The organism is Caulobacter sp. DWR2-3-1b2 (genome assembly GCF_049896345.1).
Lineage (GTDB): Bacteria > Pseudomonadota > Alphaproteobacteria > Caulobacterales > Caulobacteraceae > Caulobacter.
This window is the reverse complement of record NZ_JAFCUC010000003.1, coordinates 56,412-169,050: the sequence shown is the minus strand read 5'-3', so window position 1 is coordinate 169,050 and position 112,639 is coordinate 56,412. Positions and strand designations below refer to the sequence as shown.

Below are 112,639 nucleotides of genomic sequence, written 5' to 3'. Positions count from 1 at the left end.
CGAAATTGTGCTGCAGTACAATCACGCCGAACGCTTCGTGATCGGTGGTGCGGCCCCGGTCTCGACCGCCGTCAAGCTGCCCGACCAGACCGAGCCGGCCTCGGCCGCCGGTCATCCGTTCCTGGAACGCCGCGAGCTGGGCGCCATCAATGTCGGCGGTGGCGTCGGCAAGGTGACCGTGGACGGCCTCGCCTACGACATCGAGCCGCGCGACGGCATCTATGTGACCATGGGCTCCAAGGACGTGACGTTCGAGAGCGCCGACGCCGCCAACCCCGCCCGCTTTTACATCACCAGCCTGCCGGCTCACACCGCCTTCGAGACCAAGAAGCTCGAGTTCGCCAACGCCGTCCCGCTGGAGCGCGGCGCGCTGGAGACCTCCAACGAACGCACCATCTACCAGTACATCGTGCCGACCACCTGCAAGTCGGCCCAACTGCTGCTGGGCATGACCGTGCTGAAGCCGGGCAGCGTCTGGAACACCATGCCGCCTCACCTGCACGACCGCCGTTCGGAAGCCTATTTCTACTTCGGCCTGGGCGACAACGACCGGGTCTTCCACTACATGGGCGAGCCGGACGAGATGCGTCACATCGTGATCGCCAACCAGGAAGCCGTGATGAGCCCGCCGTGGTCGATCCACATGGGTTCGGGCACCTCGAACTACACCTTCATCTGGGCGATGGGCGGCGAGAACCTCGACTATACCGACATGAACGTGCTGGACATCTGCCAGCTGAAGTAGGGGCGGGGACCGCTGCACTTCCCTGCGGCTGTCATCCCGGCCGCAGCCAAGCGAAAACCCGGGACCGCCGCAAGCGCCTGCGTTTGTGGCGGTCCCGGATCGGCCCTTCAGGCCGTCTGGGATGACAAGATTTAGATCAGGAAGACAGCATGATGGCCCATCCGTTCAGCCTCGAAGGTAAGGTCGCCCTCGTCACCGGCGCCAACACCGGTCTCGGCCAGGCGGTGGCCGTGGCCATGGCGCAAGCCGGCGCGGACGTCGCCGTCGCCGGCCGCAGCACCCCGACCGAGACGCAAGCCCTGGTGGAAGCCACGGGCCGCAAGTTCCTGTCGATTCAGGCCGATTTCGGCTCGATCGAGCCCGTGCAGCGCGTGATCGACGAGACCGTCAGCGCCTTCGGCAAGGTCGATATCCTGGTCAACAACGCCGGCATCATCCGTCGCGCCGACAGCATCGACTTCTCCGAAGCCGACTGGGACGCGGTGATGGACACCAATCTGAAGGTCGTCTTCTTCCTGACCCAGGCCTTCGCCAAGCAGGTTCTGAAGCAGGGCGGAGAAGGCTCGATCGGCAAGATCATCAACATCGCCAGCCTGCTGTCGTTCCAGGGCGGCATCCGCGTCCCATCCTACACCGCCAGCAAGAGCGGCCTGGCGGGCTTGACCAAGATCCTGGCCAACGAATGGGCGGCCAAGGGCATCAATGTCAACGCCATCGCGCCAGGCTATTTCGACACCAACAATACCGAGGCCCTGCGCAACGACGCCGACCGCAACGCCTCGATCCTGGCTCGCATTCCGGCCGGCCGTTGGGGTCAACCAGGCGACTTGGGCGGGGCGGCGGTGTTCCTCGCCTCCTCGGCCTCGGACTATGTTCAGGGGATTACCTTGCCCGTGGATGGCGGTTGGTTGGCGCGCTAGAGGCTGATTTCTGCGCAAGCCTGCGATTGGTACCGTAACCATTGCGCTTGCCGCCTTTTCCCGGTGATCAAAGCGCGGTAAGGGCGCCGTTACGTCAGACTGGGCCCGGCGTCCGGCTGTCGTCTCGTTCATTTCTACCCTGATGAGCCGTCGCCGTTTCGCGGCGGCCTCGGAGCTCCGCGCATGCGCAATCCCCTGTCGGTCTTCTTGTCGTCCGAGGGGGATCGCCCCACCAGCCGCAACGTCCGGCAGAACGCCCACCTGCTGAGCGACCTGCTGAACGAGGCCATCGCCTATCTCGATGGCGACGAGGCCGCCAAGCTGGTGGCCACCGCCCGCAAGGCCGCCTCGCAGGATAGGCCGGACGGCGAGGCCGCGCGGCTGGACCATCTGTTCGCCGACCTGTCCAGCGACCAGGCGATCTTCCTGGCCCGCGCCCTGGCCAGCCACTCGATGCTAGCCAATATCGGCGAGGACGTCGCCGGTCGCCGTCGCCACGCCGAGGCCGACGCCCAGCCGGGCGATGATCGCCCCCGCACCCTGGTCGACGCCGTCAAGGCGCTGGTCGCCCAGGGCAAGACCCCAGCCGAGCTGACCAAGGTGCTGGCCGCAATGAATGTGGTGCCGGTGCTGACCGCCCACCCCACCGAGGTGCGCCGCCGCAGCATGGTCGACCGCGAGACCGAGATCTCGCGCTTGATGGCTCTGCGCCGCCACCACCTGCCGGCCGATCTCGAGGCCGACATCCGCGAGCGCCTTTTCCGCGAGATCGCCCTGATGTGGCGCACCCGGCTTTATCGTCCCGAACGGATCACCGTGAAGGACGAGATCCGCAACGCCCTGTCGATCGTCCGCACCTCAATCCTGCCGGCGATCGTCGACCTCTATGGCGACTGGTCGGCCCAGATCGGCGAGCATGGCCAGATGGCCCCGCTGCTGAAGATGGGCTCGTGGCTGGGCGGCGACCGCGACGGTCACCCCGGCGTCAATGGCGACACGCTCAAGCTGGCCCTGGCCTCCCAGGCTCGGGTCATCCTCGACTGGTACGCCGCCGAGGTGCGCAAGCTGTGGTCCAACCTGGCGGTCTCCACCGCCTATGCGCCGGTCTCGGACGAGGTGAGGACCTTGGCGGCCCAGACGCAGGACCCGTCCGTTCATCGCATGGACGAGCCCTATCGCCTGGCCCTGGAGCTGATCTTCGATCGTCTCTCGGCGGTGTCGCAGAAGCTGACCAACCAGTGGGTGGCCTTCGCCAACGGTCGCACGGAGGTCGAGCCCTATGCTCATCCCGAGGCCTTCGTGGCAGACCTGAAGATCATCATCGACAGCCTCGAACGCAACGGCGGCGAGCGCTTGGTCGGCACAGCCCTGCGGACCCTGGTCGAGGTGGCCCAGGCCTGCGGCTTTCACCTGATGAGCCTGGATCTACGCCAGAACGCCGACGTCCACGAGCGCACCCTGCACGAACTGTTCCAGCGGGCCGGCACCGGCGTGAGGTACCTGGACCTCGACGAGGAAGCCCGCTCCAAGCTGCTGATCAACGAGTTGTCGCATCAGCGGCCGCTGGTCTCGCCGTTCACCGCCTATGGCGAGGAAACGACCAAGGAACTGGCGACCATGGAGGCGGCCGCCCAGATGGTGCGCGACTACGGCCACGGCTGCCTCGGCGCCTATGTGATCTCCAAGTCGGCGACCCTGTCGGACATCCTCGAGCCACTGGTTCTGCTCAAGCAGGTCGGCCTGGTCTGGGGCGGGGCGGCGCCGCGCGCCTCTGTGAAGATCAGCCCGCTGTTCGAGACCATCGAGGATCTGGAGAACGGTCCCCGCGTGCTGCGCCAATGGCTGGAACTGCCGCTTAGCCGCACCATCCTGGGCGACCGGCCGGTGCAGGAAATCATGCTCGGCTATTCGGACAGCAACAAGGACGGCGGCTATGTGGCCTCGCGGCGCGGCGTGGCGCGCGGCGCTTCCGCCCTGGCCTTCGAGGCCGAGCGCATGGGCGTTGGGCTGCAGCTGTTCCATGGCCGCGGCGGCTCGGTCGGGCGGGGCGGGGGACCGGCCGCCGAAGCGGTGATGGCCCAGCCGGCAGGCACCGTCCAAGGCCGAATCCGCATGACCGAGCAGGGCGAGATGATCGCCCGACGGTTCGGCGACCAGCCCACCGCCCGCCGCAACCTCGACGGACTTGCCGCTGCGGCCCTGATGGCCAGCGAGCGCCCGGTTCAACGCCCCGACCCCAAGGTCGACGCGGCGATGACCGCTCTGGCCGAGGCCTCCTTCCATGGCTTCCGGGCCCTGGTGTACGACGACCCGGCCTTCGAAGACTTCTTCTGGTCCGCCACGCCGATCGGCGAGATCGTCGGCCTCAACATTGGCAGCCGGCCCGCCTCGCGTACCGCCAGCCGCAAGATCGAAGACCTTCGGGCCATCCCCTGGGTGTTTTCCTGGTCGCAGGCCCGTTTCATGCTGCCCGGCTGGTACGGCTTCGCCGCTGGTGTCGAACGGGCTGGGCTCTCTACGGGGCAACTGCAGGACCTGGCCGGCGGCTTCGACTTCTTCGGGGCCTTGCTCTCCAACATGGAGCTGGCCCTGGCCCAGAGCCACATGGGCATCGCCGCGCGATACATGGCCCTGTCGCCCGACACGACCGACGCTCAGCGGATTTTTGACACCATCCAGGCCGAGCACGACAGCGCCTCGAAGATCGCCCTGGCGATCCGGGGCGGAAGCGCCCTGCTCGACAACCAGCCGGAGCTGGCCGAGTCTGTCGCCCTGGCCGGCCTGTCGGTCGATCCGCTGAACCACCTGCAGCTTGAGCTGCTGACCCGGCGCCGGGCCGGCGATCAGGACGAGAACGTGCGTCTGGCCATCCAGCTGACCGTGGCCGGCATCGCGGCGGGCCTGCGCAACACGGGATGAGGGCAGTGGTGCTGACGGGGACGTGCCCTTGGGCGTGTCCCCAGACAGGGCAGGGCTTCATTGGGGACACGCCTAAGGGCATTTACCCGACCCTACTGCTGCTGATTTTCATCCCTTCCGTCAAAACATAAAACACCGTTTTCAACGGGCTTGCACAAGGCGGCGCTTCGGGGTAAATTCCCAATTGACACCGGTGGCAAAGTGGCCTGTCCACTTCCGCTTCTGGTATCATGACGTTTTGGATTGGTCTGCCCAATTCCAGACGTTCGCGGCTCTTTCTGAGTTCGCTCCTGCGCAAACTCGGGCGTCGAGCTTCGGCCTGACGCCCTTTATTTACGACACGCCCTGCGCCGCGATCCGAGGCAATCGGGGCGGCGGCGGGGCAGGGTGGAAACAAAGGACGATCGACCAGAGCCATGGAATTGACGTTGCGGGAGCCTCCGATGTGGCGTCCGGCCGCGACCCGGTCTAAACGGTCGCCCAGCGCCGAACGCGGCGAAATCTTCCACGCCAAGGCCACACAGCTGGGCCGGACGCAAGATCGATCCTTTTAGGAGCATTACTGATGGTGAAAGACCGCATGGCCGTACTGACGGCGCTGATGGGCCAGGGCGTGATCCCGGTGTTCTATCACCCCGATGTCGAGGTCTGTAAGAAGGTGATCCAGGCCTGCGCCGATGGCGGCGCACCTTGCATCGAGTTCACCAACCGCGGTGACTTCGCCAGCCACGTCTTCTACGAAGTGACCCGTTACTTCGCCTCGGCCGATCCCAGCGTCATCATGGGCGTCGGCTCGATCGTCGATGCGCCGACCGCCGGCATCTACATCGCCAACGGCGCCAAGTTCGTGGTCGGCCCGATCCTCAACGCCGATGTCGCCAAGGTCTGCAACCGCCGCAAGATCCCCTATTCGCCCGGCTGCGGTTCGGCCTCGGAAATCTCCTACGCCGAGGAACTGGGTTGCGAGATCGTCAAGGTGTTCCCCGGCTCGTCGGTCGGCGGCCCGGACTTCATCAAGGCGGTGTTGGGCCCGATGCCCTGGACCCGCATCATGCCGACTGGCGGCGTCGATCCTGACGAGGCCTCGGTGACCAAGTGGTTCGGCGCGGGCATCGTCGCCGCCGGCATGGGCTCCAAGCTGATCACCCAAGAGTTGCTCGATGCGGGCGATTACGCCGGTATCACCAAGAAGGTCCGCGACACGGTGGACCTTATCAAAAAGGTTCGTGGGAAGGCCTAAATGACCGACAATATCCTCGATATCCGCCCCGCCTCTGAAACCAAGTGGGACTGCGCCAGCTTCGGCGAGGTGATGCTGCGCTTCGATCCCGGTTTCGGCCGGGTTCGCAACGCCCGTCAGTTCAACGTCTGGGAAGGCGGCGGCGAATATAACGTCGCCCGTGCTTTCAAGAAGTGCTGGGGCAAGCGCTCGACGGCCGTTACCGCCTTGCCGGTGAACGACCTGGGGTGGCTGGTCGAGGACCTGATGATGCAGGGCGGGGTCGACACCTCCCACATCATCTGGCGCGACTTCGACGGTCTGGGCCGCAACACCCGCGTGGGCCTGAACTTCACCGAAAAGGGCTTCGGCGTTCGGCCGGCCCTGGGCTGCAGCGACCGCGGCCACACCGCCGCCTCGCAGATCCGTCCCGGCGAAGTGAACTGGGAAAAGCTGTTCGGCGAAGAGGGCGTTCGGTGGTTCCACACCGGCGGCATCTTCGCGGCCCTGGCCAGCAACACCGCCGAAGCCGTGATCGAAGCGGTCGAAGTGGCCCGCAAGTATGGCACCGTCATCTCCTATGACCTGAACTACCGCGCCTCGTTGTGGAAGTCGCAGGGCGGCAAGGAGGGGGCCCAGAAGGTCAACCGCCACATCGCCCAATATGTGGACGTGATGATCGGCAACGAAGAAGACTTCACCGCCTGCCTGGGCTTTGAGGTCGAAGGCCTGGACGAGCACATCTCGTCGATCGACCCGGCCAACTTCAAGAAGATGATCGAGACCGCCGTCAAGCAGTTCCCCAACTTCAAGGTCGCCGCCACCACCCTGCGCAACGCCAAGACCGCCTCGGTCAACGACTGGTCGGCGATCCTCTATGCCGGCGGCGAGTTCTATGCGTCGATGATGCGCGAGAACCTCGAGATCTATGACCGCGTTGGCGGCGGCGACGGCTTCGCCTCGGGTCTCGCGTTCGGCTTCATGGAAGGCAAGGGCCCCCAGGCCGCCGTCGAGTACGGTGCGGCTCACGGCGCCCTGGCCATGACCACGCCTGGCGACACCTCGATGGTGCGCCAAGCGGAGGTCGAGGCCGTGATGAAGGGCAAGGGCGCGCGGGTTATCCGCTAGAGCATTTCCCGACCTGACTGCGTCAGACCGTGAGCTCTAATCTTTTGTTTTGACGCATTGTTCTTCACGCGAACCGGAACAACTTCGCTCGAAAAATGCTCTAGTCTTCGTCCACCGCATTTTAGCAGAGCCCCCGGCTGCGAGGCCGGGGGCCTTTTGCTGTGTGTCGCGTCGCGGCGCCAGGGCGCTTATTCTTCGCAACCCCCGCGACCGCAATGGATCAATCAGTCTACGTCGGTTGTCATCCAACGCGTTAGGGTGTGGAGAAACTTGGCCGCACTGTTTGAACCGGATGTCGGAGGTTCAAAGGCTTGGCATTCTCCTCTGTGGTGGTGTTTGCCACGGGCGATTTCGCTAGTGTCAACTTGGGATTCGCGGCGCGGAAACAGTCGAAAAATGACGCAGAACAACAGCCCTAAAGTCGTGATCCTGGCTGGCGGTAAGGGCACGCGGATCGCCGAGGAAACTCAGGTGCGCCCCAAGCCCATGGTCGAAATCGGCGGTCGCCCGATCATCTGGCACATCATGAAATCCTACAGCGCCCATGGCCTGAACAATTTCATCATTTGCTGCGGTTACCTCGGCGACAAGGTCCGAGAGTATTTCCTGAACTACGCCTATCAGAACGCCGACCTGACGATTCTGCCGAGCGGCCAGGTCGAGGTCCACCAGAGTCATTCCGAGCCCTGGACCATCACCCTGGTCGATACAGGCGACGACACCATGACCGGCGGCCGGATCAAGCGGGTGGGGCGCTATATCCAAAATGATCCGTATTTCTGTCTGACCTACGGCGACGGCCTGTCAGACGTTGACATTGGCGCGCTGGTTCGCTTCCACGAAGCCCACGGCGCCCAGGCGACCATCACCGCGGTGACCCCCCTCGCGCGCTTCGGCGCCTTGAAGATCAAGGGCGACACCGTCGAGCGGTTCATCGAGAAACCCTCGTCCGAAAGCGGACGGATCAACGGCGGTTTCTTCGTGTTGTCACCAAAGGTGCTGGACCTGATCGACGGCGACAACACGGTGCTTGAACAAGCGCCGCTGGAGCGTTTGGCCAAGGCCGGCGAGCTGCGGGCATACCGGCACGACGGCTTCTGGCAGCCGATGGATACGCTGCGCGAGAAACTGTATCTCGAAGACCTGTGGGCGAAGGGCGCGCCTTGGAAGAACTGGTAGGCGTACGGCCTAGGTGGCGCCGCCCGGCCAGTAGCGCAGCTTCTCGGCGACCGAAGCCTCGCCGGGTGTGATCCGCTTCTCGCCATCGCCCAGCCATTCGCGCAAATCGCGCAGGCGCGAAACCAGGACCTTCAATTCGCCCGGCTCCAGCGAGGCGGACTGGTCCGAGCCGTACATCGCGCGGTCCAGGGTGATGTGGCGCTCGATGGCCACGGCTCCCAGCATGGCGGCCACCAGGCTGGGCTCCACCAAGCTTTCATGCCCGCTGTAGCCGACTGGTGCGCCGTAGCGGCGACGCAGGGTGTCGATGGTCATTAGGTTGAGGTCCGCCGGCGGAGTCGGATAGGTCGACACCGTGTGCATCAGCACGAACGGACAGGCGGCCGCGCGCAGGATCTCTACCGCCGTGTCGATCTGCTCGAAAGTACACATGCCGGTGGAGGCGAAGACCAGCTTGCCCTCGGCGGCCACGGCCTCGACCAGGGGCCGATGCGTGAGCATCGCCGAGGCGATTTTGTTGTAAGGTAGGTCGTACTTGGCCAGGAAGGTCTGGCTGGGTACGTCCCAGGCCGAGGCGAACCACGCCAAGCCCAACTCGCGGCAGTAGGCGTCAATGGCGTCGTACTCGGCCTCGCCGAACTCGAGGCCTTCCTTCTGGGCGCGCTGGGTCTCGCCCCAGGGGCTCTGCCGCGCCTGAGCCAGCACTTCGGCCGTGTAGACGATGTCAATCGTCCGCTTCTGGAACTTCACCGCGTCGCAGCCGGCCTCGCTGGCGGCGCGGATCAGTTGCCTGGAGATATCGAGGTCGCCATTGTGATTGATGCCGATCTCAGCGATCACGAACGGTCTGTCAGCTAGCGGCCAAGGGATAGCGGCCAGGCGTTCGGTGGCCATGTTTTCCACGGAAAGAGCCTTGGTGGTCAGCGCGTCGAGGGTCTGCATGGTCGGGGTCCTGTTGCGCGGCCGCCGCGCGGGCGCTTGGCTACGGCGCGGGCTAGTATATCTAGGCGCGGTCAATTGAGTTCGCGCCGCGACGTGCGTAGCCCCTGTCTAGAATGGAGTCGGCGGCAATGCCTAGGTGCAAGTTCGCCGCATGGTTAGCGCACTCCAATCGTCGCGTTGCGGTGGTGGGCGCATCCGGATGGGTTGGGATGGCGCTTGTGGACCAAATCCTGGCCACCGACAGCGATATCGCTCCCAACCGCCTGCGACTATTCGGCTCACGCCCCCGCGTCCTGAATCTGCGCGGTCGCGACCTGACGACCGAGTCTCTGGCGGGGGCGCGCCTTGGCGAAGGTGACTGGCTGGTGCTGCATGCGGGCATCGTCGGCGCCGACCGCCTGGCCGGTGACGGTCCGGCGCCCCTGCTGCGCGCCAACGACATCTTGCTGGGCCAAGTGCTGGCCCTGGCGGAGACCGGCGCGACGCGACGGCTGGTCGCCTTCTCGTCCGGTGCGGCGCACCGCCCAGGCGAAGGCTCGCCGGCCCGCGCGGCGTACGCGACAATGAAGCGCGATCAAGAAACGACCGTCGCCGAGTGGGGACAGAAAACCGGCACGGCAGTACTGCTTCCGCGGGTGTTCAACCTCGGTGGCCCCTTCATCAACCACGCCGAAGCCTATGCCTTGGGCGACTTCGTTCTTGGCTTGTCGCGGCGGGGCCGGGTCACGATCGCCGCCGCCGACGCGGTGTTCAGGAGCTTCGTCCACGTCTCGGAAATGGCGCGCGTCGTCCTCGACATGGCAGTGGACGAGACGCAGTCGGCGCAGCCCTTCGATGTCGGCGGCGCGGAGGTCGTCGAACTCGGAGCGCTGGCCCTGGCGGTGGGCGAGGCTCTGGGTCTAACCGATCCGGTGATCGACCGCCCAGAGCCGAGGGGTTTGGTCGGCGATTGGTATATCGGCGACGGACGCCGCTATCAAAGCGCTCTGTTCCAACGCGGTGAGCACCCAATACCGCTGGCCAAGATTGTCGCCGACACCATCGCTTATCTCGATGCGATTGAACCATTGGCCGACGCGCCGGACGACGCATAGCGATCGATCTGTTCTAGGGTTGTGGCGCGCAGATCGCGCCCGGCCAGGGCGTCGCGCCACCAGAGCGTCGTCAGCGAAATGGCCTGTTCCACGTCAAGGCGCGGGCTCCAGCCCAACTCAACTTTCGCCAAGTCCGAGTTCAGGGTGAGCAGGCCCGCCTCGTGCGGCGCGTTCGGATCGACACGTTCAACGATGCACGCGCTGTCGTCCCAGGCTTCCGCCGCTAGCCGGGCGACCGCCCTGACCGACCGCGCGCCGTCGGGGTCGGGGCCGAAGTTCCAGGCGCGCAGATCTCGGCCCGGCGATCTGGCCAGAGCCTCGACCGCCAGCAGGTAACCGTGCAGCGGTTCCAGCACGTGTTGCCAGGGACGTACGGCGCTTGGATTGCGCAGGATCGCGGGTTCGCCGCGTGCGAAGGCCGACAGGATGTCCGGTAGCAGCCGATCGCGCGACCAGTCGCCGCCGCCGATCACGTTGCCGGCCCGGGCAACGCCGACCGCCATGCCAACTGGCCCCATATAGGCGGCGAAATAGGCCCTGACCGCCAACTCGGCGCAGGCCTTGCTGGCGCTATAGGGGTCGCGCCCGCCCAGACGGTCGCCTTCGCGGCAGGGTTGGCCGTCTTCGAGGTTCTCGTAGACCTTGTCGGTCGTCACGATCAGCGTCGTCACCGGCCGGGGGAGGCGGCGGACGACGTCGAGCAGGTTGACCGTGCCCATCAGATTGGTGGCGAAGGTCTCGCGTGGCTCGGCGTAGGCGCGGCGAACCAGAGGTTGGGCGGCCATGTGGATCACCACCGATGGTGTGAAGTCGAGCACGGCCGCGTCGAGGCCGTCCGGGTCGCGCACGTCCGTGATCACGCTGTCCAGGCCTTCGCCGACCCGCGCCGCGTCAAACAGATTCGGCTCGGTGTCGGGCGGTAACGCCACGCCGCGCACGGTCGCGCCCAGCCGCTCCAGCCACAGGGCCATCCAGCCTCCCTTGAAGCCCGTATGGCCGGTCAGCAGCACTCGCCGACCCCGCCAGAAATTCTCGTCGATGCCGATTGTCATGGCGCGCCCAATACTGACCGAAATGCTTGGCCACTCTAGCGCGGCAGTTTGGCGCGCCGACGACACGCCGAATCGGAGATAATCATGGTCTCCGCCTAGGCGGAGCAACAAGGTTGTCTATGGCCGCACCGGGAGCGCGTCATCTCGTTTCAAGAACCCTCGCAGGAGACCGCGGCGCTCCGTGGCAAGATTCTCGCCTTGGTCGAGGAATACCACGCGCTGGCTCACGCGCCGAAAGCCTTCGAGCCGGGCGCGTCGCCCGTGCCCGTTTCGGGCCGCGTCTACGCCGCCGCCGACATGCGAAGCCTGGTGGACTCGGCGCTTGATTTCTGGCTGACCACCGGCCGGTTCAACGACGCCTTCGAGGTCCGCCTGGCGCAGCGGCTCGGCGTAGAGTTCGCCATGACCGTCAATTCCGGTTCGTCGGCCAACCTCGTGGCGCTGTCGGCTCTGACGTCTCCCAAGCTGAAAGCTCGCCAGCTCAAGCCGGGCGACGAAGTGATCACCGCCGCGACGGGTTTTCCGACCACGGTCAATCCGCTGCTGGGCGCGGGCCTGGTCCCGGTGTTCGTCGATATGTTGCCAACCACCTATAACTTCGATCCGGACAAGGTGGCCGCCGCCATCGGGCGAAAGACCAAGGCCATCATGGCCGCGCACACCTTGGGTAACCCCTTCGATCTGGCGGCGATCCGGAAGCTCTGTGACGACCACGGCCTGTGGCTGATCGAGGACTGCTGCGACGCTCTGGGCTCGACATATGACGGCCGGCAGGTGGGCACGTTCGGGGACATCGCCACCCTCAGCTTCTATCCCGCCCATCACATCACGACAGGCGAGGGCGGCGCGGTGTTCACCAATGACGCCTTCCTGCGGCGGCTGGCCGAGTCGTTCCGTGACTGGGGGCGTGACTGCTTCTGCGCCCCTGGCATGGACAACACCTGCGGCAAGCGGTTCGGCTGGAAGATGGGCGACCTGCCGCGCGGCTACGATCACAAATACATCTACGGTCACCTGGGATATAATCTCAAGATGACCGACATGCAGGCCTCGGTGGGCCTGGCGCAGATGGATCACCTGGATGGCTTCATCGCGGCACGCAAACGCAACTTCGCGGCTCTGAAGGCTGGCCTGACCGACCTGCAGACCTATTTGGTTCTGCCCGAGGCGACCCCAGGAAGCGACCCCGCCTGGTTCGGCTTCCCGATCACCGTCAAGCCGGACGCCCCCTTCACACGCAACGAACTGACCCGACATCTGGAAGACGCCCGGATCGGCACCCGCCTGCTGTTCGGGGGCAATCTGGTGCGCCAGCCCTACATGGCCGGCCGAGACTTCCGGGTTATTGGCGAACTGATCCACGCCGATGCGATCATGGAGCGCACCTTCTGGATCGGAGTCTATCCCGGCCTTGGAGCCGACCACATCGACTACATGCTGGACAATATCCACAGCTTCTGCCGTGAGCGCGCCGCCGCTCGCTCTCCAACCACGCGAGCCTAAGCGGGACAGCCCATGTCAAAACTCGAATGCGCCCTCGCCGACAGCGTTATCAGACCGTTTGCGCAGGAGCCGGTGCTCAGCATCGTTATTCCGACCTATGAGCGCCCGGCTGAGCTGCAGCTTACGGTGCAGAGCATCGCTGACCAACTGAAGGAGGGACTTGAGGAAAAGGTCGAAATCCTGATCAGCGACAACGCTTCGGGTCCCGACACCAACGGCATGATCCAGGCTCTGGCCGACCGCTATCCGCGCCTGAGCTACATGGTCAACGCCCGTGACGAAGGCGGCTTCTTCAACCTGTTCGCTGCCCCCTGGCGGGCGCGCGGGCGCTACACCTGGACCTTCGGCTCGGACGACGTCCTGTTGGAGGGCGGCGTGGCCAGCGTGGTCTCGATCCTCGAACGCGAGGCGCCCAGCTTCCTGACGCTAAACAAACGCGCGGCCAACGCCGACCTGACCGAGGTGCTTTATCCGTTGTTGAACACCGTGCCGGACAAGCGCTTCGATAGCTTCATCGACCTGTTCTGCGCTTTCGGGCTAAACCAGTTGGCCTTCATCAGCGCCCAGATCGAGAGCACGCAGGCCGCTCGGGCGCTGGATCCCGAGCCCTATCTGCGCTCGGACACCCGCCACCCGCACGTGGCCGCCTTCTTGGAAAAGCACGCCCACGCCCCGGCTTATTACAGCAGGGCCAACCACTTGGTGCACCGGGTCGGCAACTCCCAGACCATCGACTACAACGGCGGAAACTTCTTCGACTACGCTGGCGATCTGCCGCGCCTGCTGGCGGACGTCGCCGCCAAGGTCGGCGCTCCGTTCGACCTGTTCGAGCGGTCGAATGGTCACCGGCAGGTGCAGTCCTACGGCCCGCCGGAAGTCACCCTAGTCGACACGATCTTCGAGAATCTGCTGCGGGCTCTCTATTCGGGCTACCACCTGACAATGGGCCACCGTCGCAGCCTGGAAGCCACCTTGGCTCATTGCCGTCCGGACCGCCTTCAACAGTTCGCCGAGCTTTGCACCTACAGCAACACGCTCGCGCAACTGGCCAATCGCAAGACCGAGGCGACCCAAGCCCTGGCTGAGGCCCGTCAAAAGGCCCTGAGCGCCTCGGAAATGTTCTCGCGCTCGACAAAGCCCTGAACCGATGGTCCTGACCCCGACCTGTCCGATCTGCGGTCTCAAGGCCAGTGCGCCCATCGCCCAGATGCGCTTTGGCGAGAAGCCGCACTTGCCCAGCGAGGTCGCTTTGCACGGCTGCGCCGACTGCGATTTCGCCTTTACCTGGCCACGGGATCCGCCCGGCTACCGCGACTACTACGCGGCGGTCGCCAACGACGCTGCCCAGAGGCATGGCCAGTACCGCAATCTTCCCCAGGCCGAGATCCTCGCGGATCTGATCGGCTCGCGGCAGGTTCAATCTGTACTGGACTTCGGCTGCGGCGGCGGCGGCCTGCTCCACGTCCTGGCCGGGCGCTTCCCGCAGGTCGATTTCCTGGGCTTCGACGTCAACGCCAACTTCCCCTCGGATCTGCCAAACCTGCGGTTCAGCGACCAATTTCCGCCAGGTGACCACGACTTGCTGATCCTGAGCCACGTCGTCGAGCACATGGCCGATATCGGCCAGATCCAGGGACTGTTCGGCCTCGTGGGTGAAGGGGGCCTCGTGCACATCGAGACGCCCGATCCGAAGCTTTATGCGACCTTCCCGCAACCGCATTTCGGCTATTACGTCGATCGGCTGCACATCAATCACTTCTCGCAGCGCGCAATCCTGAGGATCGCGCCGCAAGGCTTTGACGTCGTGGCCGGCGGGACCTACGCCATGCCCTACGCGCTGGGAGCGTTCTATCCGGCGCAATATGTCGTCCTGCGAAACCGCCAGGGCGAGCGGGCTGTGCCTGCCGCGATCGAGGGCTACCTACGGGACGAAGCGCCGCGTTGGACGGCGGTTCAGGCCGAGTTGCGCGATCGGAAATTCTTCGTCTACGGCTTTGGCGACAACTTCCATCGCAGCCTGACGCCGGGCGGTCCGCTACACTGCCTGAAAGACAATATCATCGCGGTCATCGACCGTAACGCCGCCGTTTTGGCGACCGACGGTCTGGCCCGCTTCGCCTTCGTGGAACCCACCGAGGTCATGCGGATCGACGGCGCGTTAATCGTCTGCACGGTGTCGCAGTTCTCGAAGCTGGACACCTTTTTCCGCGAGGCCTATCCGCGCAGTGAGATTCGTTACATTTAGGCTTTTCGGCAAATTACGCAGAATAGCTGCCCGGTTCGACCGTATATTTCGGTCTCAAGAATCTCGAAATGAACGATCACAAGTCCTTGGCGGTTGGTCAGGATCCGTATCGACATCTCGGTGAAGAAGTTGATATGCTCGTGCCAATACTTCTTGCCAACAGCCAGGTTCTCGACGCCGTCGTTCTGGATCATGTAGGATTCGCGCGGTACTTCCAGGTAGAGCAGCGTTTCGGACGACATCACCGCGACAATGTCGTCCAGCAAAATGGCCGGCGCCGGGACGTGCTCCAACACGTTGCTGCAAACCACCAAGTCGTAACGCGCCTCGGCCATGCCCTTGCGGTCGACCGCGGCGACCCCGTCGGCGAGGGTCAGGCCAGAGATGTCGTGCACGGATAGGCTGGCGGCGTTGTCGCGGAAGGGAGTGTTGAGGCCTTTGTCGCCGCCCCAGTCCAGCACATGCGGCGGCCCCCCCAGATGAAGGCCAATCATCGCCTCGATCTGGGGCAAGTAAGTCGCGCGCTCGGCAAGAGCGTCATTGAAGGTCGTATAGCCCGGCTCGAAGCGTTCGCGCAGGGCCGTGTAGTCAGCGTCGCGATAACCGCTGTAGAGCCGCGCCATCTCTGCGTCGCTGAATCGGATGTCCAGGAACAGCGCCCCGCACGCGCGGCACTGCAGCGAGTTGCATAGCGAATAGGCCATCCCCAGGCGCAGGGTCTTCATGCCCCAGGCCTCGGTGATCTCCACCGGTTCCCAATCGAACACTCGCTTGGCGACGAAGGGCATCAGGATCGCGGGTGACTTGCGAAGCTGGTCGCCGTTACAGCAGATGCAGCGGCTGGCGATGCGCTCGCTTAAAGGGAGCGCGCCTACCACTGGATCTCCGACAGCGGGGTAGACGACAGCTTGCCATCCGGCGTGATCATCGTCTTGACCGCCGGACCGCGCGACTCCGTGGCGTCGATCATCAGATCGACGAACACCGGCGGGGCGTTCGCGTCCAGGGTCGGCAGCAAGGCGTCCAGGTCGGCCAGGCTGTCGATGCGCAGATAACGCAGGCCGAAGGCGGGCGCGACCTGGCCGTAGTCCGGAATGAATACGCCGGAGGCCTTGCTCGCCCCGCCCTCGGCGCCAAAATGGCGCACCTGAGAAGCTTGGATCGAGCCGTAGCCGTCGTTGTTGAGCACCAGCAACACGAAGCCCTTGGGGGCATAGTGGGCCAGGGTCGCAAGCTCTTGTAGGTTCAGCATCAAGCCGCCGTCGGCCTCGACGCAGATCACCTGCTTGTCAGAGCCGAAGCTGGCCCCAATGGCCTGGGGCAGGCCCAGACCCATGGCGCCCAGCGAGGCTCCGAAGAAGATGCGGCTCCCCTGGCGCGGCGCGAAAAAGCGGAAGAAGGCCTCGATCGCCCAGCCTGAACTGGTAGGGGCGAACACCTTGCCCGATGACCAAGCCGACAAACGTTGGGCGATACCGTAGATGTTCAGGCTGTCGACCGTCAGGCGGCGGCGCTCGTCGGCCTGATATTCCGTCCGGCGCGTTTGGCACCAGGTCAGCCAGCCCGCCGCCATGGCCTTGGGCTGATCCCGCGTCGCCGCGACGGCGGCGGGCAGGGCGGTCAGGTCGGCGCGCACGGCGCGCGTATTGGGCATGCCATCGAACTTGGCCAGTTCGCTGGGGTCGATGTCGATCATGATTCGCTCGGCCTGGGCCCCGAAGTCATGCCGTTGAAAGGCCGTGGTGCCCAGGTCCAGCCTCGCGCCCAGGAATAGCACTCGGTCAGCTTGGTAGAGGATTTGGTTGGCCGACAGCGGCGCCAGCCCCCCTGGCGCGCCGAAGTTCAGCGGATGCTCAGCCGGCAGTTGGTCGATCGACACCCAGGACAGCACCGCCGGCAGACCGTGCGTCTCGATGAAACCGCGCGCCGCGGCCTCCACCTGGGCCAGCCGGCAGCCATTACCGATATAGACAAGCGGACGCTCGCCACCGAGCAACCAGCCCAGGGCCTGCGTCAGGGATGAGACGTCCGCGGGCCCGACCCCCGACGCTGATCGGGCCCGGATTGCGTGCGTAGCCGCCTCGATGTCCTCCGGTGCGTAGTCGACCGCCACGTTCTGGACGTCCAGCGGGATTTCCACAAACACGGGCCCCGGGCGGCCGGCGAAGGCCTCGGAGAAGGTCTCGCTCAGTTCCTCGCGAAAACCCGCCGCTGTGAGCCGGGTGAAGCGTTTGACGCAGGGGGTAATCAACGCGCGCGACCGCACCTCCTGGTTGCCGTGGGTGCGTGTGCCGAAGGCGTCGATGTCGGCGGTCTTGACCTGTCCCGCCAGAACGATGACCGGCGCGCTGTCGCCATAGGCCGAGCACAGGCTCGTGATCGTGTTGGTGACCCCTGGCCCGGCCGTGACCACCGCCAGACCCGCACTGCGGTAATTCGTGGCCTTGGCGTAGCCTTCAGCGGCGGCGACACAGGCCTGTTCGTGCTGATTGTAGACCGCCGTCACGCCTGGATGGGTCGAGACGGCCCGGTTGAGGTACATCGCCATGCCGCCCGTCAGGGTGAACGCCGCGCGCCCGCCGAGCGCAGCAGCCAGGTCCACCGCATAGGAGGCTATATTGCGCTCTGCCTCTGGGCGGATCGGGGGACGAGAAGGACTCATGATGAACCAAGCCGAAAACGCATGCATAGGCGGTGGACCTTGGCGCGATCAAGGTCGATCATTCAACCCTTCGTCCGGCAAACTATCGCGTGTGCGGAGTTCCAAAGACCTCGAGAGCGGCGGCTGGCTCGAGGGCCACGCCGGAGCGACTGAACTCCCTTAGGAAAATATTTTCAGCCAACCCGCCGCGCCCATTGACGAGCCACGGCGCAGGTCCACTCTGCGGAGAAATCAACTCCAACACGCGGCCCTCCTCACACCATGATTTCCCTGGCCGCCGCGCGGATCGCGCGCTGTCGAGCGACGCCGCTTGAACCCTCCCGGACGCCTCGGCCCGAGGCGCTTTCGTGAGCGAACCGACGATCTTCTTCTCCGAGGTCAACGAACGGCAGGGCGTGTTTCATCGGCGCGCCTTCCTGATGGCCGGCCTGGCCGGCGGCGGGTTGCTGGCCCTGGGCGGACGTCTGGCCCAGCTGCAGCTGGTGGAGGCCCGGCGCTACCAGAAGCTGTCGGCCGGCAACCAGTTCAACTACCGACTGGTGTCGCCGCCGCGCGGCACGATCCACGACCGCAACGGCATTTCGCTGGCCTCCAACCGGCCCAATTTCCGACTGCTGGTCACCAAGGACACCGGCTTCGACGCCGAAACCGCCCTGGACGAGCTGGCCCTGCTGGTCCCCATCGACGCGGACCGCCGGGCTCGCATCCTCAAGGACCTTGAGCGATCGCCCAAGAAGACGCCGGTGGCGGTGATGGAAGACATGACCTGGGAGGAGTTCTCCCGGGTCAACATCCGCGCGCCCGAGCTGCCCGGCGTGACCGCCGACATGGGGGAGGTGCGAGTCTATCCGTTCGGCGGCGCCTTCGCCCATGTGATCGGCTATGTGGCCAAGGTCTCGGACCGAGACCTCGACAAGGCCAAGACCGATACGAGCCAGGACCAGGAGCTGCTGCACCATCCCGGCTTCCGGATCGGCAAGCTGGGGGTGGAGAAGGCTTTTGACACCGCTCTGCGCGGCCATGCCGGGGCCACCAAGGCCGAGGTCGACGCCCAAGGCCGCACCGTGCGCCTCGATCCCGAGGGCGACATCGCACCGGGGGCCGGCGCCGATATCCGCCTGACCCTGGACGCCGACATCCAGAACCGGGCGCTTGAGGTGATGGGCGAGGAGAGCGGCGCCATCGTGCTGATGGACTGCCAGAGCGGCGACCTGCTGGCCATGGTCTCGACCCCCAGCTTCGACGCCAACCGCTTCGTGAAGGGGCTGTCGGGGCCGGAGTACCGGGCGCTGGCCGAGTATGAGCGCAAACCCCTGCTCGACAAGGTGATGACCGGCACCTATCCGCCTGGCTCGACGTTCAAGCCCACTGTGGCCATGGCGGCCCTGACGGCGGGTGTGGATCCGTCCGAGCGGGTGACTTGCACCGGCGGTTGGTCGTTCGGCGGCCGGGTCTGGCACTGCCACAAGAAGGGCGGTCACGGCTCGCAGAACATGCACGACGCCATCAAGAACAGCTGCGACGTTTATTTCTACCAGATGGCCCTGCGCATTGGGCCGGAACCGATCAGCGCGACGGCCAAGGCCTTCGGCTACGGCAGTACCTTCGACATCGGCATCCCCGGCCAGCGCAAGGGACTGGTGGGGACGCGCGAGTGGAAGAGGAAGACCTTCAAGCTCGACCCGACCTGGCATCCCGGCGACAGCGTGCCTTACGGGATTGGCCAAGGCTATATCAACGTCAACGCCCTGCAGTTGGCGGTGATGACGGCGCGGCTGGCCAACGGGAAAAAGGCGTTGAACCCGCGCCTGGTGAAGTCGGTGGGCGGGGTTGAGCAGCCGCACGGCGACGCGGTGGCCGACCTGCCGTTCAGCCAGGAACACCTCGACATCGTGCGCGCGGGCATGGCTGCGGTGGCCAATGACCCAACCGGCGGGGCCTTCAAGCAGAGTCAGCTCGGTTTGGGTGACGTCAAGATGGCCGGCAAGACCGGCACCGCCCAGGTGCGCCAATATGCGGCGGGGGCCTCGCGCAGCAACCAAGGCGTCGCCTGGAAGCTCAAGGACCACAATCTATTCATCGCCTTCGCGCCGTATGACAATCCCCGCTACGCCATGTCGGTGATCATCGAGCACGGCGGTCAGTTCGGATCGAGCGCCGCCGCGCCGCGGGCTCGGGAGGTAATGCGCGTGGCGCTGCTGAAGGACCCGGAGATCCGAGCGCGGATCGAACGCCCGATGCCGCTGCCCGACGCGCCGACGACCGACGAGGGGGAAGGGGACGCGGGGCCGGCGGTGGTGGTGACGGAGGAGGGCTAAATCCAACCTTTCAACCGCTCATCCCGGCATTTGCCGGGATGAGCGGTATTTTTATAGACCTAGATGTCTTTCCAGCCCCTCGACCACCAGCCCGTGATCCTCGACCTGCGGCAGACCCGAGATGGTGATCGCGCCGATGCAGCCCAGGCCCGCCAGGAGCAGCGGAAACCCGCCGCCGTGGGCGGCGTGGTCTCGGAGCGGCAAGCCGTATCGGCTCTCCAGCGTCTCGCCGGAGGCCTTCAGCTTCAGGCCGACGGCCAGGGTGCTGGTCCCCAGGGTCAGGACGGTATTGCGTTTGCGGCGGATCCAGTCGGCGTTGTCGGGACCCGCGCTCAGCAGGGCGGCGTGGAACAGCGGGCGGTCGCGCAGACTGATGTCGATGGCCACCGGGGCGGACCGGGCCAGGGCGAGGTCGCGCAGGGCGGTTCCCAGCGTCCAGGCGGTCTCAAGGGTGAAGCGCTCGAACACCAGAGTCTTTTCCTGGGCGGCGACGGCGGCCAGCAGATCGGTGTCGGTCACAGCGACAGTTCCCGGCCCTCGGCCGCGCTGCGCTGGGCCAGGTCGATCAGTTCCATGACCGCTAAACCCTCCTCAGGCGGCGCGGGGTTGGGTCCCACGCCTAGCAGGGCGTCGCGGATCGCGGTGTAATACGCCGGATAGTTCCCCGGTTCGCCCGAAACGGAGCGGCTGACCGTCCTCTCGCCATCGGGAACAACCAGGGTCCCGGGACGCGGATCGGCGCCCCAGCCTGCGGAGCCCGGGGCGACCCCAGCCTTCAAGGCGTCTTCCTGCGCGTCCAGGCCCTGCTTGATGAAGCTGCCTTTCGTGCCATGCACGGCCATTCGCAGGTCCGAGGCGATGGTCATCTGGCTGGCGTGCAGCAGAACCCGCAGGCGCGGGTAGCGTAGTAGCAGGTGGAAATAATCGCCGGCTTGGCCGCCGTCCTTCTGCGCGGCGATGTCGGCGAACACCGCCCGGGGCGAGCCGAACAGCTGCAGGGCCTGGTCAATCAGATGCGGGCCGAGGTCGAGCAGCACGCCAGCGCCGGGCGCCTCGCGCCAGCGGTCACGGACGATCGGACGGAAACGGTCGAAATGGCTCTCGTATTGGACGACTTCGCCGAGTGACCCGTCGGCGATCAGGGCCTTCAACGTGAGGAAGTCGCTGTCCCAGCGGCGGTTGTGGAAGATGCTCAACAGCTTGCCGGCGCGACGGGCGTGGTCGGCGACGGCGCGGGCGTCCTCAAGCGTCACGGCGAACGGCTTGTCGATGATCACGGCCTTGCCGGCGTCCAGCGCCGCATGGGCCTGCCGGGCGTGCAGCGGGTCGGGGGTGGCGATCACCACCAGGTCGATGGTGGGGTCGCGCAAGGCGGCGTCCAGGTCGGGCGCGACCTTCACGGCCGGATGGTCGGCCAAGACCTTGACCGGGTCGCTGGAAACCACGGTGTGCAGGGCAAGGCCCGGCGTGACGGTGATCAGTGGCGCGTGGAAGGTCTTGCCGACGAAGCCGTAGCCGACCAGGGCGACCTTGAAGGGGAGGCGTGAGGACATGGCGTCTTATACCCAATCCTCTGCGGGATAGGGCGCAAGAAAAAGCCCCCGACCTTACGGTCAGGGGCTCGTTCTTCGGATGCTGATGAAGGCCTAGACCTTCACCGGCTCCATCTTCGGGGTCAGCAGATGGATGACCAGCAGGGCCACCAGATAGGCGCTGCCGGCGACGATGAAGATTGGGGTGTAGGTGCCGATCTGGTCCAGTACGCGGCCGATGTACTTGGAGAACACCATGCCCCCCACCGCGCCCAGCATACCGCCGATGCCGACGACCGAGCCCACGGCGCCGCGCGGAAAGACGTCCGACGGCAGGGTGTAGAGATTGGCCGAGAAGCCCTGGTGAGCAGCGGTGGCGACACCGATGATCAGCACGGCGACCCAAAGACTGTCCACATTGGCGGCGAAAACCACGGGCGTGGCCAGCAGGGCGCAGACCAGCATGGTCGTCTTGCGCGCCTTGTTGATACTCCATCCGGCTTTCATTAGGCGGGACGAAAGCCAGCCGCCGCCGACGCTGCCAACGTCGCTGAGCAGATAGATGGCGATCAGCGGTGGGCCGAAGGTCTTGAGATCCAGGCCGTAGCGCTTGCCCAAAAAGTCGGGCAGCCAGAACAGAAACATCCACCAGATCGGGTCGATCAGGAACTTGCCCAGGGCGAAGGCCCAGGTTTCGCGCTTGGTGAGCAGCTTGGCCCAGCCGATCTTCTCGACGGGGTCGGCTGGGTCCTGCTCGATGTGGGCCAGTTCGGCGGCCGACAGGCGCTTCTGCTCACGCGGCCGGCGATAGACGATCAGCCACAGCGGCAGCCAGACCAGGCCGGCGATCCCGGTGACGATGAAAGCCATCTGCCAGCCAAAGGCCAGAACGATGCCCGGCACCACCAGCGGGGTGACGATGGCGCCGATATTGGTGCCGGCGTTGAAGATGCCGGTGGCCAGGGCGCGCTCGTTCTTGGGGAACCACTCGGCCACGGCCTTGATGCCGCCGGGAAAGCCGCCGGCCTCACCTATGCCCAGGCCCATGCGGGCAATAGCGAAGCCCCCGAACCCACGCGCCAGGGCGTGGCCGATATGGGCGACCTGCCAGATGAAGAACGCAATACCGAAGCCCCAGCGCGCCCCGATCCTGTCCATGATCTTGCCCCAGGCCAGGTAGGCCACAGCATAGGCAAGTTGGAAGTAGAAGACGAGGTCAGCGTAGTGGGTCTCGTCCCAACCAAATTCCTTGCTCAGGTCAGCCTTTAGCAAGCCAATGGTTTGGCGATCGACATAGTTGATCACCATCGCCAGGAATAGCAGGCCGACAATCACCCATCTGTACCGCCCGATCCTCGCGGATGGAGCGGGCATCGTTGGAGCGTCCATGGACTTCCTTACCCTTGGTCTTGTTGTTTTTCCGACGCCCCCGTCGGTTTTTTAGGCCGGGATGGCGACGCAGGCGACAGTCCCGAATGGAACGAAGTCTACGCGCGCCTGGTCGCCTGCCGCAACGTCATGAATGCCGGTGCTGGCGCCTGTGGTCACCAGCATGCCCTTCTTGAGGGGTCTGCCGCGCGAGGCGACGTGTCCCAGCAGGAAGGCCAGAGCGGCTAGCGGCGAGCCGGGGATCGAGAACGCGCCGCCCTTGCCGACCGACACGCCATTGATGAAGGTCTCGGACGGCATGTCTTCCCAGGCGATCTCGCGCCAGTTTTCTATGACCGTGCTGAGGATCTGGCCGTCATTATTGCCGAAATCCGAGGCGACGATGGGCGGGCCGAGTTGATTGATGGTAGCCAGCGGGCTGCCGGCGATCTCGACGCCGACCAGCAGGTCACCGACGTATTCCGCGGCTTCATCGGCGGTCCACTCGGTCTTGTCGACTGGGGCGTCCTTGCCTAGCCGGACGATGAATTCGGCCTCTACGGCGGTGAAGCCACCGGCGATAGCGCGGAACGGGGTGGGAGCCGACGTGGCGTCCCAGACGTTCTTCTTGAAGATGCAGCCGGCCAGGCGTTCGGCGCCCAGGCGTTCGCGGTGCTGCGGCGGCACCAGGCCTACCTTCCAGCCGACTAGTTCATCGGGCCAGGAATCGATCGCGATGTCCTGCACGGCATAGCCGTCGGCCATGGTCCGGGGAAGCACGCCGCCCGGATAGCCGGGGACCGACACGCCCTTCAGGCGCGCCTCCACGAATTGTTGAGCGATGGACGCCGGCGCGAACACTTCGCTCTCGGCCTCGGAAACGGTCACGCCGCGAATCCTCCCTCGCACTACTCTACTGTCCCGTTTAACAGGCTTAGAAACTGCATAATGGAAACCGGTGTCATTGACAATCGGGCAAGCGACACCGGTGGCAGTGGATTGTCAGGCTCCTTTTGCCGGGGTTGCCTGCCTCCATGGTTGATCTCGTCACCCTCCGCCGCCTGGCGCTCGCGCTGCCCGAAGTCGTGGCGAGCCGCGAGCGCCAGCGCCGGGCGTTCGAGGTCCACGGCAAGGGCATCGCTTGGTCCTATTTCGCTCGCGCCGCTCCCAAGGCCCGGCGCGAGCTGGTCGTCGGCGTGATCGCGGTGCGCTGTCCGCTCCCCGAGAAGGAGATGCTGATCGAGGTCGCGCCCGAACGGTTCTTCGACGATGACCACTATCGCGGCTTTCCCGCCGTGCTGGTGCAGCTCGACAGGGTGGACGAGGATGAATTGGCGGATTTGCTGGCCCGCGCCTGGCGCATTCAGGCGCCCAAGGCGCTAGTCAAGCGGATCGACGCCGCGCGCTCCGGAACCGGCGGACCGGGCGGCGATTTCTCCTCGCAGACAAGGAGCGTCGCCATGGCCGAGGGCCAACTCGCAGAGTATCGCCGCAAACGTGACTTCCAGAAGACTGCCGAGCCCAGCGGCGAGCAGGCGGTGGCCGCCGCGCCCCATGCCCGGTTCGTGATCCAGAAGCACGAGGCCACGCGTCTACACTATGATTTCCGGCTGGAGATCGACGGGGTGCTGAAATCCTGGGCCGTGACTCGTGGCCCGTCTCTGGACCCCGCCGACAGGCGGCTGGCGGTCGAGGTTGAGGACCATCCGCTCGGCTATGGGGACTTCGAAGGCACCATTCCGCAGGGCCAGTATGGCGGAGGAACGGTGCAGCTGTGGGACCGAGGCTACTGGACGCCCGAGGCGGGTTTCGAAGACATCGGCAAGGCGCTGAAGAAGGGCGAACTGAAGTTCGTGCTCGAGGGCGAGCGGCTGCACGGCTCCTGGGTGCTCGTGCGGATGAACCGGGACCGCAACGCCAAGGACGGCAAGAGCAAGCGGCCCAACTGGCTGCTGATCAAGCATAAGGACGACGCCGCCCAGCCGGGGAAGGGCGGGGCCCTACTGGAGGACGACGCCTCGATCGCCTCGGGCCGGACCATGGCCGACATCGCCGCCGGTAAGGGCAAGGGGCCCAAGCCGTTCATCCTGAAGTCCAAGGGCACGAAGGACGCGGTGTGGACCTCGCGGACCAAGGCCGGGCGGGAGACCCTGCAGGCCGATGCGGAAGAGACGCCGACGTTCGCCAAACCCGTTGAACCCAAATCCGAGCCCAAGGCCAAATCCAAGGTCAGCAAACCAAAGGCCAAGCTCCAGATCCTGCCCGACTTCATCGAGCCGCAGCTCTGCAAGGCCCTGGACCGCCCGCCGGCCGGCCCCGGCTGGGCGCATGAGATCAAGTTCGACGGCTACCGCGTCCAACTGCGCGTCGAGGGCGGCCGGGCCACCCTGCGCACGCGCAAGGGCCTGGACTGGACCGCCAAGTTTACCTCCATCGCCAAGGCCGCCGCGGATCTGCCCGATAGCATCCTCGATGGCGAGGTGGTGGCCTTGGACGCCGCTGGCCAGCCTGACTTCGCTGGCCTGCAGGCGGCGCTGTCGGACGGGAATACCATTGACCTGATCTTCTTCGCCTTCGACCTGCTGACCGACAAAGGCGGGGACCTTCGCGACCTGCCGCTACGCGAGCGCAAGGCGCGACTGAAAGCGATGATGGAGCCGGACGAGCCACGCCTGCGCTTCGTCGATCACTTTGAGACGGCCGGCGACGCGGTGCTGCTGTCGGCCTGCAAGCTCGACTTGGAGGGCATCATTTCCAAGCGGCTGGACGCACCCTATCGCTCCGGCCGCAGCGACAGCTGGATGAAGGCCAAGTGCCGCGCGGGCCATGAGGTGGTGATCGGCGGCTACACCACCACCGGCAGCGCCTTCCGGTCGCTGATCGCCGGCGTCTATCGCGAGGGCAAGCTGGCCCATGTGGGCCGGATCGGCACTGGCTTTCGCCGCGACAAGGTCGGCAAGCTGCTGCCGCGCCTGAAGGCGCTGGAGACTGACAAGTCGCCGTTCGAAGGCAAGGGCGCGCCGCGCAAGGCCGACAACGTCCATTGGGTGAAGCCCGAACTGGTGGCCGAGATCGAATATGCCGGCTTCACTGGCGATGGTTCGATCCGCCAGGCCTCGTTCAAGGGTCTGCGCGAGGACAAGCCGGCCGCCGAAGTCGAGGCCGAGGTCCCGGCCTCCGCCGAGACCGCCGAGCTGGCGACGCCGGTCCCCAAGGCCGTGCCCCAGGCCACAAGCAAGACCGCTCCGACCACGATCTCGACCGCCAAGACCGACAGCATCGTGATGGGCGTGACCATCTCCAAGCCCGACAAGGCCCTCTGGCCCGATGTCGATGGAACGCCGGGGACCAAGATCGACCTTGCCCGCTATATGGAAGCGGTCGGGCCCTGGATGTTGCCGCACCTCAAGGGCCGGCCGGCCTCGATCATCCGCGTGCCCGACGGCATCGGCGGCGAGGCCTTCTTCCAGCGCCATGCCATGCGCGGGATGTCCTCGCTGATCGAGCTGACCACCGTGAAGGGCGACAAGCAGCCCTACATCCAGTTCGACCGGCTCGAGGCCCTGATCGCCGCCGCCCAGATCGCCGCCGTCGAGATCCATCCCTGGAATTGCCAGCCGGGCGACCCCGAAGTGGCCGGCCGGCTGGTCTTCGACCTCGACCCCGCGCCGGGCGTCACCTTCCAGGATGTCATCGACGGAGCCCGCGAGGTCCGCGACCGGCTGGAGGAGGTGGGGCTGGTCAGCTTCTGCAAGACCACCGGCGGCAAGGGCCTGCATATCGTCACGCCCCTATCCGACAAGGTGCCGTGGGACTTGGCCAAGACTTTCGCCCGCGAGGTCTGCGCTCGCATGGCCGCCGATGCGCCGGACAAGTACCTGATCACCATGAGCAAGAAGGCGCGGGAGGGGCGGATCTTCCTCGACTACCTGCGTAACGACCGCACCAGCACCGCCGTCGCACCGCTTTCGGCGAGAGCCAGGCCGGGCGGGACAGTGTCGATGCCTCTCAACTGGACTCAGGTGAAGGCGGGCCTCGATCCCACGAAGTACACGATCCGCAGCGTTCCCGGCTTGCTCGCCAAGAGCACGGCTTGGGAGGACTATTTTGACGCCGCCAAACCGCTGAAGGCGGCGATCAAGCGGCTGGAGTAGGGGGTGGGGCGCGGGCGCTCTGGGTCATGGAAGTGACAGCTGCGCAAAACGGCGGCGATGACGACCATGAGGCCGTAGTCTTTGCGATTTCGAGAGCTGTCGCACCTTCGGTCTCGCACAGCGACGTGAGCGCATCGTGACCGAGCTTCGCCGCAGCGCAACGGATCGAAACGGCTGTCCAGTGCGTTTCTCAAGCCTGTAGTCTTCGGAGAGGGCCTTATCGCCATGACCGCGTTTGGGTCAGCCGTTCGGCATGCGTCGGATGATTTGCCACCACCCCCTGTCGCCTTGCCGCCCCACGCGGCCCTTTTTCTCGACCTTGATGGCACGCTAGCCCCGATCATGCCCCGGCCTGAACAGGTTGGCCCTGACGCGCGCCGCGCGGCGCTGCTCGACGACCTGACCCGCGCCTTGGACGGCCGCGTGGCGGTGGTCAGCGGCCGCGCGCTGAAGGACCTTGATCGCATTCTGGAAGGCCGCGTTCCGGCCATCGCCGCCGTCCACGGCCTTGTCCGCCGGGGCGCCCACGGCGTGGAGTGCGCTAAACCGCACGCCCACCTCGACTATGCGCGCGGCGTGCTGCGCGATCTGGCCCGCAGCGACAAGGGCCTGTTGTTCGAAGACAAGGGTCTCAGCGTAGGCCTGCACTATCGCAATGCGCCCTCCGCCGCCGAGGCCGTGATCGAGGCCGCCGAACGCTTGGCCCAGTCCTCCGAACTGGTCCTGCAACTGGGTGACATGGTCGCCGAGCTGCGAACCCCCGGCCAGGACAAGGGCAAGTCGGTGTCGGCTTTCCTGCGCGAGGCGCCGTTCGACGGGGCCTGCCCGGTCTTCGTGGGCGACGATCTGACCGACGAGGACGGCTTCGCCGCCGCCGCCCGCCTAGGCGGCTATGGCGTGCTAGTCGGGCCGGAGCGTCCGACCCAGGCAGTCTATCGTCTGGAAGACTGCGGAGCCGTGCTCGACTGGCTGAGCGTCGCCCTTGGAGCCGGGGGCGCCGGGGGCGGGAGGAGCGTCGCATGAGCCGCCTGATCGTCGTCTCCAACCGCGTCAATCCGCCCACCGGCAAGGGCGACGAAAGCGTCGGCGGCCTAGCCATGGCCCTAGGCGCGGCCTTGCGCGAATATTCCGGCATCTGGTTTGGCTGGAGCGGCAAGACCACCGAGACGTTCACCGGCCAGCTGAACATGCAGAAGGCTGACGGGGTGACGGTGGCCACCGTGGATCTCGAGGAGAACGACTACCAGGAATATTACAACGGCTATGCCAACAAGACCCTGTGGCCGCTGTTCCACTATCGCGTCGATCTGACCGCTTATGACCGCTCGTTCGGCGAGGGCTATGACCGGGTCAACAAGCGCTTCGCCGAGACCTTGCTGCCGCTGATCGAGCCCGACGACATCATCTGGGTGCACGACTACCACCTGATCCCGATGGCGCGGGAGCTGCGCCGGCTTGGCGTGACCAACCGGATCGGCTTTTTCCTGCACATCCCGTGGCCCGCTCACCAGCTGGTGGTGACCCTTCCGCGCCATAGGCCGCTGGTCGAGGCGATGTTCCATTACGACCTGATCGGCTTCCAGACCGAGGAGAGCGTCCAGGCCTTCGAGGGCTATGTGTTCAACGAGGTGGGCGGCGAGCGCACCGATGATGGGCGGCTGACGGCCTTCGGCCAGACCACCCAGGCTGGCGCCTTCCCGATTGGCATCGACGCGGCCGACTTCGACCGCATCAAGGACAGCTTCCGCGCCAACCGGGTCTATGACCGGCTCATGGCCCACAGCGTGTTTCGCAAGATGATCGTTGGCGTTGATCGCCTAGATTATTCCAAGGGACTGGAAGAACGGTTGATCGGCTTCGAGCGGTTCCTGCACGACAATGACGAGGCCCGTCGCGAGGTCATGCTGCTGCAGATCGCCCCGATCTCGCGCGACGAGGTCGGGGCCTACCAGGACCTGCGCGGGCGGCTAGACGGGCTGATCGGGCGGATCAACGGCGCCTATGCCGACATGGACTTCAATCCGATCCGCTACCTCAATCGCAGCTATCGCCGCGACGAGCTGGCCGGGGTCTATCGCGCTGCCAAGGCTGCCCTGGTTACCCCCCTGCGTGACGGCATGAATCTGGTGGCCAAGGAATATGTCGCCTCGCAAAACGCTGACGATCCGGGCGTGCTGATCCTCTCGCGCTTCGCCGGCGCGGCACGGCAGCTGAAGGAGGCGTTGATCATAAACCCCAACAGCCCCGAAGAGATATCCGACGCCTTGAGCCGAGCTCTGAGCATGGATCTGGCCGATCGCAAGCGCCGCTGGGAAGCATTGATCGACAATGTCACCCGCCACGACGTCACCGCCTGGCGAGACGACTTCGTCTCGGCGCTGCGCGAGCCGCCCCACATGACGACAAGGGAGGCCGCCTTGCCCAAGGCCGCCAACGAAACACCAGCCCTGGCTGTCCGGGCCGGAGGGAGAGCATGACATGGCCGCGAGACCCACTTGGCAAGGCCATCTGCGCCTCTCATTGGTCACCTGCCCGGTAGCGATGTACACGGCGACCAGCCCCGGCGGCGAGGTGCGCTTCAATCTGCTGCATCCCAAGACCCACAACCGGATCAAGATGATCGCCACCGACCCCGAGTTGGGCCCGGTTGATCGCGCCGACCTTGTCAAGGGCTACGAATACGAGAAGGACCACTATGTGATCCTGACGCCCGAGGAGATCGAGAGCGTCCGCCTGGAAAGCACGCGCGTCATCGACATCGAGCGCTTCGTCGACGCCGGCGACATCGACCGGCTCTATTGGGACAATCCCTATTTCCTGGTGCCAGACGGCAAGCTGGCGCTGGACGCCTACACGGTGATCCGTGACGCCATGGCCGGCGCGGGCAAGATCGCCCTGGGCCGGGTGGTGATGCACACTCGCGAGCGCCTGATGGCCATCGAGCCGCGCGATAACGGTCTCATCGCCTACACCCTGCGCAGCCATGACGAGGTGCGCGACTCCCGCGAACTGTTCGACGACATCCCTGACCGCAAGGCCGATCCCCAGATGGTGGCCATCGCCGAGAAGATCATCGAACAGCAGGAAGGTCCCTTCGACCCCAGCCAATTCAAGGACCGCTACGAGGACGCCCTGCGCGCCCTGATCGCGCAGAAGGAAAAGGGCGGCAAGTCCAAGGTCACGGTCGAGGAGCCAGACAACACCAATGTCGTCGATCTGATGGAGGCCCTGCGCAAGAGCCTGGGCCAGAAGCCCGGCATGGCGGCGGTCAAGCTGGCGGCCAAGAAGGAGCCCGCCGCCAAGGCGCCCACCAAAAAGGCTCCGGCGCGCAAGAACGCCTCTTGAGGCGCGCGGCATTTGCCCTGCATCGCGATGGGGCGTTTGATCCTCGTCCGGGAGGACGTGTGATTCACAGGCTTCGCATTTTTCTGCCCGTGGCATTGGCCGTGGCGCTTTCCGGGTGCGCCACGGCGGCCCGACAGGAGCTGGCGCGTGAGAGGGCCGCCGTGCTGGAGTGCCAAGGCCAGCGCACCGCGCGGCCGACGGTGATCCTTGAAGCCGGAGCGTTCGGCGGCGTGGCCGACTGGACCTTGGTCGAGCGCGACCTCGCAAAGCGCGGCCGGGTTTGCGCCTATGACCGCGTTGGCCTTGGCCTCGCGCCGCTGGAGGTCGAAGCCATCGACCGCTCGCCGGTGGCGATCGCCCGGCGTCTGGAGGCCTTGGTCTCCCAGGAGGAAGGCGACAGGCCGGTAATCCTGGCGGGCCACTCCAACGGCGGACTCTATGTCGAGGCCTTCGCCCGGCTGTGGCCCCAACGAACGGCTGGCCTGCTGCTGGTCGATGCGGTCGGAACCGACGTACAGAACCATCCACTGGCCTTGGCTGACCTTGAAAAGGAGCGACAGCTCACCGGCCTGGCGCCGTTCGCCCGCGCGACGGGCCTGTCGCGCCTGGGCCCTTGGCTGAGCGAGATCCATCCGCCGGCCGAGGCCGCAGCGCGCCGTGAGCTGACCTGGACCCGCCGCTCCAGCACTCACGCGGCTTCCGAAGAGGTGCAGGCTATCGTCGCGGGTCTCAAGGCAGTGGACATCTTGCCGCCGCTGCGTCTGACCATCCCGGTGGCGGTGATCGTCGCGAGCCGTCGTCCGACCGCGCCGCTGGATCGCGACTGGAGAGCCGCCCAGGTGGCGATCGCCGATCGCGCCTGCCGTTCGGTGGTGGTCGACGCTTGGTCGAGCCATACCTCGATCCTCGACGCTCAGCGCGATTATGTCGTTGCCCTGGTCGATTGGCTTAACGGCGGCCAACCCCGGGCGGGCAAGCACGGCTGCGGCTAGAGAATTTTTCGAGCGAAGTGGTTCCGGTTCGCGTGAAGAAAAATGCGTCAAAACAAAAGATTAGAGCTCACGGCCTGGCGCAGTCAGGTCGGGAAATGCTCTAGCGCCCCAATCCGCTCAGCCACCTCCGCAGGGGCGCGTCGTAGAACTGCGAGGCGATCCAGGCGATCAGCGGGGTGAAGACCAGCGCCGCGCCGCAGAACCACAGGGGGAACCACGCCGGTTCGCCTTGCGCATAGATCCGCATCATCATCGCCCAAGCCGCCCAGTGCAGGGCGTAGAGCGGATAGGAGAGATCACCCGCGCCACGACACAAAGCGCCGAGCCGGCCGTTAGGGTCGTGGGCGCCCATGCACACCAGCACCGGGAACAGCAGCGCCACGCAGGCTAGGTCGTAGAACTCGTTGCGCGGCGTGAGCGGCGCGAACAGGGCGGCGGCGAGCAGAACCACCGGGATCACAAGACCCGACCCTGGGGCCCTATGGCGATAGCGCCAGGCCAGCCAGCCCAGGGTGAAGCTGAAGGTCGACCGCGCCAGTCCGATCCAGAAGGTCGCGCGATCCCAGCCGGTCTCGATCCCATGCATGCCCAGGGCGCCCCACAGCATGACCGCGAAACAGACGATCAGGATGGTCGCCAGCCCGGCGCTCGGCATGCGCCGGACCGGGAACCACAGGGCGCTGATCAGCACCTCGAAAAATAGCGACCAGGCCGGCGGATTGAACGGGAACAGGCTGGGAAAGGTCCCGTAGGGCGTGGGGTCCAGCCGCGGGATCAGCAACAGGCCGCGTGTCAGGTTCAGCCAGACCGGCGGGCTGTGCCGGGCAGTAAGGATCGCGCCCATGAAGGTCGCCAGCACCAGCATTGGCCAGATCCGCACGACGCGGATCCAGAGATAAGAAAGCCAGCCGATGTCGCGCCGTTGGAACGCGTGGGCCAGCACGAAGCCGCTGAGGCAGAAGAAAAAATCCACCGCCAGATAGCCGTGGGCCACCACGCCCTTGCGTCCCGACCAGTCGGTGACGTGGTAGAGGAGCACCCCCGCCGCCGCCACGGCGCGCAGGCCGTCAAGGGCGGCGAATCTCTGCGTCTTTTGCTCAATCACCCGCTGCGTCCATAGCATGGAGGTTTGAGTGATGAGCGGGCCTAGAGCAAGCCGCGACCGTCCGCTCCTGCGGCTTGCCCTAATCGAGAAGCTGGACCCGAACGCCCAATTCCGCCGCCGCCAGCGCCAGGCGATTGTCCAGGGTTACGCAAAAAGTCTTCCCGGCGGCACGTGGCGGCGTGAAGCGCGCTGCTGACCTCTTCGATCGTGGGTGGGTACGATGACGCCGGCGTCCAAATAGACGCTCAAGCCTCGGGGTTCTCGTAAAGCTCGTTGAGCAGATCAGCGGAGCTGATCCCGGCTGGCTTTCGCGCCTGACGGCGGGCACGCAGCCAGGCATAGGTCGCCTGCGGGGTCCCAGGAGCACGCGCCGCGATCGCCCGCAGCACGGCGACAGGCTTACCGCGCCGTGGGATGATGACCTCTTCGCCTTCAGCGCGCGGTCGATCAGTCGAGGCAGGCAGTATCGACGCCCATTGCGAACGGGCGCGGGCTGCGGGGGCCGAGATCCTGATGGAGCCGGCCGATCAGTTCTATGGCGACCGCACCTATCGTTGCCCCGACCCGGAGGCCCATTATCTGGGCCGTGGGCGCGCCGGTCAGGACCGTCACCCAGCAGGAGGCCGAGGCGGACTCGGGACTGAAAGTCATCCAAGGCTGGGTGTGACCGCGACCATGACGCCCGGCGATTTCCGCCGTTTGGCCCTCACCTTACCCGGGGCGATCGAGAGCGCGCACATCCAGGGCCCGCGTCGAGCAGGCGAACTGGCCCAGGCCACCAGCCTGACCGCGCCGGCCATCAGCCGCCATCTGCGCGCCCTTCGCCAGGCGGGGCTGGTGGAGTAAACCCGCGTGACCGTCGAGCATCGCGGCTGGGACACTGTGCCGATCGAGCACGTGGCGCGCGCCGCTTCCCCGACGGCGTGTTCCTGCGCCGGCACGGCGAGTGGTGGCAGGCGCTGCTGACAGGTCTGGCCATTCGCGCTGCTATGGGTTCAAAGGAAGACGCCGGGGGAGGGCGACGCATGACCAAGACCATCAGCAAGACCCACCGTCAGGCGGCGCTGGGCTTCATTTTCGTCACCGCCAGCCTCGACGTGCTGTCGCTGGGGGTGATGATCCCGGTGCTGCCCGAGCTGATGAAGCGCTTCAACGGCGGCGACACCGCCTCGACCGCGCTATGGATCGTGCTGTTCGCCACGACCTGGGGCGTGATGCAGTTCTTCTGCGCGCCGATCCTGGGCTTGATGTCCGACCGTTTCGGCCGCCGGCCGGTGATCCTGACCTCGATCTTCGGCCTGGGGATCGACTTCCTGTTCATGGCCTTTGCCCCGACCATCTGGTGGCTGTTCGTCGGCCGGGTGTTCAACGGCATGACCGCCGCCAGCTTCTCGACCGCGGGCGCCTATGTCGCCGACGTCACCAAGCCCGAGGATCGGGCCAAGGGCTTTGGCCTGATGGGGGCGGCGTTCGGGGTGGGCTTCACCTTCGGCCCGGCCCTGGGCGGCTGGCTATGGCATTTCGACCATCGCCTTCCGTTCCTGGTCTGCGCGGCCCTGGCCCTGTGCAACTGGCTGTACGGCTTCTTCGTGCTGCCCGAATCCCTGCCGGTAGAGAAGCGGGTCAAGCGCTTCGACTGGAAGAAGGCCAACCCAATCGGCTCGCTGAACCTCTTGAGGAGCAAGCCCAACCTGCTGGGCCTGGCCGGTGTCGGCTTCCTGTTCCAGCTGTCGCACAACGTGCTGCCCAGCGTCTTTGTGCTCTATATGGGCTATCGCTATCATTGGCCGGTCAATGTCATCGGCCTGACCCTGATGGGCAGCGGCATCGCCGGCATCTTGATGCAGACCGTCGTGGTTGGCCCCGTCGTCAAGGCGGTCGGAGAGCGCGGGGCGCTGCTGATGGGCCTGTTCTTGGGCGCGGTGGGCTTCATGATCTACGGCCTGGCGCCGACGGGTTGGCTCTATCTCTGCGGCCTGCCGATCTTCGCCTTCAGCGGCTTGATCCAACCGGGGCTTCAGGGCCTGATGACCCGCCGTGTCGAGCCGTGGGAGCAGGGCCAACTGCAGGGGGCGAACTCCGCCATGATGGGCATCACGGCCATCGTCGGGCCGTCGCTCTATCTGTTCCCCTTCGCCTGGGCGGTTCGCCATGACGCCACCTTGCACATGCCCGGCCTGCCGGTGCTGATCGCCGCGACCCTGATGCTGGGGGCGGTTGTTCTGGCCTATCGCTATGCGCGACCGTTGGCGGCCATCAATGCGCCCGAAAGCTCAGCTGATTTGGCAGGCTGAGTTTCACGGAGTCGCCAAACCCCCATGCGATCCTATCGCGTCCTGCTTCCCGCCCTGGCCGTGCTGGCCGCCTGCTCGCCGCAGGGGGCGTCGAAGGCCCAGTCGATCCCCGACTTGGCCCAGCCCACCCGTCGGGTTCCCACCGACCCGATGTCGATGAAGGCTTCGTTCTCGCCTGTGGTGAAGAAGACCGCCCCGGCCATCGTCAATGTCGCCAGCCGGCGCGTCGTGCGTCAACAGGCCGATCCGTTCTGGGACTTCTTCATGGGCGGCGGCGGCGGTGCGCCGCGCGAACAGGTGCAGGGCTCGCTCGGCTCGGGCGCCATCGTCCGCGCCGACGGGGTGATCATCACCAATCACCACAATATCGAGGGTATGAGCGACGTCACCGTCCAACTCGCCGACCGCCGAGAGTTTTCAGCCACGGTGCTGCTGGACGACCCGCGCGCCGACCTCGCCGTTCTGAAGATCGACACCAAGGGCGAGCGCCTGCCGGTGATCGCTATCGACGACCAGGAACAGCTGGAGGTCGGCGACCTGGTCCTGGCCCTGGGCAATCCGTTCGGCGTCGGCCAGACCGTGACCAACGGCATCGTCTCGGCCCTGGCTCGCACCGATGTGGGCGCGGCCGAGTTCGGGAGCTACATCCAGACCGACGCCGCGATCAATCCCGGCAATTCCGGGGGGCCGTTGGTCGATATGGACGGCGACCTGATCGGCGTGAACACCTTCATCATCTCGCGCTCGGGCTCGTCCAGCGGCGTCGGCTTCGCCATTCCGGCCGCCGTGGTGCGCCAGGTGGTGAGCACAGCCCTGGGCGGCGGCCACAGCGTGGTCCGGCCCTGGCTAGGCGTGAAGGGCCAGCCCGTGACCGGCGAGATCGCCAAGAGCCTGGGCCTGGCCACGCCGCGCGGCGTTGTGCTGTCCGACGTCTATCCCGGCGGCTCGGCCCAGCGGGCGGGTCTGCGCGAGGGTGACGTGATCCTCTCCATCGACGGCCAAGCCGTGAACGACGAGGGCGGCGGCGCCTTCGCCATCGGCACCCACAAGGTCGGCGACCGGGTCTCGGTGATAATCAACCGCGGCGGCAAGGAACAGACCCTGACCCTTCGCGCCGAGGCCGCGCCGGAAACTCCGGCCCGCGACGAGCGCGTGCTGAAGGGCCGCAGCCCGTTCGACGGCGCCACCGTCGTCAACCTGTCGCCCGCCGTGGCCCAGGAACTGAGCGTCGATCCCTTCGCTGGACGCGGGGTTCTGGTCACCAAGATCGGCCAGGGCTTTGCCCTGAACGCCGGCCTGCGTCCCGGCGACTTCATCCGTGAGGTCAACGGCAAGGCCATCAACACCACCGCCGAGCTTGACGCCGTCAACAAGGCAGGGGCCTCGGTGTGGGCGGTGACGATCGAACGCGGTGGCCAGCGGATCACGGCGCGGCTGAGGGCGTAGAGCGCGATCTGGGGACACCCACTTAGGGCAAGATCTTTCGCCAAGATCGTACAGGCCGTGTTGTGAGTGTGTGTCCCCGTTCCGTTCACCCTGCTAGAAGAGAGAATGTCCGATCTTTTCCAAGCCGCCGGCCTGACGCCTCACGCGCCTAGCCCGCTGGCAGACCGCTTGCGTCCCCAGACTCTCGACGAGGTGGTGGGGCAGGAACACCTGCTGGGTCCCGATGGCCCGATCGGCCGGATGGCCGCGGCCCACCGCCTGGCCTCGATGATCCTGTGGGGCCCGCCCGGCACGGGCAAGACCACAATCGCCCGCCTGCTGGCCAAGGCTGGCGGCTACGAGTTCCAGCAGATCTCGGCGGTATTTTCCGGCGTCGCCGACCTGAAGAAGGCTTTCGAGCAGGCTCGCGTGCGTCGCCATGCCGGCCAGAGCACCCTGCTGTTCGTCGATGAAATCCACCGCTTCAACCGCGCCCAGCAGGACGGTTTCCTGCCGTTCGTGGAAGAAGGGATCGTTACCTTGGTGGGCGCCACCACCGAGAACCCGTCGTTCGAGCTGAACGGCGCTCTGCTGTCGCGCTGCCAGGTCTTTGTGCTCAAGCGGCTGGACGAGGAGGCGCTGGAGGCGCTGCTGGTCAAAGCCGAGCATGCTGAGGGCCGCAAGCTGCCCCTGAACGACGACGCCCGCGCCACGCTTGTGGCCATGGCCGACGGCGACGGGCGTTACCTGCTGACCCTGACCGAGACCCTGCTAGCGGTCGGCGCGGACACGCCGCTGAACCCCACTCAACTGGGCCAGTTCCTGCAGAAGCGCCGGCCGGCCTATGACAAGAACCGCGAGGACCACTACAATCTGGTCTCCGCGCTCCATAAGTCGGTGCGCGGCAGCGATCCGGACGCGGCGCTCTACTGGCTGGCGCGGATGCTGGAGGGCGGCGAGGACCCGCTGTTCATCGCCCGCCGCCTGGTGCGCATGGCGTCGGAGGACATCGGCGCGGCCGATCCTCTGAGCCTGCTGCTGACCACGGCGGCCAAGGACGCCTATGACTTCCTCGGCAGTCCCGAGGGCGAATTGGCCCTGGCCCAGGCCGTGGTCCACATGGCCAGCGCGCCCAAGTCCAACGCCGTCTACATGGCCTACAAGGCCGCCCGCCGCGCGGCCAAGGAGACCGGCAGCCTGCCGCCGCCCGCCCACATCCTCAACGCCCCGACCAAGCTGATGAAGACCCTGGGCTATGGCGACGGCTACGCCTATGACCACGACGTCGAGGGCGGGGTGTCGGGTCAGAACTACTTTCCGGACGGCATGGCGCGGCCGACCCTCTACGAGCCCAAGCCTGTCGGCGCCGAGGCCAAGGTCAAGGAGCGGCTGGACGCCTGGAACCGCCTGCGGAGAGACGGCAAGTGAAGCTCACGCCTGCGGTCCAGGTGATCGCTCTGCTGTCTGTGGTTCTGCTGCTGGCGGGCGGCGTCTTGCTGTGGCTGGCGCTCGTCACGCCGTGGCACAGCAATTCCAACGCCTATTTCGCCGAGCTTCAAGCCCTGCGCGGCACGTTCTATTTCGGCGACCCCGCGCCCGAGGCCTTCAAGCGGGCGACGATCCAGTTCGACAGGCTGCAGGCCAAGTACGCGACGCACAAATGGCTCTATGCCGACTTGGCCTATGCCTGCGTCACGGTCGGGGCCTTGACCGCCATCGTCGCGGCCCTGGCGGCGCGGTTCGGCGGCCGGCTGCTAGTCACCCAGCGCAACGTCTTCATCGTCATCGGCGTGGCCTTGCTGGCCCTGGTCGCGACCCTGGCGGGCCTGGCGGCCGATCCGCTGCACCGGATGTATCGCGAGCAACTGCCGGAATGGTCCGACGCCATCGCCATTCCGCTGGCGGGCGCGGTGGTGGCGATGATCCCGATCGCCTTGATGACGCTGGTCCTGATCATGACGCCGATTTTCGTGCGGCGCAGGGCACGGGGGCCCTTGCTGGTGCTCAGCCGGCCGCCGCACTGGCAGGCCACGGTGGCTAACCTCGTCTACGCCCTGCCGCTCGCCTTCGCGATATTCCTGTTGAGCAGCTTCGGCTCGCGCGGCGGCTGGGCGCTGGTCCCGGCGGGTCTGATACTGCTGTGGCTGTTCCTGAACGCGCGCGCGCTGTGGATCGCCCCGAAGGAGGAGGCGGCATGAACCGTCCGTCGCGTCGCCCGCCCTTGGCCCCCAAGCCCAAGGCCTCCGACACCCCCGTCGTTCTGACGCCCGCCGAGATCGAGTACACAAAGTCCTTGGTCATCCACGAGGACGACAGCGTCTTCGTGCTCAACAAGCCGGCCGGTCTCTCCAGCCAAGGCGGACGCATCCAGGCCCATACGCTGGACGACCTGCTGTGGGCCCTGGCGCGGCGCGACCGGGCTCGGCCTCGGCTGGTCCACCGGCTGGACCGCGACACCTCGGGCGTGATCCTCACCGCCCGCACCAAGCCGGCCGCGAGCTTTCTGGGCAAGGCCCTGATGGGTAAGCGGTTCCGCAAGACCTACCTGGCCATCGTCACGCCCGCCGCGCCCGAGCCGCGCGGCGGGCAGATCGACGCGCCCCTGCGCCGCGAGTCGATCGGTCGCGAGGCCTATATGCGCGTCTGCGATGAAGGCCATCCCGACGCCGAGACCGCCCGCAGTCGCTACAAGACCCTGGCGGCCACAACAGGCGCGGCCTTGGTCGAGCTGTCTCCCGACACCGGCCGAATGCACCAACTGCGGGTCCATATGGCCTCGATCGGTCGGCCGATCGCGGGCGACAGCCGCTATGGCGGGGCGCTGATGCTGGGCGGTGCGCCCGTGCCGCGGCTGATGCTGCACGCGGTCAGCCTGGTCTTCCCACATCCCGAGGGGGGTGAGCGGCGGATTTCAGCGCCGATCCCTGACGACATGCGCGCGGTTCTGGATAGGCTGGGCCTCGCGGTTCCGGAACGCGCCGGCCTGGAACAGGGACGGCCGGACGCTCGTTAAGCCTGCCAGGAGACATTCGCCATGAAACGCCTGATCGCGCTCGCCTTTTCCGCCGCAGTCCTTACAGGGTGCGCCTCGTCGCCCACGCTGTACGGGCCGCAGACCGCGCCGCAGGCGGCGGGCTATTCCGAATACCGGCTCGAGGCCGGCCGCTACCGCGTTACCTTCAAGGGCAATCCCGGCGCGCCGGTCAACCAGGTCTCGGATTACGCCCTGCTGCGCGCTGCCGAACTGGCCCTGCGCGACGGCTATGACTGGTTCCGGGTCGCCGACCGCATGACGCAGCAAACCGGCTCGGGCGGCAATTCGGCGATCTCGATCGGCGGCGGCTCGGGTAGCTACGGGCGCAGGAGCGGCGTTGGCGTCGGCCTGGGTACGAGCTTCAACCTCGGCCCTGGGCCGGCGGTCAGCAGCTCGATGGAAGTGGTGTTTGGCAAGGGCCAGCGCCCGCGCGACGCCGACACCTATGACGCCCGCGACATCGTGCGGACCGTCGGGCAGGGGCGGGCGGCTGCTTAACGCCTATCCCGTGATCTTCCTGGCGGCGCTGCTCGCGGAAATCGGATGGGAAGCCCGCAGCGAGGCGTGGGTCAGGCCAGCCGTCTCGGCGGCGGCGAAATAGCCCTCGGCCGGTAGGCCCTGCAGGGCGAGCATCGGCGCCAGGCCCTTGGCGTCGCGACCGAAGGCCATGATCTCGGCGGCGATCTTTTCGGCGGGGCCGACCAGGTCGCTGGCGTCCAAGGTTAAGCCATACAGGCGCGCGTCACGCAGCGACCTCAGCGCTTCCTTCTCGGGCGGCACACGAGCGACGACGCCGCGCGTCAGGGCCTTGAGCAGGCCCACAACCTCCAGCAGACGCCCGGCGGGCGTGCCGCGGGTGACGTCCACCAACTCCATCATCACGCCGCCACGCAGCAGGGCGAGCGAGAGCCCACTGGTGCCGGTCAGCATGTCGCGGCCGCGCTGGGTTCCCAGGGTGCGGAACGAGGCCGGTATGATCAGGTCGGGACGGTCATGACCCTGGGTGGCGCGGGCGAAGACGGCGGCGTATTTCAGGGCCGCCTCGTCGATGAAGGCGGCGTCGCGGTCGGGCAGGCGCGAGACGGCGCGAGCGCTGATCTGCTTGCCCGAGCCCAGGTGCGTGACCACCGGCTCTATGCGAACGGCGGTCGCCACGTTGCGGCGCACGCTGATCATGTGCTCGAGGGTGAAATCGACACGCAAGGCCGCTCCGCTGCCGGTGGTGAAGGCCACCGGCGTGCGACGGGTCTCCTCCAGCGGGTCGACTTCGAAACGCACCGGAGAGAGGGCGCTGTCACGACGGGCCCGTGCGGCCAGCACGACGGCCGCGTCGACCGGACGGCAAACAACGCCGCCGGCTTCTACCCCGATCACCGCGCGCACGCCCAGGTCCGACACCTCGGCCGCGCCCAGCAGGTGGGTCAACACGTCCTCAAGGATTCGCACGCTGGTTGCCTGAGCGGCCAAGCCTTGGTCGTTCTGCATGGCGATCAGGAAATCGTCCTCGCCGATCCGCGCGCGCAGGTCGGCGCGGTCAAGATGTTCGGCCAGCTTGCGCTCGACATAGGTCCAGACGTCGACGCGCTTCTTGTCCCACCAGTCGCCGGCCCAGCGGCGGATCGCCTTGACGCTGATGATGTTGACCGAACCGCGTGCGATCAGGTCCGAACCCGCCAGTCTTTGGAGCACGGGGGCGCTAAGCGCGAGATGCTCGTTTCGGTCGTCCATTGGGCTCGAATCGAAGGGCATGTTCGCCTTGGGGCGGGAGGAGCCCCCAAGATACCTTCCACACGCTTAACGGGCAGTGCAAGAACACGGTTTCCAAAACAGGTTAACGGCGGACGGCGGGGGATAAAAGGACGTTGGCCGATCACCTGTGCGGCGTACTCGCGCAGAGCGGGGCGCCACCCGACTTGGCGTTCGGGCGCGCTCGGCGCATAAGGAGCCCGATGACCAAACTTTTCCTCGTAGCCGTCGGAGGCGCCTTGGGCTCCGTCGCCCGCTATCTGGTCGGTGTTCAGGCCCTGCGCCTGTTCGGGTCGAACTGGCCCTACGGCACCTTCATCGTCAATCTGACGGGCGGACTGCTGACGGGCCTTCTGGCCGCCTTTCTCGCCCTTCGGGGCGGCGCGCAACAAGAACACTGGCGAGTCTTGCTCGGTGTCGGGGTGATGGGCGGCTTCACCACCTTTTCGGCCTTTTCGCTGGAGACCGCGCTGATGATCGAGAAGCGCGCCTACGCCCAGGCCTTTACCTATACGACCGCCAGCGTGCTTCTGTCCGTGGCGGCCATTTTCGCGGGGCTCTTGATCTCCCGCAGGATCTTTTCGGTATGAAAGAAGTTCGCACGCTTTATGTGGACGCTGGCGAAGACGGCGTCCGCGTGGACCGCTGGTTCAAGCGCCGCTGGCCGCACCTGAACCACATCGCGCTCAACAAGCTGTTCCGCTCGGGCCAGGTTCGGGTCGATGGCTCGCGGGTCAAGGGCGACACCAAGCTGACGGCCGGCGCTCAGGTGCGCGTGCCGCCACTGCCCGACGCGCCCGATCCGGACGAGAAGCAGGCCCTGTCCAAGCGCGACATCGCCTTTGCCAAGTCGTTGGTGCTGTATGAGGACGAGGAAGTCCTGGCGCTGAACAAGCCCGCCGGCCTGGCCGTGCAGGGCGGGACCAAGACCACCCACCACATCGACAAGCTGCTCAGCGCCTGGGGCGAGGGCGTCAACCGTCCGCGCCTGGTGCACCGACTGGACCGTGACACCTCCGGCGTGCTGCTGCTGGGCAAGACCCCGGCCGCCGCCGCCAAGCTGTCGGGATCGTTCGCGCGCCGCCGCGCCCAGAAGACCTATTGGGCCATCGTCGCCGGCAATCCGCACCCGGTCGAGGGCGTCATCGAGCTGCATCTGGCCAAGCGTGGGGTTGGCGACCGCGAACTGGTGGTGCCCGCCGAGCCGAAGGATCCAGACGCCCAGCCGGCCGAGACTGAATTCGTCTCGATCAGCCGCGCCGGCCCGCGCGTCACGTGGATGGCCCTGCGCCCGCACACCGGCCGAACGCACCAACTGCGCGCCCACATGAAGGCCATCGGCCACCCCATCCTGGGCGACCCCAAGTACAGCGACGACAAGGCCCTGCAGCTTTCGGAAGGCCTGAAGCTGCAACTTCACGCGCGTTCGATCCTGCTGCCGCACCCCACGGTCGGCACCCTGGCCATCCAGGCGCCGCTGAGTCCCGAGATGAAGGCCGGGTTCGCCAAGTTCGGGTTCTCGGAGGACGAGGCCGAATACGACCCGTTCGCGCGGCGTCAGGTAAAGCGGCGGTAACTCAGACCAGCCCCGTCACCATCTTCGCTGTGGCGCTGTCGGGAAACACCGTCGTCTCCAGCGCCCCCCGATCGACGCCCATGCGTTCGCCCAGCACGCCCTTGAACAGGCCGCGCAGGTCGAGGCTGGGCGCCACGTCGCGGTTCTCGAACAGCGCCGTCTGTTCCAAGGTGGGCCAGTTGCCGATGATGCCGCCGGGCTTCAGCCGGCCGCCCCGCGCCAGGGCGGTGGAGCCGGTGCCGTGGTCGGTGCCGCCGGTGCCGTTGATCCGAGCGGTGCGGCCAAACTCGGTGGCCACGACGACAACGGTGTTGGTCCATTCCGCGCCGAGGCCAATGTTCAGGCCATCCAGTACCGCGTCCAGATAGGAGGGGCGGGTGTTAAGTTGTCCGATCTGGCCGGCGTGGGTGTCCCAGCCGTCCGGCGAGAGAGCGGCGATGCGCGGCCCCCCCTCCTGCTTCATGGAGCCGGCCAAGGTGGAGCCGAGCTTGCGGGCGGCGTCGCGGCCCTGCTGCTGGTTGGCAATGGCCGGCGGTGGCGGGGCCATGACGGCCGGCGACATCATGTTCGGGGCGCGGGCGTCGGTCGAGATCGGGGTCGGCGCGGGATTGAGCCGGGTCCGCCGCCTGGGCCATGGCCTCGGTCTCCAGGCCACGCGCGAAGGCTGGACCCACCAAGGGGTCGGCCTTGTACAGGTCCTGCAGCAAGCTCGGCAGGCGGGCGGTCTCATCGACGCCCGCGCCCAGCGACCAGCAGGCGGCCTGGACCTTTCTGCGCAGGATCAGCGGGGCGGTGGCGCCAACAAGAGCGCCGCCCGGCTGCCAAGACCCATCGACAGGGCCTGATCCAGATAGAGCAGCATGGCTGGATGGGTGGAGGAGGCCACCAGCACGTCCTCGAAACGACCAAACACGTGCGGGCGGATGGCCTCCTGCTCGAATGGCCCTACCACGGGGGCGGTGATCTGCTTGGTGGCCGAGACCTTGAAGTGGTTGGCCCAAAACAGCGTTCAGCGCTCGCGGAACGCCGCGTCGGTGGCCGCGCCCAGTTGGGCGCGGGCGAGGAAGTCGCCCTCGGTCTGGTCGCGCAGCATTTTTCGGGCGTCCTTGACCGGATCGGACTTGGGTTCACCGTCCGCCTTGGCCTCGCGCTTGTTCATCTGGTAGTCGCGATACTCATCCAGGCGCTGGGCGGAGCTTTCGGGATTGGCCTGCGGCTGGTCCGCGCCCTCCGCGCGGATCTGGTCGATCAGGAAGCCGCGCGGGTCCGATTGCGCCGCCGCGATCTCGCCGGGGCGAGCGCCCAGGCCAAAGCGGGTGGCGGCGATCGCGGCCATCATCTCTTTTGGGGCAGGCTCAAGCCGTGTCTCTCCCTCGCGTCGCCCGCTCTTGCCTTGGGCGCGTTGTTTGCCCATTCAACGCGCTGGACCCGACGTTTTGATGTCCGAACTGAAAAGAAGACCGCCTTGGCCGACAAGCCCGACCTGCTGCAACGCCCCCGCCGGTTCTACAAGGCGGCGACCGCCGCGCCGCACGAAGGCGGATATGCCGTGCTGCTGGATGGTCGCACGCCCAAGTCGCCGGCCAAGTCTCCCCTAGTCTTGCCGACCCTGGCCCTGGCGCAGTTGGTGGCCGACGAGTGGGAAGCCCAGGTCGAGATCATCGACACCACCGTCATGCCCGCCACCCGCCTGGCCTTTACCGCCATCGACCGCATCCGCGAGACCCGGGCCGAGGTGGCCGCCGAGGTGGCGGCCTATGCCGGCTCGGACCTGCTCTGCTATTGGGCGGAGCACCCCACGCCGCTGGTCGAGCGTCAGAAGCGCGACTGGGGCGGCATGCTGGACTGGGCGCGGGCCGAGCTGGGCTTGAACCTGCAGCCCGTCAGCGGCGTCATCCATACCGCGCAATCCCCGGCTGCCTTGGCTTCGGTGGAAGCGCTGGCCCTGACCATGGACGACTTCACCCTGGCTGGCGTCGCCTATGGCGCTGGCCTGCTGGGTTCGACCGTGCTGTCCCTGGCGCTGCGCGCCGGGGCGGTGACCGGCCAGCGGGCGCTGGACCTGTCGCACCTGGAAGAGGCCTTCCAGGCCGAGATTTGGGGCCGCGACGCCGAGGCCATCGCGCGCGCCCAAGCCCTTGCGGTCGAGGCCAAGGTTCTGGAGCGCTGGTTCGCCGCGCTGCGTCGGTGAGGACCATCCTGCTTTACGGCCTGGCGGCCGTTTGCGAGATCGGCGGCTGCTATGCCTTTTGGCGGTTGCTGAAGCAGGGTCAGTCGATGCTGGGCGGTGCTGGGAGTCGTGGCCCTAGTCGTGTTCGCCGGGCTGCTGACCCGGGTGGATAGCCTGGCGGCGGGGCGTACCTTCGCGGCCTATGGGGGGCTCTACATCGCCGCGTCACTGATCTGGATGCGGGTGGTCGAAGGTCTGCGGCCGGATCGTTGGGACCTGACGGGAGCCACGGTCTGCCTGGTCGGCGCCGGGATCATTCTGTGGGCGCCGCGCGCCGCCTAGACCGGCGGCCGCCTTTGCTGCACTGCCGCAACGGATGCCTTGCCACGGAAGGCTCGCGCCATTAGGCGTCGGTCCATAAGGTGGGAAATCTACCAGTCTGAAGAGCAGGGGAGCGTGCGCGTGCAGTCCATTCTCGAGGAACTCGATCGTCGTCGCGACCAGGCCCGGGCCGGCGGCGGCGAGAAGCGCGTTGCGGCCCAGCACGCCAAGGGTAAGCTGACCGCGCGCGAGCGGATCGACCTGCTGCTGGACGAAGGCTCCTTCGAGGAGTTCGACATGTTCGTCGAGCACCGCGGCACCGAGTTCGGCATGGCGGACCAGAAGGTGCCCGGCGATGGGGTGGTCACCGGCTGGGGCACGATCAACGGCAAGGTCGTCTACGTTTTTTCCAAGGATTTCACGGTGTTCGGCGGCTCGCTGTCGGGCGCCCACGCGGCCAAGATCGTCAAGGTCCAGCGCCAGGCCATGAAGGTCAGCGCGCCGATCATCGGTCTGTTCGACGCCGGCGGGGCCCGCATTCAGGAAGGCGTCGACAGCCTGGCCGGCTATGCCGACATCTTCCTCGAGAACGTCATGGCCAGCGGTGTCATCCCGCAGATCAGCGTGATCATGGGCCCCTGCGCCGGCGGCGACGTCTATTCGCCGGCCATGACCGACTTCATCTTCATGGTGAAGGATACCAGCTACATGTTCGTCACCGGCCCCGATGTGGTCAAGACCGTCACCAACGAGGTTGTCACAGCCGAGGAGCTGGGGGGAGCTCGCGTGCACGCCTCCAAGTCGGGCGTGGCCGAGGGGGCGTTCGAGAACGACCTGGAAGCCCTGACCCAGGTGCGCCGCCTGATCGACTTCCTGCCCTCGTCCAACCGCGAAGCCGCGCCGGAGCGCGACAGCTTCGACGAGGCCTATCGCGAGGAGGCCAGCCTCGACAGCCTGATCCCAAGCGACGCGGGCAAGCCCTACGACATGAAGGAACTGATCCTGAAGATCGTCGACGAGGCCGACTTCTTCGAAATCAGCTCCGAATGGGCCAAGAACATCGTCTGCGGCTTCGCCCGCATGGACGGGACCAGCGTCGGCATCGTCGCCAACCAACCCCAGGTGCTGGCCGGGGTGCTAGACATCGACAGCAGCCGCAAGGCCGCCCGCTTCGTGCGCTTCTGCGACGCCTTCAACATCCCGATCATCACCTTGGTCGACGTGCCGGGCTTCATGCCGGGCACCAAGCAGGAGTACGGCGGCCTGATTAAGCACGGCGCCAAGCTGCTGTTCGCCTATGCCGAGGCCACGGTTCCCAAGATCACCCTGATCACCCGCAAGGCCTATGGCGGGGCCTATGACGTGATGAGCTCCAAGCACCTGCGCGGCGACTTCAACTATGCTTGGCCCACCGCCGAGATCGCGGTGATGGGCGCCAAGGGAGCGGTGGAGATCATCTTCCGCGCCGAGGCGGGCGACCCGGTCGCGCTGGCAGCCCGCGAGGCCGAATACAAAGCCGCCTTCGCCAACCCGTTCGTCGCCGCCTCACGCGGCTATATCGACGACGTCATCATGCCTCATGGCACCCGCAAGCGGATCGTCCGGGCGCTCAAGAGCCTTAAGGGGAAACAACTCACCAACCCCTGGAAGAAGCACGACAACATCCCGCTATAACCTTTTCAAGCGCCGCTTCCGCATCCATGGTCGCCGCGCTGCTGCTGAGCGCCTGCGCTGGCAGGCCGGAAGGTCGCGGCAGGATGGTCCTGTCGCCACAGGAACGAAGGCCTGCTTGCCGAGCCGGGCTGGGAGTTGAGTCGTGACCTCGTCCGGGGGAGAGCTTCTTTGAGTTGACGCCCGCCGAGGGCGCCGTCAAATGAACGGGCCCGCGTCGGGGCAGGTCAATACGGTCGCGACTCGCGAGATGGACGACCAAGCCGCCTTCTTGCAAAGATTCGAGGCCCTTCGCACTGGGGTCGATCGACGCCTGGCCGAACTGGCGCCGGCCGTGGGCGTCGCGCCCAACCGGCTGGTCGAGGCCGTGCGCTATGCCCTGCTGGCGCCCGGCAAGCGCTTTCGCCCCATGGTGACCCTGCTCGCCGCAGCCGAATTCGGGGCGCCTGACGGCGCGGCCCTGGACGCGGCCTGCGCCTTCGAGATGATCCATACGGCGTCCCTGATCCTCGACGACCTGCCGGCCATGGACGACGCTGGCCTGCGGCGCGGCCTGCCGACCATCCATCGCACCTATGACGAGGCCACGGCGATCCTGGCGGGTGTGGGTCTGCTGAATCAGGCCTATGCCGTGATCGCCGCCGACCACGCCTTGCCCGGCCCGCTCCGCGCCGACCTGACGGCGCGCGCCGCCGAGGCCGTCGGTTTTTCGGGCCTGATCGCCGGCCAGGCCCGCGACCTCTTCGATCGTGAGAAGCTACGCGATCCGGCGGTTCTGGAGCGGCTCAATCACGAGAAGACCGGCGTGCTGATCATCGCTGCGGCCCAGGGGGGGGCGGCCATCGCTGGCGCCTCGTCGGCGGCGGTCGAGGGAGTGGGCCAGTGGGCGCGCCATGTCGGTCTGGCCTTCCAGATCCGCGACGACATCATAGACGCCCAGGCGTCCCCCGAGGCGGCCGGCAAGGATGTCGGCAAGGACGCGGCCATGACCACCGTGGTCTCGGCCCTAGGCGTCATTGGCGCGCGACTGGCCATGGAGGACCATCTGGCCAAAGCCTCCGCCGCCCTGGCCTCGGCCGGCTGCGGTCATCTGCTGAACGCCTATGTCGGTGGGCTGTTCGCTGGGCGCAAGGTCGCGGCGTGACCCCCGAGCCTCCTTCTAAGGCGCCGATCCTGACGGTCGGCGCCGCTGTGCACGCCTATGGCGGCAAGCCGGTGCTGCGCGGCGTCGACCTGACGCTGCGTCCGGGCGAGATCTACGCCCTGCTGGGCCCCAATGGTGCGGGCAAGACCACGTTGATCCGCGCCATCTGCGGCCGGATCCGCCCCGACGGTGGCGAGGTGTTGCTGAATGGCCACGATCCGGCGCGGGTCCCCTCAGCGCGCGCGGGCCTGGGACTGGTCCCACAGGAAATCGCCCTCTATCAGAATTTGACGGTGGCCGAGAACATCGAAACCTTCGCTGCCTTGGCCGGTACGCCGCGCGCCGCCATGGCCGCCGCCGTGCGCCGGGCTCTGGAGCTGACCCGCACCGTCGACCGAGCCCATGTGCCGGTCAAGCATCTGTCAGGCGGCTATCAGCGCCGGGCCAACATCGCCGCCGCCATCGTCCATGAGCCGTCCTTGCTGATCCTCGACGAGCCCACGGTGGGGGTGGACATCGACGCCCGAGAGGCCGTGGACGCGGTGATCCGGGGCCTGCGCGACCTGGGTGTGGCGGTCTTGATGACCACCCACGACCTAGACCAGGCCGGAACCCTGGCCGACCGCGTCGGCTTCCTGCGTGAAGGCCAGATGGTGCTCGAGGGCGAGCCCAGGACCCTTGTCGCCCAGGCGTTCGGCAATCAGATGGAGATCATGGTCCACCTGGCCGAGGAGGTCGACACCGCCGGCGAAATCCGCCTGGCCGGCGAGGGGCTGGAGCGCACCCGGCGGGCTCATATCTGGACGCGTCTCGACGCCGACGGCTACGCAGCCGCCGGCCGGCTGGACAAGCGCTTGCGCAAGGTGGGTCTGACGCCCCGCGAGATCCGGGTGCGCGAGCCCTCCTTGGCCAACCTCTTCACCCTGGTGGCTGAGCGGAAGCTGGCGGCGTGATGGCCGGTTCTGGGATCGGGCGCGTCTGGATGATCGCCGCCATGGTGCGGGTGATGGCGTTGGAGCTATGGCGTGATCGCGGCGCTTTGATCATGACCTTCCTGCTGCCGCCGTTGGTGTTCCTGATCTTTTCGTCGGTGTTCGCCGGCACCACGGGCGACAATATCCAGTTGAAGCTGGCGGTAGCCGATCTGGTCAAGACAACAGACTCGACGCGCCTGACGGCGGCGCTGGTCAAGTCGGCTGACATTCGCGCCGAGTTGGTGTCGCCGGCGACCGACAACGAAGTCCGCCGACGGGTCAAATCGGGCCAGGCCGACGCCGGCCTCGTGATACGCGCCGACCCGGCATCCATCGGCAAGCCCTTCGTGATCATCGCCGATCCGAGCCGCGCCGTCGCCGCCCCGCTGACCCAGGCCCGCGTGCAGCAGACCCTGTCCGACGCCCTGCCGGATGTCGCCTTGCGCCGCACCGTGGTGCAGCTGACTCCGGCCCTCGGCGGGCTCAGCGATGATCAGGCCGAGAACGCCGACACCGCCGCGATCCTGCTGCGCGACACGCCCAAGCCCGAAGACGTCGGCTATTTCGACCGCGAGGACGTCAAGGACGTCAAGACCGGCGGCGGGGTGATCGCCTACTACGCCGGGGCGGTGATGATCCTGTTCGCCCTGTTTTCGGCCATGCAGGGCGCGCTGGGCTTGATGGAAGAGCGGCGCACCGGTGTCGCCGACCGGCTGCTGGCCGGGGTGGCGGGCATGGGGCCGGTGGTGACCGGCAAGTTCCTGTTCCTCGTCGCTCAAGGCCTAGTGCAAGCGCTGACGATCTTCGCCACAGCTCAGCTCGTCTATGGCGTGGCGGTGGTCCAGCACGCCATGCTCTGGTTGCCCACGACCCTGGCGGCCTCGGCCTGCGCGGCAGGGGTGGCCCTGGGTCTCGTCTCGCTGTGCCGCACGCGCGACCAGGCGCAGATGCTTTCGACCTTCGTGATACTGGTGCTCGCGGCGATCGGCGGCAGCATGGTGCCACGCTTCCTGATGCCGGCCTGGTTGCAGCAGGTGGGGTGGTTCACGCCGCACGCCTGGGTCATCGAGGCCTATCAGGCCATCCTCTGGCGGGACGCCGGGATCGAGGCGGTGTATAAGGCCTGGGGCGTGCTCGTCGCGGCCGGTTTGGCCGGCCTGGGCCTGTCCCAGGTGATGGCAAGCCGGTTGCGGCGGTAATCTGGACGACGATGGAAATTCTAGGTCTCTATCTGGCGCTTTTCCTTGGCGCGCTGGCTTTCATGGAAGGCTTCGCCTGGGTCACCCATCGCTACGTGATGCACGGCGTCGGCTGGGCCTGGCACAGATCCCACCACGAGCCACGCACCGGCGCCTTCGAGCTCAACGACCTATTCGCGGTGGTCTTCGCGGCCCCGGCCATCGTGGGGATCTATTTCGGCGTGCACGGCGTACCGTGGCTGCTGCCGATCGGCCTGGGGATCACCGCCTATGGGGTGATCTATTTCGTGTTTCACGACGGCATGGTCCACCAGCGGTTCAAGGTGCCGCTCGGCAAGTCGCGATATTGGAAGCAGTTGATCCAGGCGCACCGGATCCACCACGCTGTTCACACCAAGGACGGGGCGGTCTCGTTTGGCTTCCTGCTGGCGCGACCGGTCAGGGAGCTGAAGGCGCGGCTGCGGGATAGGGGTGTAGGGGTTTAAATTCCTCCCCCTTTGGGGGAGGTGTCGGCGAAGCCGACGGAGGGGGGAGTGATTGGGCGTGTCCACAGACCGGACCGGCGACCCTAAAACTCCCCCCACCGATCGCTCCGCGATCGCCTCCCCCACAGGGGAGGACTTTAGATCTTCGACCACATCTCCGGCCGTGCCGGCGCCTTGCCCCAGCGATCCAGCGTCGCCGACCTTAGCGCCATCGCGCCCCCTTCCAGCGCCCGCCAAGCCTTCATCCGCCCACTGACCACCACGCGCTCGTCCCAGGCCTTGTCGCCGGCCTTGACGACGTCCAGCCCGATCTGCCGATAGACCCCGCGCGCTGCGGCGATCGCCCAGGCCGAGCGGACGGGCAGGTCGCGCAGGCCCCAGCGAGCGGAAGCGTAGTAGGGCTCCGCAGCCTCGACCAGGCGTTGCGCCAGCACCGCCACGGCCGCGCGATGAGCCCGGTCGGCGACTGCGGTTTCCGGCACGCCCAGCGCGGCCAGCCAGTCGCCAGGAACATAGACCCGGTCGTTGCGCGCATCCTCGACGATGTCGCGGGCGATGTTGGTCAGCTGAAAACCCAGGCCCAGATCCTGAGCGCGGCGGAGGGTGGGCAGGTCGTCGGGTTTGACGCCCATCACCAGGGCCATCATCGTGCCCACGACGCCGGCCACGCCCCAGCAATAGTCCAGCAGTTCGTCGAGCGTCGCGTAGCGCCGCCCGGCTACGTCCATGGCGAAGCCGTCGACCATGTCCAGGGCGTAGCGCTCGGGGATGCCGCGCCGTAGGGCCACGGTCTGGAAGGCGGCGAACACCGGGTCGGTGGGCGTTTCACCGGCCATGGCCGCGCGAGTCTGGGCGTAGAGGGCTTCCAGCCGCGCCGGGCCGTCGGCCACCGGGCTCATGCCGTGGCCCAGGGTCTGGCCGTCGATCACGTCGTCGCAGTGGCGGCACCAGGCGTAGAGCATCTCGGCGTCGGCCCGGGTTTCCGCATCGAACAGCGCGGCGGCCGCGGCGAAGCTCTTGCTGCCCTTCTGGATCGCCTCGCGGCTCTGGGCTTCCAGTGCGCTCATGCGTCGGCGGTCTCGCCCGCGACGAGGTAGTCGTCGATCATCAGGCCCGCCGTCGCCTTGGCCGAGCCGACCACACCTGGGATGCCCGCGCCTGGATGAGTGCCGGCCCCGACGAAATAGAGGTTGGGGATCACGTCGTCGCGGTTGTGGGTGCGGAAGAAGGCGCTCTGAGTCAGCAGCGGCTCAAGCGAGAAGGCCGCGCCCTTCCAGGCGTTGAGGTCGGTGACGAAGTCGTCAGGGGTGATGAAGCGACAGGTGACCATGTCGGCGGTCAGGCCAGGAATGTAGTGCTTCTCCAGATAGGCCAGGATCTTGTCGCGGTATTTCGGCCCCTCGACCGACCAGTCGATGTTGGCGGTCTTCAGGTTAGGCACCGGCGACAGGGCGTAGAAGCTGGAGCAGCCCTCCGGGGCCATGCCGGGGTCGCTGGCAGTGGGGTGGTGCAGGTACAGCGAGAAGTCGTCGGCCAGGCCGTCCTTGCCGTAGATCTCGCCGATCAGCTCGCGATAGCGATTGCCGAAGCAGATGGTGTGATGACGAATCTCGGGATGTGCGGTCTTCAGCCCGAAATAGACCACGAACAGCGACGGGCTCCAGCGCTTGGCTTCCAGCGCCTTGCCAACTTTCTTGCCGCGCGGATCGTCGGCCAGCAGGTGGCGATAGGTGTGCATGACGTCGGCGTTGGAGGCTACGGTGTCGAAGGCCTCGAACTGGCCATCGGCGCGGATCACGCCGGTGACGCGGCCGGCCTTGGTGGTGATCTTCTGGATCGGCGCGGCTAGGTGAAGCGTGCCGCCTAGGTCCTGCAGCAGCTTGACCAGCGCCCGGATCAGGGCGTGGGTGCCGCCGCGCGGGAACCACACGCCGCCGCGCCGCTCCAGGGCGTGGATCAGGGCATAGATCGACGACGTGGCGAACGGGCTGCCGCCGACCAGAAGGCTGTGGAACGACAGCGCCTGGCGGATGTGCTCGTCCTTCACGAAGGACGCGACCTTGTCATAGACACTGCGCCAGGCTTGCAGCTTCATCAGGGCGGGGGCGTTGGCGATCATGCTGGAGAAGTCGAGGAACGGCACGGCGCCGAGATCAAGATAGCCCTTCTGGTAGAGCGCCTCGGAATAGGCGTGGAACCGGCGGTAGCCCTCGACGTCGGCCGGATTGCGGGCGGCGATCTGAGCGTCGAGTTGCGCCTGGTCGTTGACATAGTCAAAGACGTCGCCGTCCTCCCAGACCAGCCGATAGAACGGATCGACCGGCAGCAGCTCGACATAGTCCTCGATCCGGCGCCCACTGAGTTCGAACAGCGCTTTCAGACAGTCGGGATCGGTGATCACCGTCGGGCCGGCGTCGAAGGTGAAGCCCTCATCGTGCCAGACATAGGCGCGGCCGCCCGGCTTTTCGCGGCCCTCGAAGACGGTGACGTCGAAGCCCGACGACTGCAGGCGGATGGCCAGGGCCAGGCCGCCGAACCCGGCGCCGATCACGGCGGCTTTAGGCTTGCTGGGGGGTCTGGTCACGGTGGTGGTCATGCGTCTTGTCCTCCGAATACGGAATTCTCGCCGATGCACTTAATAGCCGCCGAGATCGGCACGGGCGGCTTGCCGATCAGGATCCGCGCCTTGTCCCAGCGGGTCAGGCGGGCGGCATAGAAGCGTTGGATTAGGCCCGGCGCCAGGCGATAGAACCGCTCCAGCACCTTGTAGCGTTCCTCGGGCGCGCAGGCCCTGAACAACATGCGGTTCAGAAGCCGCAGGAAGCGTCGCCGCCGCCAGGTCGTTTTGGACTGGGTCTCGACGCAATCGCGCACCGTCGCGCTGGTGATGCGCGGCAAGCCGGCGATGGCGTCGGCCATGCGCGCGGCGTCGGGCAGGGAGTAGCCGGTGGTCGGCTGGAAGAGGGCTGCGCGCAGGCCCACCTCCGCCACCTGCGAGCGGGCTTCCTTCCAATAGGCGTCGATATTTCCCCCCAGGGCGATCGGGAGGACGCCGTCCTCCTCGCGCTCGACCTTGGCGATTGTCCAGCCCTGGCTCTTGGCGTAGGTCCCGATGGCGCGGCGCAGGGAGGCGCGATCCAGAGCCGGGCCGTCGCTGTAGCGGGTGTCCTCGATCAGCAGGCGCGTTTCGTCCAGCGGCAGGACATAGACGAAGCGGTAGCCGTCCTCCTGCGAAACGGTGGCGTCCATGATGATGGGCCGGGTCAGTCCGTGGGGCTTGGTGAGCAGCACCCCTTGTCCGACGAACTTCTGGAAGCCCAGGGCTAAACTGCGGCTCTTGCGCGGGCCTCTGCCGTCGATCACCGCAGTGGCGGCGATCCTCCGGCCGTCGGCCAGGGTCACCTGATGGGCGTTGACGTCGGTCACCGTCGCGCCCAGCCAGGCGTCGCCGTCCATCGCGGCGGTGACCACCTTGTGCAGACGCTGCGAGGTGATGGCCAGGTAGGGGGTCGTCAGGTCACGCCGATGGCCAGGAAACCGCACCTCATAGCCCGACCAGCGATGGACGATCAGCGGCCGCAGCCAACCGGCGATCGCGGCGTCGACGTCTGTGGCGAAGTGGCACCAGGTGTGCTCGCCGCCGATCGTCTGGCCTTGCTCCAGCATCACTACGCGTAGCCTGGGCCGCAGGCTTTTCAGCCGCAGGGCGATCAGGCTGTTGGCCAAGCCGCCGCCCACCAGGACGACGTCGGCGCGCTGCGAAGCGGACGCGGACTCCATGGCTGGGCTCTAGCATGATTGGCGGACGGGCAAGCGACTTCCTGCGACGGTTCGCGCATATTGCGCCAGGTCGGACGAGAGGCTAGGGACGGCCAAACGGGAGACAGCGATGTCGCAAGCCAAAATCATCGACGGCAAGGCCTTCGCGGCGAAGCTGCGCGAGACGATCGCGGCCGAGGTCGCCGTGCTGAAGGCCGAGCACGGATTGACCCCTGGCTTGGCCGTGGTGCTGGTCGGCGAGGATCCCGCCAGCCAGGTCTATGTGCGCAGCAAGGGCGAACAGACCCTGGCCGCTGGCATGCATTCCGAAACCCACCGCCTGCCGGCCGACACCAGTCAGAGCGAGCTACTGTCGCTGGTCGAGCGCCTGAATGACGACCCGGCGATCCACGGCGTTCTGGTGCAGTTCCCGGTGCCGGACCATCTGAGCCAGGCCACGATCGTCGCGGCGATCTCTCCCGACAAGGACGTCGACGGCCTAACCGTCACCAATGCTGGGCGCCTGGCGAGTGGCCTGCCAGCCTTGACCTCCTGCACCCCGGCCGGCTGCATGGCGCTGCTCAAGGACGTGCTAGGCGACTTGACTGGCAAGCGGGCGGTGGTGATCGGCCGCTCCAACCTGATGGGCAAGCCGATGGCTCAACTGCTGCTAGCGGCCGACTGCACGGTGACCATCGCCCACTCGCGCTCTCTGGATCTGCCGACCATCTGCCGCGAGGCCGACATTCTGGTCGCAGCCGTGGGCCGGGCCGAGATGGTCCGAGGTGACTGGATCAAGCCCGGGGCCACGGTGATCGATGTCGGGATCAGCCGCTTCCCGTCGCGCGACCCTGTCGCCGCAGCCGCCGGCAAAACCCGGCTGGTGGGCGACGTGGCCTTCGAGGAAGCCAAGGACGTGGCCGGCGCCATCACCCCGGTGCCGGGCGGGGTGGGACCGATGACCATCGCCATGCTGCTGGCCAACACCGTCAGCGCGGCCAAGCGGATCAATGGGATCGCGGAATAGTGCGGCTCGCGGTCGTTCTGGTCCTGGCTGCGAACCTAGCCGCCTGTTCCGGGCCGACCCCGCAAGCGCCCACCGCCGAACAGACGTTACGCCTGAGGCCGACTGATCCGCGCTTGGCGGGTCTCTACGAGCAGTCCTGCAAGACCTGCCACGCCGTGCCGGGTACGGGCGCGCCGCTGGTTCATGATCGCAAGGCCTGGGATCCGCGGTGGAAGCAGGGACAGGCCGTGCTGCTGGATCATGCCGTCCAGGGTTTCCAGGCGATGCCGGCCGGAGGACAATGCGCGGCTTGCAACGCGAATGATTTCAACGCTCTCATACGCTTCATGGCGGGGCGCGAAGACTCCGCGCGCTAGAGCATTTTTTCGAGCGAAGTGGTTCCGCTTCGCGTGAAGAAAAATGCGTCAAAACAGAAGATTAGAGCTCACGGCCTGACGCAGTCAGGTCGGGAAATGCTTTAGGGGGCGGGCGACATGAAGGTATCAAGACGGGGGGCGCTGCTGGCCGGGGGTTTTGGCCTGGGCGCGGCGGTGGTCGGCGGCGGCCACGCGGTCGCCACCCACGAAAAACCTGAGCCGGCCGCTCCGGCCACCACTGACGCCCAAGGCCGCCTGCTCTGGCGCAATTGGTCAGGCGTGCAGCACGCCTATCCGTCGGACCGCGTCGCGCCCCAGAGCGAGGCCGAGGTCGCTGCGGCCCTGAAGACCGCCACGGCGCCAATCCGGCCGGTGGGGGCGGGTCACTCCTTTAGCGCCCTGGCCCCGACGGACGGGACACTGCTGTCGCTGGACGCCCTGTCGGGGATCCTGGCCTGGGAGGGCGACGAGGCGATCGTCGCGGCCGGCACGCGCCTGGGCGCCCTGGGCTCGGCTTTGGCCAAGAACGGTCGGGCGATGGCCAACCTGCCCGACATCAACAAGCAGTCCCTGGCCGGCGCCCTGGCCACCGGCACCCATGGCACGGGGATGCGCCTGAAGGCCCTGCACGGCGACGTCACGGCACTGCGGCTCATCACGCCGAACGGCAAGGTGATCGATTGCGACGCGACCCATCGCCCCGAGGTCTTCCAAGCCGCCAAGGTCTCGCTCGGCTGCCTGGGCGTGATCACCCAGGCGCGCATCCGGACTATCGCCAACCGCCGCATCGAGCGCCATGTCTGGCTGGAGCCGTTGGAGGAGGCCCTGGCCAAGGCCGAGGAACGCTGGGCCACGCACCGCAACTTCGAGTTCTACGCCGTACCCTTCACGGGGTTGGCCGCCAATATCAGCCATGACGAGACGGACAAGCCCGCCCTGGCGCGCGGACCCGACCAGGATACCGCCTTTCTTGACGCCCTGAAGGGCCTGCGTAATCTGCTTGGCTTCTCCACCCCGTTGCGCAAAGCCGCCGCCCGCGCGCTGCTGGCGGGCGTCAAGCCGGAGGCGGCGATCGACGAGGGTTGGAAGCTGCTGTCGACCGATCGCCCCGTGCGCTTCAACGAGATGGAGTTCCACCTGCCGGCCGAGGTTCAACTCAAGGCTCTGGCCGAGGTGGTGGCGACGATCGAGAAACATCGGCCCGACGTCTTCTTCCCGATCGAGGCGCGGCGGATCGCCCCCGATGACGCCTGGCTGTCGCCCTTTCAGGGCGAGGCCCGAGGCTCAATCGCAGTCCACGCCTACTACAAGGACGAATTCGCCTTCCTCTACACCCTGATCGAGCCGATCTTCCGTCGCTACGGTGGACGGCCGCATTGGGGAAAGTTGCACAGCGTGTCGGGCGATCAATTGGCCGGACTGTATCCCCGCTGGAAGGATTTCCTGAAGCTGCGCGCCGCGCTGGACCCCGAGATGCGGATGCTCAATCCGTACCTGAGGGGCCTGTTTGACCTCTAGAGAACCTTGACCATGGCATCGCATTCGAGCCTTTGAAAACTCTTCGCGGCCCTGCGATCACCTTCGACATGACGCCCTTTGGCGCGAGGGCGCGCAGAACATCGAGAGCCGAGCCCGAAAAGAAAAAAGCCCCGGCTATGGGCCGAGGCTTTCAGGTCGTGCGCCTGGATGGCTTTAGATCGCCAGGTATTCGGCCACGCGGCCTTCCAGTTCCGTAGCCAAGACCTTGCCCACCGGGTGGGTGTCGACCTTGATGTCGCCGCGGACGCAGGCCTTGATTGCGTCGATGTGGCCGTCCACCAAAAATAACGGCGCCGTAAGGCGGGTGGCGGGTTCGTCGATCAATTTGCACAGCGAAGCGGCCAATCGCGTGATCAGCGGGAAGTCGTAGGTGGCTCCCAGGCCCTTTAGGTCATGGGCGCGAAGATAGAGGGTCTCGACGGTCTCGGCGGTCAGGCCCTTGGCGCGCACATCCTGGCGCGCGGCCTCCAGCTTGACGATCTCGTCGTTCAGCCATTGGGCAAAGTTGCCTGACAGGCTCTTCAGCGCCGCCTCGGCCTTGGCGATCGCCGCCAGGTCGATACCACCGCGTCCACCCACCTTCAGCTTAAGCATGTTTGGCACTTGAATTACTTCTGCGGCGGGCTTGTTCGTCACGGGCGCCTCCCCAATCGCGTAGATGGCAAAGCTACCATCGCAGGCGTTAACATTAGATGAGACGCCCATTTCGCCCTGGCCAATTCGAGCCAGTCTCGCAAATCGCCCTGACCAACGGTTCTCTCCGGACTAGGCCGAGAACTGCTCCGTCAGGACCCTTTCCTCGAGGCTTCGACCGGCGTCGAAGAGCATGGAAAGGCTGGCGCTGCTGTCCTCGGTGATATGGACCTCGACCACGTCGCGAACCTCAAAATTGTCGGCCACGGCGCTTACCGGCCGCTTATCGCATTCCAGCACTTCGAACGTCACCCGCGCCGTCTGCGGCAAAAGCGCGCCACGCCAGCGGCGGGGGCGGAAGGCGCTGATCGGGGTCAGGGCCAGCACCTGGGCGCCGATCGGGATGATCGGACCGTGGGCGGAAAGGTTGTAGGCCGTCGAGCCCGCGGGTGTGGCCAGCAGCACGCCGTCGCAGACCAACTCGCCCATCCGCACCTTGCCGTCGATGCTGATGCGCAGCTTGGCGGTCTGGCGGGTCTGGCGCAGCAGCGACACCTCGTTGATGGCCAAGGCCCGGTGCTGTTTGCGATTGGAGTCGATGGCGACCATGGCCAGCGGATGGATCACGGCCCGCTCGGCCGCGTTGATCCGTTCCAGCAAGGCGTCCTCGCTGTATTCGTTCATCAGGAAGCCGACCGAGCCGCGGTTCATGCCGTAGATCGGGGTCTGGCCCTTCATGGTGTCGTGCAGGGTCTCCAGCATGAAGCCGTCGCCGCCCAAGGCGACGATCACCTGGGCGCTGTCGTCCCCGACGTCGCCATACCGGGCGCGCAGCCGCTCGATGGCTTCCTGGGCCTCGGGGCGATCACTGCCCTTGAAGGTCAGGCGAGTCACGAAGGGCAGGGGCTGGAACATCGCGCCAAGTGGCTAGATCGCCGAGGCGTTGTCAAACCTGGGTTTGATGCCGAACTCAGGCCGCGCTGACGGCCTGCCGGAACGCCATGGCCGCGATGTCGGGCGCGAAGGGGCCAAAGGCGCCGCTGGCCTTGCGGGCGGCTTCCGCCCCGCCGCCGGGCCGACCGCCATTCAGTTGGCGCACGTGATCGAGGATGGTCGGGAAGACGCTGCGATCGATGCCGACGGCTGAGCAGGCCAGGGCCAGCAGTTCGGGACGGTCGCTGTCAACAGCGCGCCGCACTTGGCGAATGTCGAACTGACCCAGACGAGCCAGGGCGAATAGGAATAGCGGCAGGCGCCGCTCGCGCAGTACCCGCAGCAGATAGCCCGGGCGCAGCTGACCAGCGGCGTCGAGCTTTTCGATGAGGGCGGCCTCCATCGCCTCGCGATCCTCGGCCTGTTCCAGGCTGGGCGCGTCTTCGATCTGGTCCCCGGCGTGGGCGGCGCGCAACGCGGTTTCGACGGCCTGGGCCATCTTGTCGGGATCAAGCTGGAATCGGGTGGTCAAGGCCTCGCGCAGGGCGCGGCCGACCCAAAGATACAACTGTTCGGCCAGATCGCTGGACAGGCCGGGGTGGCGCGCCAGGGGCGAGCGCAGGGCGACAACCTCGCGCGCCCGTTCGACGAGGCGGCGGACGCCGTCGGGCGAGATCTGGGCGTTAGTGTTGTTGGCGAGCGCCGTCAGCACGGCCGATTCGTCGCGGGCCAGGATCGCTTCGACCACGGCGGGCGACAGGGCCGGCCGTCGGGCGATCTCGAGCTGGTGTTCCAGGGTGGCCTGGACCAAAAGGCGGATCAGGTCGCGGTCCTGCAGAATCGGGCTGCGAGCGATGATCGGACGAGCGATCTCGATCTCGTCCAGGGCCAAGATGTTGATCAGGGCGGAGGGCGCCCAGGTGGCGTCTGCCAGGCGTTCGGCCAGGCGCTGGCGGATGTCGCGCTCTGCCTCGACCACCAATGTCATGAAGATGGAGTCAAGCAGGACCTGGACGTCAGGCGCGGCCGGCCTTCCCTGGGCCTGACTGGAGTCGCACAGGTCGATGATGCCGGCGAGCAGGCGTTCGCGATCAGCCGGCTCGCGGCTGCGGGCCAGGGACAGGAGTTGTGCGGTCTGGGCGGACTGGACCAACCAGCATCCTCGATTTCAAAGCTTGACCAAGACGACCTTGGCGGCTGCGAATGAAAACATGCTTAAACAGGCGAAGCCACGGAACGACAAGAATAGCGGCGCGATGCCGCAGGAATGGTAATCCAAGGGAGACCAGTACGCATGGGCCAACCTCTGATCCTCGCGCTCGATCAGGGCACGACCAGCACCCGGGCCATCCTGTTCACCACCGACGGCAAGCCGGTCTGCGACGCCAGCCGGCCGCTGCGGCAGTCCTATCCGCGCGATGGCTGGGTCGAGCACGACGCCGACGAGATCTACGCCGCCTGCGTGGGCGTGCTGCGCGACACCGTCGAAAAATGCGACCGTGACAGCGTCGATATCGCCGCCCTGGGCATCACCAACCAGCGCGAGACGGTGGTGGTCTGGGACAAGGCCACGGGCCGGCCGATCCATCCGGCCATCGTCTGGCAGGACCGGCGTACGTCCGCCGTCTGCGACCGCCTGCTGGAAGCCGGCCACGAACCAGCGGTGACCGCGACAACGGGCCTGCTGCTCGATCCCTATTTCTCGGGAACCAAGATCGCCTGGATCCTCGACAACGTGGCTGGCGCGCGGCGGCGGGCCGAGGCGGGCGAGCTGCTGTGCGGCACGATCGATTGCTGGGTCGTCTGGCGGCTGACGGGCAAGGCGTCCCACGTCACCGACGCCACCAACGCCTCGCGCACCCTGCTGTTCGACATCGAAAAACAGGCGTGGTCGGACGCGATGCTGGCCCTGTTCGAGGTGCCGCGCGCCATGCTGCCGACGGTGCTCGACTGCGCGGCCGACTTTGGCGAAGTAACGCCCGATATCCTGGGCCGAGCCATCCCCATCCGCGGCGTGGCCGGCGACCAGCAGGCGGCGCTGATGGGCCAGGGCTGCATCCGGCCCGGCGAAATGAAGGTCACCTACGGCACTGGCGGCTTCATGCTGGTCAATACGGGCGAGGAGCGCCCGCGCTCCGGCTCGCGTCTGCTGACCACGGTGGCCGCGCGGGTAGGCGGACGCACGACCTACGCCCTGGAGGGCTCGATCTTCGTGGCCGGGGCGGCGATCCAGTGGCTGAACGAAGGGCTAGGGATTCGCAACGGCCCGCGCGGGGCTGAGGCCCTGGCGCGCACCGCCCGTCAGGATCATGCAGTGGTCGTGGTGCCGGCCTTCACGGGCCTGGGCGCGCCCTGGTGGGACGCCGAGGCGCGGGGCGCGATCTTCGGCCTGACCCGCGACGCGGGCCTCGCCGAGATCGCCGCCGCGACCTACGATTCCTGCGTCTTCCAGGGCCGCGACCTGATCGAGGCCATGCGGGCCGACGCCCCCTCGGCCTTCGACGGCGCCGAGCTGCGCATCGACGGCGGCATGGCGCGCAGCGCCTGGTTCAGCCAGCGCCTGGCTGACCTGACCGGCATTCCCGTGCACCGGGCCAATTACCAGGAGACCACGGCTCTGGGCGCGGCTTTGTTCGCCGGGGTCGGCTCGGGGGTCTACAGCTCTGTAGAGGAGGCGGTGAAGGCGCGGCCGGAGGCGGAGCTGCTGCAGCCGGCGCTGAGCGTCAATGCGCGGGAAGAAGCCTATGCGCGGTGGCTTGATGCGCTGCCCAGGGTGCGATCCTAGGCTGTGATTGAGGACAGGCGCATGCGCCTGTCCTCATCCGCTGGCGCGACGCTACGGATTGGCGTCCAGATACGCCTTCACCCGCCTGAACAACTCTTCGAACATCGGCGTCGTCAGCCGCCCGGTGTTCGTGTTCAGCCGCGAGCAGTGGTAGCTGTTGAACACCCGGTAGGGTCCGGCCTGGAACTCCGAGCCGTGGCCCGGGATGCCCGCCGACGCCTTCAGCCCAAGCGCCTTCAGCAGATTGCGCCGCGAGACGTCGCCCAGGGTGACGATGGCCTTCAGTTGGGGAAACTTCTCCAGCCGCGCCGCCAGGAACGGCCGGCAGTTGTTCTCCTCCGACGTCTCGGGCTTGTTGCCCGGCGGGGCGCAGCGGACGGCGTTGGTCACCGCGCTGCCGATCAGCCGCAGCGAGTCGTCAGGCCGCGCCTCGAACTTGCCGGTGGCGAAGCCGTACTTGATCATGGTCTCGTAGAGCAGGGCCCCGGCGAAATCGCCGGTGAACGGGCGACCCGTGCGGTTGGCCCCCTTGCGACCGGGGGCCAGGCCCACGACGAGCAGCTGAGCCTCATGGTCGCCGAACGACGGGGCTGGCCCGTTGAACCAGTCGGGATAGAGCGCCTGGTTCTCGCGGCGATAGGCCACAAGGCGCGGACACAGCGGGCAGTCGCGTGGCGGCTCTGCAGGCGAGGGCACGACCTCGCCGACGATGTTGGAGCGCTGCCCCATTGGCGGGTCAGTCCTCATCGTCGAGGGCTCGGTCGTCTTGGCTTGGGGCCCCGCCGCGAGCCGGCTCTGTGACGAAGCGGGGCAGGGGATTGCCGCGTTGTGGCCGGCCGATGATGTTCCCCAGGTCGGCCAGGTCCACGAAGTTGTCGGCCTGGCGGCGCAGGTCGTCGCTGGTCATCGGCGGCTGGCTCTTCATCGTCGAGACCACGGTGACGCGGCGGCCCCTGCGCTGCACGGCCTCGACCACGGCGCGGAAGTCACCGTCGCCCGAAAACAGCACCAGGTGATCGACCGTGGCGGCCATTTCCAGCATGTCGACGGCGATCTCGACGTCCATGTCGCCGCGCCAGCGCTTGCGGCCCGTACTGTCGGTATATTCGCGGGCCGGCTTGGTCACCAGGGTAAAGCCGTTGTAGTCGAGCCAGTCGACCAACGGCCGGATCGGGGAATATTCCTCGTTCTCGGCGATGGCGGTGTAATAATAGGCCCGCACCAGGATGCCGCGCTTGCGGAACTCGTCCAACAGCTTGCGGTAGTCGATGTCGAGGCTGAGGGCCTTGGCGGCGGAGAAGAAGTTGGCCCCGTCGATGAACAGCGCCAGGCGCTCGGTCGGGTAAAAGGTCACTGAGTCGGAAATCCTTGAAAAATCAGTTTGATCAAAAATGGCTGGATGAGGTGGCGGTGGTGGCGTTGGGCTGCAGCCTGCCCGGTTCCTATCCGAGTCGGGAAGCCTTGCTGGACGCCGCGATAGGGGCCATCGAGGCCGGGGATCTGAAGGTCGTGGGCCGCTCCTCCTGGTGGGCGTCGGCGGCGTGGCCTGACCCTACGGCGCCAGCCTATCGCAACGGCGTCGTCTTGGTCGAGACGCCGCTACCTGCGAGCGAAATCCTGGCGCGGCTACACCGGATCGAGACTCATTTCGGCCGCGTCCGGATAGACGCCAACGCGCCGCGCACCCTGGACCTCGACCTGATCGCCCAGGGTCGAACGGTGACCGAGGTCGGCCTCGTCCTGCCCCATCCGCGCGCCCACGAGCGCCTGTTCGTGATGGGGCCGCTGGCGGAAATCTCGCCGGAGTGGCGTCATCCGGTCAGCGGTCGGACGGCGGCGGACCTGGCGGCGGCGGCGACCGTCGGAAGCGACGCCGCGCCTGACATTGCCAAAACTTAGTTTCCGGCGCGCTGCCGCCGGCTCAAGAGTCCGCCCAACCCGTTTCGCCCGAGCTTCCGCACCCACTCCATGAAGATGGAGCCCGTCGCAAGAAGATCGAAACCTTCATGGCATGCTCAAGCGCGGCGAGACCGTTTATCCGCAGACCAAGTGCTAGAGACCGGTTTCTCGATCGCCGCGCGCTGGACTTCTCCCCGCGAACGCGGCATAAGCGCCCCCTCGCGAAAGCTGGGACTCTACCCAGGCGGCGTTGTACAACGCTGCTGGACACCCTATTTCGTGATCACTACGGCTCTCAGCCCGAGGAATTCATGGCCCGCGTCACCGTCGAAGATTGCGTCGAGAAGGTTCCCAACCGCTTTGCCCTGGTCCTGCTGTCCGCCCATCGGGCGCGCGGCATATCGGCCGGCGCCTCGCTGCTGGTCGAACGCGACAACGACAAGAACCCTGTCGTCGCCCTGCGCGAGATCGCCGATGACGTGGTCGATCACGAAGGCCTCAAAGAACAGCTGATCAGCACACTGCAACGCGTCGATGAGCACACCGAAGCCGAGGAAGAGGCCGAAACCCTCGCCCTCCTGGCTGATCCCACCCACATGCAGATGAGCGAGCTCGAGCTCGTTCGCGCCCTGCAGAGCGACCGCGATGGCGGTCAGGAGGAGCGGTACTGAGCCCCGACGGCGCAGACCCTCTTATCCTCGAAGCGGCGCCCGCCGCCGCTCCTTCCGAACGCGCGCCCGAAGCCGCTCCCTCTCCTGGGACGGAGGCGGGCGCGTCTTCGTTTGTGGACGCCGCCGAGCCCGTCCCGGCGCCGACGCCCGCTCCCAAGCCTCGCCAGAAAATCCTCCGCCAGTATGAACTGATCGAGCGCGTCCACGCCTACGACCCGACCGCCGACGAGGCCTTGCTGAACCGCGCCTATGTCTACGCCATGCGCATGCACGGTTCGCAGACGAGGGCTAGCGGCGACCCCTACTACGCCCACCCGATCGAGGTGGCTGGCATTCTCACTGAATACCGGCTCGATACCGCGACCATCGTCACAGCCCTGCTGCACGACGTGATCGAGGACACCCCGGTCACCAAGGAAGAGATCTCCAGGCTGTTTGGCGAGGAGATCGCCGAGCTGGTCGACGGCGTCACCAAGCTGTCCAAGCTGGAGCTGCAGGCCGAGCATTCGCGCCAGGCCGAGAACCTGCGCAAGTTCATCCTGGCCATCTCCAAGGACGTTCGCGTCCTGCTGGTCAAGCTGGCCGACCGTCTGCACAACATGCGGACGCTGCACTTCATCAAGAATCAGGCCAAGCGCGAGCGCATAGCCCGTGAGACGCGCGATATCTATGCGCCCCTGGCCCGCAACATCGGTTGTCACCGGATCTGCACCGAGCTGGAGGAACTCAGCTTCGAGCACACCAATCCCGTGGCGCGCACGGCGATCATCCGCCGGCTCGATACCCTGCGGGCCCAGCAGGGCGGGGCTGTGGAGCTGGTCAGCCAGGAGATTGCCGCGCGGCTGGACGGCGACGGCATTCCCGCTCGGGTGTTCGGTCGAGAGAAGTCGCCCTATTCGATCTGGCGCAAGCTGCAGCGGAAATCGATCGGCTTCTCGCAGATGTCCGACATCTATGCCTTCCGGGTCATCGTCGACTCCGAGGAAGACTGCTACCGCGCTCTGGGCGTGGTGCACCGCGCCTGGTCCAGCGTGCCTGATCGCTTCAAGGACTTCATCTCGACGCCCAAGCGCAACAACTACCGCTCGCTGCACACCACCGTGGTGGGGCCGCGCGGCATGCGCATCGAGATGCAGATCCGCACCGAGGCCATGGACCGGGTCAACGAAGAGGGCGTGGCGGCCCACTTCCGCTACAAGGACGCGTCCTACGGCCTGGACTTGGAAGGCATGGAGGCAGCCGGTAGCCGCGATCCCCTGGCCAACCTGCGCCAGCTTGTCCAGGTGCTGGAACATGGCGGCGACGCCGAGGAGCTGGTCGAGCACGCCAAGCTGGAGATGTTCCTCGACCAAGTGTTCGTCTTCACGCCCAAGGGCAAGCTGGTCAGCCTGCCCAGGGGCGCCATGCCGCTGGACTTCGCCTATGCCGTCCACACCAGCGTCGGCGACACCTGTATCGGCGTGAAGATCAACGGCGAGCTCAAGCCTCTGCGCACCGGCCTGAACAACGGCGATGTGGTTGAGGTCATTCGCGGCTCTAAGCCCGTGGTCCCGCCGGACTGGCGGTCGCTCACCGTCACCGGCCGCGCGCGCTCGGCTATCCGCCGCCATATCCGCCAAACCGAGAAGGAAGAGTTCTTGCGCCTGGGCCGGGCCTCGGTGGACCAGGTGTTTGAACGGACCGGCAAGAAGCTGAAGGACGTGTCGCTGCGGCCGATCCTCGAGCGTTACGCGCTGGACACCGAGGAGGCCCTGTTCGACGCGGTCGGCCGTGGCCGGGTGTCGCCCAGCCAGGTGCTGGAGACCGCCTTCCCTGGCATGAAAGGCTCCGACGTCGCCGAGGCCACTGCGCGCCGTAAGATCGAGGGTGGCGTGGAAGCCCGACTCTATGTGCGCGGCGGCGGCCTGACGCTGGGCGTCGCGCTGCACTTCGCCCACTGCTGCAGCCCGGTGCCAGGCGACCGCATCGTCGGCATCCTGCGCGAGGACGGGGCGGCGCTCGACGTCCACACCATCGACTGCCCAAAACTGGCCGAGTACGAGGACCGCGAGGATCTCTGGCGCGACCTTAACTGGACCCCCGAGGCCGAGCGCGAGACGGTGTCCCTGACCCGCCTGCACGCCACGATCGGCAACGCTCCAGGTGTGCTGGGCCAGGTCTGCACGATCATTGGCGAGGCGGGCGGCAATATCGTCAACCTGCGCATGCACCACCGGCAAAGCGACTTCTTCGACGTGGATATCGACGTCGAGGTGCGCGACGCCAAGCACCTGACCAACATCTCGGCCGCCTTGCGAACGTGTCCGACGGTGGAGACGGTGGACCGGACGCGGGGGTAGGGGGTGCGGGTAGGCGGTCAGAGCCCCCCAAACTCCACTCATCATGAGTGGAAGCGAGAGGGAGCTCAGCACCCTTTAAACGTCGAAATCCAACCCCATGTCGTTGAACAGCCCGCGTTCCTCGGCCCAGTTTTCCTTGACCTTGACGTGCAGGAACAGGTGGATCTTGCGGTCCAGGATGTCTTCCAGCTCCTCGCGCGAGCTCTTGCCGATCCACTTGATCACCTCGCCGCCCTTGCCCAGCACGATGGCGCGCTGGCCGTCGCGTTCGACGTAGATGGTCTGCTCGATGCGGGCGCTGCCGTCCGGGCGTTCCTCGAAGGCGGTGGTTTCCACCGAGGCGGCGTAGGGCAGCTCCTCGTGAACGCGCAGATAGATCTTCTCGCGGGTGATCTCGGCGGCCAGCAGGCGGGCGGGCAGGTCGGCGGTCTGGTCTTCCGGATACAGCCACGGGCCCTCCGGCATCATCGAGGCCAGCTTGGCCATCAGGTCATCGACGCCCGCGCCCGTGCCGGCGCTGATCATGAAGACCTCGGAATAGACGCCGGTCTCGAACAGATCGTGGGCGACGGCCAGCAGGGTCTCGCGCTTGACGCCGTCGATCTTGTTCAGCGCCAGGATCACCTGGCGGTTGCTGGCCTTCAAGCCCTCGATAATGGTCTGGACGTCCTGCACCGAGCGGTGCTCGCCGGCCGAGGCGCGGCGCTCGCGCGAGGCCAGCTCGGCCTGGACGTCGACCAGGTGGACGACGACTTCGCTGTCCTCGGCGCCGCTCCAGGCGGAACGGACCATGGCGCGGTCCAGCCGGCGGCGCGGGGTGAAGATGCCGGGGGTGTCGACCAGCACGATCTGGGTCTGGCCAGTCATGGCCACGCCGCGCACGGGAAAGCGCGTCGTCTGGACCTTCTGGGTGACGATCGAGACCTTGGCGCCGACCATGCGGTTGACCAGGGTGGACTTGCCGGCGTTCGGGGCGCCGATGATGGCGGCAAAACCGGCGCGGGTGTTTTGGGGGGTGTTTTCAGTCATTGCGGGTGCGTGTAGCACAGCGGAGACCAAAAGCCTCCCCCTGTGGGGGAGGTGTCGACGAAGCCGACGGAGGGGGGAGTGATCGGCAGGTGGTCATGGGCAGGATCGAGCGTCTTAAAACGCCCCCCACCGGTCGCTGCGCGACCATCTCCCCCACAGGGGGAGGACCTAAATCCCCGCGCCCTCGCGCTCCAGCAGCGCCTTGGCCGCAGCCTTCTCGGCCTCCTGCCGCGAGCGTCCCTCGGCCAGCACCGGGTCTAGCCCCACCACCGTCACCGCCACCGTAAACACTGGCGCATGATCAGGCCCCTTGCGGTCCTTGACGGCGTAGGTCGGCAGGGGCTTGCCTTGGGCCTGGGCCCATTCCTGGAGGGCGGTCTTGGGGTCGCGGGGCTTGCCTTGGTTGGCCAAGTCGAACTCGCCGGACCACAGGTCGAGGAACACCCGGCGCGCGAGCTCAAGTCCGCCGTCGCGATAGAGGGCCGCCATCAGCGCTTCGGCGGCGCCGGCCAGGATCGAGTCGGTCTCGCGGCCGCCGATCTTGCTGGACGAGGCCGACAGGCGCAGGGCAGGGCCCATCTCGGCGGCGCGAGCCACCCGCGCGCAGGTCTCGCGACTGACCAGGGCGTTCAGGCGCGGAGCCAATTCGCCCTCTTTGGCCTTGGGGAAGCGCTCGGCCAGGGCCTCGGCGGCGAGCAGGCCCAGCACGCGGTCGCCGATGAACTCCAGCACCTCGTTGTCGCCAACCTTGTCGCCGGCCTTCTTGGCCCCGTCCCCGACGCTGGCGTGGGTCAGGGCCAGTTCCAGCAGCTTGCGATCCTGGAACGTGTGACCGATCCGGCGCTCCAGGTCGCCGACGGCGACGGCGCGCCGATCTGTCATTTGAGGACGCGGAAGAAGCGGCTAGGCCGCGCCTCGGTGAACCAGGTCCAAGGCTTGAACAGATGGGCGTCGGCGTTCCACGACAGCAGAATCAGCTGGGCGCGGCCTTCCAGGTTCTCGGCCGGGACGAAGCCCACACCTTGCTGCAGCCCGATATACTGGTCGTTGGCGTAGTCCCACTTGCAGACGCCAGAGCCGGTCTTGAACGGCGAGATCCCGGGGTTGAAGCGGCTGTCCAGGCTGTTGTCGCGGTTGTCGCCCATGAAGAAGTAGCAGCCTTCCGGTACGATATAGACGCCGGTATTGTCGCTCTCGCCGTCGGGGCCGTAGTCCTGGGTGGTGTATTTGCGGCCCTCGGGATTGGTCTCCTCGAAGCGGCTGGCGCTGATGATGTTGTAGCCCGTATTGACCATGGCCGGCGGCAGCGCCGTGCGCTCCAGGGCCGTGCCGTTGATATAGACCACGCCGCCGCGCACCTGCACCTTGTCGCCAGGCAGGCCGATCAGGCGCTTGATATAGTCCATCTTGATATCGCGCGGCAGTTTGAACACCACGATGTCGCCGCGCCGCGGGGTGTGGCCCAGGATCCGACCGTTGAACAGCGGCGGGCTGAACGGGATCGAGTGCTTAGACCAGCCATAGCTGTACTTCGACACGATAATGTAGTCGCCCTGGTAGAGATTGGGCTCCATCGAGGCCGACGGGATCGTGAACGGCTGGAACAGCAGCACCCGCAGCACCAGGGCGATGCCCAAGGCATAGGCGACCGTCTTGACGATCTCCAGGAACTCCTTGACCGCGCCGTTCGGCTCGTCGGCGGTCGGGGTGTCGGCGGTGTCGGTCATGCGCGAAGGGGCTCTCGACGGAATGGGCCTCGGGCGAACCCGACGCGCCTAGCTAGACGGGCTTTACGACGGGAGCAAGTATGGCGCGCCCGCCCGCCAAGCTTGACCTGAAAAAATGGACTCAAATTGTGGCGAAGATCGCCAGCAGGATCAGGGCGAACGCGCTCCACCCGACCAGCAGCCAGGCGAAAGGCCGCTTTTGCCAGGGCATCAACGGCTTGCGCGCCTGGATCGCGTCACGAGACGCCGCGCGCGGTTTGCGGCGTGTCCTGGTTTCGACATCCACCCAGAAAGTCATGAGCCCCGTCCCACAACGGCGCCGTTCCAGACGCCTTCACGGTCAAGCTGCAAGAGCAGGGCCGAAGTCCTCCCCCCGTGGGGGAGGTGGTCGCACAGCGACCGGTGGGGGGCGTTTTAGGACGCTCGATCTTGTCCGTGACTACCTGCCTCCTCCCGCCGTCGGCTACGCCGACACTTCGCCCACAGGGGGAGGCGTTATCGCCTCGATGATCACGAAGGCCTGGGCGTACGGATGATCGTCGGTCAGGGACAGGTGGACCACGGCGGTCATGCCCGGCGGCGTCAGTTCGGCCAGGCAGTCCGCCGCGCCGCCGGTCAGGGCCAGGGTCGGCTTGCCGGACTGCAGGTTGATCACCCCCATGCCGGCCAAATGTACGCCGCCCTTCAGGCCTGTGCCCAGGGCCTTGGCGCAGGCTTCCTTGGCGGCGAAGCGCTTGGCGTAGCTGCTGGCGCGGTCGGGCTTGCGCTCGGACCGCTTGCGTTCGGTCTCGGTGAAGACCTTGTGGGTAAAGCGGTCGCCGAACCGTTCGAGGGACTTCTCGATCCGCCTGATGTCGCACAGGTCCGAGCCGATGCCGATGATCATGCCGCGGCGTCCAGGCGGGCGGCGTCCATCAGGGTCCGCATGCGCAGGATGGCCTGGGGCAGGCCAACGAAGATCGCCTCGCCAATCAGGAAATGGCCGATGTTGAGTTCGGCGATCTGCGGGATGGCGGCAATCGGTTTGACGGTGGCGTAGTCGATGCCGTGGCCGGCATGGACCTCAAGGCCGAGACTTTGCGCCAGGACCGCGCCGGCCTTCAGACGTTCGAGGATGGCGGCGGCGCGGTCGGCGTGACCATCGCGGGCGGCGTCGCAATAGGCCCCGGTGTGCAGTTCGACCACCTGGGCGCCGACGTCGGCCGAGGCCTGGATCTGGGCGGGATCGGCCTCGATGAACAGTGACACCCGCGCCCCGACAGTGCGCAGGCGGGCGGTCGCGTCGGCGATGCGGTTCTGACCCCGCACCACGTCCAGCCCGCCCTCGGTGGTGACCTCCTCGCGGCGCTCGGGCACCAGGCAGGCGGCGTGGGGGCGAGCGGCCAGGGCGATGCCGACCATCTCGTCAGTGACCGCCATCTCGAAGTTCAGCGGCTTGCCACGCTTGAGGCAGAGGTTGTTGAGCAGGGCGATGTCGGCGTCGCTGATGTGGCGGCGGTCCTCGCGCAGGTGGGCGGTGATGCCGTCGGCGCCGGCCGCCAGGGCCAGTTCGGCAGCCCGCACCGGCTCTGGATAGCTGGACCCGCGCGCGTTGCGGATCGTGGCCACGTGATCGATATTGACGCCGAGTCGCAGCATGGTCGTCAGCCCCTCAGCCGCCGGCTGCCCGGGTCCTCGATCGGGATGGCGGCCAGTTCGGGGGGCAGGGCGTCGGCCGGATAGGCCGGCACCTCCAGGCTGCACAGCGACACCAGGGGCACGCCGACATCGACCTTGCCGCCCGAGCGATCGACGATGCAGGCTGCGGCGATCACGTCGCCCCCGGCGTCCTGGATCGCGGCGATGCATTCGCGCGACGACAGGCCGGTGGTGACGATGTCCTCGACCATCACGACCTTCTGCCCGGGCTCCAGGTGAAAGCCGCGGCGGAACTTGAAGCTGCCGCCCTCGCGCTCGACATAGATCGAGGCGACGTCCAGCCAGCGGGCCGTCTCGTAGCCGGGGATGATCCCGCCCACAGCCGGTGAAACGGCCACGTCGGGCTGGCCCACCGTGGCGATGATCTTCTGCGCCAGCGCCTTGCACAGGCGCTCGCAGCGCTCCGGTCGCATGAACACCAGGTTCTTCTGCAGGAAGACCGGGCTGTGCAGGCCGCTGGACAGCACGAAATGGCCTTCGCGCAGGGCGCCGGCGGCGCGGAATTCGTCGAGGACGTCGTCGTTGGTCATGAGGGCTGGATATAGGCGGATGGGGTCGAGTCTACAAACGCTGTAGAAGGCGCTGATGAGCAGCTCGGAATCACCCGGCGAACCCCTTCGTCCCCGCATAGGCTGCGGCGCGGCTATCCTCGACACCCAAAGCCGCCTCCTGCTCGTCAAGCGCCGCCGTCAGCCGGAAGCCGGCCACTGGGGCCAGCCTGGCGGCAAACTGGACTGGGGCGAAAGCGCGCGGGCCTGCGCCGAGCGGGAGATTCTTGAAGAGCTCGGGATCACCGTCGTCGCCGGTCCAGTGCTGTGCGTCACTGACATGATCGCCGAAGACTCCCACTGGGTTGCGGTGACCTACCGCGCCGACGGCTGCGTGGGCGAGCCGGTGATCCAGGAACCCGCAGCGCTTGAGGCCTGGGGGTGGTTCGCGCTCGACGATCTGCCCAGCCCGTTGACCCTCGCGACCCAGGATGCGGTAAGACAGCTTCTCACCTAACGAGGCGCGCCGGATGGAATGGGAAGACGAGGCCTTTGTGCTGTCGGCGCGCGTGCACGGCGAGACCGGGGCGATCGTCGAGCTTCTGACCCAGGACCGTGGCAAGTTCGCCGCCCATGTGGCCGGCGCGGCCTCGCGGCGGATGAAGCCGTTCCTGCAGGCCGGCGCGCGAGTCATCGCCCGCTATCGCGCCCGGATGTCCGACCAACTGGGGGCCGCGACCCTGGAGCCGATCGGCGAGGGGCCCTCGTCGCTGTTCGACGAACCCCTGGCCTTGGCGGGTCTTTCCGCCGCCGCCTCGGTCGCGGCCGGCGCCTTGCCCGAGCGCGAGCCGCATCCGGGAGCGTTCCACGCGATGGAGGCGATGCTCGCAGCCCTGGCCATCCCCGAGATCTGGCCGGCGGTCTATGTGCGGTTCGAGGCGGGGCTGCTGCAGGACCTGGGCTTTGGCCTGGACCTGTCCAAATGCGCCTCGACGGGGTCGTTGGACGACCTGGTCTATGTCAGCCCGCGCACGGGTCGGGCGGTCAGCCGGGCGGCGGGCGCGCCCTATCACGACAAGCTTCTGCCCCTGCCGCCGTTCATGCTGTCGGCCCAGGGCGGGCTGGCCTCGGGCGACGTCAAGGCGGGGCTCGACATCACCGGCCACTTCCTCGAGCAGTTCGTCTTTCACCCGTTGAACAAACCGCTGCCGCCGGCGAGGGTGTGGCTGCTGGATCGGCTGGGGGAGGCGGGGCGACTTTAGTGGCTCACTCACGTGCCCCCACCTGACCGCTTCGCGGTCTGTCCGCCCCCATAGGGGGCGGAGCTCAAATCGCGCGAACTCCGCCCCCTATGGGAGCGGACAGGCGACGCAGTCGCCAGGTGGGGGCAAGTGAGTGAGCCACCATCGCCAAACTCTCGAAGCCCATCCTACACTTCTGCTACTGTGCCCTTCACGCGTAACGAATCCTCAAGATGAACAAACCAGTCCTTCCCCCTGGCGGTCCCGGCGACGGCGATCGCATTCTCGATGAGCCGCTGACCGAGGCGCTGTCAAAGCGCTACCTGGCCTATGCGCTGTCGACGATCGGCTCGCGGGCCCTGCCCGACGTGCGCGACGGCCTCAAGCCCGTGCACCGCCGCGTGCTGCACGCGATGAACAACATGCGCCTCAACCCCGAGGGCGGCGCGCGCAAGTGCGCTAAGGTGGTCGGCGAGGTGATGGGTAATTTCCACCCGCACGGCGACCAGTCGATCTACGACGCCCTGGTGCGCCTGGCCCAGGACTTTTCCCAGCGGGTGCCGCTGATCGACGGACAGGGCAATTTCGGCAATATCGACGGCGATAACCCCGCCGCCATGCGCTACACCGAGTGTAAGATGACCGCTGCGGCCATGCTGCTGCTGGACGGCATCGACGAGGACGCGGTCGATTTCAAGCCTTCCTATGACGGCCAGGATGAGGAGCCGGTGGTCCTGCCGTCGGGCTTCCCCAACCTGCTGGCCAACGGCTCGTCGGGCATCGCCGTGGGCATGGCCACTTCGATCCCGCCGCACAATCCGGCCGAGTTGATCGACGCCTGCCTGCTGCTGCTCTCCAAGCCCGAGGCGACCACGGCCGAGATCCTGGAACGCGTGCCGGGCCCCGACTTTCCGACCGGCGGCGTCATCGTCGAGTCGGCCGCTTCCTTGCTCGAGACCTACGAGACCGGTCGCGGCGGCGTGCGCACCCGCGCCAAGTGGGAGCGCGAGGAAACCGGTCGCGGGACCTACCAGATCGTCGTCACCGAGATTCCGTATCAGGTCAAGAAGTCCGACCTGGTCGAGCAACTGGCCGACTTGATCGAGAGCAAGAAGGCGGCCCTGCTGGGCGACGTGCGCGACGAGAGCGCCGAGGACATCCGGCTGGTGCTGGAACCGAAGTCCAAGAACGTCGAGCCCGAAGTGCTGATGGAGAGCCTGTTCAAGCTCTCGGCCCTGGAAAACCGCTTCCCGGTCAATATCAATGTGCTGGACGCGCGCGGCACGCCGGGGGTGATGGGCATCAAGTCGTGCCTGATCGCCTTCCTGGCCCACCGCCGCGACGTGCTGACCCGCCGGGCGCGCAACCGGCTGGCCAAGATCGAAGCCCGCCTGCATATCCTGGACGGCCTGCTGATCGCCTACCTCAATCTCGACGAGGTGATTCGTATCGTCCGGTACGAGGACGAACCCAAGCAAAAGCTGATGGCCGCCTTCGCGCTAAGCGACCTCCAGGCCGACGCCATCCTCAACACCCGCCTGCGCCAGCTGGCCAAGCTGGAGGAGATGGAGATCCGCCGCGAGCACGCCCAGCTCGTGGAAGAACGCGACGGCATCCTGGCCATGCTGGCCAGCGACAAACAGCAGTGGACCCTGGTCGGCACGGGCCTGCGCCAGGTGCGCGCCGTGCTTCTGAAGATCAAGCACCCGCTGGACAAGGCGGGCCGTGCGACGGGTGTCATTGGTCGCTCGATCTTCGCCGACGCTCCTGTCGTCGACGCCGAGGCGGCGCTTGAAGCGATGATCGTTCGCGAGCCGATCACCGTCATCCTGTCGGAGCGCGGCTGGATCCGCGCCGCCAAGGGCAAGGTCGAGGACCCGTCGGAGCTTAAGTTCAAGGAGGGCGACAAGCTCGGCTTCCTGGTCCCGGCCGAGACCACCGACAAGCTTTTGCTGTTCACCTCTGACGGCCGGTTCTTCACTCTGGGCTGCGCGGCCCTGCCATCGGCACGGGGCCATGGTGAGCCGGTGCGGATGATGATCGAGCTGGACGACAAGGTGAAGATCATCGACGTCTTCCCGTTCAAGGCCGGGCGCAAGCGCTTCATGGCCTCGAAACAGGGCTACGGCTTCCTGCTGCCGGAAGAAGAGGCCCTAGCCAACCGCAAGGCCGGCAAGCAGGTGCTGACGGTCGACGCCTCCGGCGCGGCCTTCTGCCTGGAAGCCGTGGGCGACCAGATCGCGGTGGTCGGCGACAACGGCAAGATCCTGATCTTCCCGCTTGAAGAGCTGCCGGAAATGCCGCGCGGCAAAGGGGTCAAGCTGCAGGCCTATCGCGAGGGCGGGCTGCGCGACGCCATCTCGTTCAACGCCGAGGCCGGCGCCTTCTGGATCGACACCGCCGGTCGCCGCCGCGACTGGACCGAATGGAAAGAGTGGGTCGGTCGACGGGCGGGCGGGGGCAAGCTGTCACCCAAGGGGTTCCCGACCTCCAAGCGATTTAGGCCGAAATGATGCACCCTCTCATTGTCATCCCGGACAAGCGCGTAGCGCGCAGATTCGGGACCGTGGCCAAAGCGCCGCGCTTCCGGCGGTCCCGGATCTGCGCTTTGCTTGTCCGGGATGACAGGGTTTCATGATGCGGTTTCTGCGCAAGGTCGCCGGCGCGTTCGCCGCGCTGCTGGGCCTGACCGCCGCGACCTCCGGCGTCGCCGCGCCCCTGCCGCACGCCAAGGCCCCCGAGGCGGTGGGCTTTTCCGCCCAGAAGCTCAAGAAGCTGGACGAGACGATGCAAGCCTTGGTTGATCAGGGCCAGATCGCCGGCGGCGTCACCTTGCTGGGCCGCCACGGCCATGTCGTGTCGCTGAAGACCTTCGGCAAGCGCAGCCTGGAGACCGGCGAGGCCATGCCCGCCGACGCGATCTTCCGCATCCGCTCGGAGACCAAGCCGGTCACCGGCGTGGCGATGCTGATCCTATACCAGGAAGGCAAGTGGAAGCTGGACGATCCGGTCAGCCTCCATGTGCCCGAGCTGGCCAATCTGCGCGTCGCCTCTGGCGTCGACGCCGAGGGTCGGCCGATCCTGACCCCCGTCTCGCGCTCGCCGACCATGCGGGAGCTGATGACCCACACGGCGGGCTTCGCCTATGGCATCGCTGATGATCCAGGCAGCGTCGCCGACCAGTCCTATTTCCGAGCCGGGGTGCTGCAGTCCGACAGCTTGCACGCCATGGTCCAGAAGGTGGCCATGCTGCCCATGTACGCCCAGCCGGGCACGGTCTGGCGCTACAGCGTGGCCGCCGACATCCAGGGCTATATCGTCGAGAAGCTGTCGGGCCAGAGCCTGCCGGTCTTCATGGAGGAGCGGATTTTCGCGCCCCTGGGCATGAAGGACACCGCCTTCTGGGCGCCGCCTGAGAAGCTGCCTCGGCTGGCGGCCGTCTACGACGCCGATCCGGCCACCGGCCGCCTGATCCCGGCCAGCGAAGGTCCTTGGCGCGACATTAGCAAGCCCCCAGCCGCGCCGTCGGGCGGAGGCGGGTTGCTGTCCACAGCCGGCGATTTCGCGCGTTTCGCCCAGATGATCCTGAATGGCGGCGACCTGGACGGGGTGCGGATCCTGGAGCCCGAGACCGTGGCCCTGATGCGACTCAACCACCTGCCGGCCAGCTTCCAGATCACCACCAACGGCACCGCCAATGTGCTGCATCCGGGCGCCAAGCCCTTCCCGTTCGGCGCGGGCATGGGTTATGGACTGGACGTAGCGGTGGCGGTTGACCCTGCCGCCTCCGGCGCGCCGGTCGGCCCGGGCACCATCAGCTGGGGCGGCAGCGCCGGCACCTGGTTCTGGATCGATCCGGCCAACGACCTGTTTTTCATCGGCATGATCCAGCGGCTGGGCGGCGTCGGCTCGGGCCTCGACGCCACAACCCGGACGGTCGTCTACCAGGCCCTAGAGCGGCCGCCCGTCAAGGAAGCGCGCCTTAACGCCGCGACACAGTAGAGGACTGCGGCCCCGTCTTCCCGCTGCCCGCCGGCCGCCGCCAGCAACAGAAGAACGCAAAACGCCCCAGGTTGAACCCCAGGGCGTTTCGCCGACCTTCCCTTCGAGCGGGGAAATTTACAACGCCAGAGCATTTTTCGAGCGAAGTGGTTCCGGTTCGCGTGAAGAAAAATGCGTCAAAACAAAAGATTAGAGCTCCCGGCCTGACGCAGTCAGGTCGGGAAATGCTCTAGCGGGCGCCAGCGGTGTCCAGCGAGGCTTGCGAGGTCTTCAGTTGGGCCACGGCGCCGGCGACGGCGTCGCGGTGGCAGGCCGAGGCGGCCACGGCCCGTTTCACTTCAGCGAAGCTGCCGCGCTGAGCGCCGCAGGCTTCGAGGGCGGCGGCGTCGATGCGGTGCATCATCACCTTTTGATCCTGCGGGTTGCTCGGATCGAGCTTGGCGCGAACGGCGATGCTGGTGGTTTCGGCGGCGCTGGCGGCGCTGGCCAGGAGGAGGAGGGCGGCGGTCGAGGCGGCGAGGAGCTTCATGGGTGACTTCCCTGACTGTGGCGACGTCTTGGAGGGCGCCGCTCGGTGTTGTCCGGGGCAAACCACGCGGTTCTGGCCTCGGATTTAATCCACAGGCTCGTCATCTGCTTAAAAATGGTCCGGTAAAAGCAAATTCGGTCGACAAATCGGTCAAAAATCAAGCGAACGTGGAATTCGAGGCTGGGAAAGTCGAATTCATTTGAGGGCTTAGCTCACATGAACGGCGCTAATCTGAAATGTCAGATTTCTTCATAGGTCGTCTCCGCCGTCACCGAAAATGGCAGACAGACCATTCACGCCCGCGTGCGTGAGTCGGCCCGGCCCACGCGTCTAGAGGTCCAGGTCGTCGGCCGCGAACTCGGCGTTTTCCTGGATGAATCGGAAGCGCAGTTCGGGCTTGCGGCCCATCAGGGTCTCGACCAGGGCCTCGACCGCTTCCTCGGAGCGAGGGAGAGTGATCTTGGCCAGCGTGCGCACCGCCGGATCCATGGTGGTCTCCTTGAGCTGGGAGGCCATCATCTCGCCCAGGCCCTTGAAGCGGCCGATCTCGGGCTTCTTGCCCTTGAACATCGTGGCCAGGAGCTCGTCCTTGTGGGCGTCGTCGCGGGCGTAGGCGCTCTTGCCGCCGTGGCTGAGACGATAGAGCGGCGGCAGGGCCAGGAACAGGTGACCCTGGCGGATCAGGTCGGGCATGGTCCGATAGAAGAAGGTGATCAGCAGGCTGGCGATGTGGGCGCCGTCGACGTCGGCGTCGGTCATGATGATGATCCGCTCGTAGCGCAGATCTTCCTCTTTGTAGCGATTGCCGCCTTGGGCGCCGAGCGCCAGCATCAGGTCCGACAGCTCCTTGTTGGCGCTAAACTTCTCGCCCGTGGCCGAGGCGACGTTGAGGATCTTGCCGCGCAGGGGCAGGATCGCCTGGTTCTTGCGGTTGCGGGCCTGCTTGGCCGAGCCGCCGGCGCTGTCGCCCTCAACGATGAACAGTTCGGCGCCATCAACGGCCCCAGCCGCGCAGTCGGCCAGCTTGCCGGGCAAGCGCAGCTTGCGGGTCGCCGAGGCGCGGCTGACTTCCTTGTCCTTGCGGCGCTTGAGGCGCTCCTCGGCACGGTCGATGACGAACTCCAGCAGGGCCTGGGCGGCCTTGGGCGATCCGGTCAGCCAGTGGTCGAACGGATCGCGCAGGGCTGTCTCGACGAAGCGCTGAGCCTCTGACGATGAGAGTTTTTCCTTGGTCTGGCCCTGGAATTCGGGGTTCTTGATGAACACCGAGATCAGGGCCCCGGCCTGGGCTATGACGTCGTCGGCGGTGATGATCGCCGCGCGCTTCTCGTTCTTGAGCTCGGCATAAGCCTTGAGGCCCCGCGTCAGGGCCGCGCGCAGGCCGCTTTCGTGGGTGCCGCCCTCGGGGGTCGGCACGGTGTTGCAGTAGGACTGCATGAAGCCGTCGTGCTCGCCAAAGCCGCGCGGCGTCCAGGCGATCGCCCACTCGACGGCGCCGGCTTCGCCCTGACGCTCGATGCGGCCCGAGAAGCTCTCTGGCGTCACCAGTTCCAGGCCCTTGGTGCGCTCGGCCAGGAAGTCGGCCAGGCCGTTGGGGAAGTGGAAGACAGCCTCGGGCGGCGTCTGGTCCTGGATGCGCTCCGGGGCGCAGGACCATTTGATCTGCACGCCGCGGAACAGGTAGGCCTTGGAGCGGGCCATGCGGTACAGGCGGGCCGGCTTGAAAGCCACGCCCTCGCCGAAGATCTGCTCGTCGGGGATGAAGCGGACCATGGTGCCGCGCTTCTTGCTGGGGCCAATCTTCTCCACCGGACCCAGCGGCTTACCGCGCGAGAACACCTGCAGATGCTCGAACCCGTCGCGCCAGACGGTGACCTCGACCCGCTCGGACAGGGCGTTGACCACCGAAGCGCCGACGCCGTGCAGGCCGCCGGAGGTCTCATAGGCCTTGCCGCTGAACTTTCCGCCCGCGTGCAGGATCGTCATGATCACTTCCAGCGCCGACTTGCCCGGGTGCTTGGGGTGATCATCGACCGGCATGCCGCGGCCGTCGTCCTTGACCGACAGATAGCCGTCGGCGTCGAGCTTGACCTCGATGGTCTTGGCGAAGCCGGCCACGGCCTCGTCCATCGAATTGTCCAGCACCTCGGCGAACAGGTGGTGCAGGGCCCGCTCATCGGTGCCGCCGATATACATGCCGGGCCGCTTGCGCACGGGCTCCAGGCCTTCCAACACCTCGATGTCGCTGGCGGTGTAGCTGCCGGAGGCGGGCGGGGTGCTGGGCGCCGATGCAGCCTTGGTCGCGCTGGGCGGCGGCGGGGCGGCGGGACGCGGCGCGGGCTCGGGATGCGGCTCGCGGGCCGGCACTGGCGAGGCCGGCACGGGAGCCAGGGCGTCGTCGCCAAACAGCGAGAAGGAGGGGTTCGGATCGTCTTTGGAGGACATTACGGGAACATGCGTCGATTCGTCGGGAGCGCTCCGTATGGGCCGCGCTTGGTGGGAAGAAAAGGGGTGGATGGCGCGACCGGCGCGCCATTTGCCGCGGCTTGGCCGGGCGTGCCAGGATGCGCCTTCCCTTTGCCTCGAAACCCGGAGACCGTCGATGACCTGGCGACCCCTGACCATTGTCCTCGCCGCCCTGACCCTGTTGGGCTGCAGCGCCGCTGGACCCACGGGTCCTTCGACCCCGCCGCCCACCTCGCACCGGACGCCGGTCGCCGAAGGCGGGATGTGCGCCGGCTTCGCCGGCTTCCAGTGCGGTGAGGGGCTGAGCTGCCAGATGCCGGCCGGCCAATGCCATGTCGCCGACGGGGCGGGGACCTGCCGCAAGCCGTCCCAGATGTGCACGAAGATCTATGCCCCGGTGTGCGGCTGCGATGGCAAGACCTATTCCAGCGCCTGCACCGCAGCCGCCCAGGGAGCCAACGTCGCGACCGACGGCGCCTGCAAGGCCTAGACAGGCTGATTGCATTCACTGCTGACATCATGCGGCCAGCCTTCGGTGAGGATGGCCGCTGGAGGACTCATGACCTACCCTCATTCCACAGACGGCTTGCCGCGACGCACCGTGTTAGCGGGCGGCGTTGCGCTCGCCGCCACGACGGTCGCCACAACCGCCCACGCCCAGGAAACCAAGAGCATGTACGGACTGATCGGCCAGATGATCGCCGCCCCAGGCAAACGCGACGACGTGATCGCCATCCTGGCGCAGAGCACGGGCGGTATGCCCGGCAATCTCAGCTACATCCTCGCCAAAGACGCCACCAACCACGACGCCCTGTGGATCACCGAGGTGTGGGCCGACAAGGAAAGCCATGCCGCCTCGCTGAAACTGCCGGCTGTCCAGGCCGCCATCGCCAAGGCCCGCCCGATCATCGCGGGGTTTGGTCACCGGTTCGAGACCATGCCGGTAGGCGGCGTGGGGCTGGGCTGAGGGATCGGCTCCTGCCCGATATCCATCTGAGATAGAGACGCCCGCTCACTTCAACGGCAAATGTAGCTCTGCTGCCGTGCCCTGCTCCGGTTCGTCCAGGAAGAAGCGTTGGCAGTAGATGGGAAAGTCGCGCATCTCCTCGCCGCTGGCCGGCAACCAGTCGCGGTACAGGTAAAGGGCGGCGGGCTCCAGATTGTGGGTGTCGCCGGTCACGCGCAGCACGGCGCAGCGTCCGCCGGGGATTTCGCCGGCCTTGACCGTCTCGTCACCGGTGTCGATCGGTTGATCGGCGCCGACGCCGACGCAGAGATCCATGCTGTAGTCGGCGGGATCGGCAGGGCGCCGCTCGGAGCGCCAGATGTTGAAGGTCGGATGGGTCTTGGGCGACATACCGGCGGCTTTGCGCCAGGCGATGAAGCGCTGGATGGTGATGTCGAGGGTCTCGGGATCGCCCCGATGCTCGAACATGGCCACGCGGGTCGGCGCGACGTCGAGGATGGTCACCTGGTCGGGGGTGAAGGTCGTCGGCATGATCTTGCTCCTGGCTGAGTTAAGCGGCGTGAACGCCTGAAGCCACGGCTCCCAGTCGGGAGATTTCCGGAAACTCGACGGCGACTGCGCAAACCTTTGCCGAAAGGCGCGGGCGAAGGCGTCGGGCGTCTCGTAGCCGGCGTCCAAGGCGATATCGGTGACGCTCTGACCCCGCTCGTGCGCCAGTTGTTTCGAGGCCTGCCGCATGCGGGCCAACTGGACATAGCGATGCAGGGACAGCCCGAAGGTCGCCTTGAACTGCCGGTGGAAATGGAACTTGGAAAACGCCGCGACGCTGCTCATCGCATCCAGGTCCAGATCGCCGTCCAGGTGCCGGTCGATGTGATCGAGCACCTTCTGCATCCGGGCATGGTAATGGTTCAGCGCCGCCGTCATCGTCCTCATCCGTTGTGACGATCCTAGCTTGGCGGACCAGGCTGTTGCGCGCTCGACCGATCTTGCGGTTTGGAGCGGCCGCGGTCGCGGTGACGCCCCCCAACACCAGACGATCGCCAAAGAAAAAGGCCCGCGGATCGCTCCGCGGGCCTCTTCCGTCTCACCAAGCCGCGAAGCTTAGCACTTGTAGTACATGTCGAATTCAACCGGGTGCGGGTGCAGTTGCAGGCGCATCACTTCTTCCATTTTCAGCTCGATGTAGCTGTCGATGAAGTCGTCATCCATAACCCCGCCGGCCTTCAGGAAGGCGCGGTCCTTGTCGAGGTTCTCCAGGGCTTCGCGGAGCGAACCGCAGACTTCCGGGATCTTCTTCTGCTCGCGCGGCGGCAGGTCGTACAGGTTCTTGTCGGCGGGCGCGCCCGGATCGATCTTGTTGTTGATGCCGTCCAAGCCCGCCATCAGCAGCGCCGTGAAGGTCAGGTACGGGTTGCCCATCGGGTCGGGGAAGCGGGCTTCCAGGCGCTTGCCCTTGGGCGAGTCGACGTGCGGGATGCGGATCGAGGCCGAGCGGTTGCGGGCCGAATAGGCCAGCTTCACCGGGGCTTCATAGCCGGGCACCAGGCGCTTGTACGAGTTGGTGGTGGAGTTCGAGAACGCGTTGATCGCCTTGGCGTGCTTGATGATGCCGCCGATGTACCACAGGCACATGTCCGACAGGCCCGCGTACTTGTCGCCGGCGAACAGCGGCTTGCCGTCGCCCCAGATCGACTGGTGCACGTGCATGCCCGAGCCGTTGTCGCCGAACATCGGCTTGGCCATGAAGGTGGCCGTCTTGCCATAGGCGTGGGCCACGTTGTGGATCACGTACTTGTAGAGCTGCAGGCGGTCGGCCATCACTACCATGGTGTCGAACTTCAAGCCGAGTTCGTGCTGGGCGGGCGCCACTTCGTGGTGATGCTTTTCCGGCTTCATGCCGAGTTCGCCCATCACGGCCAGCATTTCGCCGCGCAGGTCCTGGGCGCTATCGACCGGATTGACCGGGAAATAGCCGCCCTTGGGGCCCGGGCGGTGGCCCATGTTGCCTTCGGGATAGGTCCTGCCGGTGTTCGTCGGCAGTTCGCTGGCGTCGTAGCTGTAGCCGGTGTTGTGCGGGTCAGTGGACCACTTGACGTCGTCGAAGATGAAAAACTCGGCTTCCGGGCCAAAGAACACCGTGTCGCCGATGCCCGAGGCCTTGACGTAGTTCAGGGCGGCCTTGGAGATCGAGCGAGGGTCGCGGTTGTAGGGGGTGCCATCGTCGGGGTTCACCACGTCGCAGAACAGGCACAGCGTGGTCTGCTGGTAGAAGGGGTCGATGATCGCGGTCGACAGGTCGGGACGCAGCTTCATGTCCGACTCGTTGATGGCCTTCCAGCCGGCGATCGACGAGCCGTCGAACATGGTGCCGTCGTTCAGGAAGTCATCGTCGACCAGATCAATGTCGAAGGTGACGTGCTGCATCTTGCCGCGAACGTCGGTGAAGCGAACGTCAACATACTTGACGTCCTTTTCCTTGATCATATCCAGGATTTGCTTGGCGGTGCTCATAGTTATCCCCTTTGAGCGTTAAGCGGTGACAGCCCGGGCCTAGACGGCGGCGGGGCCGGTTTCTCCGGTGCGGATGCGGACGACTTCCGTGATCTCCGAAACGAAAATCTTGCCGTCGCCGATGCGGCCTGTGCGGGCGGCGTTGGTGATGGCCTCGAGGGCGGGTTCGAGTTGGCTATCCTCGACTACGACCTCGACCTTGATCTTGGGGAGGAAGTCGACAACGTACTCTGCGCCGCGATAGAGCTCGGTGTGGCCCTTCTGGCGGCCATAGCCCTTGGCTTCCAGCACGGTCATGCCCTGCACGCCCATGTCCTGAAGCGCTTCTTTGACCTCATCCAGCTTGAACGGCTTGATGATGGCTTCGATCTTTTTCATCAGACTTCTTTCACGCCGAAACGGCGCGGGCGCCGCTGACAGAGCGGCACGGAGCACGCCCGCCCCAGGCGCCACAAGCGGCCCGACGCGGTTTCGTGCGCTGCCTCCGCCGCCATTCTCGCATTGACTGAAATATAGGCGCCAAGAGCCCGAAATCGCGCCAGTGTGGGTTTGGCTCGGGAAACCGACTTGCAGGTCGGGTTTAGCGACCTAGGATGGCGGAAACGATCGTTTCGATAGGGCCGAACTTGCCAGATACCGCATCACCATGCGCTGGATCGCTGAAAGGCGTTCATCGTCTAATGGCGAAAAATGCATCGTCGACTGCAAAACTGCTGAAGATTGCGGCGGAAGGCTCGGTCGTGGCGCGGCGCGGCCCTGGGTCGGTTTTTGCGCGTCTGGTCGTCTCGATGGTGAGTGGCGCCCATGCGCTCGCTTCAAGCGTGACCGCCGGGCCATCGCCAATCGTCTTGCGAGGATTATTCTCCAGACAGGGGGCAGACTGATGAGCCGCGTTCACATGATCCGCCATGGTCGGCCGGCGTCGACCTGGGGTGGGGCGGATCAGGATCCGGGCCTCGACGCCGTGGGGCAGGCGCAGGCCAGGGCAGTCGCCGACATCCTGCTGGCGCTGCCAGACGGCGAGCGCCCCGATCGGGTGGTTAGCTCGCCGCTGCGTCGCTGCCGCGAGACCGCCCAGCCCCTGGCCGACGCCCTGGGCATGATGGTGGAAATCGACCCCCGCGTCGGCGAAATACCGACCCCCGAAGTCCTATCGGCGGAAGAGCGGCCGGCCTGGCTGCGCACGGCCTTCGAAGGCGCGTGGAGCGATATTCGGGGTGAGCTCGACTATGTGGCCTGGACACGAGAGGTGGCGCGAGCCGTCGCGTCGTATCCGGGGGCGGCGGTGTTTAGCCATTTCGTGGCGCTGAACGCGGTGGTGTCGGTGGCGACTGGGCAGACGCAGGTTGCGGCGTTTCGGCCCGACCACGTGTCGGTCACGGTGTTCGATCTGATCAATGACGACTTGATCCTGATCGAGAACGGACGCGAAGCTTCGACCCAGGTGCTGTAGGCGGGAGTCGTGATGCCGCGCGAGATCATGACCGTCGCCGAACTGTCTGCGGCCGATCGCGCCGCCGTCGAAGCCGGGACGCCGATCACCACCCTGATGGAGCGGGCGGGGCGCGCCGTCGCGGAGGTCATCCGCGACCGATATTCGCGTCGCCCGGTCGTGGTCTGGTGCGGACCTGGCGACAACGGCGGCGACGGCTATGTCGTCGCCCGGCGCCTGCGGCGTCGCGGCTGGCCCGTCCGCGTCGAGGCGCTCGCCCCGCCCGCGAGTCCGGCGGCGCGCTGGGCGGCTTCAGGCTGGAAAGGCGAGACGGGTCCCCTGACTGGATTTGGCTCGAGTCCGGCCGATCGCGACGTCCTCCATGTCGATTGTCTTTTCGGCGCGGGGCTTTCGCGCCCACTTGAGGGCGAGGCTGAAAGACTGGCGAGGGAAGGACCCGAGGGACGACGGATCGTCGCCGTCGATGTGCCCAGCGGCGTTCTGGGCGATACTGGCCAGCGTTTGGGCGAGTGGGCGCTGACGGCTGAACTCACGGTGACCTTCCATCGCCGCAAACCAGCCCACGCCCTGGCGGTTGGCCGAGCGGCGTGCGGCGAGGTCGTGGTGGCCGACATCGGCTTGGGCTCAAGCGGGCAGGGCGATCTGTTTGAAAACACCCCTTCGCTGTGGGCTGCGGGCTTTCCCTGGCCCGCGGTCGACGCACACAAGCACGCCCGAGGCCGGCTCATGGTGGTGAGCGGCGAGGCCTGGAGCACGGGCGCGGCGCGACTGGCGGCGCGAGCGGGGCTGCGCATCGGGGCCGGCGTGGTGACTGTGCTGTCGCCTCCCGGAGCCTTGGCCGCCAACGCCGCCCATCTGGAAGCGGTGATGTTGGCGCCCTTCGAGACCGAGATCGACCTGCACGCTCGCGCGGAACACGCCGACGCCGTGGTGATTGGACCAGCGGCTGGGGTGGGTGAGGGGACCATGCGGCGCCTGTTCGCCCTGGCGCGCACCGGCGCGGCGCTGGTGGTGGACGCCGACGCCCTGACCAGCTTCGCGCACGACCCGGCCGCCCTGTTCTCGGCCCTGGACCGCGACGATGTGCTGACCCCGCATCCGGGCGAGTTCGAACGGGTTTTTCCAGGTCTGCTGGCCGCTTCGCCCGAACGGATCACGGCGGCGCGGGAAGCCGCACGGCGGGCAGGCGCCGTCGTGCTGTTGAAGGGCCCCGACACGGTTGTCGCCGCGCCTGACGGGCGGGCCGCCGTCAGCCTGAACGGCACACCTTGGTTGGCCACGGCGGGGTCTGGCGACGTTCTGGCGGGATTTATCGCCGGGCTCATCGCCCAGGGTATGGAGAGTTTCGAGGCGGCCTGCGCGGGTGCCTGGATTCACGCCGAGGCTGGGTCGGCGCACGGACCGGGCCTGATCGCCGAGGATCTCCCGGGCCTCGCCCCGGCCGTCTTGGCCAGACTGCTCGCGACGAGCTTCGGAAGCCGTCCCGCTTAGCTTTGCAGGCGGACCAGGATCACTTGACTGGAGAGCCCCTCGTCGAACATCGGGTCGCTGATGGCCCGCGCGGCGCGGAACGGCCTGTCTTCGACGGTGTCGGTGAACAGGACTCGTGGACCAGGCTTTACCGTCCAGTCATTTTGGCTTTCGACAATTTCGATTGTTTCGATCACTTGCTTTCAGATCAGACGCCAAACCATCCGTGGCGGGACAGGTCCCGTGCGAGCGCGCCTTGTCTGGGAAGCAGAAACACCGGCCCGGGCGTCAGTCGGGGGGGCATGGCCCGGGCCGGTGTGAATCCGAAGCGTTTTTCAACAGCGTCGGACATCATCATAACCAGCGGCCGTGCATGTGGTTCCAGATTATCAACGATATTTCCTGATTGCGCGAAAACGCCGGCCGCGACGAGGTTTCTGATACGTCGCGGCAAGCTTCGATCGCCTCGCGACTTGCCAAGCCCGCCCGGCATGTCTAACCCGCCTTCGGCGCACGGCGCGGATGTGGCGAAACTGGTAGACGCACTAGATTTAGGTTCTAGCGCCGAGAGGCGTGGAGGTTCGAGTCCTCTCATCCGCACCAAGCCCGCTGGGCCCCCAGCCTGGCGGACGCGCCAAATCCGCCGGGTCTTTCGCCTGGCGGGCGCCAACGCCCTTGGATGGTCGCCAAACGCGTGACATAAGGGCGCTCTTTCGCCGCCCCGGTGACGTGGGCGGCTTTGATGTTTTGTCCCCTGGGGCGGACGACGGGCGCGAACGCCCGAAGAGCCGAGAAGCTAAGAATGTCGATGCAGATCGTAGAAAAGTCGGGCGAAGGCCTCAGCCGTGTTTATGGCGTGACGGTGCCCGCGAGTGAACTCGCCACGCGTCTTACGGCCCGGATCGCCGAGGTCGCGCCTCAGATGAACGTCAAGGGCTTCCGCCCTGGCAAGGTGCCGACCGCCCACGTTCGCCGCCTCTACGGCAAGGCCCTGATGGGTGAAGTCATCGAGGCGACGCTGAACGAAGGCGCCCAGAAGGTTCTGGACGACAACAAGCTGCGCCCGGCAGGCCAGCCCGACCTAAAGCCCTCGTCCGACATGGACAAGGTTCTGGCCGGCGGCGAAGACCTGGCCTTCGACCTGGCCGTCGAGGTCATGCCCGAGTTCGAGCCGATCGATCCGGCCTCGATCGAGCTGGTCAAGCCGGTCTACAAAGTCTCCGACGCCGAGACCGATGAGGCCTTGGCCGACCTGGCCAAGCAGGCCCGAACCTATGAGCCGCGTAAGGGCAAGTCGCTGAAGGCCAAGGACGGCGACCAGCTGGTGATCGACTTCGTCGGCACCATCGACGGCGTGGCCTTCGATGGCGGCACGGCGACCGACGCCGAGCTGACGCTCGGTTCGAATCAATTCATCCCGGGCTTCGAGGCCCAGCTGGTCGGCGCCAAGCCGGAAGACGTCGTCACCGTCAAGGTCGACTTCCCGGCCGATTACCAAGCCGCCAACCTGGCCGGCAAGGCCGCTGAGTTTGTCACCACCGTCAAGGAAGTGCGCGCCCCGGTCGACGCCGAGCCCGACGACGAGCTGGCCAAGCGCCTGGGTCTGTCGGACCTGGCCGCGCTGAAGGACCTGCTCAAGTCGAACCTGGAAGGTCGCTACAGCAACAGCTCGCGCTTCAAGCTGAAGCGCGCCCTGCTGGACGTTCTCGACACCAAGCATGATTTCCCGCTGCCGCCGCGCATGGTCGACGCCGAGTTCGACGGCATCTGGCAACAGGTGCAGGCCGACAAGACCCAAGGCGGCCTGTCGCCCGAGGACGAAGGCAAGAGCGAAGACCAGCTGAAGGACGAGTACCGCAAGATCGCCGAGCGCCGCGTGCGCCTGGGTCTGGTGCTCGCCGAGATCGGCCGCAAGAACGACGTGGCCGTCACCGAGCAGGAACTGGCCGACGCCATGATGCGCGAAGCCCGCCAATATGGCGCGCAAGCCCAGCAGGTGTTCGACATGTACCGCCAGCGCGCCGACCTTCAGGCCGCCCTGCGCGCCCCGATCTACGAGGACAAGGTTGTCGACCTGATCTTCGGCCAGGCCAAGATCGAGGAAAAGGAAGTCTCCAAGGAAGAGCTGATGGAAGAAGACGATCTTCCGGAAGGCTATGGCGGCTAAGGCCTCCATCATTTGACGTGAACAGGGCGCGGCCCGCGAGGGGCGCGCCCTTTTTCATGGCGCAAGCGTCGCGCCGGCTCCTTGCAACCTGTTAAGCGCCACGCGATATGCGAGAGCGACGGCGCGCAGGGGCTGATTCGCTCGCGCCGCCCAGACACAATGAAAAGGGCGATCCCTATGTATGATCCGATGGCGACGGCCATGAACCTCGTCCCGATGGTGGTCGAACAGACCAGCCGCGGCGAGCGGGCGTTCGATATTTTCTCCCGTCTGCTGAAAGAGCGGATCATCTTCCTGACCGGTCCCGTCGAAGACGGCATGGCCAGCCTGATCTGCGCCCAGCTGCTCTTCTTGGAGTCCGAGAACCCCAAGAAGGAGATCGCCATGTACATCAACTCGCCGGGTGGCGTGGTCACGTCGGGCTTGGCGATCTACGACACGATGCAATACATCAAGAGCCCCGTTTCGACGGTGTGCATGGGCATGGCGGCCTCGATGGGCAGCCTGCTGCTCTGCGCTGGCGCGCCCGGCCAGCGTATCGCCCTGCCGAACGCCCGCATCATGGTTCACCAGCCCTCGGGCGGTTTCCGTGGCCAGGCCTCGGACATCGTGCGCCACGCCGAGGACATCTCGAAGACCAAGCGTCGCCTGAACGAAATCTACGTCAAGCACTGCGGGCGGACCTATGAAGAGGTCGAGCGCGACCTGGACCGCGACAACTTCATGAGCGCCGAGGAAGCCAAGGCCTGGGGCTTGATCGACCACATCAACGAAAGCCGCGACGAGGCGGACGAGAAGGCCTAAGGGCCTTTCTCTTTCGCGAGATGAAGCCGCCGCCCGCGAGGTCGGCGGCTTTTTTCTTGTCCGGAACCCGCTGATGCGGGCAGGGGTGTGCCCCCCGGGGGGGGGCGCCGCTAAGCAGACCTTTCGATTGTCTGGCAAAGGGTCGAAAGCGGCTGTTAGCGCCCGAGCGGCAAGCAGACCTCCAGATCACCAACGGCGACGGCAAAAATAGGTTCTCGCTCATCGCTCCCGGCGTGTTTCCCCAACAAATTCAACGCCGAAAATAGACTTATCCTCCGCGTTTGACGGCGCTGCATAATCAACGGGCTTCAAGGCGATGGGGAGGGGGCTAAGGCTTGCGACCTTCGCGGCCTTGGGGTGCGGTCGAGCGGCTGTGCTCGTCGGCTGCGGCTCCGCGAGGGGGCGTGACTCCATCCTTTTGGTGCCGGCCGGGCGTGGAACACAAGTACGGCGTGGGGTGAGGGCGGACGAGACGACAGGCTCGCGGTGACGCAGGCGTTCCGGGACTGGGCGACGCGAGCCCGGCCCGCCCGTCGGGGGCTTCGATCGGCGAGGCGCCAATAGCGCCGAACGCCGGTCGCTCCCGGATAAGGATCGCGCGGAGCGTCGGTCTGAGTCGAAACGGTATTTCCTACAAAGATTCCGGGCTCAGCCCGGCGCTCCGCGGCCCTTCCCACACCTTCAGCGGCCCGCCGCGTGAAGCGGCGAAGTCGTGTCCATCAAGTCCTCCCACTTTTGGGGGAGGTATCGGCGGAGCCGACTGAGGGGGGAGTGATCGGATAACGGACGACCCGATGATCGACGACCCTACAACGCGCCCCACCGGTCACTTCGCGACAGCCTTCCCCATGGGGGAGGGCCTTTACCCCGGCTTGCCGCGGAAAATCCGGTAGCCCTTCTCGTGGGCGATCGCCAGCATCTCGCGGTCGCCGGAGGTGTCGCCATAGGCGGCGGCCAGCGACATATCGTCGCCGAATTGCTCGCGCAGCCGCACGACCTTTTCCGGGCCCCGGCAGTTGGGACCCAGCAGCGCGCCCGTGATCTTGTCGTTGAGGTCGAGGGCCAGGCGCGAGCCAATCAGCAGGTCGGCGCCCAGGCCTCGAGCGAAGGGGGCGACGATCATGTCGGGCGAGGCGGTGACGATCACCAGCTTGGCGCCCTTGGCCCGCCAGCGCCGCCAGACGGCCAAGGCGTCGGGGCGAAACAGCTTGGGCGCCTCGGACTGGGCGAAGGCGCGGGCGTCCCGCTCAAGTCGCTCCAGGCTGACACCGCGGAGGAACTCGCGCACGGCGGCGGCCTTGATCTTGCCCCGGTTGCGGTCGAACAGGTAGGCCACGGCGGCAGGCGCCAGGCGGATCATGCCCAAGGCGTGACGCGCCGGGCTGACCCGCCATTTCAGAAAGGCTGTGAAGCTGTCTCGGACCGTCAGTGTGCCATCGAAATCGAAGGCCACCAGGGGTGGACCCTCGTGCATGTCGCCCATCATCGGGGTCGACGCCGTCAGCCCCTTGGCCATCAGTGAACGTTTCGCCATGCGTCTCCGCGCTTGCGCGCCCTGCAAACTCGACGGCCTTGCATCACGATTCCGCAGTCGTCACCTAAGGCCATCGCCGTTTGTGGCAAACGAGACGTTGGAGCGAACCACCTCCGGCTTGCGTTGACGTGTCGGAACGCCATCTTAGAGAAGAATTCCATGAAACCGCACACACCATCCACGAACTTGGGGGCTGTAAAACGGCTCCAAGGCTTGTGCGGTGCGTCCGGATCGGGGAATGTCAAGGATTAGACAACTCCCGGCGTATAACCTGCCGCTTCGGTGGCGAGTTGGGCGCATAGGAGTCGGCGGTTCCGGTTCTGGCCTGGACCGCCCTAGCGTGAGAAGCGACCATGACGAAAGCCGCGAGCGGCGACACCAAGAGCACCCTGTACTGTTCTTTCTGCGGGAAGAGCCAGCACGAGGTGCGTAAGCTCATCGCGGGTCCGACGGTGTTCATCTGTGATGAATGCGTCGAACTCTGCATGGATATCATCCGTGAAGAGCACAAGATCGCCTTCGTGAAGTCCAAGGATGGCGTGCCCACGCCGCGCGAGATCTGTGAAGTCCTGGACGATTACGTGATCGGGCAAAGTCACGCCAAGAAGGTTCTCGCGGTTGCTGTGCACAACCATTACAAGCGCCTGAACCACGCTTCGAAGAACAACGATGTCGAGTTGGCCAAATCCAACATCCTGCTGGTCGGTCCGACCGGTACGGGCAAGACGCTGCTGGCCCAGACCCTGGCTCGAATCATCGACGTGCCATTCACGATGGCCGACGCCACCACCCTGACCGAAGCCGGCTATGTGGGTGAAGACGTCGAGAATATCGTGCTGAAGCTTCTGCAGGCCGCCGATTACAACGTCGAGCGGGCTCAGCGCGGCATCGTCTATATCGATGAAATCGACAAGATCAGCCGCAAGTCTGACAATCCGTCAATCACCCGCGACGTGTCCGGCGAGGGCGTGCAGCAGGCCCTGCTGAAGATCATGGAAGGCACGGTGGCCTCCGTGCCGCCGCAGGGCGGGCGCAAGCATCCGCAGCAGGAATTCCTGCAGGTTGACACAACCAACATCCTGTTCATCTGCGGCGGGGCCTTCGCGGGCCTGGAGCGCATCATCTCGGCGCGCGGCCAAGGCAAGTCGATCGGCTTCGGCGCCAAGGTGGCGGATCCGGAAGAGCGTCGCACGGGCGAGATCCTGCGCAATGTCGAGCCGGACGATCTGCAGCGCTTCGGTCTGATCCCGGAATTTATCGGCCGTCTGCCGGTGATAGCCACCCTGGAAGACCTCGATGAGGTCGCCCTGGTGAAGATTTTGACCGAGCCGAAAAACGCCTTCGTCAAGCAGTACCAGCGCCTGTTCGAGATGGAGAACATCGGCCTGACCTTCACCGACGACGCCCTGCATGGCGTCGCCAAGAAGGCCATCCTGCGCAAGACTGGCGCGCGCGGCCTGCGTTCGATCATGGAAGGCATCTTGCTGGAGACCATGTTCGAACTGCCCAACTACGAGGGTGTCGAGGAAGTGGTGGTCAATGCCGAGGTCGTCGAAGGCCGGGCCCAGCCGCTGCTGATCTACGCCGAGAAGAAGGGTGGGGCGGCTTCGGCCTAACCTCACTGACGTTCGCTGCGAAATCGGGCGCGCTCGGCTTGCCGGGCGCGCTCTTTTCGTCACACCAGGCTCTTTCCGACACGCCGCCATCGACACCGCGACAGGCGCCGCGAACTATCGACGAAACGACTTAGGCGTCTCGGCAATAAAATTGGCAAGGTTCGTGCACAGCCAAGGTCGCCAGGGGGCATGGGCGTTGCACCTTGGCCGCCAAACCGCGACCCGTCGCCGCTACGAGGCGAGTGCGCTTGAACCGTGTTGCAAAAGGTCCACATAAATAACGAACATCCGCTCAGTCCCGGGCGGACGGGTCGTACGACTCAGGCGCATCGTCTGGGTGACGGCGGCCCGCGTGGCTGAACGCGAGAAAACGCGACGGCCAGGAGTATAAAGGCATCATGTCCGAGATTCGTACCCTTCCTGTGTTGCCCCTGCGGGACATCGTCGTGTTCCCGCACATGGTGGTTCCGCTGTTCGTCGGCCGCGACAAGTCGGTGCGCGCCCTTGAAGAGGTGATGCGCGGCGGCAAGGAAATCCTTCTGGTCACCCAGAAGAACTCGGCCGACGACGACCCCTCGCCGTCCGACATCTATGACGTCGGCGTTCTGGCCACCGTTCTGCAACTGCTGAAACTGCCCGACGGCACCGTCAAGGTGCTGGTCGAAGGCAAGGGCCGCGCCGCCGTGGTGCGCTTCACCGACCAGGAGGCCTATTACGAGGCCCAGGTCGGCGAGGTGAACGAGGACCAAGGCGTTGGCCCCGAAGCCGAGGCCCTGTCGCGCGCGGTCGTCGAGCAGTTCGAGAACTACGTCAAACTGAACAAGAAGGTGCCGCCCGAGGCCCTGGCCTCGATCCCGCAGATCGCCGAGCCGGGCAAGCTGGCCGACAGCATCGCCGCGCATTTGTCGGTGAAGATCGGCGACAAGCAGAACCTGCTGGAAATCTTCGACATCGTGAAACGCCTGGAGAAGGTCTTCGCCCTGATGGAGGGCGAGATCTCCGTGCTGCAGGTCGAGAAGAAGATCCGCTCGCGCGTCAAGCGCCAGATGGAGAAGACCCAGCGCGAATATTACCTGAACGAGCAGATGAAGGCGATCCAGCGCGAGCTGGGCGATCCTGACGATCAGCGCGACGAACTGATCGAGCTCGAAAAGCGCATCAAGAAGACCAAGCTGTCCAAGGAAGCCCGGACCAAGGCCGAGGGCGAACTGAAGAAGCTGCGCAACATGAGCCCGATGTCGGCCGAAAGCACCGTGGTCCGCAACTATCTGGACTGGATGCTGTCGATCCCGTGGGGCAAGGCCAAGACCAAGAAAATCGATCTGAACGAGGCCGAGGCGGTGCTCGAGGAGGACCACTACGGCCTGGAGAAGGTCAAGGAACGTATCCTTGAATATCTGGCTGTCCAGGCTCGCACCGGCTCGCTGAAAGGGCCCATCCTGTGCCTCGTCGGTCCTCCGGGCGTCGGCAAGACCTCGCTGGGCCGTTCGCTGGCCAAGGCGACCGGGCGCGAGTTCGCCCGCATCTCGCTGGGCGGCGTGCGAGACGAGGCGGAGATCCGTGGTCACCGGCGCACCTATATCGGTTCGATGCCCGGCAAGATCATCCAGACCATGAAGAAGGCCAAAACCACCAACGCCTTCTTCCTGCTGGACGAGATCGACAAGATGGGCAGCGACTATCGCGGCGACCCGTCCTCGGCCCTGCTCGAAGTGCTCGACCCGGCTCAGAATTCGACCTTCGGCGACCACTATCTGGAAGTCGACTACGACCTCAGCCAGGTGATGTTCGTCACCACGGCCAACAGCCTCAACATGCCCCAGCCGCTGCTGGACCGCATGGAAATCATCCGCATCCCCGGCTACACCGAGGACGAGAAACTGGAGATCGCCAAGCGCCACGTGCTGCCCAAGTTGATGAAGGACCACGGCCTGAAGACGACCGAATTCGTGGTGCCGGAAAAGGCCATTCGGGACCTGATCCGCTACTACACGCGAGAAGCTGGCGTGCGGTCGCTCGAGCGCGAACTGAGCGGCCTGGCGCGCAAGACGGTCCGTGACCTGGGTCGCGAAAAGGTCACCTCGATCACCATCGACGATGAGCGTCTGGCGAAATATGCTGGCGTCCAGAAGTTCCGCTATGGCGAGACAGACGAGGTCGATCAGGTCGGCATCGTCACCGGCCTGGCTTGGACGGAATATGGCGGCGAGATCCTGACCATCGAAGCCGTGAAGATGCCGGGCAAGGGTCGCATGACAGTGACCGGCAACCTCAAGGACGTGATGAAGGAGTCGATCTCGGCGGCTCAGTCCTACGTGCGCTCGCGGGCCACCCATTTCGGCGTCAAGCCGCCGATCTTTGAAAAGACCGACGTCCACATCCACGTTCCTGACGGCGCGACCCCCAAGGATGGTCCGTCGGCCGGCGCCGCCATGGCCGTGGCCATGGTCTCGGTGCTGACCGGCATTCCGATCCGCAAGGACATCGCCATGACTGGCGAGATCACCTTGCGTGGCCGGGTGACGGCCATCGGCGGCCTGAAGGAAAAGCTGCTGGCGGCGTTGCGCTCGGGCGTGAAGACGGTCCTGATCCCTCAGGAGAACGAGAAGGATCTGGCCGAAGTCCCGCAAAGCGTGAAGGATGGTTTGGAAATCATCCCAGTCTCCGCGATCGACGAAGTGCTGAAACACGCGCTTACCGGTCCGCTCACCCCAATCGAGTGGCGGGAAGAGGATGAGCCAATTGCTGCAACTGCGAAGGTTGAAGAGGGCGATAGCGACGCTGTTCTGACCCACTGACAGTAACTTATTGTTGATAACTTAGGCGGCGCGGAGTATTTCCGCGCCGCCTTCGTTTGACGAGCCGTCTGAACCCCGCATACTCCCGCCCGAGCGAAGCGGCGTAAGCTGTAGCCAGCGCCGCCGCTTTCATGGCTGGGAGAACAACATGACCACAAAAGCCGAACTCGTCACGGCGATCGCCGAAAAGGCGGGCATCAACAAGAATCAGGCGAAGGACGCTCTGGAAGCCTTTATCGACGCGGTCACCACGTCGCTGAAATCCGGCGAGGATGTTCGCCTCGTGGGCTTCGGCACCTTCAAGGCTGTTGCGCGCGCCGCTGGCACCGCGCGCAACCCGCGCACCGGCGAGACCGTCAATCGCCCGGCGTCCAAGACCGCCCGGTTTCAGGTCGGCGAGGGTCTGAAGACCACGCTGAACGGCTAGGCCAGTACACAGATTTCGAGGGCGGGACGCCGCGAGGCGTCCCGCCTTTTTCCATGCAGGACGGTGTATCTCCCACATCATCGTTCTGAGGGGCGGTTAGCTCAGCGGTAGAGCGTCTCGTTTACACCGAGAGGGTCGGGGGTTCGATCCCCTCACCGCCCACCATTACCAAGTCGCGCGCTGGATCTTCCCGCCACCGCTGTGGACATCCCTATGATCGCCCCGCACTGATCGATCATGTCGCGTCCTGACCCGCCCATCGCCGTCACGCGTCTCGACTGGGTCGATCTGCGCCTCGATGACGTCGAGACGCCGCGCGGGCGTCTGCGGATCACTCTGGGCCTGGGCTCGGGTTTGGCGCGCCGAGCGAGCGACCCGCCGGGCGTGTTGTGGGCGATCGGGGATCGTGGACCCAATATCAAGATCAACGCCGCGATCGACGATCATGGATTGAAGCGTCTGAAGCCGCTGCGCGGCGTCGACGGCGCCAAGCTGATGCCGCGGACGGACATCGGTCCGACGCTGGTCCAGATCCGCCTCGAGGGCGACGGTGTCACCTTGTTGCGGACACTGCCGTTACGCGACAGCCATGGCGCGGCGTTCAGCGGGCTGCCTCTTCCTGTCGGGGACACGGCGGCGATGGAACCCGCCTTCGACTTGGCCGGAGCGCCGCTGGGCGCGAATTTGGCTGGGGCCGACACCGAAGGGGTCGTCGCCTTGGAAGATGGGACCTTCCGGGTCGCCGATGAATATGGACCCTCGATCCTGGTAGTGGCGGCCGACGGCGAGGTTTTGGCGCGCTGGGTCCCGACCGGCGTGGAGGCGGGGTTGATGGGCGCGGCCTATCCCGTGATCGGGGTTCTGCCGGCCTTGGCGGCCCGGCGACGATTGAACCGAGGGTTCGAGGCCATCGCTCTGTCGCCGGATGAGCGCCGCCTTTATGTCCTCTTGCAGAGCCCGTTGGCGGCCGAGGACGATCCCGAAGCCGACGCCGTGGGATATGTCCGGCTTTGGACGCTCGACGCCACGACGGGAATGGCGCTGGCCGAGCACCTTTACCCCCTCGATCCCGCGGACAGTTTCCGACGTGACCGCGATGCGGGGCGCATCGGGAGCAAGGACTTGAAGGTTTCCGAGGCGGTGGCGGTCGGCGACGGTCAGCTTCTGATCCTTGAGCGGATCTCGCGCACGTCGAAGATCTATCGCGTGAAACTGTCCGAGAGGCTTCTGCGAAAGACACTGGTGCTGTCAACCGACGACTGGCCCGATATCGACGCCGATCTGGAGGGCATGGCGGTGCTCTCCGACCGCGAACTGGTTTTGTGCACGGACAACGACTTCGGCGTCGATGGGCGGCAAACCGCTTTCTACCGCGTCACCTTCGCCGAATCGTTCACGGCTTGAGCGCCAGAATCTCCAGGCTCGTCGCCGCCGAGCGCGCCGCTTCGTCAGCCTGAATGCGCTCGCCCAAGGCCTGAGCCCGGACCTTGAAGCGCGGCTCGTTGAGCAGACGGTTCACGGCCGCCGCGATGACCGGCGCCTTGGCGTCGGCGGCTAGGGTCAGGCCCGCGCCGCGATGAGTGACACGGGCGGCGTTGTCGTGCTGGTCGCGACCCATGGGCAGGCACAGCAGCGGCACGCCGGCCATCAGCGGTCGCAGAGTGGAGCCATGGCCGGCGTGGGTTATAAACAGGGCAGTCTGGGCCAGCAATCGCCCGTGCGGCGCGCTGCGGACGACCGCCACATTGTCGGCAGCCTCGAACTCGGCAGGATCGATCGCCGGTCCCGTGGTCACCACCGCGCGTACCGCCAGCGTCCCCAGGGCGGCGATGATCTCGCGCAAGACTGCCTCCTGGGCCTGGTAGAGGCTTGAAAACGAGACCACCACCAGCGGCCCGCCGGCGGCCGGCGGCGCGCATGGCTCGACCCAGGTTGGGTCGGCCAGATAGGGACCGACATGGACGAACGGCGCGGGCAGGGGGCTGGGCGCGAAGTCGAAGGCCTGGCTGGTGGCCAGGAGGATGGACCTTGCGACATTCAATTGGTCGAACACATCGTTCAGCGGCGGCAGGTCGAGCGCGGCGCGGGCGGCGTTGAGGTCGGGCAGTCCCGCCTGGAAGAAGGTGCGGCTCATCTGGCCGACCATCGCGTGCATGGCGCGTTCCTCGTCGCTGGTCGCGGGTAGCATGCCAGCCCCGAACGGCGGGGCGCCGGCCATTGTCGGCAGCGACCAGATGTTGGCGGCCAGCAGAGCCAGCGGCAGTCCGCGCGCCTCTGCCGCCGCCATGGGCCCCGTTAGCAGTTCCTGCGACACGATCACGTCCGGCGCGAAGGCGTCGATCGCCGCCAAGGTGTCAGTGGCGTAGGCAAGGGCCGGGCCCGTCATGACCCGGTCCAGAAGTCGCTGGATCACCGCCAGCGGATTGTCGGCCTCGTAATCCCTCAGACGGTCATCATCGCGGCTCTTGCCGGTCTGGAACGGCGCGGTCGTCCAGGCGCCGAATGGTACGTCCAAGGCCGCGGCGTCCAGACAGTTGCACGGGTCGCTGAGCACCAGAACGTCATGACCGAGCGTCATGAGATCGCGGGCGACCAGCAGCATCGGCTGAACGTGGCCGCCGCCTTCCCAGGTGGTGAACAGAAACCGCGCCATCACGCCCTCGACCCTAAACGAACATAACTGCCTACCCGGTACTGTCGAGCCCTGCCATAAGCGTCAACGGCCCGTCCGAAAAGCACCCCGGCGGCGGCTGTCTCGCCGCGTCGCGCTGCGACCGCTAGACAGCGGTCCAGCTTCGGAGGAACCTCCGTCCCCGTGAGTGCCTTAAAGGCTCTACGGCCGTCGCTGCGATCGAGGGCGACAAGCGAGGTTCCGGCGTTATGGATTTGAGGTTTGATCCGCTCTCGGCGTTCAACGAGGCTGAACAATCCCTGTTTCGGGCCGCCCGGCCCGGTGGAAAGCCAGTTCGACTGGTCGATACGACCATGCTGTATGCCCCCCGCAGCGGCGGGGTGCGGCGCTATCTGAACTGCAAGCGCGCCTGGATCGCGGCGAATCGCCCCCAGGTTCGTCACACCCTGGTGGTGCCTGGGCCGCGCGACGCGCACGACGGCCATGGCCGGGTGTCGATCTACGCCGCGCCCCTGCCGTTTGGCGATGGCTACCGCTGGCCGGTGGTCAAGGGCGCCTGGATGGAGCGGCTGATTCGTCAGCGGCCAGACATCATCGAGGCCGGCGATCCGTATACGCCGGGTCTGGCGGCCCTGAAGGCGGGGGACGCCCTGGGTGTTCCGGTCGTGGGCTTCTGCCACACCGACCTTGGAGCGCTCGCCGCGCTCCACATCGGCGAATGGGCCGAAAAGCCGGTGCAGAAGCGCTGGGCGGCCATCTACAGCCAGTTCGACCAGGCCGTGGCGCCCAGCCAGTTCATCGCCGGACGGCTGATCGAGGCTGGCGTCAAGAACGCCATTGGCCTGCCGCTCGGCGTCGATACAGAGATCTTCAATCCCGCACGGGGCGACCGCGAGGCTCTGCGGCGCAGGCTGGGCCTGACCAGCCGTCACCGCATCCTGGTGTTCGCCGGGCGGCCGGCCAAGGAAAAGAAGCTGGACGTGCTGGTCGAGGCCGTGGAGCGCCTGGGCGACCCCTATGTGCTGCTGTTCGTCGGCGCGGGGGCGGGGGCGCCGTCCAGCGACCGGGTGATCTGTTTGGACTATGAGCGCGACCCGCAGGGCCTGGCGGCGGTGTTGGCCAGCTGCGATGCCTTCGTGCACGCCAATGACAATGAGCCCTTCGGCCTCATCGTGCTGGAGGCCATGGCCTGCGGCTTGCCAGTGATCGGCGTGGACGCCGGCGGCGTGGCCGAGTCGGTGGACGAGACCGTCGGCGCCCTGGCCACCGCGTCGGAAGCCCGCGTCTTCGCCGAAGCCATCGAGTCGGTGTTCGCGCGTGACCTGCCGGCCCTGGGCCAGGCCGCGCGCTTGCGGGCCGAGGAGCGACACGGTTGGGACCCGGTGTTCCGCAAGCTGTCGGCGATCTATGGCGGCCTCACCGGCTGCTCGGCCTTTGCCGATCCCGTCGAGCACACCTTTCCCCCGCAATAGAAACGTTAGGCGGCGGCCTGGACCAGGTCGCCGCGGACCCGCGCCAGGATCTCATAGGAGTGTCGGCGCGCCTCGTGATCGTGGATCTGCGAGGCGGCCATCAGTTCGTCGGCGCCCGTGGCGTCCAGAACCTGTTGCACCTTGGCGCGGACGGTTTCCGGCGAGCCGATCGCCGAATAGCGGAAGGTATGATCCAGGCCCGCCAGTTCGGCTTCCGACGCGATGGCCCGGATGTCGTCGACCGGGGCCGGCAACAGCCCGGGTTGGCCGCGCCGCAGCGCCAGGAACTGCTGCTGGGACGAGGTGGACAGCCGGCGCGCCTGGGCGTCGGTGTCGGCCGCGCAGACCCCGATACAAATCATGACATAGGGTTGGGCCAGGGCCTCGGACGGCTTGAAGGTGCGCCGATAGATGGCGATGGCCTCCATCAGCTGATCCGGCGCAAAATGGGCCGCGAAGGCAAAGGGCAGGCCGAGCGCCGCCGCCAGTTGGGCGCTGTAGGTGCTGGAGCCCAGCAGCCAAAGCGGCACGTCCTGGCCTTCGCCAGGCACGGCGCGAACCAATTGACCCGGAACAGCGGGTTTGAACCAGGCCTGCAGCTCGACCACATCCTGGGCGAACGAATCGACGGCGCCCATGTAACGGCGCAGGGCGCGCATGGTCGGCTGGTCGGTGCCCGGCGCGCGACCTAGGCCCAGATCGATTCGGCCGGGATAGAGCGCGGCCAGGGTGCCGAAGGCCTCGGCCACCATAAGGGGGGCGTGGTTGGGCAGCATGATGCCGCCCGATCCGACCCGAATCGTCTTGGTGCCGCCAGCCACGTGACCGATCACCACGGCCGTGGCGGCGCTGGCGATGCCTGGCATGTTGTGATGCTCGGCCAGCCAGTAGCGGTGATAGCCGAGGCCTTCGGCGTGGCGCGCCAGGTCCAGGCTGTTGTGAAGGGCCTGGCCGACACTGATTCCTTGCGGGACCGGGGCCAGATCGAGGACGGAAAAGGGCAGGGAATGAGCGTGCGACATGCAGGCTAGATCGTGATGCGAAGGCCCAACCTCAAGGCGCGCGGATCGCGCTAGGCGAACGCGCCTGATCCGCGCACTACTCTCCAGGGCCGCGCACGCGGCGAGCGGGGTCGATCATGGCGCTGAACTGCAAGCATCTGGACGGTAACGCCGTCGTCACGCCCCAGACCCACGGCTGCGAAGAATGCCTGAAGTCCGGCGACGCATGGCTGCACCTGCGCCTTTGCCGGACCTGCGGTCACGTCGGCTGCTGCGGCCAGTCGAAGAACAAGCACGCCACCCAGTATTTCAAGGCCACGCGCCATCCGATGACCGAGGGTTACGATCCGCCGGAAGGCTGGGGTTGGTGCTTTGTGGATGAGGTGTTCTTCGAATTCCAGGCGCCGACCCCGCATCCGGGCCCTATCCCGCGCTACTACTGAGGGCTTGGTAAGCGACGAACCGCCTAGATCGGCTTTGGACTTCAGGGCGCGGGAGGGAGAAGGTGGCGCGAATGACGGGACTTGAACCCGCGACCTCCGGCGTGACAGGCCGGCGCTCTAACCAACTGAGCTACATCCGCGTCGGGCGCGAACAGAACTGTCCGGCGCGGTCGTCCATAGACAAGCCTCCAGGGTGGGCAGCGTCCAACTTCAGGGAAGGTGGCGCGAATGACGGGACTTGAACCCGCGACCTCCGGCGTGACAGGCCGGCGCTCTAACCAACTGAGCTACATCCGCATTGGGCCTCGCCGAAGCGAAGTGCGACCCGCCGTGCGGCGAGGGGCGTCTGATATGTCGCGCTGATGGGTGTGTCAACGGCCATGTCGTGGAAGCTGTGAGTGAATAATTGTTGCGATCGTTTCTCAATGTGTCGCAGGCGTTTGAAGCGTCGGCGGCAGTGGGCTACAACCCGCTCGATTCAAGCCAAGGGCTGTCATGAACGCCTTCCTTCTCCAATATCTGCCGATCGTGATCTTCCTCGGGATTGCGGCGGTTATCGGCATCGCCTTTATCCTCGCCGCCGCGGTGCTTGCGCCTCGGGCGCCGGACCCTGAAAAGCTGTCCGCCTACGAATGCGGCTTCAACGCCTTCGACGATGCGCGCATGAAATTCGATGTGCGTTTCTACCTGGTCTCGATCCTGTTCATCATCTTCGACCTGGAAGTGGCCTTCCTGTTCCCGTGGGCGGTTTCGCTGATGAAGCTGCCGCACGACGTGGCGGCCTTCGCGTTCTGGTCGATGATGAGCTTCCTGGGCGTGCTGACCGTCGGCTTCATCTACGAATGGAAGAAGGGCGCCCTCGAATGGGAGTGATCGTTCCCGCCAACAGCTCGCCTCTCGTCCCTGCTGGCTCCGCCGGCCGGTCGACGGTCGAGGGCTATGACCCCAAGCTGCACGACCCCTATTTCGACGGTCTGTCGGGCCAGCTGGCCGACAAGGGCTTCGTCACGGCCGCCGCCGACGACCTGATCACCTGGGCCCGTACCGGCAGCCTGATGTGGATGACGTTCGGCTTGGCCTGCTGCGCCGTCGAGATGATGCACTCGGCCATGCCGCGCTATGACCTGGAGCGCTTTGGTTTCGCGCCCCGGGCCAGCCCGCGCCAGTCGGACGTGATGATCGTCGCCGGCACCCTGACCAACAAGATGGCTCCGGCCCTGCGCAAGGTCTATGACCAGATGCCCGAGCCGCGCTACGTCATCTCGATGGGCAGCTGCGCCAATGGCGGCGGCTACTACTATTACAGCTACAGCGTCGTGCGCGGCTGCGACCGGATCGTGCCGATCGACATCTATGTGCCGGGCTGCCCGCCCACCGCCGAGGCCCTGGTCTATGGCGTGCTGCAGCTGCAGAAGAAGATCCGTCGTACGGGGACGATCGAGCGATGACCGACGTTGTTCCTGCCGAGACCGTCGCTGCCGAAGCCGCTTTGTCGCCGCTCGAAGCCCTAGGCCAAATGATCGTCACCAATTCGGGCGGCGCGATCACCACCTTCCACGTGGCGTTCGGCGAGCTGAACCTTTTGGGCCCATCCAACCGGGTGGTGCAGGCGCTGACCTATCTGCGCGATCACGCGGACCTGCGCTTTCACCAGCTGGCGGACCTGTGCGGCGTCGACTACCCGGAGCGCGAGCGTCGGTTCGACGTCGTCTATCACCTGCTGTCGCTGATCAAGAACCACCGCGTCCGCTTCAAGGTCCAGACCGACGAGGACACCCCCGTTCCGTCCGCCACGCCAGTGTTCCCGGTGGCTGACTGGTTCGAGCGCGAGGCGTTCGACATGTACGGGATCTTCTTCGAGGGTCACCCCGACCTTCGCCGGATCCTGACCGACTACGGTTTCCACGGCCACCCGCTGCGGAAAGACTTCCCCATGACCGGTTATGTGGAAGTTCGTTACGACGACGAGCTCAAGCGCGTCGTCTATGAACCTGTGAAGATTACCGAGTTCCGTGCGTTCGATTTCCTCTCGCCTTGGGAGGGCGCCAAGTATGCCTTGCCCGGCGATGAGAAGGCTGAAAAGAGAGCAGGGGATGCTTGATCATGGGTTTACGTCGACCGACGTTTCGTTCCGCCACTGCGTTCTTTCTGGTCGCGTTCTCGACCGCCTTCCTGATGACGATCGGCATGAGGCTGACCGGCTGGTTCACCAAGGCGCCGGTGATCTCAGCCGAGCAGAACAAGATGCTGGGAGTGGCGATCATGATCTCGGTCATCACCCTGGCGATCGGCGCCAGCATCCGGCGAATGGAAGTGGCCGAGCTGCGCAGCGCGCTGCTCGGGGCGTCCTCCGTGCTGCTGGCCTTGCCCCTTTCGCAGGCGGCTATCAGCCAGTCGTGGAGCGTGGCCACCACGATCATCACGCTGCTTGGCGTGGTCCTGCTGATGGCCGGGCTGCTCGTCTCGCTCAGTATCGAACCGCGTAAGGAAGGCGAGACGCCATGACCGGCCAAACATCGCCCGCTGCGGCGACCGACTTCTTCCGTGATGAAGCGACGCTTCCGGCGACCATACCGGAAACGCCCGTTCGGAAGTTCAACATCAATTTTGGCCCGCAACACCCGGCCGCGCACGGCGTGCTGCGCCTGGTGCTGGAGCTGGACGGCGAGATCGTCGAGCGCGTCGATCCGCATATTGGCCTGCTTCATCGGGGCACCGAGAAGCTGATGGAGGCCCGCACCTACCTCCAGAACATCCCCTACTTCGACCGCCTCGACTATGTTTCGCCGATGAACCAGGAGCATGCCTTCTGCCTGGCCATCGAGAAGATGCTGGGCGTGGACGTACCCAAGCGCGGCAGCCTGATCCGCGTGCTGTACTGCGAAATCGGCCGGGTGCTGAACCATCTGCTGAACGTGACGACCCAGGCCATGGACGTCGGCGCCCTGACGCCGCCGCTCTGGGGCTTCGAAGAACGCGAAAAGCTGATGGTGTTCTATGAGCGCGCCTCGGGCTCGCGCCTGCACGCCAACTATTTCCGCCCCGGCGGCGTCCACCAGGACCTGACCCCCTCGCTGATCAACGACATCGAGACCTGGGCCAAGGCCTTCCCCAAGATCTGCGACGACATCGAAGGCCTGATTACCGACAACCGCATCTTCAAGCAGCGCAATGTCGACATCGGCGTGGTCACCAAGGAAGACGCGCTGGCCTGGGGCTTCTCGGGCGTGATGGTGCGCGGCTCGGGCATCGCCTGGGACCTGCGCCGCAACCAGCCCTATGAGGGCTATAGCGACTTCGAGTTCGACATCCCGCTGGGCAAGAACGGCGACTGCTACGATCGCTATCTGTGCCGGATGCAGGAGATGCGAGAGTCCACCAAGATCATCCTGCAGGCCATCGAAAAGCTGCGCGCAACGCCCGGCCCGGTGATGACCGAGGACAACAAGGTGGCGCCGCCACGTCGCGCCGAGATGAAGCGGTCGATGGAAGCCCTGATCCATCACTTCAAGCTCTACACCGAAGGCTTCCGCACACCGGAAGGCGAGGTCTATGCCTGCGTCGAAGCGCCCAAGGGCGAGTTCGGCGTGTTCCTAGTCAGCAACGGCACCAACAAGCCCTATCGCTGCAAGATCAAGGCGCCCGGTTTCTCGCACCTGGCGGCCATGGACTGGATGAACCGCGGCCACCAGCTGGCCGACGTCTCGGCGATCCTGGGGTCGCTCGACATCGTGTTCGGCGAGGTCGACCGTTGAGCCTGGAAGCAATCGTCCAGGCGCAGCTCGACGCCTATAACGCCCAGGATCTGGACGCGCACTGCGCCCACTTCGCCGATGACGTGGTGGTCGCCACGCTGAACGGAGAGGTGGCGCGCTCGGGCATCGAGGCCTATCGCGCTTTCTACGCCAAGACCTTCGCCGACTTCCCCGGCAACCAGGCCAAGCTTCTCAACCGCATCGTGGTGGGCGCGAACGTGATCGATCACGAACACGTCGACCGCGGCAACGGCGAGCCGCCCTTCCAGGTCGCCGCCATCTACACCTTCAAGGGCGGCAAGATCGCCCGCGTGGATTTCGCCCGATGATCGCCCCCCAATGAGTGTCCGTCGCCTCGCCAAGGAACAACCCGCCAGCTTCGCGTTCTCGATCGAGAGCCAGGTCAAGGCCGACTGGTGGATCGCCAAATATCCCGCCGAGCGCAAGCAGTCGGCGGTGATCCCGATGCTGTGGCTGGCGCAGAAGCAGGAGGGCTGGGTTTCCGAGCCCGCCATCCAGGAGATTTCCCGCCAGCTGACCATGCCGGTCATCCGCGTGCTGGAGGTCGCGACCTTCTACGTGATGTTCCAACTGCAGCCGGTCGGCAAGCTCGCTTTCGTTCAGCTGTGCGGCACCACGCCGTGCCAGCTGCGCGGCGCGCTGGATCTCAAGGCGGTGTTGAAGGCCAAGATCGGGCAAGCCAATGACGTCTCGGCCGATGGCAAGTTCAGCTGGGAAGAGGTCGAGTGCTTGGGCGCCTGCTGCAACGCGCCGATGGCCGCCATCAACGACTATTATTACGAAGACCTGACGCCGGAGAGCTTGGCCCAGATCCTCGACGACTTCGCCGCCGGCAAGTCGCCGCAGCCGGGCAGCTATGACGGCCGCAAGGCCTCGGAGCCCAAGGGCGCGATCCAGACCCTGATCGATCCTTCGCTGTACGACGGCTCGCTGGCCCAGAGGATCACGATCCCGAACCTGCCCTCGGCGGCCCCGGCCCCGGCGCCGGAGCCCGCCGCCTGATGATCGCCGCCGACCCCGTCCTCGTCCAGAAGCGCGTGGCCTATGTGAAGACCCTCCGGGGTCTTTATCGGGGCGAACGGGCCGTCGGGATGATGGCCAGCCTGATCGGCGTGCTGCTGCTGATCTGGGGTCGGCAGGTCGCCGGGGCGCCAGCCTGGGCCGTACCCACGGGTCTTGTGACGATTGGCGCCGCCTGGTTGCTTTTCGCCTATGTCATCTATCGTCGGACGCGCTATGTGCGCGCCCATCCATTCGATCCGCAAAGCTGAGTCATGGTCGGTATCCTCGAAGACAAGGATCGCATCTTCACCAACCTCTACGGGCTCCAGGATTGGGGTCTCGAGGGTGCGAAGGCGCGTGGCTGCTGGAATGGCACCAAGGATATCCTGGACGCGGGTCGCGACTGGATCATCGACAACATGAAGAACTCCGGCCTGCGCGGCCGGGGCGGGGCGGGCTTCGGCACCGGCCTGAAGTGGTCGTTCATGCCCAAGGAAGTGAAGGACGGTCGTCCGCACTATCTGGTCGTCAACGCCGACGAATCCGAGCCGGGCACCTGCAAGGACCGGGAGATCATGCGCCATGATCCCCACCTGCTGATCGAAGGCTGCCTGATCGCCTCGCGGGCCATGCTGGCCCACGCCTGCTACATCTATATTCGCGGCGAATATGTCCGCGAACGCGAAGTGCTCGAGGCCGCCATCAAGCAGGCCTATGACGCGCGGCTGGTGGGCAAGAACAATGTCCACGGCTGGGACTTCGACCTCTATGTCCATCACGGGGCCGGCGCCTATATCTGCGGCGAAGAGACGGCCTTGCTGGAAAGCCTGGAAGGCAAGAAGGGCCAGCCGCGCCTGAAGCCGCCGTTCCCGGCCGGCGCGGGCCTCTACGGCATGCCGACCACGGTCAACAATGTTGAGAGCATCGCCGTCGCGGGCACGATCCTGCGCCGCGGCGCCGGCTGGTTCGCCGGCTTTGGCCGTCCCAACAATGCGGGCACCAAGCTGTTCTGCGTCAGCGGCCACGTGAACAAGCCCTGCAACGTGGAAGAGGCGATGAGCATCCCCTTCCGCCAGCTGATGGAAGACCATTGCGGCGGCGTTCGCGGGGGCTGGGGCAACCTGAAGGCCGTGATCCCGGGCGGCTCGTCCGTGCCGATGATCCCGGCCGAGCAGTGCGAAGATCTGCCGATGGACTTCGACGCCCTGCGCAATCTGAAGTCAGGCCTGGGCACCGCCGCCGTGATCGTCATGGACAAGGACACCGACCTGGTCCGCGCCATCGCCCGCCTCAGCTACTTCTACAAGCACGAGAGCTGCGGCCAGTGCACGCCGTGCCGCGAAGGCACGGGCTGGATGTGGCGGGTCATGGAGCGCATGGCCACCGGCGAGGCTGATCCCAAAGAGATCGACACCCTGCTGGACGTCACGACCCAGGTCGAGGGTCACACGATCTGCGCTCTCGGGGACGCGGCCGCCTGGCCGATCCAGGGCCTGTTCCGTCACTTCCGCCACGAGGTCGAAGACCGGATCGCAACCTATCGCACCGGTCGCCTGCACGTGCAGGGCGCCAGCCTGATCGCGGCGGAGTAAACGATTATGGCTATCGCCAAGGTCAACGGCGTCGAGGTCGAGTTCGAACCCGGCATGACGGTTCTGCAGGTGGCGGAACTGGCTGGGGAAGAGATCCCGCGCTTCTGCTACCACGAGCGCCTGAGCATCGCCGGCAACTGCCGGATGTGCCTGGTCGAGGTGAAGCCCGGTCCGCCCAAGCCGCAGGCGTCGTGCGCGCTGCCGGCCGCCGAGGGCCAGGAGATCTTCACCAAGACCCCGATGGTCAAGAAGGCCCGCGAGGGGGTGATGGAGTTCCTGCTCATCAACCACCCGCTGGATTGCCCGATCTGCGACCAGGGCGGCGAGTGCGACCTGCAGGACCAGGCCATGGGCTATGGCCGCGACGACACCCGCTATCACGAGAACAAGCGGGCGGTCGAAGAGAAGGCCATGGGCCCGCTGATCAAGACGGCGATGACCCGCTGTATCCAGTGCACGCGCTGCGTCCGCTTCATCACCGAGGTGGCCGGCTCGCCGGAGATCGGCCTGATCTCGCGCGGCGAAGACGTTGAGATCACCACCTATCTGGGCGCGGCGGTGACGTCCGAGCTTAGCGCCAATGTCATCGACCTGTGCCCGGTCGGCGCCCTGACCTCCAAGCCCTACGCCTTCGAGGCGCGGCCCTGGGAGCTGAAGAAGACCGAGAGCGTCGACGTCATGGACGCCCTGGGCTCGGCTATCCGCGTCGACGCCCGTGGCAATGCCGTGCTCCGCGTGCTGCCGCGCGTCAACGAGGACGTCAACGAGGAGTGGATCTCCGACAAGACCCGCTACGCCGTCGACGGCCTGCAGCGCCAGCGTCTGGACCGTCCCTATGTCCGCGTCGCCGGCAAGCTGCAGCCCGCCAGCTGGGGCGAGGCGTTCGCCGCTGTGGCCGCGAAGATCAAGGCGACGTCGCCCGAACGCATCGGCGTGATCGCCGGCGACCTGCAGGACGCCGAGAGCCTGAAGGCGACCAAGGACCTGTTCACCGCCCTGGGCGTCAAGAACCTCGACGCCCGCCAGGACGGCCTGACCCTTGGCAATGGCCCGCGCGAGAGCTGGCTGTTCAATTCGACCATCGCCGGTATCGAGAACGCCGACGTCATCCTGCTGGTCGGCGCCAATCCCAAGGTCGAGGCGCCGGTGCTCAACACCCGCCTGCGCAAGCAGTGGATCGCCGGCAAGCTGCGCGTCGGCGTGATCGGCGAGCGCGGCGACCAGACCTATGACTACGACTACCTCGGCGCCGGCTCTCAGACCCTGTCGGGCCTGGCCGACAGCCAGTCCGACTTCGTCGCGGCCCTGAAGAACGCCCAACGCCCGGCGATCATCATCGGCCAAGGCGCCCTGACCCGCACCGACGGCGCCGCCGTGCTGAAGGCCGCCGCCGCTGTCGCCACGAGCTTCAACGTGGTGCGTGAAGGCTGGAATGGCTGGAACGTGCTGCACACCGCCGCCGCGCGTGTGGCCGGCCTGGACCTGGGTTTCGTGCCGGGCGAGGGTGGTCTGACCGCCGGCCAGATGCTCAAGCCGGGCGCGCTGGACGTTCTGTTCCTGCTGGGCGCCGACGAGTGCGAGACCGCCGCCTCGGACGCCTTCAAGATCTATCTGGGCACCCATGGCGACGCCGGCGCCCACAAGGCCGACGTCATCCTGCCAGGGGCCGCCTATACAGAGAAGAACGGCCTCTATGTGAACACCGAAGGCCGCGTCCAGATGGGCGAGCGGGCGGTGTTCCCCAAGGGCGAGGCCAAGGAAGACTGGTCGATCCTGCGGGCCCTGTCGGAGCATGTCGGGACAAAGTTGCCCTATGACAGCCTGGACCAACTGCGGACCAAGCTGTTCGCCGACCACCCGACCTTCGGCCAGATCGACTTCGCCCCGGGCTCGATCCCGACGGTGTTTGACCTGTCCGGCCTGGGCGGCGACGGCGCGCTTTCCGACGCGCCGTATGAAGGCTCGATCAAGGCCTTCCACCTGACCAATCCCATCGCGCGCGCCAGCGTGACCATGGCCGAATGTGCGGCCGTGGCCTCCGGCGCCGCCAAGATCGCGGCGGAGTAAGCCGGTGAGTGCTTTCTTCTCCAATCCGGCCGTGACCTGGACCCTGCTGACCACCGGCGGGATCCTGCTGGTGGTGGTCTGGGTCCTGCTGAGCCTGGCCTTCCTGCTGCTGGCCGACCGCAAGATCTGGGCCGGCGTGCAGATGCGCAAGGGTCCCAACGTGGTCGGCCCCTTCGGCCTGCTGCAGTCCTTCGCCGACTTCGGCAAGTTCGTGCTGAAGGAAATCATCATCCCGGCCGGCGCCGACAAGGTCATCTTCCTGCTGGCCCCGCTGCTGAGCCTGGTCCTGGCCTTTGTGGGCTGGGCCGTCATCCCGTTCGCGCCGGGTTGGGTGGTTTCCAACCTCAATGTCGGCATCCTGTACCTGCTGGCGATGAGCTCGCTGGGCGTCTACGGCATCATCATGGGCGGCTGGGCTTCGAACTCGAAGTACCCGTTCCTGGGCGCCCTGCGCTCGGCGGCGCAGATGGTGTCGTACGAAGTGTCGATCGGCCTGATCATCATCACGGTGATCCTGCTGGCCGGCACCATGAACCTCAGCTCCATCGTCGACCAACAGGCTGGCTGGATCTGGAACTGGAACGTGTTTGGTGGCCACGGCCTGAAGAACATCATCCTGGCCCCGGTGATGATCATCGCCATGGGCATGTTCTTCATCTCGGCCCTGGCCGAGACCAACCGCCCTCCGTTTGACCTTCCGGAAGCCGAATCCGAGCTCGTGGCCGGCTACCAGGTGGAATACAGCTCGACCCCGTACCTGCTTTTCATGGTCGCCGAATATTCCAACATCGTGCTGATGTGCGCGATGATCAGCGTGCTGTTCTTCGGCGGCTGGAACCCGGGCTTCCCCATTGGCTTTACAGCCGGCTGGCCGCCGTTCCTGGTCAATTTCCTGCTGGCTCTGGTGTTCTATTTCAAGATCGTCGTGGCTTTCTTCTTCATCGCCATGGCCAAGGCTATCGTGCCTCGCTACCGCTATGACCAACTGATGCGCCTGGGCTGGAAAGTGTTCCTGCCGATGTCGCTGGTGCTGGTGATGCTGGTCAGCGCCTGGCGCGTGTTCGGGCTGCAGACGTGATCGCCAAATCCGCCCTTCTGGTCCTCATCGGTCTTGGCTTCACCGTGGCGAGCTGCGCGACCGATGACGTGGCCTCGGCCAAGACGTCGTACTCGCTGGGCCGCGGCGTGGTCAGCTATGACCAGCTGCGCCGCGACAGCGCGCAATGCGTCGCCGATGGCGGAAAGATTGAATCCAAGCAGGACGGGGGCGACCCCACCCAGCTTTCGAACTACACCTGTGTGATTTCAAAGGGTAAGCAGCGTCCATGATGATGCAACGCATTTCCCAGGCCGTGAAAGGCGTGGCGCTGCTCGACTTCGCGGGCGCCTTCGGCCTGGCCATGAAGTACATGATCGCCCCGAAGAAAACGGTGATCTATCCGAACGAACGCGGCCCGCAGTCGCCCCGGTTCCGCGGCGAGCACGCCCTGCGTCGCTATCCGTCGGGCGAAGAGCGATGCATCGCCTGCAAGCTTTGCGAAGCCGTCTGTCCCGCCCAGGCCATCACCATCGAGGCCGAACCGCGCGACGACGGCAGCCGCCGCACGACCCGCTACGACATCGACATGGTCAAGTGCATCTATTGCGGCCTGTGCCAGGAGGCCTGCCCGGTGGACGCCATCGTCGAAGGGCCGAACCTGGAGTTCGCCGTCGAGACGCGCGAAGAGCTCTACTACGACAAGGAAAAGCTGCTCGACAACGGCGATCGTTGGGAACGGTTGATCGCAAAGAATCTGGAGTTGGACGCGCCCTACCGTTAAAGGACGGGCGCGATTCCGAAGGTAGGCGGCGGGCCATCCGGCACGGCGTTGGTTTATGGTTTTAACGGGAGCACCTGCCTTGCAGGCGATAGCTTTCTATCTGCTGGCGTTCGCGACGATAGCGGCGGGTCTTCTCGTCGTCTCGGCCAAGAATCCCGTGCACTCGGTGCTCTTCCTGATCACCGCCTTTTTCTCGGCCGCCGGCCTCTTCGTCCTGCTGGGCGCGGAGTTTTTGGCGATGCTGCTGATCGTCGTCTATGTGGGCGCGGTCGCGGTGCTGTTCCTGTTCGTCGTGATGATGCTCGACGTCGACTTTACCGCCTTGCGACAGGGCTTCGCCCAGTACCTGCCGATCGGCGGCATCGTGGCGGGCTTCCTGACGCTGGAGATGATCTTCGTCGCCGCGACCGTGGCCAGCCATGGCGCGGCCGGCAAGAACGCCACCCCGATGGCCTCGGCCCCGGGCATTCCGAACACCGAGATGATCGGCCGGGTGCTCTACACCGACTACATCTTCTTCTTTCAATTGGCGGGCCTGGTGCTGCTGGTCGCCATGATCGGCGCCATCGTCCTGACCCTGCGCCACAAGCCGGGCGTCAAGCGCCAGGACATCGGCAAGCAAATCGCTCGTACGCCCAAGACCGGGATGGAAATCGTGCAGATCAAGCCCGGCGAGGGGATCAGCGAATGATCGGCCTGTCTCATTATCTCGTCGTCGCCGCGATTCTGTTCACGATCGGCGTCTTCGGGATCTTCGTGAACCGCAAGAACATCATCGTCATCCTGATGTCGATCGAGCTGATCCTGCTGGCGGTGAACATCAACCTGGTGGCCTTCTCGGTCTATCTGCACGACGTGACGGGGCAGATCTTCGCCATGTTCGTGCTGACCGTCGCGGCGGCCGAGGCCGCCGTCGGCCTGGCCATCCTGGTCACCTTCTTCCGTAACCGCGGCGACATCGCGGTCGACGACGCCAGCGTGATGAAGGGCTGATCGCAGTGCAGACTCTCGTCACCCTCATCGTCTTCGCGCCGCTGCTCGCCGCGATCATCGCCGGCCTGTTCGGTCGCCGCATCGGCGACATCGTCTCGCAAGCTATCACCACGGGCGGCTTGCTGCTGGCCTGCGCCCTGAGCTGGTACGTGTTCAGCCAGTGGACCTGGGGACACATGGAGGCCTTCACGGTCGACCTGCTTCCCTTCATCCACGTGGGCGACTTCGTCTCCAACTGGTCGATCCGCATCGACGCCCTGTCGTGCGTGATGCTGATCGTGGTCACCACGGTCTCGGCCCTGGTGCACATCTACAGCTGGGGCTACATGGCCGAGGACCCGGACAAGCCGCGGTTCTTCGCCTATCTGTCGCTGTTCACCTTCGCGATGCTGGCGCTCGTCACCGCCGCCGACTTCATGCAGCTGTTCTTCGGCTGGGAAGGGGTGGGCCTGGCCTCGTACCTGCTGATCGGCTTCTGGTACAAGAAGCCGACCGCCAGCGCCGCCGCC

At 66.2% G+C, this 112,639-nt stretch carries 105 protein-coding genes, 4 tRNA genes and 3 pseudogenes (2 of these 112 only partly in view); 73 read left to right on the top strand and 39 right to left on the bottom strand.

The annotated features are described in order from the left end of the window. From kduI to rfbF, 6 genes are all read left to right on the top strand, one after another. A protein-coding gene (gene kduI, locus ACP694_RS10105; protein WP_426012030.1) for a 5-dehydro-4-deoxy-D-glucuronate isomerase crosses the window boundary here: on the top strand, positions 1–745 show its 3' portion. 104 nt of this gene lie to the left of the window's left edge; 745 of the gene's 849 nt are visible here — the last part of the coding sequence; its start codon lies off the left edge, out of view; its stop codon occupies positions 743–745. A gap of 152 nt (positions 746–897) precedes the next feature. Then, complete coding sequence (gene kduD, locus ACP694_RS10100) at positions 898–1,665, top strand: 2-dehydro-3-deoxy-D-gluconate 5-dehydrogenase KduD (protein WP_426012562.1); 768 nt, start codon at positions 898–900, stop codon at positions 1,663–1,665. A gap of 183 nt (positions 1,666–1,848) precedes the next feature. Next, on the top strand, positions 1,849–4,584 hold the full coding sequence (gene ppc / locus ACP694_RS10095) for a phosphoenolpyruvate carboxylase (RefSeq protein ID WP_426012028.1): 2,736 nt from the start codon (positions 1,849–1,851) through the stop codon (positions 4,582–4,584). A 565-nt stretch (positions 4,585–5,149) separates the two neighbouring features. Beyond that, on the top strand, positions 5,150–5,824 hold the full coding sequence (locus tag ACP694_RS10090) for a bifunctional 4-hydroxy-2-oxoglutarate aldolase/2-dehydro-3-deoxy-phosphogluconate aldolase (RefSeq protein ID WP_426012026.1): 675 nt from the start codon (positions 5,150–5,152) through the stop codon (positions 5,822–5,824). Next, positions 5,825–6,931: a PfkB family carbohydrate kinase gene (locus ACP694_RS10085; RefSeq protein ID WP_426012024.1), complete on the top strand. Its 1,107-nt coding sequence runs from the start codon at positions 5,825–5,827 to the stop codon at positions 6,929–6,931. A 270-nt stretch (positions 6,932–7,201) separates the two neighbouring features. After that, entirely contained in the window at positions 7,202–8,110 is a 909-nt protein-coding gene (gene rfbF / locus ACP694_RS10080) for a glucose-1-phosphate cytidylyltransferase (RefSeq protein ID WP_426012022.1), read from the top strand. Positions 8,111–8,119: 9 nt separating this feature from the next. On the opposite strand, the gene ACP694_RS10075 is transcribed toward rfbF, so the two are convergent. Beyond that, a complete protein-coding gene (locus tag ACP694_RS10075) occupies positions 8,120–9,052 on the bottom strand; it encodes an N-acetylneuraminate synthase family protein (RefSeq protein WP_426012020.1) in 933 nt (310 codons plus the stop codon). Between the two features lie 113 nt (positions 9,053–9,165). Between ACP694_RS10075 and ACP694_RS10070 the strand changes: the two genes are divergently transcribed. Further along, entirely contained in the window at positions 9,166–10,146 is a 981-nt protein-coding gene (locus ACP694_RS10070; protein WP_426012018.1) for an NAD-dependent epimerase/dehydratase family protein, read from the top strand. On the opposite strand, the gene rfbG is transcribed toward ACP694_RS10070, so the two are convergent. Continuing rightward, the gene (rfbG, locus tag ACP694_RS10065; protein ID WP_426012016.1) at positions 10,098–11,198 is read right to left on the bottom strand and encodes a CDP-glucose 4,6-dehydratase; all 1,101 of its coding nucleotides are present in this window, start codon (positions 11,196–11,198) and stop codon (positions 10,098–10,100) included. The two genes, ACP694_RS10070 and rfbG, sit on opposite strands and share 49 nt — an antisense overlap. A gap of 141 nt (positions 11,199–11,339) precedes the next feature. Between rfbG and rfbH the strand changes: the two genes are divergently transcribed. The 3 genes from rfbH to ACP694_RS10050 are packed head-to-tail and all read left to right on the top strand — an operon-like array spanning position 11,340 to position 14,946. Beyond that, complete coding sequence (gene rfbH / locus ACP694_RS10060; protein ID WP_426012560.1) at positions 11,340–12,701, top strand: lipopolysaccharide biosynthesis protein RfbH; 1,362 nt, start codon at positions 11,340–11,342, stop codon at positions 12,699–12,701. Between the two features lie 12 nt (positions 12,702–12,713). Beyond that, positions 12,714–13,844: a glycosyltransferase family 2 protein gene (locus ACP694_RS10055; protein ID WP_426012014.1), complete on the top strand. Its 1,131-nt coding sequence runs from the start codon at positions 12,714–12,716 to the stop codon at positions 13,842–13,844. 4 nt (positions 13,845–13,848) lie between these two features. Next, positions 13,849–14,946, top strand: coding sequence for a class I SAM-dependent methyltransferase (locus ACP694_RS10050; RefSeq protein ID WP_426012012.1), 1,098 nt, complete (start codon positions 13,849–13,851; stop codon positions 14,944–14,946). Here the strand turns inward: ACP694_RS10050 and ACP694_RS10045 are convergent. Next, positions 14,943–15,824 carry a class I SAM-dependent methyltransferase gene (locus tag ACP694_RS10045; RefSeq protein WP_426012010.1) on the bottom strand — a complete coding sequence of 294 codons (882 nt, stop codon included), beginning with the start codon at positions 15,822–15,824 and terminating at the stop codon, positions 14,943–14,945. The two genes, ACP694_RS10050 and ACP694_RS10045, sit on opposite strands and share 4 nt — an antisense overlap. Continuing rightward, positions 15,818–17,608, bottom strand: a complete 1,791-nt coding sequence (locus tag ACP694_RS10040) for a thiamine pyrophosphate-binding protein (protein ID WP_426012008.1) — start codon at positions 17,606–17,608, stop codon at positions 15,818–15,820. The genes ACP694_RS10045 and ACP694_RS10040 overlap by 7 nt, the downstream gene beginning before the upstream one ends. Positions 17,609–17,955: 347 nt before the next feature. Between ACP694_RS10040 and mrdA the strand changes: the two genes are divergently transcribed. Beyond that, positions 17,956–19,926, top strand: a complete 1,971-nt coding sequence (mrdA, locus tag ACP694_RS10035) for a penicillin-binding protein 2 (RefSeq protein ID WP_426012006.1) — start codon at positions 17,956–17,958, stop codon at positions 19,924–19,926. A gap of 51 nt (positions 19,927–19,977) precedes the next feature. On the opposite strand, the gene ACP694_RS10030 is transcribed toward mrdA, so the two are convergent. The 4 genes from ACP694_RS10030 to ACP694_RS10015 all read right to left on the bottom strand — a co-directional run bounded on the left by ACP694_RS10030 (position 19,978) and on the right by ACP694_RS10015 (position 23,714). Beyond that, positions 19,978–20,445 carry a heme-degrading domain-containing protein gene (locus ACP694_RS10030; protein WP_426012004.1) on the bottom strand — a complete coding sequence of 156 codons (468 nt, stop codon included), beginning with the start codon at positions 20,443–20,445 and terminating at the stop codon, positions 19,978–19,980. Next, the gene (locus ACP694_RS10025; protein WP_426012003.1) at positions 20,442–21,479 is read right to left on the bottom strand and encodes an oxidoreductase; all 1,038 of its coding nucleotides are present in this window, start codon (positions 21,477–21,479) and stop codon (positions 20,442–20,444) included. The genes ACP694_RS10030 and ACP694_RS10025 overlap by 4 nt, the downstream gene beginning before the upstream one ends. A 93-nt stretch (positions 21,480–21,572) precedes the next feature. After that, entirely contained in the window at positions 21,573–22,847 is a 1,275-nt protein-coding gene (locus ACP694_RS10020; RefSeq protein ID WP_426012002.1) for an MFS transporter, read from the bottom strand. 51 nt (positions 22,848–22,898) lie between these two features. Then, positions 22,899–23,714: a 2-keto-4-pentenoate hydratase gene (locus ACP694_RS10015; protein ID WP_426012000.1), complete on the bottom strand. Its 816-nt coding sequence runs from the start codon at positions 23,712–23,714 to the stop codon at positions 22,899–22,901. Positions 23,715–24,286: 572 nt separating this feature from the next. Between ACP694_RS10015 and ligD the strand changes: the two genes are divergently transcribed. The 5 genes from ligD to ACP694_RS09990 all read left to right on the top strand — a co-directional run bounded on the left by ligD (position 24,287) and on the right by ACP694_RS09990 (position 31,317). Next, the gene (gene ligD, locus ACP694_RS10010; RefSeq protein ID WP_426012558.1) at positions 24,287–26,980 is read left to right on the top strand and encodes a DNA ligase D; all 2,694 of its coding nucleotides are present in this window, start codon (positions 24,287–24,289) and stop codon (positions 26,978–26,980) included. A 225-nt stretch (positions 26,981–27,205) separates the two neighbouring features. After that, entirely contained in the window at positions 27,206–28,003 is a 798-nt protein-coding gene (gene otsB / locus ACP694_RS10005; protein ID WP_426011998.1) for a trehalose-phosphatase, read from the top strand. Continuing rightward, a complete protein-coding gene (locus ACP694_RS10000) occupies positions 28,000–29,457 on the top strand; it encodes an alpha,alpha-trehalose-phosphate synthase (UDP-forming) (protein ID WP_426011995.1) in 1,458 nt (485 codons plus the stop codon). Before otsB ends, ACP694_RS10000 begins: the two co-directional genes overlap by 4 nt. A gap of 1 nt (position 29,458) precedes the next feature. Further along, the gene (locus ACP694_RS09995; RefSeq protein ID WP_426011993.1) at positions 29,459–30,325 is read left to right on the top strand and encodes a Ku protein; all 867 of its coding nucleotides are present in this window, start codon (positions 29,459–29,461) and stop codon (positions 30,323–30,325) included. A gap of 101 nt (positions 30,326–30,426) precedes the next feature. After that, positions 30,427–31,317, top strand: a complete 891-nt coding sequence (locus tag ACP694_RS09990) for an alpha/beta fold hydrolase (protein ID WP_426011992.1) — start codon at positions 30,427–30,429, stop codon at positions 31,315–31,317. 100 nt (positions 31,318–31,417) lie between these two features. Here ACP694_RS09990 and ACP694_RS09985 read toward each other — a convergent pair whose 3' ends face one another. After that, a complete protein-coding gene (locus ACP694_RS09985; protein WP_426011990.1) occupies positions 31,418–32,440 on the bottom strand; it encodes an acyltransferase family protein in 1,023 nt (340 codons plus the stop codon). A 729-nt stretch (positions 32,441–33,169) separates the two neighbouring features. On the opposite strand from ACP694_RS09985, the pseudogene ACP694_RS09980 reads away from it, so the two are divergent. From ACP694_RS09980 to ACP694_RS09950, 7 genes and pseudogenes are all read left to right on the top strand, one after another. Continuing rightward, a pseudogene (locus ACP694_RS09980) lies at positions 33,170–33,265 on the top strand (ArsR family transcriptional regulator); the annotation flags it as partial. A 182-nt stretch (positions 33,266–33,447) separates the two neighbouring features. Continuing rightward, on the top strand, positions 33,448–34,716 hold the full coding sequence (locus ACP694_RS09975) for a TCR/Tet family MFS transporter (protein WP_426011989.1): 1,269 nt from the start codon (positions 33,448–33,450) through the stop codon (positions 34,714–34,716). Positions 34,717–34,740: 24 nt separating this feature from the next. Beyond that, positions 34,741–36,162, top strand: coding sequence for a Do family serine endopeptidase (locus tag ACP694_RS09970; RefSeq protein ID WP_426011987.1), 1,422 nt, complete (start codon positions 34,741–34,743; stop codon positions 36,160–36,162). A gap of 105 nt (positions 36,163–36,267) precedes the next feature. Next, positions 36,268–37,569 carry a replication-associated recombination protein A gene (locus tag ACP694_RS09965; protein ID WP_426011986.1) on the top strand — a complete coding sequence of 434 codons (1,302 nt, stop codon included), beginning with the start codon at positions 36,268–36,270 and terminating at the stop codon, positions 37,567–37,569. Continuing rightward, positions 37,566–38,339, top strand: a complete 774-nt coding sequence (locus ACP694_RS09960; protein WP_426011984.1) for a hypothetical protein — start codon at positions 37,566–37,568, stop codon at positions 38,337–38,339. The genes ACP694_RS09965 and ACP694_RS09960 overlap by 4 nt, the downstream gene beginning before the upstream one ends. After that, the gene (locus tag ACP694_RS09955) at positions 38,336–39,154 is read left to right on the top strand and encodes an RluA family pseudouridine synthase (protein ID WP_426011982.1); all 819 of its coding nucleotides are present in this window, start codon (positions 38,336–38,338) and stop codon (positions 39,152–39,154) included. The genes ACP694_RS09960 and ACP694_RS09955 overlap by 4 nt, the downstream gene beginning before the upstream one ends. Before the next feature lie 21 nt (positions 39,155–39,175). Continuing rightward, positions 39,176–39,673 (top strand): CC0125/CC1285 family lipoprotein, encoded by a 498-nt coding sequence (locus ACP694_RS09950; RefSeq protein ID WP_426011980.1) that lies wholly within the window; start codon positions 39,176–39,178, stop codon positions 39,671–39,673. A 3-nt stretch (positions 39,674–39,676) separates the two neighbouring features. Here ACP694_RS09950 and ACP694_RS09945 read toward each other — a convergent pair whose 3' ends face one another. Beyond that, positions 39,677–40,924 (bottom strand): hypothetical protein, encoded by a 1,248-nt coding sequence (locus ACP694_RS09945; protein WP_426011979.1) that lies wholly within the window; start codon positions 40,922–40,924, stop codon positions 39,677–39,679. A gap of 200 nt (positions 40,925–41,124) precedes the next feature. Here ACP694_RS09945 and crcB point away from each other — a divergent pair, with 200 nt between their 5' ends. Both crcB and ACP694_RS09935 read left to right on the top strand, forming a co-directional pair. Continuing rightward, a complete protein-coding gene (crcB, locus tag ACP694_RS09940; RefSeq protein WP_426011977.1) occupies positions 41,125–41,511 on the top strand; it encodes a fluoride efflux transporter CrcB in 387 nt (128 codons plus the stop codon). Next, positions 41,508–42,497, top strand: coding sequence for an RluA family pseudouridine synthase (locus ACP694_RS09935; RefSeq protein WP_426011975.1), 990 nt, complete (start codon positions 41,508–41,510; stop codon positions 42,495–42,497). The genes crcB and ACP694_RS09935 overlap by 4 nt, the downstream gene beginning before the upstream one ends. A 1-nt stretch (position 42,498) precedes the next feature. Here ACP694_RS09935 and ACP694_RS09930 read toward each other — a convergent pair whose 3' ends face one another. The 3 genes and pseudogenes from ACP694_RS09930 to ACP694_RS09920 form a co-directional block, all read right to left on the bottom strand. Then, on the bottom strand, positions 42,499–43,062 hold the full coding sequence (locus ACP694_RS09930) for a DUF1501 domain-containing protein (RefSeq protein ID WP_426011973.1): 564 nt from the start codon (positions 43,060–43,062) through the stop codon (positions 42,499–42,501). Positions 43,063–43,278: 216 nt separating this feature from the next. Continuing rightward, entirely contained in the window at positions 43,279–43,503 is a 225-nt protein-coding gene (locus tag ACP694_RS09925) for a DUF1800 family protein (RefSeq protein WP_426012556.1), read from the bottom strand. A 188-nt stretch (positions 43,504–43,691) separates the two neighbouring features. Continuing rightward, positions 43,692–43,836, bottom strand: a pseudogene (locus ACP694_RS09920) (DUF1800 domain-containing protein); the annotation flags it as partial. A 126-nt stretch (positions 43,837–43,962) separates the two neighbouring features. On the opposite strand from ACP694_RS09920, the gene ACP694_RS09915 reads away from it, so the two are divergent. The 7 genes and pseudogenes from ACP694_RS09915 (at position 43,963) to ACP694_RS09885 (ending at position 50,461) form a co-directional block, all read left to right on the top strand. Then, positions 43,963–44,688, top strand: a complete 726-nt coding sequence (locus ACP694_RS09915; RefSeq protein WP_426011971.1) for an ATP12 family chaperone protein — start codon at positions 43,963–43,965, stop codon at positions 44,686–44,688. Next, positions 44,685–45,009 (top strand): annotated as a pseudogene (locus ACP694_RS09910) (YnfA family protein). Before ACP694_RS09915 ends, ACP694_RS09910 begins: the two are co-directional and overlap by 4 nt. A 120-nt stretch (positions 45,010–45,129) precedes the next feature. After that, positions 45,130–46,662 (top strand): acyl-CoA carboxylase subunit beta, encoded by a 1,533-nt coding sequence (locus ACP694_RS09905; protein WP_426011970.1) that lies wholly within the window; start codon positions 45,130–45,132, stop codon positions 46,660–46,662. Between the two features lie 199 nt (positions 46,663–46,861). Then, entirely contained in the window at positions 46,862–47,803 is a 942-nt protein-coding gene (locus tag ACP694_RS09900) for a polyprenyl synthetase family protein (protein ID WP_426011968.1), read from the top strand. Beyond that, positions 47,800–48,756, top strand: coding sequence for an ABC transporter ATP-binding protein (locus ACP694_RS09895; protein ID WP_426011967.1), 957 nt, complete (start codon positions 47,800–47,802; stop codon positions 48,754–48,756). Before ACP694_RS09900 ends, ACP694_RS09895 begins: the two co-directional genes overlap by 4 nt. Continuing rightward, positions 48,756–49,976 carry an ABC transporter permease gene (locus ACP694_RS09890; RefSeq protein ID WP_426011966.1) on the top strand — a complete coding sequence of 407 codons (1,221 nt, stop codon included), beginning with the start codon at positions 48,756–48,758 and terminating at the stop codon, positions 49,974–49,976. The genes ACP694_RS09895 and ACP694_RS09890 overlap by 1 nt, the downstream gene beginning before the upstream one ends. 11 nt (positions 49,977–49,987) lie before the next feature. Continuing rightward, positions 49,988–50,461 (top strand): sterol desaturase family protein, encoded by a 474-nt coding sequence (locus ACP694_RS09885; RefSeq protein ID WP_426011964.1) that lies wholly within the window; start codon positions 49,988–49,990, stop codon positions 50,459–50,461. Positions 50,462–50,598: 137 nt separating this feature from the next. Here the strand turns inward: ACP694_RS09885 and ACP694_RS09880 are convergent, their stop codons facing one another. Genes ACP694_RS09880 through crtY form a run of 3 tightly spaced genes read right to left on the bottom strand, consistent with a single transcriptional unit; the run spans position 50,599 to position 54,241 of the window. Further along, complete coding sequence (locus tag ACP694_RS09880; RefSeq protein ID WP_426011962.1) at positions 50,599–51,528, bottom strand: phytoene/squalene synthase family protein; 930 nt, start codon at positions 51,526–51,528, stop codon at positions 50,599–50,601. Beyond that, the gene (locus tag ACP694_RS09875) at positions 51,525–53,057 is read right to left on the bottom strand and encodes a phytoene desaturase (protein WP_426011961.1); all 1,533 of its coding nucleotides are present in this window, start codon (positions 53,055–53,057) and stop codon (positions 51,525–51,527) included. The genes ACP694_RS09880 and ACP694_RS09875 overlap by 4 nt, the downstream gene beginning before the upstream one ends. Next, the gene (gene crtY, locus ACP694_RS09870) at positions 53,054–54,241 is read right to left on the bottom strand and encodes a lycopene beta-cyclase CrtY (RefSeq protein ID WP_426011960.1); all 1,188 of its coding nucleotides are present in this window, start codon (positions 54,239–54,241) and stop codon (positions 53,054–53,056) included. The genes ACP694_RS09875 and crtY overlap by 4 nt, the downstream gene beginning before the upstream one ends. 109 nt (positions 54,242–54,350) lie before the next feature. On the opposite strand from crtY, the gene folD reads away from it, so the two are divergent. The 3 genes from folD to ACP694_RS09855 all read left to right on the top strand — a co-directional run bounded on the left by folD (position 54,351) and on the right by ACP694_RS09855 (position 57,121). Next, a complete protein-coding gene (folD, locus tag ACP694_RS09865; RefSeq protein ID WP_426011958.1) occupies positions 54,351–55,247 on the top strand; it encodes a bifunctional methylenetetrahydrofolate dehydrogenase/methenyltetrahydrofolate cyclohydrolase FolD in 897 nt (298 codons plus the stop codon). Next, a complete protein-coding gene (locus ACP694_RS09860; RefSeq protein WP_426012555.1) occupies positions 55,244–55,603 on the top strand; it encodes a c-type cytochrome in 360 nt (119 codons plus the stop codon). The genes folD and ACP694_RS09860 overlap by 4 nt, the downstream gene beginning before the upstream one ends. 117 nt (positions 55,604–55,720) lie before the next feature. Then, positions 55,721–57,121 carry a D-arabinono-1,4-lactone oxidase gene (locus tag ACP694_RS09855; RefSeq protein ID WP_426011957.1) on the top strand — a complete coding sequence of 467 codons (1,401 nt, stop codon included), beginning with the start codon at positions 55,721–55,723 and terminating at the stop codon, positions 57,119–57,121. A gap of 174 nt (positions 57,122–57,295) precedes the next feature. Here the strand turns inward: ACP694_RS09855 and ACP694_RS09850 are convergent, their stop codons facing one another. From ACP694_RS09850 to ACP694_RS09840, 3 genes are all read right to left on the bottom strand, one after another. After that, on the bottom strand, positions 57,296–57,778 hold the full coding sequence (locus ACP694_RS09850) for an Hpt domain-containing protein (RefSeq protein ID WP_426011955.1): 483 nt from the start codon (positions 57,776–57,778) through the stop codon (positions 57,296–57,298). Between the two features lie 129 nt (positions 57,779–57,907). Then, a complete protein-coding gene (locus ACP694_RS09845) occupies positions 57,908–58,690 on the bottom strand; it encodes an NAD kinase (protein ID WP_426011954.1) in 783 nt (260 codons plus the stop codon). Positions 58,691–58,745: 55 nt separating this feature from the next. Then, positions 58,746–59,831: a DUF2336 domain-containing protein gene (locus ACP694_RS09840; RefSeq protein ID WP_426012553.1), complete on the bottom strand. Its 1,086-nt coding sequence runs from the start codon at positions 59,829–59,831 to the stop codon at positions 58,746–58,748. 171 nt (positions 59,832–60,002) lie between these two features. Here ACP694_RS09840 and glpK point away from each other — a divergent pair, with 171 nt between their 5' ends. After that, positions 60,003–61,493 (top strand): glycerol kinase GlpK, encoded by a 1,491-nt coding sequence (gene glpK / locus ACP694_RS09835; protein ID WP_426011953.1) that lies wholly within the window; start codon positions 60,003–60,005, stop codon positions 61,491–61,493. 51 nt (positions 61,494–61,544) lie between these two features. On the opposite strand, the gene ACP694_RS09830 is transcribed toward glpK, so the two are convergent. Together ACP694_RS09830 and ACP694_RS09825 are read right to left on the bottom strand one after the other, a co-directional pair. Then, on the bottom strand, positions 61,545–62,222 hold the full coding sequence (locus tag ACP694_RS09830) for a uracil-DNA glycosylase (protein WP_426011951.1): 678 nt from the start codon (positions 62,220–62,222) through the stop codon (positions 61,545–61,547). A 7-nt stretch (positions 62,223–62,229) separates the two neighbouring features. After that, a complete protein-coding gene (locus ACP694_RS09825) occupies positions 62,230–62,847 on the bottom strand; it encodes an NYN domain-containing protein (protein WP_426011949.1) in 618 nt (205 codons plus the stop codon). A 14-nt stretch (positions 62,848–62,861) separates the two neighbouring features. Here ACP694_RS09825 and folK point away from each other — a divergent pair, with 14 nt between their 5' ends. From folK to ACP694_RS09810, 3 genes are all read left to right on the top strand, one after another. Continuing rightward, positions 62,862–63,392: a 2-amino-4-hydroxy-6-hydroxymethyldihydropteridine diphosphokinase gene (gene folK, locus ACP694_RS09820; RefSeq protein WP_426011948.1), complete on the top strand. Its 531-nt coding sequence runs from the start codon at positions 62,862–62,864 to the stop codon at positions 63,390–63,392. 311 nt (positions 63,393–63,703) lie between these two features. After that, positions 63,704–64,063: a DNA-directed RNA polymerase subunit omega gene (rpoZ, locus tag ACP694_RS09815; RefSeq protein WP_426011947.1), complete on the top strand. Its 360-nt coding sequence runs from the start codon at positions 63,704–63,706 to the stop codon at positions 64,061–64,063. A gap of 113 nt (positions 64,064–64,176) precedes the next feature. Then, positions 64,177–66,402 (top strand): RelA/SpoT family protein, encoded by a 2,226-nt coding sequence (locus ACP694_RS09810; RefSeq protein ID WP_426011945.1) that lies wholly within the window; start codon positions 64,177–64,179, stop codon positions 66,400–66,402. A 75-nt stretch (positions 66,403–66,477) separates the two neighbouring features. On the opposite strand, the gene era is transcribed toward ACP694_RS09810, so the two are convergent. From era to pyrE, 7 genes are all read right to left on the bottom strand, one after another. Then, entirely contained in the window at positions 66,478–67,431 is a 954-nt protein-coding gene (era, locus tag ACP694_RS09805; RefSeq protein WP_426011944.1) for a GTPase Era, read from the bottom strand. Positions 67,432–67,599: 168 nt separating this feature from the next. After that, positions 67,600–68,313, bottom strand: a complete 714-nt coding sequence (gene rnc / locus ACP694_RS09800) for a ribonuclease III (RefSeq protein WP_426011942.1) — start codon at positions 68,311–68,313, stop codon at positions 67,600–67,602. After that, positions 68,310–69,158, bottom strand: a complete 849-nt coding sequence (lepB, locus tag ACP694_RS09795; RefSeq protein WP_426011940.1) for a signal peptidase I — start codon at positions 69,156–69,158, stop codon at positions 68,310–68,312. The genes rnc and lepB overlap by 4 nt, the downstream gene beginning before the upstream one ends. 121 nt (positions 69,159–69,279) lie before the next feature. Next, positions 69,280–69,456 carry a hypothetical protein gene (locus ACP694_RS09790; RefSeq protein ID WP_426011939.1) on the bottom strand — a complete coding sequence of 59 codons (177 nt, stop codon included), beginning with the start codon at positions 69,454–69,456 and terminating at the stop codon, positions 69,280–69,282. A gap of 165 nt (positions 69,457–69,621) precedes the next feature. Next, on the bottom strand, positions 69,622–70,044 hold the full coding sequence (acpS, locus tag ACP694_RS09785) for a holo-ACP synthase (protein ID WP_426011937.1): 423 nt from the start codon (positions 70,042–70,044) through the stop codon (positions 69,622–69,624). Beyond that, a complete protein-coding gene (locus ACP694_RS09780) occupies positions 70,041–70,796 on the bottom strand; it encodes a pyridoxine 5'-phosphate synthase (protein WP_426011936.1) in 756 nt (251 codons plus the stop codon). Before ACP694_RS09780 ends, acpS begins: the two co-directional genes overlap by 4 nt. Before the next feature lie 5 nt (positions 70,797–70,801). Next, positions 70,802–71,386, bottom strand: coding sequence for an orotate phosphoribosyltransferase (gene pyrE, locus ACP694_RS09775; RefSeq protein ID WP_426011934.1), 585 nt, complete (start codon positions 71,384–71,386; stop codon positions 70,802–70,804). Positions 71,387–71,441: 55 nt separating this feature from the next. On the opposite strand from pyrE, the gene ACP694_RS09770 reads away from it, so the two are divergent. The 4 genes from ACP694_RS09770 (at position 71,442) to ACP694_RS09755 (ending at position 76,587) form a co-directional block, all read left to right on the top strand. Then, positions 71,442–71,861 (top strand): NUDIX domain-containing protein, encoded by a 420-nt coding sequence (locus ACP694_RS09770; RefSeq protein WP_426011932.1) that lies wholly within the window; start codon positions 71,442–71,444, stop codon positions 71,859–71,861. 13 nt (positions 71,862–71,874) lie between these two features. Then, complete coding sequence (gene recO, locus ACP694_RS09765; RefSeq protein ID WP_426011931.1) at positions 71,875–72,606, top strand: DNA repair protein RecO; 732 nt, start codon at positions 71,875–71,877, stop codon at positions 72,604–72,606. A gap of 212 nt (positions 72,607–72,818) precedes the next feature. Next, the gene (gene parC / locus ACP694_RS09760; protein WP_426011930.1) at positions 72,819–75,098 is read left to right on the top strand and encodes a DNA topoisomerase IV subunit A; all 2,280 of its coding nucleotides are present in this window, start codon (positions 72,819–72,821) and stop codon (positions 75,096–75,098) included. Between the two features lie 124 nt (positions 75,099–75,222). Further along, positions 75,223–76,587, top strand: a complete 1,365-nt coding sequence (locus ACP694_RS09755; RefSeq protein ID WP_426012551.1) for a serine hydrolase domain-containing protein — start codon at positions 75,223–75,225, stop codon at positions 76,585–76,587. A gap of 229 nt (positions 76,588–76,816) precedes the next feature. Here the strand turns inward: ACP694_RS09755 and ACP694_RS09750 are convergent, their stop codons facing one another. Both ACP694_RS09750 and parE read right to left on the bottom strand, forming a co-directional pair. After that, positions 76,817–77,116, bottom strand: coding sequence for a UrcA family protein (locus tag ACP694_RS09750; RefSeq protein WP_426011929.1), 300 nt, complete (start codon positions 77,114–77,116; stop codon positions 76,817–76,819). Positions 77,117–77,446: 330 nt separating this feature from the next. After that, a complete protein-coding gene (gene parE, locus ACP694_RS09745) occupies positions 77,447–79,561 on the bottom strand; it encodes a DNA topoisomerase IV subunit B (protein ID WP_426011928.1) in 2,115 nt (704 codons plus the stop codon). Positions 79,562–79,718: 157 nt separating this feature from the next. Here parE and ACP694_RS09740 point away from each other — a divergent pair, with 157 nt between their 5' ends. Both ACP694_RS09740 and ACP694_RS09735 read left to right on the top strand, forming a co-directional pair. Further along, entirely contained in the window at positions 79,719–80,072 is a 354-nt protein-coding gene (locus ACP694_RS09740) for a Kazal-type serine protease inhibitor domain-containing protein (RefSeq protein WP_426011927.1), read from the top strand. A 69-nt stretch (positions 80,073–80,141) separates the two neighbouring features. Next, positions 80,142–80,549, top strand: a complete 408-nt coding sequence (locus tag ACP694_RS09735) for a putative quinol monooxygenase (protein WP_426011926.1) — start codon at positions 80,142–80,144, stop codon at positions 80,547–80,549. Between the two features lie 45 nt (positions 80,550–80,594). Here the strand turns inward: ACP694_RS09735 and ACP694_RS09730 are convergent, their stop codons facing one another. From ACP694_RS09730 to ACP694_RS09720, 3 genes are all read right to left on the bottom strand, one after another. Further along, positions 80,595–81,485, bottom strand: a complete 891-nt coding sequence (locus ACP694_RS09730) for an AraC family transcriptional regulator (protein ID WP_426011925.1) — start codon at positions 81,483–81,485, stop codon at positions 80,595–80,597. 168 nt (positions 81,486–81,653) lie between these two features. Next, positions 81,654–83,063: a type I glutamate--ammonia ligase gene (gene glnA / locus ACP694_RS09725; protein ID WP_426011924.1), complete on the bottom strand. Its 1,410-nt coding sequence runs from the start codon at positions 83,061–83,063 to the stop codon at positions 81,654–81,656. 39 nt (positions 83,064–83,102) lie between these two features. After that, positions 83,103–83,441 (bottom strand): P-II family nitrogen regulator, encoded by a 339-nt coding sequence (locus ACP694_RS09720; protein ID WP_012286880.1) that lies wholly within the window; start codon positions 83,439–83,441, stop codon positions 83,103–83,105. 505 nt (positions 83,442–83,946) lie between these two features. Between ACP694_RS09720 and ACP694_RS09715 the strand changes: the two genes are divergently transcribed. Continuing rightward, positions 83,947–84,516, top strand: coding sequence for a histidine phosphatase family protein (locus ACP694_RS09715; protein WP_426011923.1), 570 nt, complete (start codon positions 83,947–83,949; stop codon positions 84,514–84,516). 12 nt (positions 84,517–84,528) lie between these two features. After that, positions 84,529–86,007: an NAD(P)H-hydrate dehydratase gene (locus ACP694_RS09710; RefSeq protein WP_426011922.1), complete on the top strand. Its 1,479-nt coding sequence runs from the start codon at positions 84,529–84,531 to the stop codon at positions 86,005–86,007. Here the strand turns inward: ACP694_RS09710 and ACP694_RS09705 are convergent. Beyond that, a complete protein-coding gene (locus ACP694_RS09705) occupies positions 86,004–86,183 on the bottom strand; it encodes a hypothetical protein (protein WP_426011921.1) in 180 nt (59 codons plus the stop codon). The two genes, ACP694_RS09710 and ACP694_RS09705, sit on opposite strands and share 4 nt — an antisense overlap. Positions 86,184–86,504: 321 nt before the next feature. On the opposite strand from ACP694_RS09705, the gene ACP694_RS09700 reads away from it, so the two are divergent. The 3 genes from ACP694_RS09700 (at position 86,505) to ACP694_RS09690 (ending at position 88,957) form a co-directional block, all read left to right on the top strand. Beyond that, a tRNA-Leu gene (locus ACP694_RS09700) sits at positions 86,505–86,589 on the top strand. Positions 86,590–86,794: 205 nt separating this feature from the next. After that, positions 86,795–88,153, top strand: coding sequence for a trigger factor (gene tig, locus ACP694_RS09695; RefSeq protein ID WP_426011920.1), 1,359 nt, complete (start codon positions 86,795–86,797; stop codon positions 88,151–88,153). A 177-nt stretch (positions 88,154–88,330) separates the two neighbouring features. Further along, positions 88,331–88,957 carry an ATP-dependent Clp protease proteolytic subunit gene (locus ACP694_RS09690; RefSeq protein WP_426011919.1) on the top strand — a complete coding sequence of 209 codons (627 nt, stop codon included), beginning with the start codon at positions 88,331–88,333 and terminating at the stop codon, positions 88,955–88,957. Positions 88,958–89,819: 862 nt separating this feature from the next. Here the strand turns inward: ACP694_RS09690 and ACP694_RS09685 are convergent. Beyond that, a complete protein-coding gene (locus tag ACP694_RS09685) occupies positions 89,820–90,491 on the bottom strand; it encodes an HAD-IB family hydrolase (protein ID WP_426011918.1) in 672 nt (223 codons plus the stop codon). A gap of 353 nt (positions 90,492–90,844) precedes the next feature. Here ACP694_RS09685 and clpX point away from each other — a divergent pair, with 353 nt between their 5' ends. The 5 genes from clpX (at position 90,845) to ACP694_RS09660 (ending at position 96,736) form a co-directional block, all read left to right on the top strand. Beyond that, on the top strand, positions 90,845–92,107 hold the full coding sequence (gene clpX, locus ACP694_RS09680) for an ATP-dependent protease ATP-binding subunit ClpX (RefSeq protein ID WP_426011917.1): 1,263 nt from the start codon (positions 90,845–90,847) through the stop codon (positions 92,105–92,107). Between the two features lie 398 nt (positions 92,108–92,505). Beyond that, the gene (gene lon, locus ACP694_RS09675; protein ID WP_426011916.1) at positions 92,506–94,905 is read left to right on the top strand and encodes an endopeptidase La; all 2,400 of its coding nucleotides are present in this window, start codon (positions 92,506–92,508) and stop codon (positions 94,903–94,905) included. Between the two features lie 148 nt (positions 94,906–95,053). Continuing rightward, complete coding sequence (locus tag ACP694_RS09670; RefSeq protein ID WP_007676465.1) at positions 95,054–95,332, top strand: HU family DNA-binding protein; 279 nt, start codon at positions 95,054–95,056, stop codon at positions 95,330–95,332. 90 nt (positions 95,333–95,422) lie between these two features. After that, positions 95,423–95,497: transfer RNA gene (locus ACP694_RS09665), tRNA-Val, on the top strand. A gap of 72 nt (positions 95,498–95,569) precedes the next feature. Next, a complete protein-coding gene (locus ACP694_RS09660) occupies positions 95,570–96,736 on the top strand; it encodes an esterase-like activity of phytase family protein (RefSeq protein WP_426011915.1) in 1,167 nt (388 codons plus the stop codon). Here the strand turns inward: ACP694_RS09660 and ACP694_RS09655 are convergent. After that, on the bottom strand, positions 96,726–97,985 hold the full coding sequence (locus tag ACP694_RS09655; protein WP_426011914.1) for a glycosyltransferase: 1,260 nt from the start codon (positions 97,983–97,985) through the stop codon (positions 96,726–96,728). The two genes, ACP694_RS09660 and ACP694_RS09655, sit on opposite strands and share 11 nt — an antisense overlap. Before the next feature lie 227 nt (positions 97,986–98,212). On the opposite strand from ACP694_RS09655, the gene ACP694_RS09650 reads away from it, so the two are divergent. Beyond that, complete coding sequence (locus tag ACP694_RS09650; RefSeq protein WP_426011913.1) at positions 98,213–99,436, top strand: glycosyltransferase family 4 protein; 1,224 nt, start codon at positions 98,213–98,215, stop codon at positions 99,434–99,436. 5 nt (positions 99,437–99,441) lie between these two features. Here the strand turns inward: ACP694_RS09650 and ACP694_RS09645 are convergent, their stop codons facing one another. Then, complete coding sequence (locus ACP694_RS09645; protein WP_426011912.1) at positions 99,442–100,458, bottom strand: LLM class flavin-dependent oxidoreductase; 1,017 nt, start codon at positions 100,456–100,458, stop codon at positions 99,442–99,444. Positions 100,459–100,574: 116 nt separating this feature from the next. Here ACP694_RS09645 and ACP694_RS09640 point away from each other — a divergent pair, with 116 nt between their 5' ends. Continuing rightward, positions 100,575–100,880 carry a UBP-type zinc finger domain-containing protein gene (locus tag ACP694_RS09640; protein WP_426011911.1) on the top strand — a complete coding sequence of 102 codons (306 nt, stop codon included), beginning with the start codon at positions 100,575–100,577 and terminating at the stop codon, positions 100,878–100,880. A 63-nt stretch (positions 100,881–100,943) separates the two neighbouring features. On the opposite strand, the gene ACP694_RS09635 is transcribed toward ACP694_RS09640, so the two are convergent. Together ACP694_RS09635 and ACP694_RS09630 are read right to left on the bottom strand one after the other, a co-directional pair. Continuing rightward, positions 100,944–101,020: transfer RNA gene (locus ACP694_RS09635), tRNA-Asp, on the bottom strand. Positions 101,021–101,100: 80 nt separating this feature from the next. After that, positions 101,101–101,177, bottom strand: a tRNA-Asp gene (locus ACP694_RS09630). 198 nt (positions 101,178–101,375) lie between these two features. On the opposite strand from ACP694_RS09630, the gene ACP694_RS09625 reads away from it, so the two are divergent. The 16 genes in view from ACP694_RS09625 to nuoL are tightly spaced (at most 55 nt apart) and all read left to right on the top strand, a layout consistent with a single transcriptional unit that may run on beyond the window. Continuing rightward, complete coding sequence (locus ACP694_RS09625) at positions 101,376–101,753, top strand: NADH-quinone oxidoreductase subunit A (protein WP_426011910.1); 378 nt, start codon at positions 101,376–101,378, stop codon at positions 101,751–101,753. Beyond that, positions 101,723–102,328 carry a NuoB/complex I 20 kDa subunit family protein gene (locus ACP694_RS09620; RefSeq protein WP_426011909.1) on the top strand — a complete coding sequence of 202 codons (606 nt, stop codon included), beginning with the start codon at positions 101,723–101,725 and terminating at the stop codon, positions 102,326–102,328. Before ACP694_RS09625 ends, ACP694_RS09620 begins: the two co-directional genes overlap by 31 nt. Continuing rightward, entirely contained in the window at positions 102,325–102,981 is a 657-nt protein-coding gene (locus tag ACP694_RS09615; RefSeq protein WP_426011908.1) for an NADH-quinone oxidoreductase subunit C, read from the top strand. The genes ACP694_RS09620 and ACP694_RS09615 overlap by 4 nt, the downstream gene beginning before the upstream one ends. A 2-nt stretch (positions 102,982–102,983) precedes the next feature. Further along, on the top strand, positions 102,984–103,385 hold the full coding sequence (locus tag ACP694_RS09610; RefSeq protein WP_426012549.1) for a hypothetical protein: 402 nt from the start codon (positions 102,984–102,986) through the stop codon (positions 103,383–103,385). Continuing rightward, positions 103,382–104,635, top strand: coding sequence for an NADH-quinone oxidoreductase subunit D (locus ACP694_RS09605; protein ID WP_426011907.1), 1,254 nt, complete (start codon positions 103,382–103,384; stop codon positions 104,633–104,635). Before ACP694_RS09610 ends, ACP694_RS09605 begins: the two co-directional genes overlap by 4 nt. Next, a complete protein-coding gene (locus ACP694_RS09600; protein WP_426011906.1) occupies positions 104,632–104,964 on the top strand; it encodes a nuclear transport factor 2 family protein in 333 nt (110 codons plus the stop codon). The genes ACP694_RS09605 and ACP694_RS09600 overlap by 4 nt, the downstream gene beginning before the upstream one ends. A gap of 10 nt (positions 104,965–104,974) precedes the next feature. Next, positions 104,975–105,658 carry an NADH-quinone oxidoreductase subunit NuoE gene (nuoE, locus tag ACP694_RS09595; RefSeq protein ID WP_426011905.1) on the top strand — a complete coding sequence of 228 codons (684 nt, stop codon included), beginning with the start codon at positions 104,975–104,977 and terminating at the stop codon, positions 105,656–105,658. Further along, a complete protein-coding gene (locus ACP694_RS09590; protein ID WP_426011904.1) occupies positions 105,658–105,927 on the top strand; it encodes a hypothetical protein in 270 nt (89 codons plus the stop codon). The genes nuoE and ACP694_RS09590 overlap by 1 nt, the downstream gene beginning before the upstream one ends. 3 nt (positions 105,928–105,930) lie before the next feature. Continuing rightward, positions 105,931–107,250: an NADH-quinone oxidoreductase subunit NuoF gene (gene nuoF / locus ACP694_RS09585; RefSeq protein WP_426011903.1), complete on the top strand. Its 1,320-nt coding sequence runs from the start codon at positions 105,931–105,933 to the stop codon at positions 107,248–107,250. Positions 107,251–107,256: 6 nt separating this feature from the next. Beyond that, positions 107,257–109,317: an NADH-quinone oxidoreductase subunit NuoG gene (gene nuoG / locus ACP694_RS09580; protein ID WP_426011902.1), complete on the top strand. Its 2,061-nt coding sequence runs from the start codon at positions 107,257–107,259 to the stop codon at positions 109,315–109,317. Between the two features lie 4 nt (positions 109,318–109,321). Continuing rightward, positions 109,322–110,395 (top strand): NADH-quinone oxidoreductase subunit NuoH, encoded by a 1,074-nt coding sequence (gene nuoH, locus ACP694_RS09575; protein ID WP_426011901.1) that lies wholly within the window; start codon positions 109,322–109,324, stop codon positions 110,393–110,395. After that, the gene (locus tag ACP694_RS09570) at positions 110,392–110,646 is read left to right on the top strand and encodes a hypothetical protein (RefSeq protein ID WP_426011900.1); all 255 of its coding nucleotides are present in this window, start codon (positions 110,392–110,394) and stop codon (positions 110,644–110,646) included. The genes nuoH and ACP694_RS09570 overlap by 4 nt, the downstream gene beginning before the upstream one ends. Next, on the top strand, positions 110,646–111,137 hold the full coding sequence (gene nuoI / locus ACP694_RS09565; protein ID WP_426012547.1) for an NADH-quinone oxidoreductase subunit NuoI: 492 nt from the start codon (positions 110,646–110,648) through the stop codon (positions 111,135–111,137). Before ACP694_RS09570 ends, nuoI begins: the two co-directional genes overlap by 1 nt. 55 nt (positions 111,138–111,192) lie before the next feature. Beyond that, positions 111,193–111,828, top strand: coding sequence for an NADH-quinone oxidoreductase subunit J (locus ACP694_RS09560; RefSeq protein ID WP_426011899.1), 636 nt, complete (start codon positions 111,193–111,195; stop codon positions 111,826–111,828). Further along, complete coding sequence (gene nuoK, locus ACP694_RS09555; protein ID WP_028037628.1) at positions 111,825–112,130, top strand: NADH-quinone oxidoreductase subunit NuoK; 306 nt, start codon at positions 111,825–111,827, stop codon at positions 112,128–112,130. The genes ACP694_RS09560 and nuoK overlap by 4 nt, the downstream gene beginning before the upstream one ends. Before the next feature lie 5 nt (positions 112,131–112,135). Next, positions 112,136–112,639, top strand: the 5' end (the start) of a protein-coding gene (nuoL, locus tag ACP694_RS09550; protein WP_426011898.1) for an NADH-quinone oxidoreductase subunit L. 1,593 nt of this gene lie beyond the right edge of the window; only the first 504 of its 2,097 coding nucleotides appear in the window; its start codon is at positions 112,136–112,138; its stop codon lies off the right edge, out of view.

Bases quoted from the DNA above. Each gene is read 5' to 3' on its own strand.
- ACP694_RS10040 (WP_426012008.1), bottom strand. From the start codon at position 17,608: ATGAGTCCTTCTCGTCCCCCGATCCGCCCAGAGGCAGAGCGCAATATA.
- lepB (WP_426011940.1), bottom strand. From the start codon at position 69,158: ATGACCGACACCGCCGACACCCCGACCGCCGACGAGCCGAACGGCGCG.
- clpX (WP_426011917.1), top strand. From the start codon at position 90,845: ATGACGAAAGCCGCGAGCGGCGACACCAAGAGCACCCTGTACTGTTCT.
- rfbG (WP_426012016.1), bottom strand. From the start codon at position 11,198: ATGACAATCGGCATCGACGAGAATTTCTGGCGGGGTCGGCGAGTGCTG.
- recO (WP_426011931.1), top strand. From the start codon at position 71,875: ATGGAATGGGAAGACGAGGCCTTTGTGCTGTCGGCGCGCGTGCACGGC.
- nuoI (WP_426012547.1), top strand. From the start codon at position 110,646: ATGATGCAACGCATTTCCCAGGCCGTGAAAGGCGTGGCGCTGCTCGAC.
- ACP694_RS09710 (WP_426011922.1), top strand. From the start codon at position 84,529: ATGCCGCGCGAGATCATGACCGTCGCCGAACTGTCTGCGGCCGATCGC.
- ACP694_RS09755 (WP_426012551.1), top strand. From the start codon at position 75,223: ATGCGGTTTCTGCGCAAGGTCGCCGGCGCGTTCGCCGCGCTGCTGGGC.
- tig (WP_426011920.1), top strand. From the start codon at position 86,795: ATGCAGATCGTAGAAAAGTCGGGCGAAGGCCTCAGCCGTGTTTATGGC.
- lon (WP_426011916.1), top strand. From the start codon at position 92,506: ATGTCCGAGATTCGTACCCTTCCTGTGTTGCCCCTGCGGGACATCGTC.
- ACP694_RS09950 (WP_426011980.1), top strand. From the start codon at position 39,176: ATGAAACGCCTGATCGCGCTCGCCTTTTCCGCCGCAGTCCTTACAGGG.
- ACP694_RS09655 (WP_426011914.1), bottom strand. From the start codon at position 97,985: ATGGCGCGGTTTCTGTTCACCACCTGGGAAGGCGGCGGCCACGTTCAG.
- ACP694_RS09650 (WP_426011913.1), top strand. From the start codon at position 98,213: ATGGATTTGAGGTTTGATCCGCTCTCGGCGTTCAACGAGGCTGAACAA.
- glnA (WP_426011924.1), bottom strand. From the start codon at position 83,063: ATGAGCACCGCCAAGCAAATCCTGGATATGATCAAGGAAAAGGACGTC.
- parE (WP_426011928.1), bottom strand. From the start codon at position 79,561: ATGTCCTCCAAAGACGATCCGAACCCCTCCTTCTCGCTGTTTGGCGAC.
- ACP694_RS09875 (WP_426011961.1), bottom strand. From the start codon at position 53,057: ATGACCACCACCGTGACCAGACCCCCCAGCAAGCCTAAAGCCGCCGTG.
- acpS (WP_426011937.1), bottom strand. From the start codon at position 70,044: ATGATCATCGGCATCGGCTCGGACCTGTGCGACATCAGGCGGATCGAG.
- ACP694_RS09890 (WP_426011966.1), top strand. From the start codon at position 48,756: ATGGCCGGTTCTGGGATCGGGCGCGTCTGGATGATCGCCGCCATGGTG.
- ACP694_RS09730 (WP_426011925.1), bottom strand. From the start codon at position 81,485: ATGAGGACGATGACGGCGGCGCTGAACCATTACCATGCCCGGATGCAG.
- glpK (WP_426011953.1), top strand. From the start codon at position 60,003: ATGGGCCAACCTCTGATCCTCGCGCTCGATCAGGGCACGACCAGCACC.
- ACP694_RS09900 (WP_426011968.1), top strand. From the start codon at position 46,862: ATGAACGGGCCCGCGTCGGGGCAGGTCAATACGGTCGCGACTCGCGAG.
- ACP694_RS09590 (WP_426011904.1), top strand. From the start codon at position 105,658: ATGATCGCCGCCGACCCCGTCCTCGTCCAGAAGCGCGTGGCCTATGTG.
- ACP694_RS09945 (WP_426011979.1), bottom strand. From the start codon at position 40,924: ATGCCCTTCGATTCGAGCCCAATGGACGACCGAAACGAGCATCTCGCG.
- parC (WP_426011930.1), top strand. From the start codon at position 72,819: ATGAACAAACCAGTCCTTCCCCCTGGCGGTCCCGGCGACGGCGATCGC.
- otsB (WP_426011998.1), top strand. From the start codon at position 27,206: ATGACCGCGTTTGGGTCAGCCGTTCGGCATGCGTCGGATGATTTGCCA.
- ACP694_RS09995 (WP_426011993.1), top strand. From the start codon at position 29,459: ATGGCCGCGAGACCCACTTGGCAAGGCCATCTGCGCCTCTCATTGGTC.
- ACP694_RS09885 (WP_426011964.1), top strand. From the start codon at position 49,988: ATGGAAATTCTAGGTCTCTATCTGGCGCTTTTCCTTGGCGCGCTGGCT.
- folD (WP_426011958.1), top strand. From the start codon at position 54,351: ATGTCGCAAGCCAAAATCATCGACGGCAAGGCCTTCGCGGCGAAGCTG.
- pyrE (WP_426011934.1), bottom strand. From the start codon at position 71,386: ATGACCAACGACGACGTCCTCGACGAATTCCGCGCCGCCGGCGCCCTG.
- ACP694_RS10000 (WP_426011995.1), top strand. From the start codon at position 28,000: ATGAGCCGCCTGATCGTCGTCTCCAACCGCGTCAATCCGCCCACCGGC.
- ACP694_RS10090 (WP_426012026.1), top strand. From the start codon at position 5,150: ATGGTGAAAGACCGCATGGCCGTACTGACGGCGCTGATGGGCCAGGGC.
- nuoF (WP_426011903.1), top strand. From the start codon at position 105,931: ATGGTCGGTATCCTCGAAGACAAGGATCGCATCTTCACCAACCTCTAC.
- ACP694_RS09855 (WP_426011957.1), top strand. From the start codon at position 55,721: ATGAAGGTATCAAGACGGGGGGCGCTGCTGGCCGGGGGTTTTGGCCTG.
- ACP694_RS09780 (WP_426011936.1), bottom strand. From the start codon at position 70,796: ATGCTGCGACTCGGCGTCAATATCGATCACGTGGCCACGATCCGCAAC.
- ACP694_RS09660 (WP_426011915.1), top strand. From the start codon at position 95,570: ATGTCGCGTCCTGACCCGCCCATCGCCGTCACGCGTCTCGACTGGGTC.
- ACP694_RS10025 (WP_426012003.1), bottom strand. From the start codon at position 21,479: ATGTCCTCACGCCTCCCCTTCAAGGTCGCCCTGGTCGGCTACGGCTTC.
- ACP694_RS10050 (WP_426012012.1), top strand. From the start codon at position 13,849: ATGGTCCTGACCCCGACCTGTCCGATCTGCGGTCTCAAGGCCAGTGCG.
- ACP694_RS09970 (WP_426011987.1), top strand. From the start codon at position 34,741: ATGCGATCCTATCGCGTCCTGCTTCCCGCCCTGGCCGTGCTGGCCGCC.
- nuoG (WP_426011902.1), top strand. From the start codon at position 107,257: ATGGCTATCGCCAAGGTCAACGGCGTCGAGGTCGAGTTCGAACCCGGC.
- kduD (WP_426012562.1), top strand. From the start codon at position 898: ATGGCCCATCCGTTCAGCCTCGAAGGTAAGGTCGCCCTCGTCACCGGC.
- ACP694_RS09670 (WP_007676465.1), top strand. From the start codon at position 95,054: ATGACCACAAAAGCCGAACTCGTCACGGCGATCGCCGAAAAGGCGGGC.
- era (WP_426011944.1), bottom strand. From the start codon at position 67,431: ATGACTGAAAACACCCCCCAAAACACCCGCGCCGGTTTTGCCGCCATC.
- rnc (WP_426011942.1), bottom strand. From the start codon at position 68,313: ATGACAGATCGGCGCGCCGTCGCCGTCGGCGACCTGGAGCGCCGGATC.
- ACP694_RS09935 (WP_426011975.1), top strand. From the start codon at position 41,508: ATGAAAGAAGTTCGCACGCTTTATGTGGACGCTGGCGAAGACGGCGTC.
- ACP694_RS09605 (WP_426011907.1), top strand. From the start codon at position 103,382: ATGACCGGCCAAACATCGCCCGCTGCGGCGACCGACTTCTTCCGTGAT.
- ACP694_RS09645 (WP_426011912.1), bottom strand. From the start codon at position 100,458: ATGTCGCACGCTCATTCCCTGCCCTTTTCCGTCCTCGATCTGGCCCCG.
- ACP694_RS09610 (WP_426012549.1), top strand. From the start codon at position 102,984: ATGGGTTTACGTCGACCGACGTTTCGTTCCGCCACTGCGTTCTTTCTG.
- ACP694_RS09690 (WP_426011919.1), top strand. From the start codon at position 88,331: ATGTATGATCCGATGGCGACGGCCATGAACCTCGTCCCGATGGTGGTC.
- ACP694_RS09560 (WP_426011899.1), top strand. From the start codon at position 111,193: ATGGTTTTAACGGGAGCACCTGCCTTGCAGGCGATAGCTTTCTATCTG.
- ACP694_RS09790 (WP_426011939.1), bottom strand. From the start codon at position 69,456: ATGACTTTCTGGGTGGATGTCGAAACCAGGACACGCCGCAAACCGCGC.
- ACP694_RS10075 (WP_426012020.1), bottom strand. From the start codon at position 9,052: ATGCAGACCCTCGACGCGCTGACCACCAAGGCTCTTTCCGTGGAAAAC.
- ACP694_RS10070 (WP_426012018.1), top strand. From the start codon at position 9,166: ATGGAGTCGGCGGCAATGCCTAGGTGCAAGTTCGCCGCATGGTTAGCG.
- ACP694_RS09930 (WP_426011973.1), bottom strand. From the start codon at position 43,062: ATGATGTCGCCGGCCGTCATGGCCCCGCCACCGCCGGCCATTGCCAAC.
- ACP694_RS09845 (WP_426011954.1), bottom strand. From the start codon at position 58,690: ATGTTCCAGCCCCTGCCCTTCGTGACTCGCCTGACCTTCAAGGGCAGT.
- ACP694_RS09985 (WP_426011990.1), bottom strand. From the start codon at position 32,440: ATGCTATGGACGCAGCGGGTGATTGAGCAAAAGACGCAGAGATTCGCC.
- ACP694_RS09720 (WP_012286880.1), bottom strand. From the start codon at position 83,441: ATGAAAAAGATCGAAGCCATCATCAAGCCGTTCAAGCTGGATGAGGTC.
- ACP694_RS09615 (WP_426011908.1), top strand. From the start codon at position 102,325: ATGACCGACGTTGTTCCTGCCGAGACCGTCGCTGCCGAAGCCGCTTTG.
- ACP694_RS09715 (WP_426011923.1), top strand. From the start codon at position 83,947: ATGAGCCGCGTTCACATGATCCGCCATGGTCGGCCGGCGTCGACCTGG.
- ACP694_RS09640 (WP_426011911.1), top strand. From the start codon at position 100,575: ATGGCGCTGAACTGCAAGCATCTGGACGGTAACGCCGTCGTCACGCCC.
- ACP694_RS09955 (WP_426011982.1), top strand. From the start codon at position 38,336: ATGAACCGTCCGTCGCGTCGCCCGCCCTTGGCCCCCAAGCCCAAGGCC.
- ACP694_RS09735 (WP_426011926.1), top strand. From the start codon at position 80,142: ATGACCTACCCTCATTCCACAGACGGCTTGCCGCGACGCACCGTGTTA.
- nuoE (WP_426011905.1), top strand. From the start codon at position 104,975: ATGAGTGTCCGTCGCCTCGCCAAGGAACAACCCGCCAGCTTCGCGTTC.
- ACP694_RS10085 (WP_426012024.1), top strand. From the start codon at position 5,825: ATGACCGACAATATCCTCGATATCCGCCCCGCCTCTGAAACCAAGTGG.
- ACP694_RS09625 (WP_426011910.1), top strand. From the start codon at position 101,376: ATGAACGCCTTCCTTCTCCAATATCTGCCGATCGTGATCTTCCTCGGG.
- nuoK (WP_028037628.1), top strand. From the start codon at position 111,825: ATGATCGGCCTGTCTCATTATCTCGTCGTCGCCGCGATTCTGTTCACG.
- ppc (WP_426012028.1), top strand. From the start codon at position 1,849: ATGCGCAATCCCCTGTCGGTCTTCTTGTCGTCCGAGGGGGATCGCCCC.
- ligD (WP_426012558.1), top strand. From the start codon at position 24,287: ATGGCCGAGGGCCAACTCGCAGAGTATCGCCGCAAACGTGACTTCCAG.
- crtY (WP_426011960.1), bottom strand. From the start codon at position 54,241: ATGGAGTCCGCGTCCGCTTCGCAGCGCGCCGACGTCGTCCTGGTGGGC.
- ACP694_RS09965 (WP_426011986.1), top strand. From the start codon at position 36,268: ATGTCCGATCTTTTCCAAGCCGCCGGCCTGACGCCTCACGCGCCTAGC.
- crcB (WP_426011977.1), top strand. From the start codon at position 41,125: ATGACCAAACTTTTCCTCGTAGCCGTCGGAGGCGCCTTGGGCTCCGTC.
- ACP694_RS10055 (WP_426012014.1), top strand. From the start codon at position 12,714: ATGTCAAAACTCGAATGCGCCCTCGCCGACAGCGTTATCAGACCGTTT.
- ACP694_RS09975 (WP_426011989.1), top strand. From the start codon at position 33,448: ATGACCAAGACCATCAGCAAGACCCACCGTCAGGCGGCGCTGGGCTTC.
- ACP694_RS09740 (WP_426011927.1), top strand. From the start codon at position 79,719: ATGACCTGGCGACCCCTGACCATTGTCCTCGCCGCCCTGACCCTGTTG.
- ACP694_RS09880 (WP_426011962.1), bottom strand. From the start codon at position 51,528: ATGAGCGCACTGGAAGCCCAGAGCCGCGAGGCGATCCAGAAGGGCAGC.
- ACP694_RS10020 (WP_426012002.1), bottom strand. From the start codon at position 22,847: ATGGACGCTCCAACGATGCCCGCTCCATCCGCGAGGATCGGGCGGTAC.
- rpoZ (WP_426011947.1), top strand. From the start codon at position 63,704: ATGGCCCGCGTCACCGTCGAAGATTGCGTCGAGAAGGTTCCCAACCGC.
- ACP694_RS09770 (WP_426011932.1), top strand. From the start codon at position 71,442: ATGAGCAGCTCGGAATCACCCGGCGAACCCCTTCGTCCCCGCATAGGC.
- ACP694_RS09750 (WP_426011929.1), bottom strand. From the start codon at position 77,116: ATGAAGCTCCTCGCCGCCTCGACCGCCGCCCTCCTCCTCCTGGCCAGC.
- ACP694_RS09830 (WP_426011951.1), bottom strand. From the start codon at position 62,222: ATGGGGCAGCGCTCCAACATCGTCGGCGAGGTCGTGCCCTCGCCTGCA.
- ACP694_RS09620 (WP_426011909.1), top strand. From the start codon at position 101,723: ATGGAAGAAGGGCGCCCTCGAATGGGAGTGATCGTTCCCGCCAACAGC.
- ACP694_RS09685 (WP_426011918.1), bottom strand. From the start codon at position 90,491: ATGGCGAAACGTTCACTGATGGCCAAGGGGCTGACGGCGTCGACCCCG.